Raw genomic sequence first — 115,343 nt, 5'->3', positions numbered from 1 at the left:
GACCACATCATCAAGCGGTATTGCGCAGCCGATTGCCGCGCAACGCTGAAGCCTGGCGCGGGCTCAACCCGCCGAGCAGGCGACGTCCATCACCGCAGCATTCAATGTGCCCGCATGCACCGGCACAGGATCGAGCGGCCTGGGTTCGCCCCCGAGGTACTCGTTGTCTGCGCTGAGTTCAATACTGGAGAGGTGCGCCACGGTGTGCTTCTTGCAGTCATAGCGTGATCGGACGTCCATGTATCGGGTCCGGGGGTGAACCTTGAGATCGTCGGGTACGGTATCAAGCACTTGGCGGATCGACATCGTGACGGTGTCACCCTCACGTCGCAGCTTCTGCTGCCTGTCGATATAGGTCTTGGATGACGCACTGCTGCCCAGGTAGTACCAGCGTTCTGGTGATTTGACCCCGTCTGCTCTTGCTGATGCCGCCGTCGCCGCATTCCCCTGCGTTGCGCCCGCTTTCTCGGCGGCCTGGACCGACGTAATCCCCAGGGCCACAGTGGCAACAAGAATGGCGCCAACGCGCTTCAATTCAACAAACGTCATGTAATTACTGCTCCTTGCTACGACATGGGGGGCGCAAGTATGCCGTTCGACCAGGCCGCGATGTCCACTCTTGCCTGAATAGCCTGCCTTTAGACTTCGGGACGCGGATTGATCAATCTGCGCAGAGGCAGGTCAGCACCCGCATGACATCCGGGCTACGCTTCTTTGCGCCGCTCGACGGATGTGATTCAGAGCGCGACCAACAGACATCCTCACGAGGCTCTCTCCGTGCTCAATCGCGCCGGCCTGCTCGGCACCTTGTTGCTGGCTGCCGGGTCATCCTTGGCCAAGCCCAGCATTGAGCGTGTGGCATGAGCAGCCGGGCGACCCAGAAGGGCGTTTGCGGAGCAAAAAAAAGACGCCCAAGGGCGTCTTCTCTTTGAATGCATTGGTGGGCCGTGATGGATTCGAACCATCGACCAAAAGATTAAAAGTCTTCTGCTCTACCGACTGAGCTAACGGCCCGTGCATGCCCTGCCTTTCGGCGGGGTCGGCATTTTAACCTACTTTGATGGCTGGGTGGGAAGGCAAAAGCGTGCGAACCAACGGTTCGCACCTACCACAGCAGCCCGGTAGCGCCGGGCCATGCCCGGCGGAGGGCGTGCGAACCAACGGTTCGCACCTACCACAGCAGCCCGGTAGCGCCGGGCCATGCCCGGCGGAGGGCGTGCGAACCAACGGTTCGCACCCACCACAGCACACCGGTAGCGCCGGGCCATGCCCGGCGGAGGGCGTGCGAACCAACGGTTCGCACCCACCACAGCACACCGGTAGCGCCGGGCCATGCCCGGCGGAGGGCGTGCGAACCAACGGTTCGCACCCACCGGGGGAGCAGTTCGCACCCACTGGGGGGCGGTTACGCGTACAGCGTCGGGTCGGCTACGCCGGCATCCGTGAAGCCCTGCGCGCGCAGGCGGCAGGCATCGCAGTGGCCGCAGGCGGCGCCATTGGCGTCGGCGTTGTAGCAGGACACGGTCAGACCGAAATCCACGCCCAGGCGCACGCCTTCGCTGACGATCTGCGCCTTGCTGAGGAACTGCAGCGGCGCGTGCACGGTGATGCCCGCCCCTTCCACGCCCGACTTGGTGGCCAGGTTGGCCAGCGCCTGGAAGGCGGCGATGAACTCGGGGCGGCAGTCCGGGTAGCCCGAATAGTCCACGGCGTTGACGCCGCAGAAGATGTCGTTGGCACCCAGCACTTCGGCCCAGCCCAGGGCCAGCGACAGCATGATGGTGTTGCGGGCCGGCACGTAGGTGACCGGGATGCCCTCGCCGCCCGCTTCGGGCACGTCGATGTCATCGGTCAGGGCCGAGCCGCCGATGCTGCGCAGGTCCACGTCCACGGTCTTGTGGGCAATGACGCCCTGGGCCTTGGCCACGCGCACGGCGGCGTCCAGCTCGGAGGTGTGGCGCTGGCCATAGCGCACGCTCAGGGCATGCACGGCAAAGCCCTGTTCCTGGGCCATGGCGATGACGGCGGCTGAATCCATGCCGCCGGAGAGAAGCACGACTGCCTTCTTCATGGGTAAAACATCCGGTTGGGAGGGGAAAGCCAGCACGCTGTCCCGCGCCGGAACTACATCAGGGCACCACGTCCGGGCTCATCGGCCCGGCTCGTCGTTCCACAGAATCTTGTGCAGCTGCATCTGGAAGCGCACCGGCAGCCGGTCTTCGACGATCCAGTCGGCCAGCTGGCGCGCGGTGATCTCGCCCTTGCTGGGCGAGAAGAACACGGTGCAGCGCTTCACCAGGTCGTGCTCGGCCAGCATGCCCTTGGCCCAGTCGTAATCCTCGCGGCTGCAGATGACAAACTTGATCTGGTCGCGGGCGGTCAGCAGGGGCAGGTTTTCCAGGCGGTTGCGCGCGGCTTCGGCCGACCCCGGGGTCTTGATGTCGACCACGCGCGACACGCGCGGGTCGACCGCGCTGACGTCCAGCGCGCCGGAAGTTTCCAGCGAGACGTCCATGCCGGCATCGCACAGCTTCTGCAGCAGCACCAGGCAGCGCTTCTGCGCCAGCGGCTCGCCGCCGGTCACGCAGACATGGCGCACGCCCTGGGCCAGCACCTCGGCCACGATGTCGTCGATATCCCACCAGGTGCCGCCGTGGAAGGCGTAGGCCGTGTCGCAGTAGTTGCAGCGCAGCGGGCAGCCGGTCAGGCGCACGAACACGGTCGGCCAGCCGGCAGTGTCGGCCTCGCCCTGCAGCGAGGTGAAGATCTCGGTGATCTTCAGCCGGGGCAGCGGCGACTGCACGATCTCGCTGGGGGTAGCGACGGCGGCGGACGGGGAAACGGCGGTCATGGCGGGCACTTCTTCATGGGGCGGGCGGCCGGATCAGCAGGCGCCGGAAACGAAAGCAGCCGAGCATGGGCTCGGCTCTACAGGTTACGCATTGTACGCCCGGCAGGCGGATCAGCGGATCTGCTTGCCCAGGCGGATGGACTGCAGGCGGTCCTGCGCGGTGCGCGCGGCGTCCGAGCCCGGGTACTGCGCCACGACGGTTTCCAGGGTCTGCTGGGCCTGGTCGACCTTGCCTTCGCCATACAGCGAGAGGCCAACCTTGAGCAGGCCACCGGGGGCCTTGTCGTGGGTGGGATAACGCGAGAGCAGTTCGCGGAACTGGGTCTCGGCCATCGGGAAATTGCGGGTGGCGTAGTAGCTCTCACCCAGCCAGTACAGCGCGTTGGGGGTGTAGACGCCGTTCGGGTACAGCTCCAGGAAGCTCAGGAACAGCTGCGCCGAATCATCGTACTTGCCGGCCTTCAGCGCATCGAAGGCGACGTTGTACGAGGTGCGTTCGTCACCGGTGGCCGCCAGGCTGCCCGGGTCGCCATGCACCGAAGGCGGCCGCTCGGAAGTGGCCGCTGCAGTGGGCTGCGCCGGGGCCGCGGGGGCCTTCGACGAGGTTGCCGGAACGGGCGGCAGGGCGGGCGCTGCATTGCCCCCTTCCAACCGGTTCAGGCGGCCGTCCAGATCCAGGTACTGGTCCTGGGAGGACTGCTTGAGCTGGGCGTTTTCATGCTGGATCTGCTCGAGGGTCGACTGCAGGCTGGTGACCTGCTGGCGCAGCTGGTTGATCTGGTTCAACAGGTCCTGGTTGGCACTGTTGTTGTACATCTGCTGCTCGAGGGAACCGACACGGTCGGCCAGGCTCTGCCGCTGTGCGTGCGCCGGTGCGGCAGCCACGAGGGCTGCCGCAACGACCAGCATCAGTTTGATGCCAATGCGCATGGATTACTGCGCGGTGTAGACGATTTCGACGCGACGGTTCTGCGACCAGCAGGACTCGTTCGACTCGGTGCAGACCGGACGCTCTTCACCGTAGGACACGACGGTCAGCTGCGAAGCCGAGCCACCGTTGGCCTGCAGGGCCGAGTTGACGCCGTTGCCACGACGCTCGCCCAGGGCCTGGTTGTACGCGCGCGAACCGCGCTCGTCGGTGTGGCCCTGCAGGGTGATGCGCGAGGACGGACGGTCACGCAGGTACTTGGCGTGGCAAGCCATGATCGCCTGGAATTCCGGCTTCACGTCTTCCTTGTCCAGGTCGAAGTAGACAACGCGCTGGCGCAGGCAGGCGTCGGTGTCCAGGTCGCCCGGGCCGTACAGGCCGGAGGTGGCCGGGCCGGTCGGAGCGGTGGTCGAGGTGCCGGTGTCAACCGGGGCTGCCGGCTCTTCCTTCACCTTCTTGGAGCAACCGGCCAGGACGGCCACAGACAGCAGGGAAACAAGCAGTACGCGGGTGGACTTGTTCATGGCAATACCTTTGTGGCTCCTAGGCCGATGAGGGGTCAATACAGCGAAAATATTAACACTCTTTTAGCGCTGGGTACGGTATGGCGACCAAGCCGGTTCGCGCACATCACCATCGGCCAGCACCAGGCGCTGGCGGACACGCCCATCCGCCGAGACGGCATACAGCACGCCACGGCCACCTTCGCGCGCGGCGTACAGCACCATGCTCGCGTTCGGGGCGAAACTCGGCGACTCGTCCAGCGAGCCCACCGACAGGGTGTTCCAGCGCGCGGAGCCCAGCGAGCTGTCCATCACCGCGATCTTGTAGCTGTTGCCCGAGCCCTGTGCCACGGCGATCTTCTTGCCGTCGTAGGACACCGAGGGCTTGGCGTTGTAGTTGCCCTGGAAGGTCACGCGCTCGGCACTGCCGCCGCCGGCGCCCACCTTGTAGACCTGCGGACGGCCGCCGCGGTCGGAGGTGAAGTACACCGCGCTGCCGTCCGGGGCCCAGGTCGGCTCGGTATCGATGGCGAAGTGGTTGGTCAGCTGGGTCAGCTGCTTGCTGCCCAGGTCCATCACGTAGATTTCCGGGTTGCCCGAACGCGACAGGGTCAGGGCCAGCTTGCGGCCGTCCGGCGAGAAGGCCGGGGCGCTGTTGATGCCGCGGAAGCTGGTGACCAGCTCACGGGCGCCGGTGGAGATGTTCTGGATGTAGATGGCCGAGTTGCCACGCTCGAAGCTGACGTAGGCCAGCTTGCCGCCATCCGGGCTCCACGACGGCGACAGCAGCGGCTCGGCCGAGCGGACGATGGTCTGCGGGTTGTAGCCATCCGAATCGGCGACCATCAGCGCGTAGCGCATGGCATCGCCCTTGCCGCTGGCGGTGACGTAGGCGATGCGGGTCCAGAAGGCACCGCGCACGCCGGTGATCTTCTCGTAGATGGCATCGGCCATCTGGTGGGCCACATCACGCATGGCGTTGCCGCGCGCGGTCATGGCCAGGCCGAGCAGGCGCTCGCCCTTGGGCACGTCGAACAGTTCGTACTCGACGCGGTAGGCGCCGGCACCGGCGTCCATGACACGGCCGACCACGATGTAGTTCTGCTTCAGCGCGCGCCAGGTCGGGAACTGGATCTCGCCGCCACGGGTCGGCTTTTCCACGATCTGTGCTTCGGGCAGCGTGCGGAACTGGCCCGAACGCTCCAGGTCGGCGCGGACGACACCGGCCACATCGGTCTGCGGGGCGCCGGCCGAACCCTGGTAGGGCATGGGCACGACAGTGATCGGCAGTGCGGAGGCATTGCCGCCGATGATGTCGATATCCAGCCCCTTCTGCTGCGCGAAGGCAGCGAAAGGCAGCAAGAGGGCCGCAAACACGGCAAGCCAGCGAGGCATCTTCTTCATGGAGCGCTCAATAAAGGGGAAACCGGACAGATGGATAACAAAACGGGGGTGAACCGCTTCGCAATCATGAACCAAGGGTACGTGAATTCCGGGTCAGTACACGCCCCGCCTCTCACACCCCGTTAACTTCATGGCGAACGTCAGCCGGGCAGCCCCACCGGAGCCACCCGGATACCGGCCTCAGCGATCCTGGGCGGTAAAGGTGAAGTTGATGGTGCGGGCGAAGACCGACTCGAAGCCACGGTACGGCAGCGGCTGGGCGTTCAGCACGGCCGCTTCGATCGAGCGCTTGCCAGCCTCGTCGTAGGGGCAGCTACCGCTGACCGTCGCGCTGCGCACCGTGCCACCGGGCAGCTGGTTGATGGTGATCTGGCACTTCTGGCCCAGCGGCACGCTGTCCGGACGGCTCCACGATGCCAGCACCTTGGCCTGGATGGCGGCAGCGTACTTGGCCGAAAGATCGTCACTGGTGCCGCCACCACCGGCGGCCGGCTGCGCCGCACTGGTGCTGCCGGCCGGGGCCGCGCCTGCGGCGTTGCGGGCGGCGGCCACCTGGCGCAGCTTCTGCTCGGCCAGCTTGGCTTCCTTTTCAGCCTGCTCGCGCTTGGCGCGGATGTCGGCGATCTTCTTCTGCCGCTCGGCCTCGGCCTTGTCGGCCGCCACCTTCTGCTGGTCGGCGATCTTCTTCTTGGCGTCTTCTTCCTGCTGCTTGGCCAGGCGTGCCTTCTGCTCGGCTTCTTCCTGGCGCTTGCGTTCGGTCAGGTCGATCTGTTCCTGGCGGCGCTTGGCCTCCTGCTCCTGCTTGGCCTTCTCCTGCGAGATGGCCAGGGCATTGGCGGCGTCCTGGTCCTTGGTGTCCGGCTGGGCCACGCGCTCCTGCGCCTGTTGCTGCTGCGGCGTGGGCGCGTCCTGCGGGCGCGGCGCCTCGATCGGCTGCGGCGGCGGGATGGTGTCTTCGGGCACGGCGACCGGTACCGGCTCGGGCACCGGCTGCGGCAGGTCTTCCAGCTTTTCCGACTGGCGCAGGGCCTGGCGCGCGGCGGCGGCCTCGGCGGAGGACAGCGCCAGGCTGGCCTCGACCGACGGATCGCCGGCGGCGGCTTCGGTGTTGCGTTCCGGCGACCACAGCCAGGCCACGATGAAGACCAGCGCGACCAGCAGGTGCACCAGCACGGCCAGGCCCAGGGGCAGGCCCCAGCCCGGTTCCTGCTTGTGCGGCGGTGGCAGGGTGTCAGCGTGCATCGGTGGCCAGGCCTACCTTGTCGACTTTGGCGCGCTTGATGACATCCATCGCCGCGATGACCTTTTCATAGGCCACGGCACGGTCGGCGGCGACGATCACGCGCACGCCCTTGTCCTGTGCGGCGATGCCGGCCAGGCGGCCTTCCAGTTCCTCGGCGCTGACCGCGACCGGCTCCTTGGCGTCGGGCAGCTTCAGGCTCAGCTGGCCGTCCTCGCGCACCGACACGATCACCGGGTCCTGCTTGCTTTCCAGCGCCTTGGCGTTGGACTGCGGCAGGTCGACATCGAAGCTCAGGGTAAGCAGCGGCGCGGTGACCATGAAGATGATCAACAGCACCAGCATGACGTCGATGTAGGGAACGACGTTGATTTCCGATTTCAGCTTGCGGCGCTTGCGGCGACCGATGGCAGCGGACATGGCTTGGACTCCCGGGTCAGTCGCTTACTCGTCGCCAGCGCTCTGGCGCTGCAGGATCGAGCTGAACTCTTCGGCGAAGGTCTCGAACCGCACCGACATGCGCTCCACGCGGGTGGTGAAGCGGTTGTAGGCCCACACCGCCGGGATGGCCACGAACAGGCCGATGGCGGTAGCGAACAGCGCTTCGGAAATGCCCGGCGCGACGGCGGCGATACCGGCCTGGGCGCCGCTGCTGATCATGTCGTGCATGGTGACCATGATGCCGAACACGGTGCCGACCAGGCCTACGTACGGGGCGGTGGAGCCGATGTTGGCCAGCAGTTCGAGGTTGCGCTCGAGCTGGTCCACTTCGCGGGTGTAGGTGGTGCGCATGGCGCGCTGGGCACCTTCCAGCTGCGCGCGGCCATCCAGGCGGCGCTTGTCGCGCAGGCGGCTGTATTCGCGGAAGCCGGCTTCGAAGATGGCTTCCAGGCCGCCGACATTGCGGCTGCGGTCGGTGGCCGAGCTGTACAGCTTGCCCAGGTCGGCGCCGGACCAGAAGCGGTTCTCGAACTCGTCCGCTTCACGGGTGGCCTGCTTGAAGACGCGGGCCTTGCGGAAAATGATCACCCAGCTGACGAACGAGCCGACCAGCAGCAGCAGCACGATGAGCTTCACCGGCAGGCTGGCCTTGGCCATCAGTTCGAGGTAGTTGATGCCGCCGCCGGTGGTGGCCTGGGCAAGGGTCTGGGTCGCGGCATTGCTGACATCGGCCGGCAGTGCCTCGGTGACCGTGGCCTGCAGGGCCAGGAGCGTTGCGATCATCCGTTGTTCCTCAAAGTTCGGATTCGGGGTGGAGGTAGGGTTGCAGCGCGGCAAGGACGGGTTCGTCCATGCCACGCGGGCGGAAACTGGCCGCGTCCAGTGCGGCGATGCGGACCTGGGCCGACAGCAGCAGTTCGCCGTCGCGCTCGACCCGCTGGTCGAAGACCATGCTGGCCTTCTTCAGCTGGACCAGGGTGGCGCTCACCTGCAGGGCGTCATCCAGCCGGGCCGGCTTGATGAAGTCCATCTGCATCGAACGCACCGCGAACACCATGCCGTGCTCGCTGCGCATGCGCTCCTGGCCGTAGCCCAGCGCGCGCATCCATTCGGTCCGGGCCCGTTCCATGAAGGCCACGTAGCGGGCGTGGTAGACCACCCCGCCAGCGTCCGTATCTTCCCAGTAAATGCGTGTCGGCCAACTGAATCGGGGCTCAACCGACATCGGGAACCTCCGCAAACAGGTCCTGCGGCGGGTTCTTGGGCTTCAGGCCCATGTGCCGGTAGGCCTTGTGGGTGGCCATGCGGCCACGCGCGGTGCGCACCAGGAAGCCCTGCTGGATCAGGTAGGGTTCAACCACGTCTTCCAGCGTGCCGCGCTCCTCGGACAGGGCCGCAGCGAGCGATTCGATGCCCACCGGGCCACCGTCGAAGTAGTCGACCATGGTCTTCAGCAGGCGCCGGTCAAGCTCGTCGAAGCCTTCCGGGTCGACCTTGAGCATCTTCATGGCGGCCTGGGCGACGGCTTCGTCGATATGGCCGCCGGCCTTGACCTGGGCGTAATCGCGCACGCGGCGCAGCAGGCGGTTGGCGATACGCGGGGTACCACGCGCGCGGCGGGCGATCTCCCCCGCCCCGTCGGCGGTGCAGTCGATGGCCAGGATGGCCGCCGAACGGCGCACGATGCGGGTCAGTTCCTCGACGCTGTAGAACTCCAGGCGCTGGACGATGCCGAAGCGGTCGCGCAGTGGCGCGGTCAACAGGCCGGCGCGGGTGGTGGCGCCGATCAGGGTGAACGGCGGCAGGTCGATCTTGATCGAGCGGGCCGCGGGGCCCTCGCCGATCATGATGTCGATCTGGAAATCTTCCATCGCCGGGTACAGCACTTCCTCGACGACCGGCGACAGGCGGTGGATTTCGTCGATGAAGAGCACGTCGTGCGGCTGCAGGTTGGTCAGCAGTGCGGCGAGGTCGCCGGCCTTCTCGATCACCGGGCCGGAGGTCACCCGCAGCGCCACGCCCAGTTCGTTGGCGATGACATGGCTGAGGGTGGTCTTGCCCAGGCCGGGCGGGCCGAAGATCAGCACGTGGTCGAGCGCGTCGCCACGCCCCTTGGCGGCCTGGATGTAGATTTCCATCTGCTCGCGCACCGGCGCCTGGCCGAGGTAATCGGCCAGTCGCTTGGGTCGGATGCTGGCGTCGGCGGCGTCATCCTCGCGGGTGGCGCCGGCGCCGATGATGCGATCGTCGGTCATGCCGTGATTATGCGGCAAAAGTGCGGGTTTCGGCCGGGCTGCGCCCGGCACCCGCAGAGGCAACGGCAACATCCAGAGCAACAGCCGAAGCGGGCTTACTGGGGAATGGCGGGGTGGGTCCGGTTGCGGGGGACGCTGCAAGTACGTCCATGTAAGCTCGGTCGCCGCATCCATGCGGCTCACGCCCCCGCAACCGGACCCACCCCGCCTTCGACAGTTTCCTGCGAGCTGTTGGGAACTGCTGCTGATGGTGGGTGCCGACCGTTGGTCGGCACGGGGTCGGATCCGTTTTCCAACGGAAAACGGCTCTGACCCCACTTCCGAACGCGCGAAACATGGGGTCAGAGCCTTTTTCCCGCGGAAAAAGGATCCGACCCCGCGCGGTCAGATCTCCACCTGCGCGCCCAGTTCGACGAGGCGGTTGCCCGGGATGCGGAAGAAGCCGGTGGCCGGGGCGGCATTCCTGTGCATCAGCGCGAACAGCTTGTCGCGCCAGATCGGCATGCCGCGGTTGGCGGTGGCGACGATGGTCTCGCGGCTGGCGAAGAACGTGGTGTCCATCGGGTCGAAGTAGATGCCGCCGTGGTCGCACGAGCGCATCAGCGCCAGCGGCACGTCCGGGGTTTCCATGAAGCCGAAGCGCACATAGACCCGGTAGAACTCGTCGCCCACCGATTCGATCTTCAACCGCTGCCCTTCCATCGCATAGGGGATGGGCAGGGTTTCCACGTGCAGGAACACGTTGCGCTCGTGCAGCACCTTGTTGTGCTTGAGGTTGTGCATCAGCGCATGCGGGGCCACGGTCGGGTCGGCGGTGAGGAACACCGCGGTGCCCGGCACGCGCACCGGCGGCGCCAGCATCAGGCCCGGCAGGAAGGTGTCGATGCGGATGCCGTCCTTGCGGATCTCATCGCGCAGCAGCTCGCGGCCACGGCGCCAGGTGCGCATCATGGTGAACAGGAAGATGCCCAGCACCACCGGGAACCACGCGCCCTGCAGCAGCTTGGCGCCGTTGGCGATGACGAAGCCCAGGTCGATGATGAAGAACACCACGCACAGCGGCAGGATCCAGTTGCGCGCCTTCGGCCACAGCGAGCGGGCCACCAGGGCCAGCAGCAGGGTGTCGATGAGCATGGTGGCCGACACCGAGATGCCATAGGCCACGGCCAGGTTGGACGAGCTGCGGAATGCCAGCACCAGGCCAATGACCATGACGGCGATGCCCCAGTTGATGCCGGGGATGTAGATCTGGCCGATGGTGTCGTGCGAGGTGTGCTTGATGCGCATGCGCGGGATGTAGCCCAGCTGCATGGCCTGGCGGGACACCGAGAATGCGCCGGTGATGACCGACTGCGAGGCGATCACCGCGGCCATGGTGGCCAGGATGATCATCGGGTACAGCGCCCAGTCCGGCACGGCTTCGAAGAACGGGTTCTTCAGCGCCTCGGGGTGGTTGAGCACCAGTGCGCCCTGCCCCAGGTAGTTCAGCACCAGGCACGGCAGCACGAAGAAGTACCAGGCATGGCGGATCGGCTTGGCACCGAAGTGGCCCATGTCGGCGTACAGTGCTTCACCGCCGGTCACCGCCAGCACCACCGCACCGAGGATGAAGATGCCGTGCCAACCATGTTCCATGAAGAAGCGGATGGCCCACCACGGGTTGAAGGCCTTCAGCACTTCCGGCGAATCGACGATGTTGTAGATGCCGATGGCGGCCAGCGAGAGGAACCAGATCGTGGTGATCGGCCCGAACAGCTTGCCGATCCGTTCGGTGCCGAAGCGCTGGACCGCGAACACGGCCATCAGCACGACCACGGTGATGGGCACGATGAAGGCATGCAGGCCCGGGGCGGCCACCTCCAGGCCTTCCACCGCGCCCAGCACGGAAATGGCCGGGGTGATCACGCCGTCGCCGAAGAACAGCGAGGCACCGAAGATGCCGAGGATGCCGACCACGTACGCCGAGCGTGACCCGTTGCGCAGGGTGCGCTGGGTCAGCGCCATCAGCGCCATGATGCCGCCCTCGCCGTCATTGTCGGCGCGCATGATGATGGTCACGTACTTCAGCGTGACCACGATGTTGAGCGCCCAGAACGCCAGTGACAGCACGCCGAGCACGGTGTCGTGGTCGCTGTTGAGCCCGTAGTGCGGCGAGAACGCCTCCTTCAGGGTGTACAGCGGGCTGGTACCGATATCGCCGAAGACCACGCCGATCGCACCGATGATCAGTGCCATTCCCCCAGCCGGGGGGGCGTGACCATGGCCGCCGGGGGCGGCTGCGTGCGGGGTTTGACTGCTGGACATGGCTCTCCTGGCGAAGCTCAGGCGGTTGTGGGGTGGGAGGCGGCGCGCTTCAGCGCAGCGCCGACTGCAGGGCCTTGCGGATGACGGTGGCCACTTCGTCGCCTTCATTGAAGGCTTCGCGGGCCATGCGCGCCGCTTCGGCCGGCTTGTAGCCCAGCTGCTGCAGGGCCACGGTGGCGTCGGACAGCGGATCGGCCGGGGCCGGGCCGCTGCCGGTCGGCAATGCGCCGCCGGCACCGAACTGGGCGGCGCGGTCGCGCAGCTCCAGCACCATGCGCTCGGCGGTCTTCTTGCCGATGCCGGGGATGCGGGTCAGCGCGGTGATGTCACCGGCCTGCACCATGCGCGCGAACTCCTCGACGGTGACGCCGGACAGCACGGCCAGCGCGATCTTCGCGCCGATGCCACTGACCTTCTGCACATCGCGGAACAGGCGGCGCTCACCCTCGCGCAGGAAGCCGTACAGCGAGACGCTGTCTTCCTTCTGCGAGTAATGGGTGTACAGGGTGACCTCGCGGCCGAGTTCGGGCAGGTCGTAGAAGGTGCTCATCGGCGCCTCCAGTTCGTAGCCCACCCCGTTCACATCCACCACCAGCCACGGCGGTGCCTTGTAGGCGACGATGCCGCGCAGTCGACCGATCATTGCGTGCAGCTCCTCATTTGCGGCCCCAGGCCTGGCGGGCACTGAGCCCCAGGCGGTTGGCCGTCGCCCTTACGTGGGCATGGGTGATCGCCACGGCCAACGCGTCGGCCGCGTCGGCCTGTAGCTTGGTTTTCAGGTTGAGCATGAGCCCGACCATGTGTTGAACCTGTTGCTTTTCGGCGCCACCGCGCCCGACCACGGCCAGCTTGATCTCGCTGGCGGCGTATTCGTGCACCGGCAGGTCGCGCAGCACCACCGCCGAGATCGCCGCGCCACGGGCCTGGCCCAGCTTCAGCGCCGAATCGGGGTTGCGGGCCATGAAGACCTTTTCGATGGCCACTTCGTCCGGCTGGTATTCCCGGCACAGGTCGGCCAGGCCCAGCACCAGCAGCTTCATGCGCTGGGGGAAATCGTCGGCGCCCAGCAGCACCAGCGGCTGGTGGTGCACGTGGCTGACCTTGCCGGCGGCGTCGACATCAATGATGCCGACCCCGGTCCGCTGGGAACCGGGGTCGATGCCGAGGATGCGGGTCATGTGGCACTCCTGGCCGGATGGAACGGGAAACGCTGGCAGGGCAATGGGCTCATGACTGTCCGCGGTGACCGTTCAACGGCCCGCGCCCAGGCCGTCAAAGACGGCTCAGGCGTAGGCGTCGGCGCCGAGATCGGCGTTGGAATACACGTCCTGCACGTCGTCCAGGTCTTCCAGCATGTCCAGCAGCTTCTTGACCTGCAGGGCGACATCGCCCTCGACCTTGATGTCGTTGTCCGCGCGGAAGGTGATCTCGGCGTGGTCGGCGACATGGCCGGCCGCAGCCATTGCATCCTTGACCGCGTTGAACGCTTCCGGGCTGGTGACCACGTCGATCGCGCCGTCTTCCGGGTAGACCACGATGTCGTCGGCGCCGGCCTCGATGGCCGCTTCGGTGATCGCTTCTTCATCGGCACCGGCGGCGAAGTGCAGCACGCCCAGGCGCTTGAACATGAAGGCGACCGAGCCTTCGGTGCCCATGTTGCCGCCGCACTTGCTGAACGCGTGGCGGACATCGGCCACGGTGCGCACGCGGTTGTCGGTCAGGCAGTCGACGATGACGGCCACGCCGCCGGGGGCGTAGCCCTCGTAGCGGATTTCCTCGTAATCGACGCCTTCCAGTTCACCGGTGGCCTTCTTGATGGCGCGTTCGATCACGTCCTTGGACATGTTCACGCTCAGGCCCTTGTCCATGGCAACACGCAGACGCGGGTTGTTGTTGGGGTCGCCTCCACCGCCGCGCGCGGCAACGCCGATCTCGCGGATGATCTTGGTGAAAATCTTGCCGCGCTTCGCGTCAGACGCGTTTTTGCGGTTTTCGATCGAGGGACCTCTTCCCATGGGTGTTACCGTCTGGCTGCTTCAGGATCAAGGCGCGGATTCTACCTGATCGGCGGCCGCAACCGTGTCTAGGGCGGTAGATGCCGCCGGGCATGGCCCGGCGCTACCGGGAGCCCTGCCGCGCGGTAGCGCCGGGCCATGCCCGGCGAAGAGCGTGCGAACCAACGGTTCGCACCTACCAACCTACGCGGCGGCGGCGTCGCGGCTGTGGTCGAACTGGCCGTGGCGCAGGAAGTGCGCGGTCTGCCGTGCGGCATCAGGCGATACCACCAGGCCGCTGTGGCTGGTGCGCACCACGCAGTGGTCGGCCAGGCCCGGCAGGCGGGTCTCGGCCAGGGCCACGGTGCCGTCGGATACGTCATCCAGCGCGCCCAGCAGGCTGCCCAGGCCATGCGGCACCGAGCCGGCGATCAGGCCGACCTTCGCCCTGCCCTGCCAGTCCGGCAGGCCATCGAGCAGCAGTTCGCTGCTGCGGCCCAGGGCCAGGCCCCAGCCGTGCTCGGACAGCGACCGCGCCGTGCCACTGCCACGCAGCGGCGACCCCAGGCAGACCACGCGCTGCACATCCAGCTGCGGCTGGCGGCGCAGGGCCTCCAGCGCCAGCAGGCCGCCCAGGCTGTGGCCGACCAGCGACAGCGGGCCGGCATCGGCCAGGCGCTCCAGCAGCTGCGGCACGGCGACATCGGGGCCACCGAATACCGAGGAGTAACCGAAGGCATGCACCTGGAAACCACGCGCGCGCAGGCGCCAGGCCAATGGCCCGACCCAGGCGCGGGCATTCCAGATGCCATGCAGAAGCAGTACGGGGGGAGTCATGCGTTGCAGCCTGGCGTTCGGCGGGGCGGGACGTACGGTGATTGAACAGAATCGACCGGCAAGCGCCGGTGAACGGCCTCATGCCGGACGCGGTACCCGGCGCAGGATGAATTCCAGGTCGTTGGTTTCGCCAACCGGGAACAGGTACTCGCCGGCCTTCTCGAAGCCGTAACGGGCATAGAAACGCTGGGCACCGAAGTTTTCCGACCACACCCCCAGCCACAGGGTGCGCGGGCCGTCCTGTTCCAGCCAGGCCAGTGCGGTTTCCAGCAGGCGGCTGCCCCAGCCACAGCTCTGCTGGGTCTTGATGAGGTACAGGCGCTTGAGCTCGCCATCACCCGGCTTCACGTCCGGGTGCGGCAGCCCGCAGGGGCCGGCGGCGGCATGGCCGACCGCCTCCCCGTCCAGCTCCAGCAGCCACACCGCGTAATCGGGGTGGGCCAGGATGGTGCGCTGCCGCTCCACCGTGTAGGACTCCTCGAGGAAATCCTGCAGGTGCTGCGGCGGGTACAGATGGCCGAAGGTCTCGGTGAACGTGCGGGCAGCCAGCGCCGACAGGGTCGGCGCATCGTCCACGGTGGCGCGGCGGATGGAATACATGGGTCGAGTTGACGCCAGGGCGACGGTCGGGGTCAAGCCCGTTCCGGCGACTCGGTTTCGTCTTCTTCTTCCTCGTCCTCTTCCTCGTATTCCTCTTCGTCCTCGTCCTCGCCTTCTTCCTCGTCCTCGTCGAACTCTTCCTCTTCCTCTTCGTCGTCCTCGTAATCCTCGACGCCGAAGTCTTCACCGTCCCAACGGCCTTCGCCGTCGGCGACGAAGGTCAGGGCCATCGCCGCCGGGTTGGTACCGACGCGGACCAGCCAACCACCGAAGACACGTGCACGCTCGGTGACCAGGTTGGCCTCGGAGCCTTCATTGCCCAGCTTTTCCCACTCCAGCGAAAACGCAAACTCGGTCATTGCCTGGATCTCCTGATCAGTTGGTCTTGGGGCGAACCTGGATGTGCACTTCGGCCAGCTGCGTGTCGACGATCGGCGACGGCGCATCGGTCATCAGATCCTGCGCACCGGTGGTCTTCGGGAACGGGATGACGTCGCGGATCGACTCGGTGCCGGCCATCAGGGCGGCGATGCGGTCGATGCCGAAGGCGATGCCGCCGTGCGGCGGTGCGCCGTAGTTCAGTGCGTCGAGCAGGAAGCCGAACTTGGCACGGGCCTCTTCGGCACCGATGCCCAGCAGCTCGAACACCGCACTCTGCATGTCCGGGCGGTGGATACGGATCGAGCCGCCGCCGATTTCATTGCCGTTGAGCACCATGTCGTAGCCGCGCGAAACGGCGGTACGGGCGTTGGCGCGCAGATCGGCGATGTCATCCACGGCCGGCGCGGTGAAGGGGTGATGCAGGGCGACGTAGCGCTGGTCTTCGTCGTCCCATTCGAACATCGGGAAGTCGGTGACCCACAGCGGGGCCCAGCCGTCGGCGACCAGGCCGAAGTCCTTGCCGGCCTTCAGGCGCAGGGCACCCATGAAGTCGGACACCTTGTTGTAGCCACCGGCACCGAAGAACACGATGTCGCCGTTGCCGGCGCCGACGTGGGCGACCAGGGCGGCGAAGGATCCCTCGCTGAAGAACTTCTGGATCGGCGAGCTGACTTCGCCGTTCTCGGCGATCTTGATGTAGGCCAGGCCCTTGGCGCCGTACTTGGCGGCATGCGCGGCGTATTCGTCGATCTGCTTGCGCGACAGGGAGGCGCCGCCCGGGATGCGCAGCGCGGCCACGCGGCCTTCGGCGTCATTGGCCGGGCCGGTGAACACGGCGAATTCGCTGTCCTTGACCAGCTCGGCCACGTCCACCAGTTCCAGCGCGATGCGCAGGTCCGGCTTGTCCGAACCGTAGCGACGCATCGCCTCGGCCCAGGTCATGCGCGGGAAGGCGGCGGCCAGCTCGACGTCGACCACTTCCTTGAAGATGGCGCGGATCATCGACTCGACGAAGTCCTGCACGTCCTGCTCGCGGACGAAGGCGAATTCCATGTCCAGCTGGGTGAATTCCAGCTGGCGGTCGGCACGCAGGGCCTCGTCGCGGAAGCAGCGCGCGATCTGGTAGTAGCGGTCGAAGCCGGCCACCATCAGGATCTGCTTGAACAGCTGCGGGCTCTGCGGCAGGGCGTAGAACTCGCCCGGGTGCATGCGCGCGGGCACCAGGAAGTCGCGGGCGCCTTCCGGGGTGGCCTTGGTCAGGATCGGGGTTTCGATGTCCTGGAAACCGCGCTCGTCCAGGTGACGGCGCAGGGCCTGCACCAGCTTGATGCGGGTGCGCTGCATGCGCTGCATTTCCGGGCGGCGCAGGTCCAGGTAGCGGTACTTCAGGCGGGTTTCTTCGCCCGGGTTCTCGTGGGCGTGGAACGGCAGCGGGGCGGCCTTGTTCAGCACGGTGATGGCCGTGGCGATCACTTCCACCTTGCCGGTGGCCATCTTGTCGTTCACCGCGTGGCGGGCGCGCACCACGCCTTCGACCTGCAGCACGTCCTCATAGCCCAGCGAGGCGGCCACGGCGAACACTTCGGCGTTGTCCACCTCCACCGTCACCTGCACGATGCCTTCATGATCTCGAAGATCGATGAAGCAGACGCCGCCCTGGTTACGGGCCACGTCGGTCCAGCCGGCGAGGGTGACAGTCTGGCCAATCAGGGTCTCATCGACCAGGCCGCAGAAGTGGGTACGCATGGGGGGAAAGCTCCGCTGGAGAACGCCGGCACCCGACGGGGGCCGGAAAGCCCCGTATTCTGCGGCCGAGGCCCCGGCCGGGGCAAATGCGGACAGTCACACGGGCTTTATCCGGCCCGTCCTTATAGTCGCGCACCACACACCGTATGGGGATTCGCCATGAAACCGCTGTCCCTGGCCAGCCTGGCCCTGACCTTGTCTGTGGGCGGCCTTGCCGGCCTCGCCCTGCCCGTCGCCCCCGCCGCTGCGCAGAACGGCGTCGTCCGCTGCGAAAGCCAGAACAACCGCGAGCGGGTCTGCAACACCGGCTGGCGCAATGCGCAGATGGTGCGCCAGCTGTCCGGCTCGTCCTGCGTGGAGGGCCGCACCTGGGGCAGCCGCAACGGCAGCATCTGGGTCACCAATGGCTGCCGCGCCGAGTTCGTGGAGGGCCGCGGTGGCTGGGGCGGCGGCAATGGCGGCAACTGGGGCGGTGGCAGCGGCGGCACCATCCGCTGCGAGAGCCAGGACAACCGCGAGCGCACCTGCCCGACCAACTGGCGCGGTGCGTCGCTGGTCCGGCAGATTTCCGGCTCGTCCTGCGTGGAAGGCCAGACCTGGGGCATGCGCAACGGCTCGATCTGGGTCAACCGCGGCTGCCGCGGCGAATTTGCCGAGTCGCGTGGCGGCTGGGGCGGCGGCCACGGCGGTGGCTGGGGCGGCGGCAACAGCAACTATTCCGTCACCTGCAGCAGCAACAACAATCGCACCCAGAACTGCGACTGGGATGAACGCCAGGGCCGCCCGGTGCTGCAGCAGCAGTTGTCGGGCAGTGCCTGCCAGGAAGGACGCAGCTGGGGCTATTCGCGCGGGCAGGTGTGGGTGAGCAACGGCTGCCGGGCGCGCTTCGGCACGCGGTGAGGGATGGGTCGGATCCCTGGCCGAAGGCCCGGGCTCTGACCCGGGCACTGGATACTTGAATGGGGTCAGAGCCCTTGCCTGCGCAAGGGATCCGACCCCGGGCAGGTCTGGGTGAGCAACGGCTGCCGGGCGCGCTTCGGCACGCGGTGAGGGATGGGTCGGATCCCTGGCCGAAGGCCAGAGCTCTGACCCGGGCGCTGGATACTTGAATGGGGTCAGAGCCCTTGCCTGCGCAAGGGATCCGACGCCGGGCAGGTCTGGGTGAGCAACGGCTGCCGGGCGCGCTTCGGCACGCGGTGAGGGATGGGTCGGATCCCTGGCCGAAGGCCAGGGCTCTGACCCGGGCGCTGGATACTTGAATGGGGTCGAAGCCCTTGCCTGCGCAAGGGATCCGACCCCGTGCCGGTCAGGGTGCCGGCGGGGCCTCGTCGCCCCACGGCGCCGGCGGCAGCGCAACCGGCTTGCTGAGATCGAATTCGACGCGGAAGCGGCGTCCTTCCGGCCGGGTCAGCTCATAGACGAACCGCTGGTCCGGCTCGACCTCCATCGCCCAGGTGTTGTGGGTCGAGGCCAGCATGCCGGCACGGCGGAACATCGCCACCGAATCGCCATCGGCCGGAAACTGCTGGCGCTCGGCGGTGCCCGGCGGCTTGCTGTCGCCGCCATACAGGGTGATCGCATCCGGGCTGCCATCGGCATGGCGGTGGTCGTGCTTGAGCTTCAGGCCGTTTTCGGTACGCGTGATGATCCAGGTCCGCGAATGGTCATCGCCGACATGGAACGGGATGCGCAGCTCATGCCCCGGATCGGCGCAGCCGCGCACGTGCATCACCAGGCGCTGGCCGGCGAAGGGATCCTCGCCGGTCGGGGCCGGGGTGTCCTCGACAACCCTGCCCGCAAAGGCCTGGCCGCAGTGGGCGGCGATGGCCGCCATGAACGCATCGGCCGGGGCCGTGGACAGATCGTGGTTGATCGCTGGCGTCTGCTGCGAACAGGCGGCCAGGCTGCACAGCGCGGCGACGGAAAGCAGGGAGGCACGTACATTCATGCCCCAACCCTAACGGCCATGCCGGGCAGGCGCAAACCGTAGCCTGCCGCTCACTTCAGCCCAGCCGCGCCGGGGACGCCTCCGGCGGCGCGTCCGGCACCGCCTCGGTTGCAGCAACCGGCGCATCGACGCCCTCCCCCGCCGGCTCCTGCTCAACCGGGTCCACATCGAACGGCGTGCGGAACACCAGCGACGGCAACAGCGTGGTCAGAGCCGCGTACAGCAGCAGCGCACCGAACAGCACGCCCGGAATCTGGAACCGATCACGCATGATCGCTGCCAGCACCAGAGTGAAGATGAGCGTGGGCGCCAATGCCAGCGACACACGCAGGCTGCTGCGGAAGGTTTCCCCGAACATTACCCGCCGCTGCAGCCAGACCACGGCAATACGCAGCGGCAGTACCACCAGGGTGATCACGACGCCCAGTCCCAGCGCTTCGAAGCTCAGTGCCTCACGGGGCACCTTGGTGCCTGCGTTGAAGAAATAGAACGGCACGAAGAATGAGGCGAACAGGCGCAGCGCATGCAGGTTTTCATGCGAGGCCAGCAACGGCATGCGCTGGTGCAGCAGCCGCGCCACCAGCCCTGCGATGAAGGCGCCCACCAGGTAGTACACGCCCAGCACATAGGTGATGTACGCAGCCACCATGCCCACCATCACCAGCAGAGAGAACTCCGATCCCGGTGCATGCGGCGCGACCCAACGGCCCAGCGCGATGAAGACCAGCGGCAGGCAGACCATCATCGCCAGCAGCGCACTGCTGGACAGGGCCATGTGCCATGGATCGCCGGCCTGGAGCACCACGAACAGCGCTGCCAGCGCCAGCAACTCTCCAGCAATGGCCTTGCTGGTGACCCAGAAGCGCTCGTCTTCGCTGAGTCCAAGGCGGTTCAACGAATCCATGATGAAGCCGGTGGACGGCGTAAGCAGCGCCAGCGCAAGCAACCCGGCTGCCTGCCACTGCAGGCCGGCGTAATGCCAGGCCAGCCAGCCCACGCCGAACAGGGTGCCCGTGCGCACCACCAGATGCGCCAGCAGCGGCCACATTCCGCGACGCAGTGCCCGCAAGTCCACCTCAAGCCCGGCAAACAGGAACAGCGAGGAAATGCCCAGCGTGGCCAGCAGGCCGATCACTGCGTCGTGGGAGCGTTCGCCCAGCCACAACATGGCGATGATGCCGAACAGCAGGCAGGTCAGGGGTGCCGGCAGGCTGAAGCGCTGCAGCGCGCGGGGAATCACCAGCAGCGCGAATATCAGCAACAGATAGATCAGTTCGTGGCTCATTGGCAGGTTCGCAGGGCTCGGCCGGGGAGGATGCGCGAGCCGCGAAGCCCATGCAAATCCCCGCACAGGATCCAGCCGGCCGCAAATGGCGGCTATGTTAGGGTGGAACATCGTTTTTCCTTGCAGCTTCGATCCCAAGCCGCTGCCCAGGCGGCTGCCCGCATTGCGGGCACGTTGCGATGCCGCCCTACGGCGCAGCACCCGTCTTTCGCCCATGCCTTGCGCACAGCGGCGTCTGCGCACCACTGCCGATTCCCCCCACTTCAAGAAAGGAAGTGCATTGACTGTCGAGTCCCCGACCCTGATTCCCAACCCCGTTCCCACCCGCACCACCGCTGGCGAAGCCCAGCTCATCCTGGCCACCGACCTGGATGGCACCTTCCTGGCCGGCAGCGCTGCGCAGCGCCATCGGCTGTACCGGATGATCGACCAGCACCCTGGCATCACCCTGGTCTTCATCACCGGTCGCGGTTTGGAAGCGGTCATGCCGCTGCTGTCCGATCCAGCAATCCCGCGCCCGGACTACATCGTCTGCGATGTCGGCGCCACCGTGGTACATGGCCACACCCTGCAACCGCTGCAACCACTGCAGTCACTGATCGATGCACACTGGCCCGGCGACCAGGTGGTGGCCGAGGCGATGCGCCCCTTCACCGCGCTGCAGCGCCAGGATGTACCGCAGGAACGCCGGTGTTCCTATTTCTGCGACCCGGCCACCCTGGCGCCCCTGCGTGCCGACATCGAACATACTGCGCAGGAACTGGGCTGCGATGTGCTGTATTCGGCCGACCGCTACCTCGACATCCTGCCACCGGACACCGACAAGGGCCGGACCCTGGCCGCGCTTGCGCGCCTGCTGGAACTGCCGCGCGATCGCATCCTGGTGGCCGGCGACACGCTGAACGATCTGTCCATGTACCAGGCCGGCTTCCGCGGCGTGTGCGTGGGCGAATCGGAACCCGCACTGGTCGAGGCCACGGCCGGGCTGGAATGCACCTGGCATGCGAAAGCCCCGGGGTGCGGCGGCATTCTGCAGGCCATCGAGCACTTCGGCCTGCTCGCCGCCGATGACCCGCACCTGCACGCCCCCACGGCAGTCCCTGCCCAGGGCGCCGATCTGGTGATGGTCTACCACCGCCTGCCGTTCGATGAAGCCATCGAAGACGGCCAGCTGGTGCAGCGGGCACCGCGTTCACCCAATGGCATCATTCCGTCGCTGCTCAGCTTCTTCGAAGGCGGCCAGCGCGGCAGCTGGGTCGCCTGGGGCATCGATGATCCCAGGCACCGCCCCTTCCAGCGCCACGTGCAGATGGACGCACAGCGCTACCCCACCCTGCGCGCCACCCGCGTGCCGTTGAGCCGCCAGGACGTGGACATCTTCTACAAGCGCTTCTCCAAGGAAGCCTTCTGGCCGATGCTGCACGTATTCTGGGAACGCGCCCGCTTCCGCGAGGACGACTGGCAGGTGTTTGTGAAGGTCAACCGGCGTTTTGCCGAGACGGTGGCCGATGAAGCCGCACACGGCGCTACGGTCTGGATCCACGACTACAACCTGTGGATGGTCCCAGCGGCACTGCGGGAACTGCGCCCGGACCTGAAGATCGCCTTCTTCCATCACACCTATTTTCCCTCGGCCGATGTCTTCAACGTGGTGCCGTGGCGACGCGAGATCATCGGCAGCCTGCTGTGCTGCGACTACATCGGCTTCCATATCCCGCGCCAGGTCGAAAACTTCGTGGACGTGGTGCGTGGTGCGATGCCGGCCGAGCGGCTGGCGTGGGAAAGCTGTGCACCGCGGTTCCTGACGTACGGCTGCGCGGTCGGGTTGGACACGATGACCACCCGCTTGCAGGTGGGTGATCGCGAAGTGGCGCTGGGTGCGCACCCGGTCGGCACCGATATCCGTCGCATCCGCCAGGTGCTGGCCCGGAGCGACGTGCGCGATGACCTGTTCAAGCTGCGGCGCGAGATCGGCGCACGCAAGCTGGTGCTGTCGGTGGAGCGCCTGGACTACACCAAAGGCACGCTGGCCAAGCTGGAAGCGTTCGAGCGCGTGCTGGAACAGCACCCCGGGCAGCGTGGCAAGGTGACGTTGCTGATGGTCTGCGTGCCCGCTGCGCGCGAAATGACGGTGTACCGCACGCTGCAGACGCAGATTGAACAGGCGGTGGGGCGCATCAATGGCCGCTTTTCGCGGCTGGACTGGACACCGGTACGCTTCTTCGCCCAGGCACTGCCGTTCGAACAGGTGGTGGCGCACTACGCAGCCGCGCAGGTGATGTGGATCACGCCGCTGCGTGATGGCCTGAACCTGGTGGCCAAGGAATTCGTCGCCACGCAGGGCATCGAAGGCACGGCGGGCGTCCTGGTGCTGAGTGAGTTCGCCGGTGCAGCCGCCGAGCTGAAGGGCGCAGTGCTGACCAACCCGCACGATCCGGCCGATCTGGCCGCCGGCCTGCTGCAGGCCCTGTCGATGCCGGAGGAAGAAGCCAGCCAGCGACTGCGGCAACTGCAAGGCATCGTCGAGTACTACGACGTGGACCGGTGGGGGCGCGACTTCCTGCAGGCGGTGCAGCAGGCAGGCTGATGTGTTCTATCGCTGGCCGATCATCGCATCGGCCAGCGCACCGACCCGAGCCAGCACCGCCGCACGCTGGTCATCATCCACCGATGCGCCCTGCAGGTAGGCGGTCACCACCCACGGCGCGCCACCTGCACGCGGCCACAGCACGGCGATGTCGTTGCGGGTGTCCTCGCCATTGCTGCCGGTCTTGTCGCCCACCCGCCAGCGCTTGCCGAGCCCGGCGCGCAGGCAGGCATCGCCGGTCTGGTTGTCGATCAGCCAATCGGCGAACTGCAGCCGGGATGCCGCCGACAGGCCATTGCCCACCGCGAAACGGGCCAGGCTGGCGGCCATCGCCGCCGGGCTGGTGGTGTCGCGCGGGTCGCCCTTCGCGAACCGGTTCATCTCGGGCTCGTAGCGGTCGTTGCGGGTGACCGCGTCGCCCTGCGCGCGCAGGAACGCCGTCAGCGCGGGCGGGCCACCATTGACGCCCAGCAGCAGGTTGGCGGCGGTGTTGTCACTGGTGGTCAGCGTGCCCCGGCACAGGTCGCGCACGCTCAGGTCCTTGCCAACGTGGCGGCGGGCCACCGGGGCGTAGGACAGCAGATCCTTTTCGGCGATCGGCACGCGGGTGTCCAGCGAGACGCGGCCCGCATCGGCCAGGTGCAGCACGTGGGCCACCAGCATCGACTTGAACGTGCTGCACATCGGGAAGCGCTCGTCCTGGCGATGCCCGGCGATGCGACGACCGCTGCCGGTGTCCAGCACGGTTACGCCCAGGCGGCCGCCGCTGGCCTTCTCCAGCGCGCCGAAATCGGCGGCATTGGCAATGGCGGCCGGCACGGCCGGCACGGCGGCGGCAGCGCGCGCCAGTGCGGGCGCAAGCAGGGAGGATGCGAGGGCGGCACCACTGAACTGCAGGAATCGGCGGCGGGCGTGCATGGGCGGGCTCCGGTGGACGAGCACCGATTATCAGGAGCTGCGGCGCGAGGCCACCAGCGGGAATTTTCAGGGGAAGGCATGAAATGAATTCATGCCTGCCGCAAATGAACCCATGCCATGGCGAGGGTGCGACCTGCCGCGCTAGGATCAGCCATCACCCCACCTCACACCTGGCCATGCTGCACCCGACCCTGCCGCTGAATGCCCTGCGCGCCTTCGAGGCCGCCGCCCGGCACCAGAACTTCACCCGTGCGGCGCTGGAGCTGTGTGTCAGCCAGGCCGCGCTCAGCCACCAGATCCGTGGCCTGGAGGACCGGCTGGGCATCCGCCTGTTCCACCGCCTGCCGCGCGGGGTGGCACTGACCGATGAGGGCGCCGCGCTGTTCCCGGTGCTCAATGAATCCTTCGAGCGCATCTCGGCCAGCATCGCCCGCTACACCGGCGGGCCGGCGCGGGAAGTGCTGACGCTGGGCGTGGTGGGCACCTTTGCCACCGGCTGGCTGCTGCCGCGGTTGGCCGCGTTCGAAGCCGCGCACCCGGATATCGAGCTGCGCCTGCAGACCCACAACAACCGCATCGACCTGGCCGGCGAAGGCCTCGACCTGGCGATCCGCTTTGGCGATGGCGACTGGCAGGGCCAGGCCTGCACGGCGATCCTCGAGGCGCCGTTCGCGCCGCTGTGCGCGCCGGCGCTGGCGCGGCGCCTGAAGCAGCCGCGCGATCTGGGCACGGTGCCGCTGCTGCGGTCCTACCGCAGCGATGAATGGCCGCGCTGGCTGCAGACAGCCGGCGTGAGTGGCGTGGAAGCGCGCGGGCCGGTGTTTGATTCGTCGTTGACCGTGGCGATGGCCGCGGCCGGTGGCGCCGGCGTGGCCCTGCTGCCGCTGCGCATGTTCGAGCAGGAGCTGGCCGAAGGCCGCCTGCTGCAGCCGTTTGCGACCACGCTGGAACTGGGCCGTTACTGGCTGACGCGGCTGCGCTCGCGTGCCGAGCGCGAGCCGGCCCGGCGCTTCCGCGAGTGGCTGCAGGCGCAGGGCGGGTAACCCCGCCGGGCATGGCCCGGCACTACCCGTTACCCTTCCAGCAGCTCCATCCACGCGGCTTCGGCCTTTTCCAGCTGGGCAGCGGTGGTTTCGCGGTCGCGGCCGAGCACGGCCATGCGGGTGGCATCGGCGTAGTTGGCCGGGTCGGCCAGCTGGCGGTCCAGCTCGGCCAGGCTGTTTTCCAGCTCGGACACCTTGGCTTCGGCCGAGGCCAGCTTGTGCGGGTTGGCCGGCTTCTTCTGCACCACCTGCGCCACCGGGGCGGTCTTGACCACCACTGGCTCCTCCACCTGCTCCATGCGCGCCTTGGTGCCCTGCGCCTGCGGGCGGGTACGCAGCCAGGCGGCGTAAGCGTCGAGGTCGCCATCGAACGGCTCGACCACGCCATCGGCCACGCGCCAGAAGGTGTCGCAGACCAGGCCGATGAGGTGGCGGTCATGCGAGACCATCACGATCGCGCCATCGAAATCGGCCAGCGCTTCGGCCAGCGCTTCGCGCATTTCCAGGTCAAGGTGGTTGGTCGGTTCGTCCAGCAGCAGCACGTTCGGCTGCTGCCAGGCGATCAGCGCCAGCGCCAGGCGGGCGCGCTCGCCACCGGAGAAGCCATCGACCGGCTCGAACGCGCGGTCACCGGGAAAATTCCACTTGCCCAGGAAATCGCGGAACGACTGGTTCGGCGCATCCGGGGCGATCTCGCGGAAATGTTCCATCGGCGACTGCCCTTCGTGCAGCGATTCCACCGTGTGCTGGGCGAAGTAGCCGATCTTCAGGTCCGGGTGCGCCGAGCGCTCGCCGTCGATCGGCATCAGCTCGCCCACCAGGGTCTTCACCAGGGTGGTCTTGCCGGCGCCGTTGGGGCCTAGCAGGCCGATGCGCTGGCCCGCTTCCAGGCCGAAGCCGACGTTGTGCAGGATCACCGCGTCCTTGCCGTACCCCGCCTCGACATGGTTCAGGCGGATCAGCGAGAACGGCAGCTTGGCCGGCGGTGCGAATTCGATGCGGAATTCGCGCTCGGCGCGCACCGCTTCGGTACCGGCCAGCTTGGCCAGGCGCTTCATGCGGCTCTGCGCCTGCGCGGCCTTGCTGGCCTGCGCCTTGAAGCGGTCGATGAAGCTCTGCAGGTGGGCGCGCTCGGCCTGCTCCTTCTCGTGCGCGATCTGCTGCTGGCGCAGCTGTTCGGCGCGCTGGCGCTCGAAATCGGTGTAGCCACCCGGATAGAGCTTGGCGCCGCCACCGTGCAGGTGCAGGGTGTGGGTGGCCACGTTGTCGAGGAACTCGCGGTCATGCGAGATCAGCAGCAGGGTGCCCGGGTACTTCAGCAGCCACTGTTCCAGCCAGTACACCGCATCCAGGTCGAGGTGGTTGGTCGGTTCGTCCAGCAGCAGCAGGTCGCTGGGCATCATCAGCGCGCGGGCCAGGTTCAGGCGCACGCGCCAGCCGCCGGAGAACGAGGACACCGCGCGGTGGTGGGTCTCGGCCGGGAAGCCCAGGCCGTGCAGCAGCTTGCCGGCGCGCGCTTCGGCGTCATAGGCGTTCAGCTCGGCCATGCGCGTATGCGCCTCGGCCACGGCTTCCCAGTCCTCGCGGGCGGTGGCGTCGGCTTCGGCGGCCAGCACCGCCGCCACTTCGATATCGCCGCCCAGCACGAAGCTCAGCGCGGGGTCGGGCAGCGACGGGGTTTCCTGGGCGACGCTGGCGATGCGTACCTTGCCGGGCAGGTCGACGTCGCCCTTGTCCGCCTCCAGCTCGCCCTTCACCGCCGCGAACAGGCTGGACTTGCCAGCACCATTGCGGCCGACCACACCCACCCGGTAACCGGCATGCAGGGTCAGGTCGACATTGGACAACAGCAGCCGCTCGCCGCGGCGCAAGGCGAAATTACGAAGCGAAATCATGGGGGAAGGCGTCCATATAACCGAATGGAATGTGCTGGTAAGCACTGTTCCTGCGACGCAATTCTAGCGTTAACGAATACTTGACGCGCCCCGGGAAGCGACGCGGTCGCTCCACTTCTCTCCCTCGTCGAGTCCGCGCGCCTCCCGGGCCCCTCCCCCGCCAATGCCCGCCAGCGCTAAATGCTTGCTTTTGCAACGTTTTTTCACATGACGCGCATTTGACAGCTGTTTAAATTCCCGTTAATTGCTGTATTGCGCACCGCAACAACCGTCGTCCGCCTCACCCCCGTGATGTCGATTCCGGTGCCAGTTCCCGCCAACCGGAGCCCCACCCCGATGACCCGCAAGACCAGCCTGATCGCCGCCGCCGTCGCTGTCGCACTCGGTGGCTCTTCGTTCGCCGCTGCTGCCCAGCAGGCCGGCAGCGCCGCCAACACCCTCGATACGGTGATCGTCACCGGTACCCGCGTGGCCGACCGTACGGTCGCCGAGTCGCAGTCGCCGATCGACATCATCACCCCGGAAATCCTGCAGTCCACCGGTACCGGCGAACTGGCCACCGCGCTGTCGCGCGCCCTGCCCTCGCTGAACTTCCCGCGCCCGGCCCTGACCGACGGCACCAGCGGCGTGCGCCCGGCGCAGCTGCGCGGCCTGTCGCCGGACCAGGTGCTGGTGCTGGTGAACGGCAAGCGCCAGCACACCTCGGCGATGATCAACGTCAACGGCAGCATCGGCCGCGGCGCCTCGGCGGTGGACATCAACGCGATCCCGATCGCCGCCATCGAACGCGTGGAAGTGCTGCGCGACGGCGCCTCGGCGCAGTACGGCTCGGACGCCATCGCCGGCGTCATCAACATCGTGCTCAAGGGCAGCGGCAGCGGCGGCAGCCTGGCCGTGGACTATGGCCAGTATTCGGCTGGCGACGGCAACAAGTACCAGCTCTCCGGCGACACCGGCGTGGAGTTCGCCAACGGCCGTGGCCGCGTGCACGTGGCCGGGCAGATCAGCCAGCAGGATGAGAGCAACCGCGCCGGCCCGTACCGTGGCACCACGCCGAACACCGGCAATTTCCCGGCCATCGGTGAAACCACCTTCATCGTCGGCGACCCGCGCGTGGATGCCACCGCGGCCTCGCTCAACGGCAGCTTCGACTTCAGCGACCACGTGACCGGCTACGCCAGCGCGCTGCTCAGCAACCGCGACATCACCTCGTTCGCGTTCTACCGCTCGCCCAACCACAGCAGCCAGACCGCGCTGCTGTCGCAGATCTACCCGGACGGCTACGTGCCGGAGATCAACCAGTATTCCAAGGACCGCTCGCTGGTGGCCGGCGTCAAGGGCAACACAGAGAGCGGCTGGACCTGGGACCTCAGCCTGAACCACGGCGAGAACACCCTGGACTTCAACACCCGCAACAGCATCAACTACAGCCTGGGCGCCACCAGCCCGCGCTCGTTCTACGACGGCACGCTGAAGTACCAGCAGGACATCTTCAATGCCGACGTGACCAAGTCGCTGGACTGGGGCCTGGCCTACCCGGTCACCCTGTCCTTCGGTGGTGAATACCGCAAGGAAAAGTGGGACCAGAACCCGGGCGAACTGAATTCCTACACCGGCACCGGTGCGCAGGGCTTCGCCGGCTTCACCCCCACCAATGAAGTGCATGCCGACCGCCACAACTACGCGGTCTATGCCGGCCTGGAAGCCGACCTGACCGAGAAGTTCTCCGCCGGCATCACCGGCCGCTACGAGGACTACTCGGACTTCGGTGACCGCTTCTCCGGCAAGCTGTCGGCGCGCTATGCGTTCACCGACAAGGTCGCGCTGCGTGCCACAGCCTCCAGCGGTTTCCGCGCCCCGTCGCTGGCCCAGCAGGGCTACCAGGCGGTGACCAGCCAGTTCACCAACGGCGTGTTCGTCGAACGCGGCACCTTCCCCACCACCAGCGCGGCCGCACAGGCGCTGGGGGCTTCGCCGCTGAAGGCTGAAACCTCCACCTCCTACAGCCTGGGCCTGGTGCTGCAGCCGGTGGACCGCCTGTACATCACCGTCGATGCCTACCAGATCGACATCGACAACCGCATCGCGCTGTCGTCCAGCATCACCACCAACGCCGCCAGCAGCGCGCTGCTGACCAGCCTGGGGCTGCCGCAGGTGACCGCGTTCTCGTACTTCACCAACGGCCTGGACACCCGCACCCGCGGTGTTGATTTCGTCTCCAGCTACACCGTGCCGTTCGCGGCCAGCAGCCTGGAACTGACCGCGGCGTACAGCTACAACGACACCAAGGTGCAGCGCGTGGGCGGCACCCCGGCCGTGTTCAGCACCCTGGGCCTGACCCAGTCGCTGATCGGCCGCGATGAGATCGGCCGCATCGAGGACAGCTACCCGCGCGACAAGACCGTGTTGAGCGGCACCTGGCGTTCGGACCACTGGGAGCTGGGCCTGGCCGCCACCCGCTACGGTGAGTTCACCGTGCGCAACTCGGCCACCGCCCTGCGCGACCAGACCTACGGCGACAAGTGGGTGCTGGACGCATCGGTGAGCTACAAGCCGAGCAGCAACTGGACCCTCACCCTGGGCGCCGACAACCTGCTGGACGAGTACCCGGACCGCACCGAAGACCTGCAGAACTCGACGTTCGGCATGCTGCCCTACAGCAACTACTCGCCGTTCGGCTTCAATGGCGCGTACGTCTACGGCCGCATCAAGTACAACTGGTAAACGGTAGTGCCGGCCGCTGGCCGGCATTCCCGGGCCCTGGTGGGGTCAGAGCCCTTTTCCTGAGGGAAAAGGGATCTGACCCCGTTTGCATTTACGGTTTGCCGTATCTGGCCCCATCGGTGAAAATCGGGGCATCCCCCCGATTTCCTGCGAGTGCCGATGCACCATGACACCGACCTGATCAACATCGTGGCCGTTGGCCTGGGGCTCGCCTTCATCTTCGGCGCGCTGGCCAACAAGCTGCGCTTGTCTCCTCTGGTCGGGTATCTGGTGGCTGGCATCTGCGTCGGCCCGTTCACCCCCGGCTTCGTCGCCGACCAGGCGCTGGCCAACCAGCTGGCCGAACTGGGCGTGATGCTGCTGATGTTCGGCGTCGGCCTGCACTTCTCGCTCAAGGACCTGATGGCGGTGAAGGCCATCGCCATCCCCGGCGCCATCGGCCAGATCGCCGTGGCCACCCTGCTCGGCTGGGGCGTGGCCTGGCTGATGGGCTGGCCGGCCCTGCACGGGGTCATCTTCGGTTTCTCCCTGGCCACCGCCAGTACCGTGGTGCTGCTGCGGGCGATGGAAGAGCGCCGCCTGCTGGAAACCCTGCGCGGCAAGATCGCGGTGGGCTGGCTGATCGTCGAGGACCTGGCCTGCGTCCTGGCGCTGGTGATGATGCCGGTGCTGGCCGGCGTGTTCGGCCCCGACGCCTCCAAGGAAACCCACAGCATCGGCAGCGTGCTGGCCGACATCGGCTGGACCTTCGTGCAGCTGGGCCTGTTCGTGGCGGTGATGCTGGTGGTCGGCCGCCGGGTCATCCCGTGGATCCTGGAGCGCATCGCCGGCACCGGTTCGCGCGAGCTGTTCACCCTGTCGGTCCTGGCCATCGCGCTGGGCGTGGCGTTCGGCTCGGCCATGCTGTTCGGCGTGTCGTTCGCGCTGGGCGCGTTCTTCGCCGGCATGCTGCTCAACGAATCCGAACTGAGCCACAAGGCGGCCACCGATTCGCTGCCGCTGCGCGATGCGTTCGCGGTGCTGTTCTTCGTGTCGGTGGGCATGCTGTTCGACCCCAACATCATCGTGCAGCACCCGTGGCAGGTGCTGGCGACGGTGGCCATCATCATGTTCGGCAAGTCGGCGGCGGCGTTCTTCATCGTGCGCGCCTTCGGCCACCCCACCAGCACCGCACTGACCATTTCGGCCAGCCTGGCGCAGATCGGCGAATTCGCCTTCATCATCGCCGGCCTCGGCGTGGCGCTGCAGATCCTGCCCAAGGAAGGCCAGTCGCTGGTGCTGGCCGGTGCGCTGGTATCGATCATGCTGAACCCGCTGGTGTTCGGCCTGCTGGACCGCTGGCAGGCCAAGCAGGAGCAGTCGCCGCAGGCGGCCGAGCCCGAAGAGGCCACCGGCCCGTCGCGCGACCTGCATGACCACGCCATCGTGATCGGTTATGGCCGCGTTGGCAGCGAGCTGGCCCAGGTGCTGCGCGACCGTGGCGTGCCGGTGCTGGTGATCGATGACAACAAGGAACACGTCGAGCAGGCGCACGCCAGGGGCCTGGCGGCGATCCGCGGCAGCGCTGCTGCCGACCGGGTACTGGCCGAGGCCCACCCGGAGCGCGCGAAGATCGCGGTGCTGGCCATTCCGCAGCCGCTGGAAGCCGGTGAGGCGCTGGCCAAGCTGCGGGCGATCAACCCGGACCTGACCCTGCTGGCCCGGGCGCACAGCGATGCGGAAGTGAAGCATCTGCTGGAACACGGTGCCGATGGCACGGTGATGGCCGAGCGCGAGCTGGCGTATTCGCTGGCGGAGATGATCATGTCGACGCCGCCGTACCGGAACCTGGGGCAGCACAGCATTCCGGTGGTGTAACGGCTGTTGGTAGGTGTCGACCTTGGTCGACACGGTAGATCCACGCCATGCGTGGATGCTCTTCGATGGCCATCCATCCACGCATGGCGTGGATCTACAAAAAAAAATCCCCGGCGGGCCCGCACCCGTCGGGGATCTGTACTGCTGGGGATTGCCAGTTCTGCCACGCCTTGGAGAGGCAGTTCCACCGTACCCCATCCTGCGCGGCGTGGTGATCGCCGCTGGCGATGACGACCAAGCCGGTAGCTATCAGGCGGCGGCCAGGGCCTGTTCCAGATCTGCGCGCAGGTCTTCGATATGTTCGATGCCGATCGACAGGCGCACGGTGTCCTCGCTGACTCCGGCACGGGCCAGTTCGGCGGCATCGAGCTGGCGGTGCGTGGTCGAGGCCGGGTGCGTGGCCAGGGATTTCGCGTCGCCCAGGTTCACCAGCCGGGTGAACAACTTCAGTGCATCCAGGAAGCGCGCGCCCGCATCGCGCCCACCGGGCAGGCCGAAGGTCAGCACGCCGGAGCCGTGCCCGCCCAGGTAGCGCTGCGCGGCGGCATGTTCGGGGTCGTCGGCCAGGCCGGCATAGCGCACCCAGGCCACCTTCGCGTGCGCCTGCAGGTACTGCGCCACCGCCAGCGCGTTGGCATTGATGCGCTCCATGCGCAGGGCCAGGGTTTCAATGCCCTGCAGGATCAGGAAGGCGTTGAACGGCGACAGCGCGGCGCCGGTGTTGCGCAGCGGTACCACCCGCGCGCGGCCGATGTACGCCGCCGGCCCGAGCGCTTCGGTATAGACCACGCCGTGGTAGCTGGGGTCGGGTTCATTCAGGCGGGCGAAGCGTCTGCGCTGCGCGGCCCAGTCGAAGCGGCCCGAGTCGATGATCGCCCCGCCCAGGCTGGTGCCGTGGCCACCGAGATACTTGGTCAGCGAGTGCACCACGATGTCGGCGCCGTGCTCGAACGGGCGCAGCAGGAACGGCGTGGCCACGGTGTTGTCGACGATCAGCGGCACGCCAGCGGCGTGGGCGACCTCGGCGATCGCGGCGATGTCGGTCACATTCCCGCGCGGGTTGCCGATGGATTCGACGAATACGGCTTTGGTGCGTTCGTCGATGAGCGCAGCGAAGGCGGCCGGGTCCGCCGGGTCGGCGAATCGGGCCTGGATGCCGTACTGCGGCAGGGTGTGCGCCAGCAGGTTGAGGCTGCCGCCATACAGCGCGCTGGCCGCCACGATGTTGTCGCCGGCCTCGGCGATGGTCTGGATGGCATAGGTGATGGCCGCCTGCCCCGAGGCCAGCGCCAGTGCACCGATGCCGCCTTCCAGCGCCGCCAGGCGCTGTTCCAGCACGTCGGTGGTGGGGTTCATGATGCGGGTGTAGATGTTGCCCTGCACCTTCAGGTCGAACAGGTCCGCGCCGTGCTGGGTGTCATCGAAGGCGTAAGCCACGGTCTGGTAGATCGGCACCGCCACCGCACGCGTGGTCGGGTCGGGACGGTAGCCGCCATGCACGGCCAAGGTTTCCAGTTGCCACTGCGGGTCACTCATCGCACCTGACTCCATCCGGGAAACGGCCACCATAGGGCAGCCCTTGCGCACGGGTCAGATCAGCTCGGCATATCGCCCTTACCAGCCGTTATCAGCGCACAAAAAAGGCGCCGCGCGATGACCGCGCGGCGCCCCGTTCTGCACTACACCCGCATCAGGCCTTGGCGAACACCAGGTGGCCGCCATCGTTGCCGACCTCGATGGTATCGCCGTTGACGAAGGCCCCCGAGAGGATCTTCTGCGCCAACGGGTTTTCCAGCTGCGCCTGGATCGCGCGCTTCAGCGGACGCGCGCCATACACCGGATCGAAGCCCACGTTGCCGAGCAGGTCGAACGCTGCATCGGACACCACCAGCTTCAAGCCACGCTCGGCCAGGCGCCGCTCCAGGCCACGCATCTGGATGCGCGCGATCTGCTTGATCTGCTGCTTGTCCAGCGGGTGGAACACCACGATGTCGTCCAGGCGGTTGATGAACTCCGGGCGGAAGTGCGCCTGCACCACGCCCATCACTGCGGCCTTCATCTGCGTGTAGGCCTCCGGGCTGTCATCGCTGCCCATGTCCTGGATCTGGTGCGAGCCTAGGTTGGAGGTCATCACGATGACGGTGTTGCGGAAGTCCACGGTGCGGCCCTGGCCATCGGTCAGGCGGCCATCGTCCAGCACCTGCAGCAGGATGTTGAACACATCCGGATGCGCCTTCTCCACCTCGTCCAGCAGGATCAGCGAGTACGGGCGACGGCGCACGGCTTCGGTCAGGTAGCCGCCTTCCTCGTAGCCCACGTAACCCGGGGGCGCACCGATCAGGCGGGCCACGCTGTGCTTCTCCATGAACTCGCTCATGTCGATGCGGATCATCGCGTCGGCACTGTCGAACAGGAACTCGGCCAGCGACTTGCACAGCTCGGTCTTGCCCACGCCGGTCGGGCCGAGGAACAGGAACGAGCCACCCGGACGATTCGGATCGGACAGGCCGGCACGCGAACGACGCACGGCATCGGAGACGACCTTGATCGCTTCTTCCTGGCCGACCACGCGGTTGTGCAGCACCTCTTCCATGCGCAGCAGCTTGTCGCGCTCGCCCTCGAGCATCTTGTTGACCGGGATGCCGGTCCAGCGCGACACGACCTCGGCGATCTCCTCGTCAGTGACCTTGTCCTGCACCAGCTTGAAGTCGTTGGCATCCAGTTCCTGCGCAGCAGCCAACTGCTTTTCCAGCTGCGGCAGCAGGCCGTACTGGATCTCGCTCATGCGGGCGAAATCCTGGCGGCGCTGTGCGGCTTCCAGGTCCAGCTTGGCCTGCTCCACCTGTTCCTTGATCTTCGTGGCGCCCTGCAGCGCAGCCTTCTCCGACTTCCAGATTTCATTGAGGTCGGAGAACTCGCGTTCCAGGCCGTCGATGTCATTCTCAAGATCGGCCAGGCGCTGCCGCGAGGCGTCGTCCTTCTCCTTCTTCAGCATCTCGCGCTGGATCTTCAGCTGGATCACCCGCCGTTCCAGGCGATCCAGCTCCTCCGGCTTGGAGTCGATCTCCATGCGCAGGCGCGAAGCGGCCTCGTCCATCAGGTCGATGGCCTTGTCCGGCAGCTGGCGGTCGGTGATGTAGCGGTTGGACAGCGTGGCGGCGGCAACGATGGCCGGATCGGTGATCTCAACCCCGTGGTGCACCGCGTACTTTTCCTTCAGGCCACGCAGGATGGCGATGGTGTCCTCCACCGACGGCTCACCCACGAACACCTTCTGGAAGCGGCGCTCCAGCGCGGCATCCTTTTCGATGTACTTGCGGTACTCGTCCAGCGTGGTGGCACCCACGCAATGCAGCTCGCCACGGGCCAGCGCCGGCTTGAGCATGTTGCCCGCATCCATCGCGCCATCGGCCTTGCCCGCACCCACCATGGTGTGCAGCTCGTCGATGAAGAGGATGATCTGCCCTTCGCTCTTGGCCAGGTCGTTGAGCACGCCCTTCAGGCGCTCCTCGAATTCGCCGCGGAACTTGGCACCGGCGATCAGCGCGCCCATGTCCAGCGACAGCACGCGCTTGCCACGCAGGCCCTCGGGCACTTCGTCGTTGATGATGCGCTGGGCCAGGCCTTCCACGATCGCGGTCTTGCCCACGCCGGGTTCGCCGATCAGCACCGGGTTGTTCTTGGTGCGGCGCTGCAGGACCTGGATGGTGCGACGGATTTCCTCATCGCGGCCGATCACCGGGTCGAGCTTGCCACTCTCGGCACGCGCGGTCAGGTCGATGGTGTATTTCTCCAGCGCCTGCCGCTGTTCTTCGGCGTTTTCCGACTGCACGTTCTCGCCGCCACGCAGCTTGTCGATGGCGGCCTGCAGGCGCGCCTTGTCGGCGCCGGCGGCGCGCAGCGCCATGCCCAGCGTGCCGCTGTCTTCCAGCGCGGCCAGCAGGAACCACTCGCTGGCGATGAAGGCATCGCCGTTCTGCTGGGCCAGCTTGTCGGTGTGGTTGAGCAGGCGCCCGAGGTCATTGCCCATCGAAACGTTGCCGGCCTGGCCGGACACCTTGGGCAGCGCATCCAGCGCCTCGGCCAGGCGCTCGCGCAGCACCGGTACGTTGACGCCGGCCTGGGCCAGCAACGGACGCGTGCTGCCGCCCTGCTGGTCCAGCAGCGCGCTGAACAGGTGTGCCGGTTCGATGATGCTGTTGTCGCGGCCCACGGCCAGCGACTGCGCGTCGGCCAGCGCCTGCTGGAAACGCGAGGTGAGCTTGTCCATCCGCATTGCGAATCCTCATCGGTCATCAGTGCCGGCCCGCGCCGGCGATGCAGGGAAGATGCGGTTGCCCCACCCGGTTTCAAGGGTGGCTGCGACTGCACCATCGGGTTGGTCAGCCTGTGGCAAGCATGCGCCCGGACGCGTAGGCAGCGCGTTGATCCAGCGCAAGCCGCGCGCCAGGGCTGGCATGCCGGCCTCGCCAATGCCATACTTGCGAATCATTCTCATTACGATCCATGCGCGACCGCGCCTTCCGCATGCACGCACACCACGAGCAACTGGGCACGCTGTACCGCGACCACCACCGGTGGCTGCAGGGCTGGCTGAGCGGCCGCGTGGGCAATCGCGATGTGGCCGACGACCTCACCCAGGACACCTTCGCGCGGCTGCTGCAGGGCCGCGATCTGGCCGCGCTGCGCGAGCCGCGGGCGTTCCTCACCACCGTCGCGCGCGGGCTGGCGGCCAACTGGTTCCGCCGCCAGGCGCTGGAACGCGCCTACCTGGAGTACCTGGCGCAGTTCCCGGATCCGGTGCTGCCGTCGCTGGAAGAACAGGCGCTGGTGCGCGAGGCACTGCAGCAGATCGACGCGATGCTGGACGGCCTGCCGCCGATGGCGCGCAGGGTATTCCTGCTGGCGCAGTTCGATGGACTGCGCTACGAGGCCATCAGCGAGCAGCTGGGGCTGTCGCTGTCCACGGTGAAGCGACACATGAAGCGCGCCCTGATGGGCTGCCTGGCGCACGCCTGCTGACGATGGGCGGGGAGGCTGCAGGCGACCGGGCGTTGTCGCCCCGTGTGCTGGAACAGGCGGCCGACTGGCTGATGCGCCTGCACGAGGACGGCAATGCCATGCAGCGTGCGCAGTGGCAGCGCTGGCACGATGCCGATCCCGAGCACGCACGCGCCTGGCAGCGTGCGGAGCGGCTGCTGGCGCTGAGTGGCCAGGTGCCGCCCGCCCTCGCCCATGGCGCGCTGCAGCGCCCTGCATCGCCCGGCCGGCGCGCCGTGCTGCGCAGCGTTGCCGCGCTGCTGGTGGCGCCGCTGGGCGGCTGGCTGGCCTGGCGCCTGTACGACGATGCGGCCTGGGACGCCAGCGTGCGCACCGCCGTGGGCGAACGCCTGCGCCGCGTGCTGGACGACGGCAGCGTGCTGCACCTGGCCACGGCCAGCGCCGTCGATATCGCCTTCGATGGCCAGCAGCGCCTGCTGCGGCTGCGGCGCGGCGAGATCCATATCGACACCGCGCCCGATCCACACCGCCCCGCGCGGCCCCTGCGGGTGGCCACCCCACACGGAATGCTGCAGGCGCTGGGCACGCGCTTCAACGTGCGCCTGTTCGACGATGCCACCCTGCTGGTGGTGCAGCAAGGCGCGGTGCAGGTGACCACCGCCGCCGGTGCCACGCAGCGCGTTGCAGCCGGCCAGCAACTGCGCTGGGGGGACGCTGGCTTGGCCGCACCGCAGGCCGCTGCGCCCGGCAGCGACGCGTGGCTGCACGGCATGCTGGTGGCCGACAGCCTGCCGCTGCAGGCGCTGCTGCATGAACTGGGCCGCTACCACCGGCGCTGGCTGCGGGTGGATGACACTGTGGCGGCCCTGCCGGTGTCCGGCGCATTCCCGCTGGATGACCTGCCGCGCAGCCTGTCGATGCTGGCCGCCACCTATCCGCTGCGCATCGATCAGGGCCTGACAGTACGCGTGCGCGCGGCCGCCACGCCGCAATGACACTTTTTTCGATCCTGCGTGGCAGAGGAAGTGAATCCTTCTTCTGCCGGCTCCCTCCATGCCTGTGATCCCACCCCGTTTCCGCTACAGCCTGCTGGCCATCGCCCTGGCTGCCACGCCCGCCTTCGCCCAGACCGCGCCCGCCGGGCAGCCCGCCAACGCACCGGCTACGGCATCGCTGGGCAGTGCGCTGAGCGCCTTTGCCGCCCAGCATGGCGTCGCCCTCTCCTTCGATCCGGCGCTGACCCAGGGCCGCACCGCGCCGCCAGTCGATGCGGCAGAGGGCGTGGACGAAGGCTTCAGCACGCTGCTGCAGGGCACGGGCCTGCGTGCAGTGCGCCGGGCCGATGGCAGCTACACCCTGCAGGGCGCGAAGACCACGCGGCAGACGCAGCCGCTGCGCGTGGGGGCGTCCGATGGCAAGGTGGCGCTGCCGCAGGCGCTGCCCTTCGGCCAGGGCGTCACCCTGGATGCCGATGCCCTGGATGCGCAGGTGAAGGGCAATGGGGACATCGCCACGGCCCTGCGCAGCAACCCGGCGGTGCAGTTCAGCGATACCAACCGCAGCAGCCGCAACATGGGCGAGATCCGCCCCGATGATTTCAGCATCAATGGCGCGCCGTACTACCAGAACCTGTTCCTGCTCGATGGCGCCACGATCAACAACGATCTCGATCCGGCCGATACGCCCGACAACGGCAACCCCGCGCACAACTTCGATGTGCCCGGCGGCGCGCAGGGCATCGCCGTGGATGTGGACCTGCTGGAATCGCTGACCGTCTACGACGCCAATGTGCCGGTCTCGTTCGGCCACTTCCTGGGCGGCGTCGTGGACGCGCGCAGCCGTTCTGCAACGGACGGCCTGCATGGCAAGGTCTGGTTCCGCATGGCCCGCTCAGCCTGGGACAGCATCATCGCCAATGAAGCGCAGCAGGAGAACTTCGAGGAATCCGATACGTACAAATACCAGCCGCAGTACGACAAGTACCGCGTCGGCGCGCGGCTGGAAGGACGCACGCGCGGCGGCCTGGGCATCATCGGCACCTTCACCCGCACGCGCTCGGAGATCCCCCTGCGCGCCTACGCCGGCGGCCGTGAAACCACCGGCGCGGACGTCAACACCCGCACCCAGACGCGCGAGAACACCAGCGCCACGGTGGCCCTGGACTGGAACAATGGCGAAGGCCTGCAGCTCGGTGCCAACCTGTCCTACGCGCCCACCGACGATGTCTACTTCATCTCCAACTCGCGCGATTCGTACTTCAGCATCAAGTCCGGCGGGCCCACTGCCAGCCTGCGCGCGAACTGGACCGGCACGGCCTGGACCCTGCGCAACACCCTGAACTACAGCGAGGTGGAAACCAGCCGTCGCGGCGACCTGGACTACATGCGCAACTGGCTGATCTCCGATGACTTCGACTGGGGCGTGTCCGGCATCAGCACCGAGGGCAGCTGGGGCAACATCGACCAGCACGACCGCCGTATCGGCTACCGTTTCGTGGCCGACCGCGAACCGCTGCAGCTGGGCAGCAGTGAACACACCCTGCAGTTCGGTGCCGGCGTGCAGCGCCGCGATGGCGACTACCAGCGCCTGAACGACCACCGGGTACTGCTGAGCACCGCCACCACCCGCAGCTGCACGCTGTCCGACGGCAGCGTGGATGATTTCAGCTGCTCACTGTCGCCGACCAGAAGCGGCGGCACCGGCCAGTACTTCAAGCGCATGTTCCTGTTCCATGCCGGCCAGTTCGAGGTGAGCGGTGAAGAGTACGAAGCCTGGCTGCAGGACGACATCCGCATCGGCAACTGGAACCTCCGTCCCGGCCTGCGCCTGGACCGCAACAACCTGTGGAAACAGACCAACGTGTCACCGCGCCTGGCCGCGTCGTGGGATGTGCTGGGTGACCAGCGTACGGTCATCAACGCCGGCGTGAACCGCTACTACGGGCGCAGCTTCTACAGCTACCTGCTGCGCGATGGCCGCGAGCGCCTGCGCGACACGCTGGACCGCACCAGTGCAAGCACCCGCTGGGAAGATGCGAAGAGCACCAGGAACGTGGCCACCAACCGCCTGAGCGATGTCGATTCGCCCTACACCGACGAATGGACCCTGGGCGTGGACCAGCAGGCGTTCGGCCTGCAGTTCCACCTGAAGTACGTGGACCGCAGCAGCCGCAAGGACATCCTGCGCCGCAAGGTCGACGGCCCGGACCGCGACCTCTACAACCTCAATACCTTCGAATACACCAATGAAGGCCGCAGCGATTCGCAGACATGGACGCTGTCGGTCAGCCCGCAGCGCCCGTGGGAGTTTGCCGGCACCCGCAACAGCTTCCAGCTTTCGGCCGACCACACTGATGTGAACCGCAACTACAACAGCTACGAAGACAGCCCTGACCTGTTCGAGCGCGTTCGCCTGGATGGCAAGCTGATGTACCGCTATGAACTGCCCGCCACCCAGTACCTGCGGCCCTGGAGCGCACGCCTGAGCACCCGCACCGACATTCCAGCCTGGGGCCTGAGCTGGAACAACTTCTTCCGCTACCGCGCAGGCTTCGAAGGCACCACCGAGGGAACGCTGGAAGTCATCGACGGCGAAAGCGTACGCAACCTCACCACGCGCCGCTTCTCCGGCAGCTGGACCTGGGATGCCAACCTGGAATACCGCCGGGTGCTGCCGCGCGAGCAGGAAGCCTATGTGCGGGTGGAAGTGCAGAACGTGCTCAACCGCAGCAACCTGACCACGGCCAGCGGTGCCGCCGCCGGCACCATGTACTTCGAACCCGGCCGCAGCTTCTGGCTGGAAATGGGCTATTCGTTCTGAGCCGGCGGCGCGGCAGGCATCTGCCAGGCCATTGTCGATGAAGCGCCTGCACCCACTGCGCCTGGCCCTGCCCGTCGCTGCCCTGTTGCTGGGCAGCGCGGGCGGGCCTGCGCCTGCGCGGGACACGCCCTGCCCCGAGGTGCTGCCCGCACGCCCGGACGGCGCCTGCCTGCGCGCGCTCTACAGCAGCCCCAGCACGCGCTGGCCCGCGCCGGAGGTCGACCCCGGTGTTGCCTGGCAGGAACTCGCGCCGTTGCCGGCACCGGTCGATCCTGCAGGCAATCCATCCACCCCGGCCAAGGTCGCGCTGGGGCGCCGGTTGTTCTTCGATCCGGTCCTGTCGAAATCACGGCAACTGGCCTGTGCCAGCTGCCACGATCCCGATCTGGGCTGGGCCGATGGCCGCCGCGTATCGTTCGGCCACGACCGCCAACCCGGCCGCCGCAACGCACCCAGCGTTGCCATCAGCGCACACGCATCACCGCTGTTCTGGGATGGGCGCGCCGCGACGCTGGAAGACCAGGCCCTGCACCCCATCGCCGATCCCATCGAAATGGGGTTCAGCGCGCAGGGCGCCGTGCGCCGCCTGCGCCGCGATGCGTCCTATCGCCGTGCGTTCAACGAGGTGTTCGCGCAACCGCGCATCGATGCCGCCCAGCTCGGCCAGGCCATCGCGGCCTTCGAGCGCAGCCTGTCGCCACGCAGCAGTCGCTTTGATCGCTTCCTGCGTGGCAATGCGGGTGCACTGGGGGATGCCCAGCTGCGCGGCCTGCACCTGTTCCGCACGCAGGCCGGCTGCATGAACTGCCACAGCGGGGCCGCGCTCACCGACAACGGCTTCCACAACCTGGGCCTGCACTTCCACGGACGCCCACGCCAGGACCTGGGCCGCTACGACGTCACTGGCGATCCCGCCGACAGCGGCCGCTTCCGCACGCCCTCGCTGCGTGGCGTGGCCACCACCGCGCCTTACATGCACAACGGTCTTATCCCGCGCCTGTCGGGCGTACTGGCGTTCTACAACGTCGGCGGCGCACGCCCGCGCGCACCGGCCTCGCCTGCGGCCGATGCGGCACCCTTCCCTGCGCCAGATCCACTGCTGCGGCCGCGCGGGCTCAGCCGCCAGGACCTGCAGGACATCGAGGCATTCCTGCAGACCCTGTAGCTGCAGTCAGCCGCCGGCGGGCGGCGCGGCAGCCGGCTTCGGTGGCAGCAGCGGCGGCGCGGCAGCAATGGCAACCGGGCAGCCATAGGTGCCAGCAACGTCCATGTACAGGCTGTAGCGCTGGGTCGCGGCGAAACCCACCCGCCAGTCCGGGTTGAACAGGGGGTCAGGCCCCGGTGCCAGGCCGATGTCCACCGGCAGGTTCAGCACTTCCTCGCCGATCATCACCGGCGTGGTCGCCTCTACGTACTGGATGTCCTCGCTGCCCGCAGTGGTGATCACGTTCTTGCGCCGGATCGCCGACGCGGGCGGCGCTGCCGGCAGCGTTCCACGGGCCTGGAAGGCGCCATTGAAGCCGGTATCCACCTTGACCAGCACGTTCTGCTTGCCGGCGCGGATCGGATAACGGACGTCATATGCATCCCCCCACAGTGTCGACAGCGTGGCCATCCGCCGCGTGCACGGCACCGGGGTGGCAGTGGCCTGGATCACCAGCGCATCCTTGTTGATGCGCACCCGGCCCAGCGCGCGCAGCACGTCCAGGCCGATGCGTGGCAGGTCGTCCTGGCCCAACACCGCAAAGGACACGCCGCGCACCGGCAGACCACCGATCTCGAGATCGGCCGGCGCCGCCAGCGCATACAACTGCCCGGGCTTGCCATCGGCCACCATGAAACCCTCGGTCAGCGCCAGCCCGAGTTCGGCCGCCAACGTGCGCCCGATGCGCGAATGCGCCGCGCCGCTGTCCAGATGCACGCGCACCTCGCGTTCACCGGTGGCGGTACGGACCTTCAGGGCGAGCGTCGGCAGTTCGTTGTTCATCTGCAGGGGAACGCTGACATCGCTGGCAGGCGCCGGCACTGCGAGCGCATTGCGCGGCCAGGCAGTGAAGCGCTCGAAATGCGGCTCACTGATGCCGGCGAGATGGATGTCGCCCACCTGGCGTTTCAACAGCGGCCGGATATCACGCTCCAGCAGCGTGCGGACCTGCAGCATCTGCGTTGCCCATCCGGCGATATCGCCCTGCAGCAGCAGATTGCCGGCCAGGGTGGCCGAGCACAGGTACTCGACCCCCTTCACGCTGTCGGCCGGTTCACTGGCCACGGCCTGCAGGCATTGCTGGGCGGCTTTGCTGGAGCGTTCCAGCTCCCCGCGCACCCGGTAGAAGCCTGCCTGGCCCAGCAGTCCCTTTGCCCCCTGGGTCTTGCCCAGCGCCTGCAGCCTGCCCAGTTCGGCAAGGCGCACGCTGCGGGTGTAGCGATAGGGATCGCTCAGTTCGGCGTCCGCTGTGTCCACGGTGGCAGCCGAAGCCACCGCCGTGGCGAACAACGCACTCACTCCCAACCACATTGCATGCATCGAGGTTACTCCTGTCTACCCGACGCCGACCGTATCACGGTGGTGATGACATCCGCCGCTGCAGCCTTCAGCCGCGCGTGATTGAACTGCGGATCGCGCGCAGCTGCTGTTTCACCGCACGCTCCTGCGTGGCATCCATGCGCAGCAGCGCCTTCTGCCCCACCGAGCGCGACTGCAGATCGGGATCGGCAAAGCGATAGCGGCCCCGCTCATCACGCACCACCGCCACCGGTCGCGCCGGTTCCGGGGTTTCCAGCAGATGATCGATCACCGCCACCAGGCGGTCGTTGAAGTAGCCCTGCGGCCGCCCGAGGTCGACGTAGGCCTGCTGGATCAGCGGATAGAAGCGCTTGTACGCCGTACCCGTTGCCGCAGGATCGAGCGCGGTGAATGCCTGCACGTAGGGCGCATAGCGCGCCGCGTTGCCTGCGGCAATCTGCTCGCCGTTCTCGCCGGCCTCCACCTGCAGGCCGCCGGGCAGCGGCCGCGTAGCCAGCGCAGACGGTGGCACGCTGGTCTTGTCCAGGTTGTCCACGTGGGTGACCAGGCGTTGGATCAGGTGGTCCCGCAGCAGCAGCGCCAGCCCGCCTTCCCCCTGGAACAGGCCGCTCAGCGCGGTCCATGCAGCAGTATCGCTGTCTTCCATCTTTGGCAGCGCCGGATCGGCAGCAACGTCGGTGTCCAGCGGATGCTGGATGGCCGGTGCCGAGGGTGCGGCCTCCGTGGCCGGTGCTGCAGGGGGTGCCGCGGTCGAAGGCGGTGCCGTCTGGGCAGGTACCTCCACGCGATCAGCCAGACCCTGCCACTGGTCGCGGAACAACCACGCGCCCGCACCGCCAACCACCACGACGCCCAACACCCAGGGCCATACTGCTTTTCCACTCTTCTGCATGATGCGCAACCTCGCTCTGCAAACTGCTTGGACTACGTCAGACCGGCACGCGTTTGCGGGGTTCCCCGCCGCACTCGACCGTGTACTGTCGCGTTTACACTGCATCTTCGCGCAGGCCGCATGAATGCCCGCTTCGCCCACTCTGGAGTTCCAATGAAACACACTGCGGCACTACGCCTGTTCCAGCCCGGCATCGTGCTGTTTGATCCGCAGGTGCTGGATGCATTCCTGCGGCAGCACCTTGCACCGGGCGAAGCACCTTTCAGCAGGTTCGTTGATGACCCGGCGGCCGGTGATGCGGCCACGCGGGCCGGCGCGGTATTCCCGATGTACCCCATCGAAGAAGACGACTACGCGGTTTTCATTGAGCCCGCATTCGCCGACACCAGCGCTCCTGCCGACGGCGCCACGCGCTGCTTCAGCCATCCCGGCGCCCCGCTGCGGGTGGACAGCGGCATGTTGATCGCCGCCGACCTGCACGCGTTGATGGCGTGGGATGCGGACTTCTTCCTGCACTACCGCCAGCGCCTGCAGGAGCGCCTGCCAAACAGCGACTATCTGGACGTGGTTCCAGGCAGTTACGACGTTGCCATCAATGGGTACACCGGCCTGCCACAGCCGTATCCTCCACAGGGCTATGGGCTGCAGCTGCGGGCCGTGACCGCACTGCCTGCGATACGGGCAGATGACGATTTCGACTTTGCCCTGCCCATCGCACCACCGCGGGCCTGAAGCCAGACACTGACATCGCCCACGCCCGGCGCTCACGCCTGCTTTGCGTCCATGCAGCGACTCTGGGGGCTGGTTCGTTGCGAAGGAACAGGCCATGCACTACGCGCTGTATTACTGGACCGGCATCCAGGGCCGTGGCGAGTTCGTGCGGCTGGCACTGGAAGATGCCGGCGCCGGGTACGTGGACATGGCACGCGTCCATGGTGATGCGGTCATGGAGCCGTTCCTGCAGGGCCAGGCCGAGGGCGGGCAGCCATTTGCACCCCCGTTCCTGAAGGCCGGACGGCAGGTGATCGCACAGGTTGCGGCGATCCTGGACTTCCTCGGCCCCACGCTGGACCTGGTACCGCAGGCGGCCTCGCGGCGGATGCAGGCGCTGCAGCTGCAGCTGACCGTTGCCGATCTGGTGGCCGAAGTACACGACACGCACCACCCCATCGCCGCCTCGCAGTACTACGAGGAACAGAAAACCGAGGCCAGGGCGCGAGCGGCAACGATGCGCGGCGAGCGCCTGCCGAAATTCCTCGGCTACTTCGAACGGGTGATCGAGGCCAACGGCGGTCGCCACCCGCTGCGCGAGCATTCCTACGTGGACCTCTCGCTGTTCCAGCTGCTGAGCGGCCTGGACTACATGTTCCCGAAGCGGATGCAGGCCCTGGCGCCCACCCTGCCCCTGCTGCGGGCGCTGCAGGAGCGGGTGGCGAAACGGCCGAACATCGCCGCGTACCTGGGCTCGGAGCGGCGGCTGGCGTTCAACACCAACGGCATCTTCCGCCATTACCCCGAGTTGGACGGGGACACCTGACGCCGGGCACGGCCCGGCGCCCCATCAATGCCCGGCGTCAGCCAACGGCTTCACCGGCTGCTTCTGCAGCGACAGCAGCCCCAGCAGCACGGCCAGCGCCACGTAGGCCCCGGCAAACTGCCAGCTGATGATGCGCGCCAGGCCCTGCAGATCCCACGGCAGGTAGATGCCACCGCGCGGGTCGACCGAATGGATCAGGCCGAACAGGGTCAGGCCGGCCGCCACCAGCAGGAAACCGCAGGCGCGGCGCAGGCGGCCATCGACCATCGCCGATACGGTGGCGATCCACAGCATCGAGGTAATGATGAAGCCATTGCCCAGCGCGAAGATCACCGCCAGTTCCGGCAGGCCGTGGCCATCGACGTGGGTCAGCAGCGCGCCCATCTGGTCGGCGGGAATCCAGCCTGGCGCCTTGATCGCCAGCAGATACGCCGCCGAGGGCAGGAAGCCCAGCACCATTGCACCGGCGTGCTGGCGCGGGGTGGCCTGGAACGCCTGGGTGGTGATGTCGATGGACACGTACACGATGATCGGCGCCAGCACCGCCAGCGGCAGCCACTGCACCAGGCCGGAAATGATGCCCAGCATGCCGCCGATGCCGACGAACAGGCCGGTCAGCAGCGTGTAACCGCTGCGTGCGCCCATGTGCTTGTAGGCCGGCTGGCCGATGTACGGCGTGGTCTGGGCAACGCCGCCGCAGACACCGGCCACCAGCGTGGCCACCGCTTCCACCAGCAGGATGTCGCGGGTGCGGTAGTCATCGCCGGCCGCGCGCGCGCTCTCGGACACGTTGATGCCACCCACGACCATCAGCAGGCCGAACGGCAGCAGCAGCGGCAGGTAGGTCATCGCCGTCGGCAGGCCATCGATGAAGCCCAGCGTGGGCAGCGGCAGCACCACCTGCGGCGGCACCCAGGCCGGCACCTGGAAGCCCGGCACGCCCAGCCCGGCCAGGCCGAGGCCGTAATAGAGGACGGTGCCGAACACGAAGGCCAGCAACACGCCCGGGCCACGCACCGGCAGCTTGCCCTTGGCGATCAGCACGTACAGCAGCAGGCCCAGCGTGGTGAAGCCGACCAGCGGCGAACGCAGGGTTTCGAGCAGCGGCAGCAGGCCCATCAACACTAGGGCGATGCCGGCGATGGAGCCCAGCAGCGCCGCACGCGGCAGCGCGCGGGTCACCGCTTCACCGAAGAAGGACAGGATCAGCTTCAGCACGCCCATGATGACCAGCGCGGCCATGCCCAGCTGCCAGGTGGCGATTGCCGCGGCGTGCGGGTCCATGCCCTGCTGCTTGAAGGCAGCAAAGGCCGGACCAAGCACCAGCAGGGCCATGCCGATGCTGGTCGGCGCATCCAGGCCCAGCGGCATGGCAGTGACATCGTCGCGGCCGGTGCGTGCGGCCAGGCGGCGCGCCATCAGGGTGTAGAGCAGGTTGCCGACCAGCACGCCGAAGGCCGTGCCGGGGAACATGCGGCCAAACACCACATCGGCGGGGAACTGGAACATGCCGATGAGGGCCATGGCGATGAAGCCAAGGATGGAGAGGTTGTCGACGACCAGGCCGAAGAAGCCATTGAAGTCGCCAGCGACGAACCAGCGGCGCGGTGCGGCGGGAGCGGGAGCGGACATGGAAGGGGCGGTGGGGGTGGGGACCGCCGATGGTAGGCCCAGCGGGGCCTGGGCGCCAATTCCGTCATGGAATGATGGGTTCCAGCCAACGGCAGGGCCCCTCGTGGCTGGGTTGGTCGCCGAAAAGGGTTTCCCGGAGTGGTCCGTGCGGGGTGGGCTGCGCAGGACACGCCGTGAACCCGTCCCTGGGGGCTCGATGGCGCCATCCATGGCGCCAACGGTCCTGCGCACCCCATCCCGCCCGGCCCCTGACAATTTCCTGCGCGCGCCGGCCACGGAAGAGAATCAGAAGATCAGAAGCAGGCTCTCGTTGTAGAGCCGAGCCCATGCTCGGCTGCTGTACGCGAGAGCCCTGAGCCGAGCGTGGCTCGGCTCTACAGAAGATCTTTCCGATCATTCTTCCGCTATCCACGCATGGCGTGGATCTACCGGCCACCGGGAAACTGTCGAAGGCGGGGTGGGTCCGGTTGAGGGGGTGTGAGCGCCATGGATGGCGCGACCAAGCCCCCATGGATGGGTTTACGGCGTCCCCCTCAACCGGACCCACCCCGCCAACCCACGGATAGCCCGCTTTTGACGTTGACGTTGACGTTGATTCGGCAGGTGCAGGGCGCAGCCCTGCATCGACCACCCCCTACTTTTTCAGGAAGTTGTCCACCAGCAGGTGCTTCACATCGTCGAAGCGGCCGTTCAACACCGCCTTGGCCGCATACAACGCCGTCCCCGCCACCTGCTTGGCTTCGATCTGCGGCGGCATCACCAGCTCCGCGCGGCTGGTATGCACATCCAGCAATGCCGGTCCGCGCTGGGCCAGGAAGTCCAGTACCGCTTCCTCCAGATCCTCGCTGCGGGTCACCGTGCGGCCGTGGAAACCGATCACCTCGGCCAGCCGACCAAAATCGGGATTCTTCAGGTCGGTGTAGTTGTCCAGCAGGCCTTCCACCTTCTGCTCCAGCTCGACGAAATTCAGCGAGCCGTTGTTGAACACCACCACCTTGATCGGCAGGTTTTCCTGCACCGCCGTCAGCAGGTCACCCAGCAGCATCGCCAGGCCACCATCGCCGGACAGCGAAATCACCTGCCGGCCGGGGAAGGCCTTCTGCAGGCCCAGCGCCTGCGGCATCGCGTTGGCCATCGTGCCGTGCAGCAGGCTGGTCAGCGTGCGGCGGCGGCCGTTCACCCGGATATGGCGCAGTACCCAGACCATCGGCGAGCCACCGTCGGCGGTAAACAGGGCATCGTCGCTGGCGTGCTTTGACAGCAACGCGGTCAGGTGCTGCGGGTGGATCAGTTCGCCTTCGCCGGGCTGTTCTTCCTGCTCGCGCTTCTGCAGCGCCTTGTCCCGGTGCGTGATGCACTCGTCCAGAAAGGTGCTGTCCTCGCGTGGCGGCAGCATCGGCAGCAGCGCGTCCAGCGTCGGTGCGATATCGCCGACCACGCCCAGGCTCACCGGGTGGCGACGGCCGAGGTGGCTGCCATCGCGGTCGACCTGGATGATCGTCGCCTTGTCCGGGTAGAACTGGCCCCAGGCGAAGTCAGCGCCCAGCAGCAGCAGCGTGTCGCACTCCATCAGCGTGTGGAAGCCCGATTCGATGCCGAAGATACCGGTCATGCCCATGTTGTAGGGGTTGTCCGGCTCGACGAAATCCTTGGCGCGCGAGGTGTGCGCCACCGGCGCCTGCAGCCGCCGGGCAAGTTCAAGCAGCTGCCCGTGCGCGCCCTGGCAACCGGCGCCGGCGTAGATGCCGATGCGCTTGCCCTGCGCCAGCAGCTCGGCGATGCGCTGCAGCTCGTCATCGGACGGGCGCAGCACCGGCTGGGCGTAATGCACCGAGAACGGCACGTCGTGCTTCACCTCGGCCTCGCTGATATCCGCCGGCAGGATCACCACTGCCACGCCACGGCGACTGATCGCCGCCTGGCAGGCCAGCGCCACCACGCGCCGCGCCTGCTCGGGGCTGTGCACCTGCTCGCAGAACACCGTGCAACTTCCATAGACCGCCTTGAAATCCACTTCCTGCGGGAATTCCATGCCCAGTTCGCTGGTGACGATCTGGCTGGCGATCAGCACCATCGGCGCGCGGTTGCGGTTGCTTTCGAAGATGCCGTTGATGAAGTGCAGGCCACCGGGCCCGCAGGAACCGGCGCAGGCGGTCAGCTGCCCGCTCACCAGCGAATCAGCGCCGGCGGCGAAGGCGGCCACTTCTTCGTGGCGCACGTGCACCCATTCGATTTCGCTGCGATGCATCGCATCGGTCACGTGGTTCAAGGTATCGCCCACAATGCCGTAGCAGCGGCGGACGCCGGCCTGCTGAAGTGTGTCGATGACGATTTCTGCAACGCGCTTGCTCATGGGGGCACAGCCGGGGTTCGGGGGAAACCCGAGGCTAGACCCGGCCAAGTGATGCCACTGTGGGCATTGTGCAGGCTGATCCGATACATTGACGGCAGATTCCCCGGCCTGCCCCCATGCAGCTCATCCTGCACCGCGCTGAATCGCGCGACACCCTGAACTACCACGAACTGCAGTGGCTGCAGGGGCTCGACGCGACCCTGCATCCGCATCTGGCAACACTGCGTGCGCAGCCGCGTGGCAGCATCGAGGGCACCACGCTCGCAACCGCGATGGACGAACTGCTGCAGTGCCTGGCCACCGTCCCCGGTGACGACGTGCAGCGCAGGGGCGGCCTGCGCCTGCTGCTGGTGTTTGCCGCCGCCCACCGCGATGGCCAGGCCGTGGCCTGGCAGACCCGCTGACCCGGACAGAAACCGACGTGGCCTTCGACCTCTACCTCGACAACGGGCGCGACCCGGAACAGCGTGCCTGGATTGCGCCGCACGAGGAAGCCATCCTCAGTTCCGATGCGCAGCGCTACCCGCAGCTGTGCCGACTCGCGCGCGAGTTCTACGCGCAGCCTTCCATCTCGCCCGAGCAGTCACAGGCACTGGTGCAGGAAATCATCGGCCGCATGCTGGAGGAACCGCAGGGCGCAGACTCGCCGCTGGCTGAGGTGGCCCTGCGTCTGCTGGTGCTGTTCGACCAGGCATATCGCCAGCGCAGCACCATCCGCTGCGTCGGTGACTGAACGCCTGTTTCAATCGTTGACGTTGACCCAGCCCTCGATCGCGCCGCGCTTCGGGTTGCGATAGCGCAGCTTCATCCACCCGTCCTTTTCATCCAGCATCTCGACCCGGTCGCCCTGCAGCAGATAGCGCTTGGTGCTTGCAGCACCCGGGCGGTCAAACAGGAACAGGCGCGCGGTCAGCACCGTGGCCTGCTGACCGCGCAGCGGTGCATTGGCGGCCGGTGCACTCAGGCCATCGGCGATGGCGCTTTCCAGCACGCGGCCGGACGCATCATGGGTTCGCCAGACCGCCAGCGGACCGTTTTCCTCGGTCCGGTCCGGCTGCAGCGTGTTGTTCAATGTGTCGCCCAGGCGCAGCACGTCCTCGGAGCGGTACAGATAGAGCGTGCTGCCATCGAAGCGGTATTGATCGGTGTACCACATCGGCCCGCCGCGGCAGCTGCTGGTCAGCGTACGCGTGGCGGCATCAACGGTGAGGCCCATCAGGCCGCCGCAGTTGTCACGGCCATGGGTCTGGGCCTGCAGCGCGCGGAAACCGCCGCTGGCCGGATCGTACCGATACACCGCCACTGCTTCATTGACCATGCCGACCGACGCCCGCGCAACCAGCTCCGGGCGCCCATCGAAATCGACATCCTCCGCAGACAGGCGGGAACTGCCGTCGACATCGGGGGCCCCCGGCAGACTCTGCCGCTTGCCAGAGGGCAGTACCTGCACGGCAACGCTGCCGCCCTCCGTCACCTCAGCCTGCACGCGGACGCCGGGCGCCGCCTCGAAGCGCAGCGGCGCATTGCTTTCAGCGGCATGCGCCAGCGGCATCATCAGGCCCGCCAGCAGCAGTCCCATCACGGTGTCCCTGTGTCTCATCGTCGTTCCCTGCGGCGCCACGGTGGCGCCTCCAGGTCAGAACGATACGTCAACTGCCTGCCGCGACCACAACACCGACTGGTGCTTGGTCTGCTGCTTCCACGCCAGGCGTATCGCTTCGATGTCGGCACGACGCTGCGGGCTGTCTTCATGCAGCACCACCAGCACCTTGGTGCGCAGGCGGTTGGGCGAGGTATCGCCGCGGAACAGCCACTGGCCGTAGGCATCGAACACCGTCAGGCCATCGGGGAAGCGCGGGGTCACTTCCTTGTCCAGGAAGGCGCGCCACTGCGCCTCGCTGATGGTGTCGGCCTGCGGCCGGTTGCCCGCGCCCTGCTCCTCACCCACGCCGAAGTACAGCTCGCTGCGCACCCAGCCCTGGCCGTTGGACGGCCGCGCGGCGTCGCCCTGCATCTCGGCGGTGGTGGCATAGGCGCTGGGCGCCTTCGAGGACAGGCTGGCGCAGCCGCTGGTCGCCAGCAGCACGGCAAAGATCAGGCCAAGGTGTTTCATGGGGGACAGCACTCCGGGGAAGGGGAAAAGCACGACGAAGGGGCACGGAGGGTACACCTGCGTTTCGCTTGCGGTTGCAACCAATCACTCATGCCACAGGGGCATCAGCTGATGCGATTGGAAACGGGGCTTGCGTCACACCCCCTCCTCACGCCAAGATAATATATCGCTTCATCCGGATGGATGTAAGTGAAACTTTCTCTCCCCGCCCCTTCCCCACGTCGTTGTTGCTGGAGTCCGCATGTCCCCCCGCCTGTCCGCGTCGCCGCTTGGCCTCGCCATCGCGCTCGCCCTGTCCCCCGCCCTGTCCCCCGCCCTCGCCTCTGCCCAGGATGCGGCCACCAACCTGGACACGGTGATCGTCACCGGCACCCGCGCCGCCGACCGCACTGTGCTCGAATCCACCTCGCCGGTGGACGTGCTCACCGCCGAGGACATCCGCAAGGCCGGCGTGGTCAACGGCGAGCTGGGCAGTGCGCTGCAGGCCCTGCTGCCGTCGTTCAACTTCCCGCGCCAGTCCAACTCCGGCGGCGCCGATCACGTGCGCGCCGCGCAGTTGCGCGGCCTGTCGCCTGACCAGGTGCTGGTGCTGGTGAACGGCAAGCGCCGCCACCACACCGCACTGGTCAACACGGACAGCAAGATCGGCAAGGGCACCACGCCGGTCGATTTCAACTCGATCCCGGTCAGCGCCATCAAGCGCATCGAAGTGCTGCGTGATGGCGCCGGCGCCCTGTACGGCTCCGATGCCGTGGCCGGCGTGATCAACGTGATCCTGGACAACGGCGGCGACGGCGGCGAGATCGAAGCCAGCTACGGCGCCAACCACACCGACCTCAAGCCGATCGGCCGCACCCTCACCGACGGCCAGGCCGGCAACATCAGCGCCAAGGTCGGCACGTCGCTGGGCGAGGATGGCGGCTTCCTGCGCGTAGGCCTGGAATACAAGAAGCGCAACGGCACCAACCGCGCCGGCTACGACCTGATCCCGCCGTGGGACCAGACCGAGGCCAACCTGGCGCTGCAGGGCAAGCGCAACTACGTGCTCGGCGATGGCGCCAGCAAGGACATCAACCTGTGGCTGAACACCGAGATTCCGGTGGGCAAGACCGCCACCTTCTATGCCTTCGGCACCTTCAACCAGCGCGACACCGAGGGCGCGAACTACTTCCGCTACCCCGACGGCGATGCCAACTGGAAGGAGGTCTACCCGAACGGTTACCGCCCGATTTCCGAAGGCGAGAACCGCGACGTGCAGGCCGTGGCCGGCGTGCGTGGCCAGTGGGGCGAGTGGAGCTATGACGGCAGCGTGGATTACGGCCAGAACGACTTCACCTACCGCCTGCGCGATTCGATCAATGCCTCGCTGGGCCCGACCAGCCCGACCCGCTTCAAGACCGCCGACTACCAGTACGCGCAGACCGTGGGCAACCTCGACCTGAGCCGCGTGTTCTCGCAGAGCGACAGCATCACCCACACCCTGGGCCTGGGCGCGGAAGTGCGCCACGAGCGCTACCAGACGCGTCCGGGTGACCCGTCCAGCTATGCGGCCGGCCCGTACACCGATCGCCCGACCGGCTCGCAGGCCGGTGGTGGCCTGACCCCGCAGGATGCCGCGTCGCTGGCGCGTGACGTGGCCAGTGCCTATGCCAGCCTGTCCAGCCAGTTCGGCGACCACTTCTCCACCGACCTGGCCGCGCGCTACGAGCACAGCGACGATTTCGGCGGCGAACTGACCGGCAAGCTCGGCCTGCGCTACGAATTCACCCCGGCCTTCGCCCTGCGCGGTGCCATCTCCAACAACTTCCGCGCGCCATCGCTGGCACAGATCGGCTACGAATCCACGTCCACCGGCTACAACGCCGCTGGCCAGCTGGTGCAGGGCCGCCTGCTGTCGGTCAACAACCCGATCGCCCGCGGCCTCGGCGCGCAGGACCTGAAGCCGGAAAAATCGCTCAATACCTCGCTGGGCTTCACCAGCCGCATCGGTGAGCACTTCGACCTGTCGCTGGACTTCTTCCAGATCGACATCGAAGACCGCATCGCGCTGTCGGAAAGCATCACCGGCGACGCGCTGACCGACTTCGTGGCCGCCAACTACGGCGTCACCGGCCTGCAGAGTGCCAGCTTCTTCGTCAACGCCGCCGATACCCGCACCCGTGGCGCCGAGCTGGTGACCAACTGGCGCCAGGCACTGGGCGATGGCCAGCTGCTGCTGACCGGCACCTATGCCTACACCAAGACCACGCTGAAGAACGTGCTGGCCACCCCGGCCCAGCTGCAGGCGCTGGACGCGGACTACGTGCTGTTCGGCATCGAGGAAACCAACACGCTGACCGACGCGACCCCGCGCACCCGTGCCAGCTTCTCGGCCGCCTGGAGCAACGACCACTGGTCGCTGAGCAGCCGCGTGAACCGCTACGGCAGCGCCACCCGCGTGTTCAACTTCGGCGATGGCTACATTCCGCGCCAGACCTACCAGGCCGAGTGGCAGCTGGATGCGGAGGTGGAATACCGCTTCAACAAGCAGTGGAGCGTGGCCATCGGCGGGCAGAACCTGACGGACAACTACCCGGACAAGTCCAACGACGATATCTACTACTACGGCAACCTGCCGTACGACGTGCTGTCGCCGATCGGCAGCAACGGCGCGTACTACTACGGCCGCGTGCGTTACACGTTCTGACCTGCAGACTGGTAGTGCCGGCCGCTGGCCGGCAACCTCGTGGTGCATCCAGAGATCATCAGGTTGCCGGCCAGCGGCCGGCACTACCCAACGCGTAGCCTTTCCTCGACCTGCCCTACACGTCGCCGCTGGCAAGCTGGTCGGCATGGCTGAACCGCTCCCCCTGCGTCCGCCACCGCCATTGCTGGACGACGCCTGTGCGTTGTTCCTCGATGTCGACGGCACCCTCATAGAATTCGCTGCGCGCCCGGATGCCGTGCAGCTCCTGCCGGATGTGCGTGAAGCCATCGGCCGTATCAGTGATCGCCTCGAAGGCGCGGTCGCCCTCGTCAGTGGTCGCCCACTGGAACAGCTGGACCAGCTGTTCGCCCCCCTGCAGCTGCCCGCCGCCGGCCTGCATGGCCACGAGCTGCGTGGCCAGGACGGGCGCGTGCTGCGTGAAGAACAGGACGATGACACCGCCGAATGGCTGCATGCCCTGCACCAGCAGGCCATGCGCTTCGCCCATGGCTACCCCGGTGTGCTGGTGGAGGAAAAGGGTGCCGGCCTGGCCCTGCACTGGCGTGGCGCACCGCATGCCGCCAGTGATGTACGCACCTTCGCCGAGCGCCATGCCCGCGGCCGGCCAAGCTATCGGCTGCAACCCGGTGACCACGTGATTGAATTCGTGCCCGTCGGCACCGACAAGGGCCGCGCCGTGCGCCGGTTGATGCAGTACATGCCTTTCCGTGGCCGCCTGCCGGTGTTTCTCGGCGATGACCTCACCGATGAGTTCGGCTTCGAGGCCGCCAACGGCCAGCATGGCTGGAGCGTGCTGATCGGCGAACGTGAACCCAGCGCGGCGGTGTTCGCGCTGCCTGACATACGCAGCGTGCACGCCTGGCTGCGTGAGAATGCGTATTGACCCGGCCACCCCACGGCCGCAACCGAGATGTACCGCGTGATGACCCAACCCGATCTTGATCTGGGCGTGGTCGGCAACGGCAGCTTCGGCGCCCTGGTCGACAAACATGCCCGCGTTGTCTGGAGCTGCCTGCCCACCTTCGACGGCGACCCTACTTTCTGCGCCCTGCTGGGGCCCAACCAGCAGACCGGCGGCGATTTCGCCATCGAGCTGGAGGACTTCGCCAGCAGCGAGCAGGAATACCTGACCAACACCGCGATCCTGCGCACCGTGCTGCACGACAGCCACGGCGGTTCGCTGGAAATCCTCGACTTCGCCCCACGCTGGCGGCAGAACGACCGCTTCTACCGTCCGGTCAGCCTGATCCGCCAGGTGCGGCCGCTCACCGGCAGCCCACGCATCACCGTGCTGGCGCGCCCGCTGGCCGACTGGGGCGCCCGCGTGCCCGAATCGACCTGGGGCAGCAACCACGTGCGCTGGATCCTGCCCGAACACGTGCTGCGCCTGACCACCGACGTGCCCGTGCGCATGGTGCGCGAAGGCCTGCCGTTCGTGCTAAACCACCCCATCCATCTGATCCTGGGCGTGGATGAATCGCTCAACCGCTCCATCAGCGGCTACGTGCAGGAAGCCTTCCAGCGCACCGCCAACTACTGGCGTGAATGGGTGCGCTACCTGTCCATTCCGCTGGAGTGGCAGGACGCGGTCATCCGCAGCGCGATCACCCTCAAGCTGTGCCAGTACGAGGACAGCGGCGCGATCATCGCCGCGATGACCACCTCCATTCCCGAAGCGCCCGGCAGCGTGCGCAACTGGGATTACCGCTACTGCTGGCTGCGCGATGCAGCATTCGTGGTGCGGGCGTTGAACCGCCTCGGCGCCACCCGCACGATGGAACAGTTCCTCGGCTACATCTTCAACCTGGCCACCACCGACGGCACCCTGCAGCCGCTGTACGGCATCGGCTTCGAGGCCAAGCTGGACGAGGATGAAGTGCCCAGCCTGTCCGGCTACCGCGGCATGGGCCCGGTGCGCCGCGGCAACCTGGCCTGGGTACAGCGCCAGCACGATGTCTATGGCAGCGTGGTGCTGGCATCCACCCAGCTGTTCTTCGACCGCCGCCTGCAGGATCCGGGCGATGCGCACACCTTCGCGCGGCTGGAGCCGCTGGGCGAGCAGGCCTTCGCCCTGCATGACGTGCCCGATGCCGGCCTGTGGGAGTTCCGCGGCCGCACCGAAGTGCATACCTACACCAGCGCGATGTGCTGGGCCGCCTGCGACCGCCTGTGCAAGATCGCCGTGCGCCTCAAGCGCGACGACCGCGCGAACTACTGGCGCGAGCGCGCCGACACCATCCACGCCCGCATCATGGAAAAAGCGTGGAGCGAGGAGCTTGGCCACTTCACCGACACCTTCGACGGCCACCGCCTGGATGCTTCGCTGCTGCTGCTGGCCGACATCGGTTTCATCGACGCACTGGACGCACGCTTCGTCGCCACCGTCGAGGCCATCGGCCGCGACCTCAAGCACGGCAATTCGCTGTACCGCTACGTGGCCCCGGATGATTTCGGCGAGCCGGAAACCAGCTTCACCATCTGCACGTTCTGGTACATCGACGCGCTCGCGGCGATCGGCCGCATGGACGAAGCGCGCGAGATGTTCGAGCTGCTGTTGAAGCAGCGCAACCACCTGGGCCTGCTCTCCGAAGACCTGGCCTTCGACGGTGGCGAAGCGTGGGGCAACTTCCCGCAGACCTATTCGCACGTCGGCCTGATCACCGCCGCCATGCGCCTGTCGCGTTCCTGGCAGGAGGCGTCGTGAGTCGTCTGGTCGTAGTGTCCAACCGGGTGGCCGTACCCGGTGAAAGCCGCGCCGGCGGCCTGGCCGTCGGCCTGCTTGCCGCCCTGAAGGAACGCGGCGGCATGTGGTTCGGCTGGAGCGGCAAGAACGCAAAGGATGCCAGCGGCACGCTGCACCAGCAGAAGGACGGTGACATCGAGTACGTCACCATGGACCTGGCCAAGCGCGATGTGGATGGCTACTACAACGGCTTTTCCAACCGCACGCTGTGGCCGCTGCTGCACTTCCGCCTGGACCTGGTCGACTATGACCGCGGCACCCGCGAGACCTACCACAAGGTCAATGCGCTGTTCGCCGACAAGCTCGCGCCACTGCTGCGCGAGGACGACATCGTCTGGATCCACGACTATCACCTGATACCGCTGGGCGCGATGCTGCGCGAGCGCGGCATCGGCTGCAGGATCGGCTTCTTCCTGCATATCCCGATGCCGTCGGCCGACCTGCTGCAGGCCATGCCCGACCACCTGCGGCTGTTCTCCTCGCTCTATGCCTACGATCTGGTCGGCTTCCAGACCCAGCGCGACGCCGACCGCTTCCAGACCTACCTGCGCCTGTTCGGCGGTGGCCGCGTACTGGACGATGGCCGGCTGGAAGCCCCCGGCGGGCGCCGCTTCCGCGCGGCAGCCTTCCCGATCGGCATCGATACCGACCTCATCGCCCGCCAGGCGGCAACGGCAGCGACCAAGCCCTCGGTGAAGAACCTGCGCAGCAGCCTGCGCGACCGCCAGCTGGCCATCGGCGTGGACCGCCTGGACTATTCCAAGGGCCTGCCCGAGCGCTTCCAGGGCTTCGAACGCTACCTGGAGCGCCACCCCGACCAGCGCGGCTCGCTGACCTACCTGCAGATCGCCCCGGTCTCACGCGGCGACGTCACCGAGTACCGGCAGCTGCGCAGCCAGCTGGAGCAGATTGCCGGGCACATCAACGGCGGCCACGCCGAGCCCGACTGGACCCCGCTGCGCTACGTCAACCAGAACTTCACCCACGCCACGCTGACCGGCTTCTACCGCGCTGCCGCCGTGGGCCTGGTTACCCCGCTGCGCGATGGCATGAACCTGGTGGCCAAGGAGTACGTGGCCTCGCAGGATCCGGATGATCCCGGCGTACTGGTGCTGTCACTGCTGGCCGGTGCCGCTGATGAACTGAAGCAGGCGCTGCTGGTGAACCCGCACGACCTGGACGGCGTGGCCGATGCCATCGCCACCGCGGCGACGATGTCACTGCGCCGGCGCCAGGAACGCTGGCACGCGATGATGGACCACCTGCGCACGTACGACATCAACCACTGGCGCCGCAGCTACCTGGAAGCGCTGGAAGCCTGACGGCTCCTGCTTTTGTAGAGTCGAGCCATGCTCGACTGGCTGTGGAACGACGGTCGAGCATGGCTCGACTCTACAAAAGAGCAGATGGCGGCGGTCAATCCAGGAACCGTGCGGCCTGTTCCGGAGTGGGCAGGTAACAGGCGTCGTGCCGGCCGAACCAGCGGTAGCGGTTGCGCGCCAGCGCGCGATAGGCCACGTCGCGCCAACCACCTGGCAGCAGACGCAGCACGCCGGCCACGCGCCACAGGCCACCCAGCCCCGTCAGCACGCGCAGGATCGCGTCGGTGTCCGTCCAGGCGCCCTGCGCGTCCACCAGCAGGAAGGACAGCGGGTCGTTCGGGTCCAGGCCGTGGGCGCGCAGCAGGGCGCTGCCCTGTGCACCCTGCATCGCCGCGAAGCGGTAACGCCCCTGCCGGTCAAACCGCAGCAGGAAACGCACCCAGCGGCTGCACAGCGCGCAGACACCGTCGAAGACGATCACGGCTGGCTGGTTGGGGTCAGAGCCCTTTTCTGGCGAAAAGGGATCTGACCCCATGGCCGGGACGGGGTCGGATCCCTTTTCGGCAGAAAAGGGCTCTGACCCCATCGGGCCGTCAGCCGGGTTCATGCCATCCATACCAGCGTGGCCATGCGCCCCGTACGGCGGTCGCGGCGGTGCGAATACAGGTCCGGGTCGGCCATGGTCGAGACCGTGCCGCCATGGATGCTGGCCGCATCCAGCCCGGCGGCCTGCAGGCGCTGCCGGGCCAAGGCGAACAGGTCCACTTTCCAGTGCCCGGCGCGGGTGGCCACGAAGGCCGCTTCCGCGCCCGGATCGTGGCCAACGAAGGCGTGGTAGACCTCTTCACCGATTTCATAGTCCTGCGGGCCGGCTGCCGGGCCCAGCCAGGCACGCAGCTGCGCCGGCGGGGTGCTCATGGCAGCCACGGTATCTTCCAGCATGCCGTCGGCCAGGCCACGCCAGCCGGCATGCGCCGCCCCCACCTCGCTGCCATCGGCGGCGGCGAACACCACCGGCAGGCAGTCAGCGGTGAGGATGGCCAGCACCACGCCCGGCACCGAGGTCACCGCGGCGTCGGCCACCGGCTCGCTGGCACCGGCCACCGGTGCTGCGTCGAAACGCAGCACGGTGGTGCCATGCACCTGGCGCAGCCAGTGCGGAGCCGATGGCAGGGCCAGGCCCTGCTGCAGCAGCTGCCGGTTGTGCTCGACGTTGGCCGGGGTATCGCCGTCGGCCGCGTGCCGGTTGCCCAGGTTGAACTGCGCGAACGGCGCCGGCGAGATGCCCGCGCCATGCCGGCGCGTGGTCAGCGCGCGGACGCCCGCAGGCGCCGGCCAGTCGGCCTGCAGCAGCGGCAGCGCGGCGTCCATCACCAGCGGTCCCGCTCGCGCTCGGCAAAGGCCGCGCTGTCTTCACGCAGCACCTTCATCAGGTGCAGCATGTCCGCCGGCACCGGTGCGGTATTGCGCACCTGCTCGCCGGTGATCGGGTGCACGAACTCCAGGGTTTCCGCGTGCAGGGCCTGGCGCTTGAAGCCGCGCAGGGCCGCGACCAGCTCATCGCTGGCGCCCTTGGGCAGCTTCAGCGCGCCGCCGTACAGCGGGTCACCCACGATCGGGTGGCGGATGTGCGCCATGTGCACGCGGATCTGGTGGGTGCGGCCGGTTTCCAGGCGGCATTCCAGCGCGGTGTGCGCACGGAAGCGCTCGCGCAGGCGGTAATGGGTGATCGCTTCCTTGCCGTCCTCGCGCACGCCCATCTTCAGGCGGTCGCGCGGGTGGCGGTCGATCGGGGCATCGGCGGTACCGCCGGCCACCAGGGCGCCCATCACGATGGCCAGGTACTGGCGGTGCACGTCACGCGCGGCCAGCTGCTCGACCAGCGCGGTCTGCGCTTCCAGGGTGCGCGCCACCACCATCACGCCGCTGGTGTCCTTGTCCAGGCGGTGCACGATGCCCGCGCGCGGCAGCACGGCCACCGACGGGTCGCGGTACAGCAGGGCGTTGACCAGGGTGCCGCTGTGGTTGCCGGCGCCCGGGTGGACCACCAGCCCCACCGGCTTGTTGATCACCAGCACGTGCTCGTCCTCGAACAGCACGTCCAGCGGGATGTCCTCCGGCTGGGCGTCGGTCTGGGTGTCCAGCACCACGTTCAGGGTGACGGCCTCGCCGCCGCGCAGCGGGTCGCGCGGGCGGGCCTGGGCGCCGTCCAGCAGCACATTGCCGGATTTGATCCACTCGGTCAGGCGCGAGCGCGAGTATTCGGGGAACAGCTCGGCCACGACCGCGTCGAAACGGCGGCCGGCGGAGGTGTCGGGGACGATGGCCTGGCGGGCCGATTCGGAGGATTGTTCAGACATGGCAGGGGGGTATCTTCGAAATTTTGGGGTCCGGCCGACCGGTTTCAGTCGCTGGACAGGACACTAGGCTATCATCGACCCTTCGTATTCCAGACGCGTCCCGCCTTGACCCCATGATCCGACGCTCCTCCATGCTCTCCGCGCCCGTCCGCCTCACCGCCCTGCTGCTGGTGCTGGTCATCGCCGCCACCGGTTGCCATCGCGGCGCCAAGAAGGGTGATCGCCCCGATGAAGGAACGCCGGTCGAACAACTGTACGACAAGAGCCACTCGCTGATGCAGGGCGGCAACTGGAGCGGCGCCGAAGCCAGCTTCCGTCGCCTGGTGGCGCAGTACCCGTATGGCCCGTACACCGAGCAGGCGATGATCGAAACCGCCTACGCCCAGTACAAGGCCGGCAAGCACGATGACGCCGTGTCGAGCATCGACCGCTTCATCCGTACCTACCCGACCCACCGCAACATCGCCTACCTGTACTACCTGCGCGGCCTGGCCAACTCCAACCGCAATACGGTTTTCCTGCGCCGCGTATGGTCCCTGGACCCGAGCCGCCGCGATCTGTCCACGCCGCACCAGGCGTATTCGGACTTCAACATCGTGGTCGACCGCTACCCGAACAGCCGCTATGCCGCCGATGCGCGCCAGCGGATGATCGAGCTGCGTGACGTGTTCGCCCAGCACGAGCTGGACAACGCCCTGTATTACCTGCGTCGCGAGGCCTATGTCTCGGCCGCCGGCCGCGCCAACTACCTGCTGGAAACCTACCCGCAGAGCGCCTTCCAGTACGACGCCGTGGCGGTGCTGGGCGAGGCCTACACCCACCTGGGCAACAAGACCCTGGCCGACGATGCCCGTCGCGTGCTGACGCTGAACCAGCCGCAGCACCCGTGGCTGGAAGGCAACTGGCCGAAGTACCCGTGGATGATCCGCAAGCTGAACCCGTTCGCCGGCGAGAAGTCGGCCAGCACCGGCCAGCGCAACGCGCGGCTGGAAAAGAAATAAAGAAAAGGGCCCCGCAAGGGGCCCTTCTTCTTTATCCACGCATGGCGTGGCTCTACAGTAGATCCACGCCATGCGTGGATGGCCCGGTAGCGCCGGGCCATGCCCGGCGACAACCCCTCAGCTCTTGTAGCCGTTGCTGATCGGGTACCGGCGCTCGCGGCCGAACGCCCGGCGCGAAACCTTCGGGCCCGGTGCCGCCTGGTGCCGCTTCCACTCGCTGATGCGCACCAGGCGCAGCACGCGGTCCACCACGGCCGCGTCGTAGCCGGCCGCCACGATCTCCGTGCGCGACTGCTCCTGGTCCACGTAGCGGTACAGGATGCCGTCCAGCACGTCATAGGCCGGCAGCGAATCCTGATCCAGCTGGTTGTCGCGCAGCTCGGCCGATGGCGGGCGGCTGATCACCGCCGGCGGGATCACCGGCGCGCCGCCCACGGTGTTGCGCCACTTGGACAGGCCGAACACCTCCGTCTTGTACAGGTCCTTCAGCGGCGCATAGCCGCCGCACATGTCACCGTAGATGGTGGCGTAACCGACCGCATACTCGCTCTTGTTGCCGGTGGTCAGCAGCAGGCCGCCGAACTTGTTGGCCAGCGCCATCAGGATCACGCCACGGCTGCGCGACTGCAGGTTCTCCTCGGTGACGTCCGGCGTGGTGCCCTCGAACATCGGCGCCAGCGACTCCATCAGGCCCTTGAAGGCCGGTTCGATGGAGACCGCCTCCAGCTTCACGCCCAGTGCCTGGCACTGCTCGGCCGCCAGGTCGTTGGACAGGCCAGCGGTATAGCGCGAGGGCAGGCGCACGGCGGTGACGTTCTCCGCCCCCATCGCGTCGACCGCCAGGGCCAGCACCAGGGCCGAATCGATGCCGCCGGACAGGCCCAGCCACACCTTCTTGAAACCGTTCTTGCCACAGTAGTCCTGGATGCCGCGGGTCACCGCGCGCCAGGCCAGCGCGTCCATGCTCTCGTCGCCATCGTCCATCCACACATGCGGCAGGAAGCGGCGGGTTTCGCCGTCGTAGTCCACCACCAGCCACTGGTCGACGAAGGCGGCGGCCGCCGGGTGCACCGTGCCATCGCCATCGGCCACCACGGAGGCGCCGTCAAACACCAGCGCATCCTGGCCACCGACCACGTTGAGATAGGCAATCGCTGCCCCGCTCTCGCGCGTGCGCGCGGCCAGCACGGCGTCACGCTGGGCGTGCTTGCCCCGCTCGTACGGCGAAGCGTTGGGGACCACCACCAGCTGCGCGCCCTCGCGCACCGTGTCGGCCAGCGGCTCGGCGAACCACAGGTCCTCGCAGATCAGCAGGCCGACCGGCACGCCGTTCACGTCGAACACGCAGCTGCCGCCGTCCGGATCCACGTCGAAGTAACGGCGCTCGTCGAACACCGCATAGTTGGGCAGCTCGCGCTTGCGGTAGGTGCGCTCGACCAGGCCGTCGCGCAGCACGCTGGCGGCGTTGTAGACCACCGCACCGGCGGCCTGCGGCCAGCCGACCACGGCCGTGATGCCACGGCAGGCAGCAGCGATGCGGCCCATGGCCTGTTCGCACTCGTACAGGAAGCCCGGGCGCAGCAGCAGGTCTTCCGGCGGATAGCCGCTGACCGCCAGCTCGGGGAACATCACCAGCTCGGCGCCGTACTCCTCGCGCGCCTGGCCGATCATCTCGATGATGCGCTCGGTGTTGCCGGCGACATCGCCGACCGGGAAATCGAACTGCGCCATCGCGATGCGGATCGAAGCCATGGGAATCCAGCCTGTGGTTGCAATGCGGCCATTGTAGCGCCGCCTGCCTGACGGGCACCGCCTCACCCTGCCCTGCGGCCCCCGGTGGATGGTCCTATTTCCCGGCAGGATGCCCTGTCGCCGCATCCAGGGCATCGCCCAGCGCTGGCGCCAGTGAAAGTACATAGGCGGCGTTGAGATGCTGGCCATCCCGGTAGTGCATCATCCCGCCCTGCTCCGCGCGGCAGAGGCCATCGGGGCAGACCATATCGGCAACCTCGATCAACCGGGCGTTGGGCTGCGTTGCCACCGCCGCGCCGATCCTCGACGTCACTTCGTCCGGGCGGACATCAGCCAGCGCCGCGCTGCAGGAGTCGCCGGTCGCCGTCCCGGCCGTGTTCATCGAAAAGACCGATTGGATGCATTGCGAAGCATTGAATGGCAGCAACGGTGTCGGCGCCAGCACCAGCACCTGGTCCGCCGTGGGCGCCACTCGCGCAAGCAGGCGGCTGCCGCCCTGTTCCCATTCCTGCGGCGAGAAGCCATACGCCGCTGACGAGCCCAACAGCAGGAGATCGGCGGGATGTGCGTGCAGGTACTCCACCAGACCGTCGCGCCACTGCTCGCACTCCACATAACGCCGCTTGATGGGCGCGTAGACGAAGGACTGATCGACCATCGGGCAGGATGATTTGGTGATGACCGTCAGGTCCCAGCCGCGCGCGACGGCAATCGCGGACAGGGCCGTGGACCACTGCGCCGCGACGCTGTCGCCAGCCAGGATGACCCGTGGCCGGCCGGGTTCCGCCTGGCTGACGAGCCTGCAGGGCACCACGCGCGAAGCGGAATAGAATTCATCACAGGAGGGATCGGAATACAGTGCCGGAAGGGCCACGGTACGCAACACCGGAGGTTGCTGCGCGCTGAGCTCGATCTTCGCGATCTGCCACGAGCTCCAATGGGCGGTGCCGGCAAAGACCGCAGCAGTCGTAAGAAATACGGCAACCCAAGCCCGCCCATCACCAATGGGTCGGCGCAGTACCGGCGTTTCGATGAATCGCCAGCTCAACCAGGCCACCGGAATGCCGGCAATCGCGGCGCCCGCGCGAATTGCCGGCGATGTGCCCAGGCACGCAACAGCCAGCGTAATCGCCGGCCAATGCCAGAGGTACAGGCTGTAGGAAATGCGACCGAACCAGCGCAGCGGCCGTGCCTGCAACAGCACGTCCCTGCCCCCGAGCAGCAGCAACGATGCACCCAGCGTCGGCAGCAGGGCCCAGGCCCCCGGGTAGCTGATCCACTCAGGCACGAAGAAAACGGCAGATACCGCCAGCAGGGCCGCGCCAAGCACGTGGAAGAGGACCGTGAAACGCGCCACTCCATCCCGTGCACCAAAGGTCAGCTGTACGGCTGCGCCGGCAGCCAACTGCCACAGGCGGAAAGGCATCTGGTAATAGGCAGACACCGACGCGTACTCAGCGGCAACCACTGCTGCAGCAAAACCGGCGAGGACAAGCAGCCAGCAGCCCACGACCAGGGCGTTCCTGCCCCGCCAGCGCCAGAGCAGCAGCACCACGGCAGGCCAGATCAGATAGAACTGTTCTTCTACTCCCAGTGACCAGGTGTGCAGGAGCAGGCTGGTATCGGCCCCCTCACTGAAGTAGCCGAACGATGCATTGGAGAAGAAGACGTTGGAGGCCCACAAGGCAGCCCAGCCAAGACTGTCCAGCTGCAGCTGCCAGGCGGACATCGGCAGCAGGTGCACCGTGCATGCCGCGACCACCAGCAGCAGGACCGCCAACGGCGCCAGCAGGCGGCGCGCGCGTCGTGCGTAGAAGGCCATCAGGCTGATATCGCCGGTGTCCGCCCGCTCCTGCGCCAGGCGCCCGGTGATGAGATAGCCGGAAATGACGAAGAAGACATCGACGCCGATGTACCCGCCTTCGAACCCCGGAACGCCCGCGTGTGCCAGCACCACCAGCAGCACGGCGACGCCGCGCAGACCCTCGATTTCCTTTCGAAATTCCACGCAGTTGCTCCGGTCCAAAAAGAAGGCCCGCACGGATGCGGGCCTTCAATCAACACATGGGCGGGTCGCTTACTTGACCAGCTTGGCGATGGCAGCGCCCAGGTCGCCCGGCGAGCGGACGGTGACAACACCGGCAGCTTCCATGGCGGCGAACTTGCCTTCTGCAGTGCCCTTGCCGCCCGAGGCGATCGCACCGGCGTGGCCCATGCGCTTGCCGGCCGGAGCCGACGCACCGGCGATGAAGCCGACGACCGGCTTCTTCACGTGGTTCTTGATGTACTCGGCACCGGCTTCTTCAGCGTCGCCGCCGATTTCGCCGACCATGATGATGCCTTCGGTCTGCGGGTCTTCGTTGAACAGCTTCAGGCAGTCGACGAAGTTCAGGCCGTTGATTGGGTCACCACCGATGCCGATGCAGGTGGACTGGCCCAGGCCGACTTCGGTGGTCTGCTTGACTGCTTCATAGGTCAGGGTGCCCGAACGCGACACGATGCCGATCTTGCCCGGCTTGTGGATGTGGCCCGGCATGATGCCGATCTTGCACTCACCCGGGGTGATGACGCCCGGGCAGTTCGGCCCGATCAGCACGGTGTCCGGGTGGGCACGGGTCAGCACGTTCTTGACGCGCAGCATGTCCAGCACCGGGATGCCTTCGGTGATGCAGACGATGACCGAGATGCCGGCAGCAGCGGCTTCCAGGATCGCGTCAGCCGCGTACGGCGGCGGCACGTAGATGACCGAAGCGTTGGCGCCGGTGCTCTGCACGGCGTCGGCAACGGTGTTGAAGACCGGCAGGTCGATATGGGTGGTGCCACCCTTGCCCGGGGTCACGCCGCCGACGACCTGGGTGCCGTACTCGATCATCTGAGTGGCGTGGAAGGTGCCCTGCTGGCCGGTGAAGCCCTGCACGATCACCTTGGTGTTCTTGTTGATCAAAACAGACATTGGAATTCCTTGGTGTCGGTATCAGGCGGCGTTCTTGACAGCTTCAACGATCTTCTTGGCGCCATCGTTGATGTTGTCAGCCGGGATGATGGCCATGCCGCTGTCACGCAGCAGCTGCTTGCCTTCTTCCACGTTGGTGCCTTCCAGGCGCACCACGACCGGAACCTTGACGCCCACTTCCTTCACGGCGGCAATGATGCCTTCGGCAATCATGTCGCAGCGGACGATGCCGCCGAAGATGTTGACGAAGATGCCTTCGACCTTGTCCGAGGACAGGATCAGCTTGAAGGCTTCGATGACGCGCTGCTTGTTCGCACCGCCGCCCACGTCCAGGAAGTTCGCCGGCTCGCCGCCGTTGAGCTTGATGACGTCCATGGTGGCCATGGCCAGGCCGGCGCCGTTCACCATGCAGCCGATGTTGCCGTCCATGGTGACGTAGTTGATGTCCAGCTCCGAAGCGATCACTTCGGTCGGATCTTCCTGGGTCTTGTCGCGCATGGCGACCAGGGCCTTCTGGCGGAAGGCGGCGTTGTCGTCGCTGTCGAACTTGCCGTCCAGCGCGTACAGGTTGCCGTCGTCCAGGATGGCCAGCGGGTTGATTTCAACCAGGGCCAGGTCCTTTTCGTTGAACAGGCGGTACAGGTTCACCATGATGCTGGCGAACTGGCCGGCCTGCTTGGCGGTCAGGCCCAGCTTGAAGCCGAAATCACGGCCGTGGTAACCCTGCACGCCTTCGACGAAGTCGACGTTCAGCGAGTGGATCAGCTCCGGGGTTTCAGCAGCGACCTGCTCGATCTCCACGCCGCCTTCCGAAGAAGCGATGTAGGTGATGGTCTTGGTGCCACGGTCAACCAGCACCGACAGGTACAGTTCCTTGACGATCTCGCCGGCGGTGGTCACCAGCACCAGGTTGACCGGCAGTTCGACGCCTGCGGTCTGGTAGGTGGCCATCTTGGTGCCGAGCATCTTGGCCGCAGCGGCCTTCACGTCGTCAGTGGTCTTGCAGAACTTGACGCCGCCAGCCTTGCCGCGGCCGCCAGCGTGGATCTGCGCCTTGACCATCCAGGGGCCCTGGCCCAGGGAGTTGGCAGCTTCGACTGCTTCGTCCGGGGTCGCCGCGACCTTGCCGGCCGGGACCGGGATGCCGTACTCGGCAAGCAGCTGTTTTGACTGGTATTCGTGGAAATTCATGCGTCACCGTGGGAATAGGAACGACCGCACGCAATTCCTCAGGGGCCCCGGCGGGGCGCCGGCATGGACCGCGGCGGGCCCACTATTGTGGCCGAGCCAGCGCCGGGGCGCAAAGAACCCGGGGCGAACGGCCAGACCCGGCCAGTTTTCCACGTTCATTCAGGCAGTTGCGCCGCCCCGGGGGCGGCCCGCCCGGGCCCGGTGTGGGCCGATTGCGCAGGAAACCGCTTCCACCGGCCTATACTTGGGCCGTAGAGTCGAGCTTGCTCGACTGATGCTTGGAGCAGTCGAGCAAGCTCGACTCTACAGAGAACGACAGTCGAGCAAGCTCGACTCTACCCCGCCGCGGGTCCGACGATCGGGGGAACGTCGGGTACGCTGCAGCATCAACGCCGTCACATCCAGATCCAGGCAGCCAGAAGGGGAGTTCCGGCGTGTCACCCAGCGCTTCATTGATCGACCGCATCGAATCGATTCCCCGGCGCGAGCTGTACTTCTTCGCGCTGTACCGCGTGCTGATCGCTTCGGTCATCGCCGCGCTGCTGTACAGCCCGCTGTCCATGCTCGTCGGCGAAGCGCACCACCCCCGCCTGGCCTACCTGGTCGGGGCGACCTACCTGGCCTTGTCCCTGCTGCTCCTGCTGGTCGGCCGCAGCGAGCGTTGGCTGCTGCCGATCGTGGTCACCGGCGTGCTGCTGGACATCGTCGCGGCCAGCCTGCTGGCCCACGCCCTGCCCGGTGCCAGCGCCGGCATCTCCATGTCGCTGCTGTTCAACATCGCCGCGGCGGCCACCCTGCTGCCCCTCAGCTGGGGCCTGGTGCTGGCCCTGGCCGCCAGCGCCGCCACCGCCGCCGAGTACCTGTGGAAGGTGCTGGAGGGCGGCGACCCCACCCGTACCCTGGCCGAGCTGGCCATGTTCGCCACCAGCTACCTGGCCCTGGCCTTCATCAGTTACCAGGTGGGCAGCCGCGCCCGCCGCAACCAGCAGCTGGCCAACCAGCGCGGCGATGAAGTGGCCAACCTGTTCCAGATCAACGAGCTGATCATCCGCCGCATGCGCACCGGGGTGATCGTCGTCGATGGCGACAACCGGATCACCCTGGCCAACGAGGCCGCCTCCCTGCTGCTGGGTGACAACGACGGCGTGGGCGAGACAGGCCAGCTGGACCTGGCCAGCATCGCGCCCGAACTGGCCCGGCGCCTGAACCGCTGGCGCAACGGCTGGACCCAGGACGAACTACCGCTGCAGCTCAACCCGGACCAACCCGAGGTGCAGCCGCGCTTTGCCCGCCTGCTGGCCGGCAGCGAGCTGGCCCTGGTCTTCCTGGACGACTCCAGCGTGGTCTCGCGCCGCGCCGAATCGCTCACCCTTTCGGCGATGGGCCGTTTCTCGGCCAGCCTGGCCCACGAGATCCGCAACCCGCTGGCGGCCATCAACTACGCCGTACAGCTGCTGGAGGAAGGCACCGGTTTCAATGAAAGTGACCGCCGCCTGCTGCAGATCATCCACCAGCAGTGCCAGCGCACCAACGGCATCGTGGAAAGCGTGCTGGGCCTGGCCCGGCGCGAGCGCGCCACGCCCGAGAACGTCGACCTGGCCGCCTTCGTGCGCCGCTTCGTGCTGGAGTACAAGCAGGGCCAGACCCTGGAAACGGACAGCATCGAGCCGATCATCAACGACACCTCGGTCCCGGCCCTGGTCGATACCCGCCACCTGTACCAGGTGCTGACCGTGCTGGTGCACAACGCGCTGAAGTACGGCCGCGTGGGCGAGCAGCCGGCGCGCGTGCGCCTGCGCGTGGCCCAGCACGAGCGCAGCGCGGTGATCGATGTGATGGACCGTGGTCCCGGCATTCCCGAGGCCGTGGCCGCGCAGCTGTTCCGTCCGTTCTTCACCACCTCCGAACACGGCACCGGCCTGGGCCTGTACATCGCCCGCGAGCTGTGCCGCGCCAACCAGGCACGGCTGGACTACATCCCCGTGCCGGCGGGTGGTTCCTGTTTCCGCCTGGTCCTGCCCGGCCCGCATGCATTGATTCCGCAGTGATCCGCCGCGTCAAACATTTGTCGCTTCCAGCCCCCGTCGTTTATCTTCCCTGCCCATGAACGAAACCCGCAGCGCCCTCGTCGTCGACGATGAACGCGACATCCGCGAACTGCTGGTGCTGACCCTTGGCCGCATGGGCCTGCGCATCAGCACCGCCGCCAACCTCGCCGAAGCCCGCGAACTGCTGGCCAGCAACCCCTACGACCTGTGCATCACCGACATGCGGCTGCCCGACGGCAACGGCATCGAACTGGTGAGCGAGATCGCCCACCACTACCCACGTACGCCGGTGGCGATGATCACCGCCTTCGGCAGCATGGACCTGGCCGTGGAAGCGCTGAAAGCCGGCGCCTTCGACTTCGTCAGCAAGCCGGTGGACATCAGCGTCCTGCGGGGCCTGGTCAAGCACGCCCTGGAACTCAACAACAGCGAGCGGCCGGTCGCCGCGGCGGCCACCGAACAGGCCGCGCGCCTGCTCGGCAGTTCGCCGGCGATGGACGTGCTGCGCACCACCATCGGCAAGGTTGCCCGCAGCCAGGCGCCGGTCTACATCCTGGGCGAATCCGGGGTGGGCAAGGAGCTGGTCGCGCGCACCATCCATGCGCAGGGCGCACGCGCCTCGGGCCCTTTCATTCCGGTCAACTGCGGCGCCATCCCCACCGAGCTGATGGAAAGCGAGTTCTTCGGCCACCGCAAGGGCAGCTTCACCGGCGCCCACGCCGACAAGCCCGGCCTGTTCCAGGCGGCACACGGCGGCACCCTGTTCCTGGATGAAGTGGCCGAGCTGCCCCTGCAGATGCAGGTCAAGCTGCTGCGCGCCATCCAGGAAAAATCGGTGCGTGCACTGGGTGCGGCCAACGAGGAACCGGTGGACGTGCGCATTCTTTCGGCCACCCACAAGGACCTGGCCGAACTGGTCGAGGACGGGCGCTTCCGCCATGACCTCTACTACCGCATCAACGTCATCGAACTGAAGGTGCCGCCACTGCGCGAGCGCCGCCAGGACCTGCCGGACCTGGCCGGTTCGATCCTGGCGCGGCTGGCCCGCAGCCACGGCCGTGCCACTCCGCTGCTGGCGCCCTCGGCGCTGGACGCCCTGTCCCACTACGGCTTCCCGGGCAATGTGCGCGAACTGGAGAACATCCTCGAGCGCGCCCTGGCCCTGGCCGAGGAAGACCGGATCGGTGCCGATGACCTGCGCCTGCCGCAGCACGCCCCGCGCGCCGCCGGAGGCCCTGCCGCGCCCGAGGCCGTGGTCGACCTGCAGCCTGGCAGTGCCGCCCTGCCCTCCTACATCGAGCAGCTCGAGCGCAGCGCCATCCAGCGTGCGCTGGAAGAGAACCGCTGGAACAAGACGCGCACCGCCGCGCAGCTCGGCATCACCTTCCGGGCGCTGCGCTACAAGCTGAAGAAGCTGGGGATGGAGTAAGGGCCCGCAGGCCCTGGGGTCGGATCCCTTTCCGCAGGAAAGGGCTCTGACCCCATTCGGACCGCGCCATCCACGCATGGCGTGGATCTACTGTAGAGCCGAGCCCACGCTCGGCTGCTTCGGCTACAGCCGCATCAATCCTTGGTGACGCGGTTGATCTCGGCCAGGCTGGTCACGCCCGCCGCGGCCTTCTTCAGCGCGGACTGGCGCAGGTCGTTCACCTTGATCGCCTGCGCTGCCTCGGCAATCTGCAAGGCATTGCCACCGGCCAGGATGATCGTCGAGATCTCATCGGTCATCGGCATCACCTGGTAGATACCGGTACGGCCCTTGTAGCCCTCGGTGCACTCATCGCAGCCCACCGCTTCGTACAGCTCGATGCCCGCATCCAGCTGCTCCTGGGTGAAGCCCTCGGCCAGCAGCGCGTGCGCCGGCAGGGTGGACGGACGCTTGCAGTTGCTGCACAGGCGGCGCGCCAGGCGTTGGGCGATCACCAGGGTGACCGAACTGGTGATGTTGTACGGCGCGATGCCCATGTTCATCAGGCGCGCGATGGTCTGCGGCGCGTCGTTGGTATGCAGGGTGGACAGCACCATGTGGCCGGTCTGCGCGGCCTTGATCGCGATCTCGGCCGTTTCCAGGTCGCGGATTTCGCCGACCATGATGATGTCCGGATCCTGTCGCAGGAACGAGCGCAGCGCGGCGGCAAAGGTCATGCCGCGCTTGTTGTTCTGCTGCACCTGGTTGACGCCGGGCAGGCGGATTTCCACCGGATCTTCGGCAGTGGAGATGTTGCGGGTCTCGTCGTTGAGGATGCCCAGCGCGGTATACAGCGACACCGTCTTGCCCGAACCGGTCGGGCCGGTCACCAGGACCATGCCGTACGGCTTGTGGATCGCCTCCAGGAACAGCTTCTGCTGCTCCGGCTCGTAACCCAGCTTGTCGATGCCCAGCTTGGCCGCGCTGCCATCCAGGATACGCAGCACCACCTTTTCGCCGAACAGGGTCGGCAGCGTGCTCACGCGGAAGTCGATCTGCTTGGTCTTGGACAGGTTCAGCTTGATGCGTCCGTCCTGCGGCACGCGCTTCTCGGCGATGTCCAGCTGCGCCATCACCTTCAGGCGCGCGGCGATGCGCTGGTTCAACTTCACCGGCGCGCGCGCGACCATCTTCAGCAGGCCGTCGATGCGCAGGCGCACGCGGTAGTCATCTTCGTAGGGTTCGAAGTGGATGTCCGAAGCGCCCTTGCGGATCGCGTCGACCAGCACCTTGTTGACGAACTTGACCACCGGGGTGTCGTCACCCTTGGCGTCGATGCCACTGTCGCTGCTGCCAGCGAGATCCTCGTCGCCACCGCTGATGTCGAGGTTGGCCATGCCCTCGTCATCGCCACCGAGCGCGTCGGACATGGTGTCATGCTTGGCCTGCCACTGCTCCAGCGTGCGGCGGATCTGGTCCTCGTCGATGAGGATCGGCTCCACCACCAGGTTGGTGTGGAACTTGATCTCATCCAGCGAATGGGTCGGGTTGCTGGTGCCGACGAACAGGCGGCCACCGCGTTTGAACAGCGGCAGCACGTTGTGCTTGCGCAGCAGCTCCTCGCTGACCAGCGCAATGGCGTTCTGGCTGCTGTCGAACGTGGACACATCGAAGAGCGGCATGCCGAATTCGACCGAATTGGCGGCGGCCAGCTGCGCGGCGCCCACGACTTTGTTCTGCGCGAACCAGGTCGGGAGGGGCAGGCGTGCGGCGGTAGCCTTGGCCATCGCATCGCGGGCAGCAGCTTCATCCAGCGCGCCATCCTGGACCAGGCGGCGCGCCAGGCCGGTGATGCCGACGAGATTGGCGGTGGTTACGGCGTTCATTGAAATCCTTGGCTCGTGGGGCGGGCAATGCCGTGGCTCGTTCACGAGGCCACGTCACGGGGTCCCAGGACATGCCACGGCCACTGACCGCCCTCCTGCGTCCAGCCTGGCAGGCACAATCCTGACTCCCCGGGTGATGATAGCTCTCCCGGTGCCCGGCCAACACAGCAGCGGTGAACATCCCCCATTCCGGGCCTGCGGACTGGAACGGCCAGCACCCCATTCAGGCATCGCGGCGGAGTAACATTACGGCGGGGAAAAACGGGGAAACACCTTGAACCAGCTCAGTATCATCCTGCCGGCGAAGAACGAAGCCGAGGGGCTCCAGCACACGCTTCCGGCACTTCGCCAGCACTATCCTCACGCGGAGATCATCGTCGTTGATGATGGCTCCACCGACGCCACCGCGGCCATCGCCCGCGAACACGGCGTCAAGGTGCTTTCCAGCCCCTACTCGATGGGCAACGGCGCATCGATCAAGCGCGGCGCGCGCGAGGCCACCGGCGAAATCCTGGTGTTCATGGATGCCGACGGGCAGCATCATCCGGCCCACATCCAGGCCCTGCTGGACAAGCTGGCCGAAGGCTATGACATGGTCGTGGGTGCCCGTGACAGCAGCGGCCAGGCAAACGTCCACCGCGGCCTCGCCAACCGGTTCTACAACTGGCTGGCCAGCCACATGACCGGCTTCGAAGTGAAGGACCTGACCTCCGGGTTCCGTGCGGTGCGCGCAGGACGCTTCCGCGAGTTCCTGCACCTGCTGCCGAACGGGTTCAGCTATCCCACCACCAGCACCATGGCCTTCTTCCGCAGCGCATACCCGGTGGCCTACGTGCCGATCCCGGTGGCCAAGCGGGTCGGCAACGGCAGCCACATCCGTCCCATCAAGGACGGCATCCGCTTCCTCCTGATCATCTTCAAGATCGCCACCCTGTACTCGCCGCTGAAGCTGTTCGCGCCGGTGGCAGTAGCGTTCTTCCTGGTGGGCCTGGGCTACTACGGCTATACCTTCGCGACCATGCACCGCTTCACCAACATGAGCACGCTGCTGTTCAGTGCATCGGTGATCATTTTCCTGATAGGGCTGGTTTCCGAGCAGATCACCGGCCTGACCTACCTGGCGTCGCGGAAGGATTCACAACCGTGACATCGGAGGGCGGGGCCACCGCAGCCCTTCCGAAGCTGCTGGTCGTGGCCTCCACCTATCCGCGCTGGCGCGGTGACCCGGAGCCAGGGTTCGTGCATGCGCTGAGCCGGCACCTGACCGACCACTTCCAGGTCACGGTGCTTTGTCCGCATGCGCCCGGCGCAGCTCCGCAGGAGGATCTCGACGGTGTCAGGGTCATCCGCTACCGCTACGCACCCATAGCACTCGAGCAGCTGGTCAACGGGGGCGGCATCGTCTCCAACCTGCGCCAGCGCCCATGGACGCTGGCCCTGGTGCCCACCTTCCTGCTGGGCCAATGGTGGGCCATGCGGCGTGAACTGCAGCGGCATGGCCACCACGCGCTGCACGTCCATTGGATCGTACCGCAGGGCCTGGCCAGCGCCTTTCTGCCCGAACGCCTGCGCCCCCCGATGCTGGTCACCTCCCATGGTGGCGACCTGTTCTCGCTGCGTGGCCGCATGTTCCATGCAATCAAGCGCTTCGTCCTGTTGCGTGCACAGGCAGCCACGGTTGTCAGCGAAGCGATGGTCGCCCCGATGCGAGCCTTGGCCCCGCACCTCCCCCTGTCGGTCTCGCCGATGGGCGTGGACCTGCAGCGCCACTTCGTGCCCTCTTCAGCAGCACGGGCGCGCAATGAACTGCTGTTCGTCGGCCGCCTGGTCGAGAAGAAGGGCCTGGTCCACCTGCTCGACGCATTGCCGGCGGTGCTCGCACACCACCCCGATACGACGCTCACCGTCATCGGCCATGGCCCGGAGCGCGACGCGCGGCAAGCCCAGGTGGAAGCCCTGGGGCTGCAGGCGCACGTGCGGTTCCTGGGTGCCCTCCCGCAGGAATCCCTGCCGGCGCACTACCAACGGGCCACCGCACTCGTCGCCCCCTTCGTGCAGGCCCGCAATGGCGACCAGGAGGGATTGGGCCTGGTCACCGTCGAAGCACTTGGCTGTGGATGCCCCGTGGTGACCACCGACGTGCCGGCGGTGCAGGATGCATTCCCGGCCGGACCACCACGCTACCTGGCCCCGCAACGCGATGCCGCAGCGCTTGCCAGCGTACTGCTGACGCTGCTCGACGCGCCGGAAGTGGCCGAAGCATGGGCGCACTCGCAGCGCCCCGCGCTGCTGGCCCGTTTCGACCACGCCCAGGTCGCAGCGAACTATGCACGCCAGCTGCAGGCAATCATGGAGATGCCGGGTGCCCGTTAGACTGCCGCGCCTCGGTGGCCTGGCCCGGACGTCCCTCCTGGTGATGTTCTGGCAGGGCATCCGCATGCTGTGCCTGGCGGCCTGGATCATCGTGGGTGCGCGCGTCCTGGGTGCGGACAACTACGGCCTCTTTTCCGGCACGGTGGGCACCGCATCGGCGCTGGCGGGGTTGGTGGGCCTGGGCGGCGGAATGCTGATGTACCAGTACGCCGCTGCAGACCGCTCGCGCTTCGCCCGCTATTGGAAGCAGTGCCTGCTGCTCTGCGTGATCAGCGCGGGTCCGCTTTCGCTGGTCTTCTATCTCCTCAGTGCGGGGCTGCTGTCATGGCCCGCGCTCTGCCTGATCGCATTGTCGGAAATCGTCGCGTTTCCGTTCGTGACCAACGCGGCGTTCGCCCTCTCGGCCAATGACCGGATGGGATGGTCGGCCGCCCTGCCCGCGCTGAACGCCTTGCTGCGGCTGGCCGCGATCTGCATCTTCAGCGCACTGCCCGCATCGGCCGACCTGACCGCATATCTCGCGCTGCATCTGGCCGCGTCCGCCTGTAGTGCGCTCCTCGCGCTGCTGGCGGTGCGCTGCCTGCTGAAGCCGGGGCCGGCAAAGGCACGGATCAGCCGCGGCGACCTGATGCACGGCAGCGGCCACGCAGCCGGATGGAGCTCATCGGTGGGCGTCACCACCCTGGACAAGTCCTTCGTGCTGCATGCAGGTGGCAGCGCGGTTGCCGGCCAGTACTCGGCCGCGTACCGCATCGCGGCAGTGTTCGCGATGCCGCTCGACGCCATGATCATGTCCGCCATGCCGCGCCTGTTCCGGGCGCAACGGGACAACACCCAGCACCGGCGCCTCGTCGCCTCGATGATCCTGGCCGCGCTGGGCTATGGCATCGCCGCCAGCGCGGTGCTGGGCTACGGCGCCCACATGCTTCCGCATCTGCTGGGCAGCGATTTCACCGCGGCCATTCCGGGCCTGCAGTGGATGGGCCTGTTCGTGGTCGGCTACAGCGTGCGGCAGATCGGCTGCCACACGCTGCTGGGGCGCGGCTGGAAACTGCGCAAGTTCCTCGTCGAAGCGCTGGGCCTGCTGCTGATGGCGGCGCTCTCGGCATTGTGGATCCCGGCGTACGGCCTGCAGGGTGCCGTGTGGATGATCATCACCGCCGAGGCCGTGATGGCCTGCATCGCCTGGCTGGTCGTGTCCTTCAGTCCCGCGCCGGCAAGCGCGAGCGCGCAGCGCTGAACACATCCAGATAGGCCTGGCACGCCGTCTCGATGGAGAACGCATCGGCGCGCGCGCGCAGCGTCTGCGCAGGCACGTGGCCGTTCCCCTCAACGACGTTGCGCAGGGCCTGCGCCAACGCAGCCGCATCCCCTACCGGCACGAGCTGTCCATACCGCCCCTCCCCCAGCACCTCGGCAGGGCCATGCGGGCAATCGGTGGCCACTACCTGGATGCCGCAGTGCATGGCCTCGACCAGGACATTGCCAAAGCCTTCGTAGTCCGAGCACAGCACCAGCGCCGTGCTGCGCACCATCCACGGCAGCACGTCCTCCACGCGGCCGGGCAGTGCGACATTATCCTGCAGCGCGCTTGCTGCCACCCACCCGGCAAGACGGCCTCCCTCTTCCCCCTGCCCCAGCACCAGCAGGCGCGCCCGGTGGGTCTGCCGCAAAAGGACGAACGCGTCCCACAACAGGTCCAGGCGCTTTTCCGGCGAAAGGCGCCCGGCATAGATGAACACAGGGATCCCGTCATCCGGGAAGGGCCATGCCTGGTCCGGCAGGATCGGCGCGCTGCGCGCCTTGCGGGTGATGGGGTTGTGGATGACCCGAACCTGCGCGACCGGAAGGCCAAGCTCCTCTTCCATATCCCTGGCCAGCGCTGCAGAGACCGCAACCACCGCCTGCGCTGCCGGCGTGGCGAAACGCATGAGCCAACCGATGACCTCCCGCTTGCATCGTGCAGAGCCGCGCGCCTTCTTTCGCGGTGCGGACAGCGCAAGATGCTGGGCGATCACCACCGCCGTGCGGGGATAGAGCAGCCGTTGCCAGAAGACAATCCAGATGGCGAGATCGTTGGCGGTCGTCACCACGATCGCGGGACGCTCGCGCCTGATCAGCCATGGCAACCGCAGAAGCAGCTGCCAAGCACCGCGCGGTGCAACGAAGTCGACTTCCCCCGCATGGCCGGGGCCGCCGAGATCGCGGCCGGCGATGACACGGGCAGCCTCGCCCCGTTCCCTGAAACCGCGCAGCAGATTCAGCTGCACACGCTCCAGGCCGCCCGGCTCCCAGCGGCTGGCCAACAGCCAGATCATGCCGGTTTCCGGGCGCAGCAGGAGGAATCACCAGCCGTTCCCTGCAGGCTGCCAATCGTCAGTCCCATCGCCTTTCCCCAAGGTGACTTTCCACCTGCAACTGCCCATCATGCGGTACTGCCCGACAGAATAGCCACACAGGTCCCTTCATGCATGTGCTCATGCTCTGCAAGCGCCAGTACACCGGGCGGGACCTGCTCGATGACCAGTACGGCCGCCTGTGGGAGATTCCGGAAGCGCTGGCCCACCGAGGCCATGCGGTCAGTGGGCTCACGCTGAGTTATCGCCGCAGGAGTACGGGCCTGCATCGTTCTCCCGCCGATGTGCACTGGCACTCGATCAACGCCGTTTCGATGCGCGCGCTGTACATGGGTCGGATGATCGACCAGATTCACGCGCAACGGCCGATCGATGTCCTCCTCTCGAGCTCCGACGCCCTGTGCGCAACGCTCGGCGACCGGTTTTCCCGTCGCCTGCGTGTCGCACACGTCGTCGATCTCTATGACAACTACGCAGCGTTTGGCCTGACGAAACTTCCTGGCGTACACGCGGCGTTCGACCATGCATGCCGCCACGCGGCCGGCATCAGCGTGGTGACCAACTCACTGGCAATGGCACTGCGTCCATCCATTCCTGGTGGCACGCCATTGGAAGTGATCGGCAATGGCGTGCGCACTGACCTGTTCCATCCCATGGAGCAGGCCGCATGCAGGGCGCAGCTGGGCCTGCCCACGAATGCGCGCCTGATCGGCTGCGCAGGCGCGCTGGACCAGAGCAGGGGCATTGAAGACCTGTTCAAGGCATTCCACCTGCTCGCGCACAGCGACCCCGATCTCCATCTCGTCATCGCTGGACCAAGGGACAACACGCTTGAGCGCTACGCACATCCAAGGATCATCGACCAGGGTACGCTGGACTGGCGAGACGTGCCCGTCCTGATCAATGCGCTGGACGTGTCCATCGTCTGCAATCGCGACTCGGCCTTCGGGCGCTTCTGCTATCCGCTCAAGCTGGTCGAATCCATCGCCTGCGGGGTCCCCGTCGTGGCTGCGGCCGTGGGCGACACACGCCGCATCGGCGGCGAAGCCCTGGCCACCTACTCCCCCGGGAGCTGCGAGGAACTGAAAGCAGCCATCGAGCAGCAACTGTCCATCCCATCGCGGGCGGCCCGCTCACTGGCCTGCAGCTGGGAGCAGAGAGCCACGCAGATGGAGCGCCTGCTTCTGCAGGCGCTGGGACGCGGCGATCAACTAGCGGCAGGACGACGGAACGTAGCGGCCATCCAGTCCACTGCAGGACCAGTTCACCGCGCCATTCGTATCGTGGGCAGTCAGGACCAGGCTGCGGCCTGCGATCTTTGAGCTGGCCGAAGACGCAAACACGACCGAAATCGAACCGGTATTGTCCACCGTGACAGAGCGCACGTACTTACCCCGCACTGATGCCGGAGCTGCCATCCCTGCGGCCAGATTGTCTGCCGGGAACTGCCCGTGGTCAGAGTAGTAGGTCGCGATCGCTTCTTTGGCGCTCGATGACAGGGAAAGACCTTCTGCGACCTGGGCACGAGCCACGTAGTCGAGGTACGCCGGCGTCGCGATGGCCGCCAGGACGGCAATGATCGCAACGACGATCATCAGTTCGATCAAGGTAAAGCCGCGCTGTTTCATGTTCTAGTCCCCTTTTGCCTTTGTCTGCTGCTGCTCCGCCAGCCAATGCTCCAGGTGCTTGATGTCCGGATCATACGCATGGCGACTATTGGCCGCCGTGAGGATCCCCATCCCCTTGCGGCCTTCCTCCAAGCCAAGCAAGTTGGATGCCAACCCCATCCGCAGCAGCCAGAGCTGCGCGCCCGTGTCGTCGGGGGAGATACGCACCGCCTCCCGCAGGAGCTCCATGGCCAGCGGGTAGTCCTTCATTGCGTTGAACGCATAGTTGGCAAACACCAGCCTGATCCGCGACGAGTTGGGATTTGCGACCGTGGCTGACGTCAGCAGGTCCAGCAGCACCTGCTCATCGACAGGGCGACAGCCCCCTTGCACGCGACAGGCGACCACTGCCTCGAGTGCACCGGATTCCTGCGGCCCCAGCGCCCGCCGGGCGATCTTCCGTTCAAGCGACGCCCACACCTGGGGCGACTGCGTCCGCCCTTGGTACGAGTGGAGGATGATCAATGCCTGCTCAGGCAGTGGAGATCCCCCGGGAAGCGCCGCCGCATGCTCAAACTCCTTCTCCGCCAATCCCCAGGCAGGCGATGCCGGGTCGTCCGGATTCGCCGCCAGCAAGGCGCGCCCCAGCTCATAGCCTGCCCGGGGGGAATCAGGATTCCGGTTGGACAACGTCAGCGCCAAGCGCATCGGGTCAGCCCAGGTCTGGACCTGCACCCATCCCATCCCGGCCACGAATACCAGCAGCACTGACACAACCGTCACTGCGACGCCGCGCGTGCATCGCGCCATCAGCGCACGCAGGGGCTGCACCCATGCCAAGGCGATACCGGCAAGCGCGAGATAGTTGCGGTGCTCAAAGGCCAATTCCAGGGGCACGACATTGCTGGTCAGCGCGTGGCTGACAAAGAACCAGGCGATACCCAGCGCGGTCAGCGGCCAGCGCTTGCGCACGGCCCAGCCGAAAGCCGCCAATGCCACCAGCAACAGCGTCGGGACCATGAAGGCAGGTGCCAGCCAGGAGGTCGGCACAATTGCGTTGTCATAGTAGAACTTCAGCGACTCCGGCCAAGGCAGGATGATCTGCTGGAGATAATCGAGCAGGACACCTGGCTGTGAGAGAAGCCGGCCCGCCAGGCTGAAATCACGCGCGGAGTACCGCTCCGGCGCCATCGCCCCCGGAAGGACGATGGCGAAGAACACAGCGGCTGCCGCCAGAATGCCCACTGCATACAAGGCAATCAGCGCACGCGCGCGCGCTCCATCCGCGTTGCGGAAGCCGAGGACGAATACCTCCAGCATCAACGCGTAGGCAGGAACGAGAATCGCGGTTTCCTTGAAGCCCAGCCCCAGCACGGTGCCCAGCACGACACCACACCACCACAGGACTGCGTTCCTTGAACGCGGCATGCTGCTGCGTGCTTGGAGGTAGCAGTTCAGTGCGATGAGCACGCCTGTCGCCGCCCCCAGCTCCATGCGCTGCACGACGTAAAGCACGGTAGACGCCTGCAGCGGATGCACCATCCACGCCAGCGCCACGGCGAGCGCCATCAGGCGTACCTTCGCCACCGGAGCGGACAGTACCCGCCGCATCAACGCTGACGCCAACGCGAACACCAGCAGCGAGTTCAGCAGGTGCACGGCCAGGCCCGTGGCCTTCATGGGCCACGTGGCCAGACCGGTGAAATAGTAGTTGAGACCGAAGCTGAGGAGCGCAAGCGGACGCCCCGCATCGCCCGTGATCCCTTCGGTCATGGCGGCCTTGATGGATCCAGCGTCCAATGAAACAAGACGCCAGTCCTCATCGTCCACCAGGTTGGGAAAGTCATCGAAGATGAAACCGCCTTTCAGGCCATTCCAATAGACGACCATTCCCACAAGCAACAGCAGCAGCAACGCTCCGAAGCGCAGAATCCGCTGGGCAGGCACGCTTTGCATCGGATGGAACTCCCCTTCCAGATAAGAGAAAGGGCCGCAAGCGGCCCTTTCCCAGTACAGCAATGTCCTCTGCGCAATTAGCGGCAGGAAGACGGGCGGTACTTGGCGTCGATGGTGCCGCCAGTGCAAGCCCAGGTGATCGAGCCACCGGCATCAGCCGGGGTCATGATGAAGGTCTTGCCAGCGATCTTGGCGCTCGCCGAGTTGGAACCCTTCATGGTGGCGGTGATCAAGCCATTGCCGCTGAGGCCGACGCTGAGGACGTACTTGCCGTTGATCGAAGCAGCCGGAGCGAGGCCAGCCTTGGTGTTGGTGTCCGGGAAGGCACCCTTGTCAGCGTAGTACTCGGTGACAGCAGTCTTGGCGCCGCCGCTCAGGGTCATCGCTTCGGAGACCTGCGAGCGAGCGACATAGTCCTGGTAAGCCGGCAGAGCGATGGCGGCCAGGATCGCGATGATCGCGACGACGATCATCAGTTCGATGAGGGTGAAGCCCTTCTGGTTCTTCATTGTGTACATCCCCAAGATTGGTGGTGGTTGAGTTCAGTGCGCCTGAACGGTCCGGCTCCGAGCCGGCTGAGCGGTTCCTGCGCCCCGCGGGTGGATCAACGCAGGTTGCGTGCCAACCCCGGCACGCCCCCCCCTGGATTTCCCCGGCGCCAATAATGGCAGCAATTTGTTGTATGTGAAGCCCCCCGGCCCGGAAATGCGACGAGTCAGCCAATGTGACGCAATGCGTCACCTTTGGCCGGAACCCGGCACGATTCCGCAATTTGCCCCCCGCACAGCCTGCCCAGAAGGCCATGAACCGGCTAACATCGGAGCCAATGATGCCCGCCTGGGGATGGCGGGCCTTGGGGAGCCAACATGTCTGTCAGTCGCAGTGCGATAAAGAAAGAGCCCGTGGCGCGTAGCACCATGGAGCTTCAGCCGTTTGTCTGGGAGGGGACCGACAAGCGTGGCGTGAAGATGAAAGGGGAGCAGCTGGCGAAGAACGCCAATCTGCTGCGGGCCGAACTGCGCCGCCAGGGCATCAACCCCGGACAGGTGAAGGTCAAGCCCAAGCCGATGTTCGGTGCCGCCGGCAAGGCGGTCAGCCCAAAGGACATCGCGTTCTTCAGCCGGCAGATGGCCACCATGATGAAGTCCGGCGTGCCGATCGTGTCGGCGCTGGAGATCATCGGCAGCGGCCACAAGAACCCGCGCATGAAGAAGATGGTGGATGGCATCCGCACGGATATCGAGGGCGGCTCCTCGCTCTACGAAGCGATCAGCAAGCATCCGGTGCAGTTCGACGAGCTCTACCGCAACCTTGTCAGGGCTGGCGAAGGCGCCGGCGTGCTGGAAACGGTGCTGGATACCGTCGCCAACTACAAGGAAAACATCGAGGCCCTGAAGGGCAAGATCAAGAAGGCGCTGTTCTATCCGGCCATGGTCATCGCCGTGGCACTGGCGGTCAGCTCCATCCTGCTGATCTGGGTCGTGCCCCAGTTCGAGGACGTGTTCCGCGGCTTCGGCGCCGATCTGCCGGCCTTCACCCAGCTGATCGTGAACATGTCCCGTTTCATGGTTTCCTGGTGGTGGCTGATCCTGCTTGTGGTGATCGGTGCCCTCGTAGGGTTCACCATGGCCTACAAGCGCTCTCCGAAGATGCAGCACACGCTGGACCGGCTGGTGCTGAAAGTGCCGGTGATCGGGCAGATCATGAACAACAGTTCGATCGCCCGCTTCGCCCGTACCACGGCGGTGACCTTCAAGGCCGGCGTTCCGCTGGTGGAGGCACTGGGCATCGTTGCCGGCGCCACCGGCAACAAGGTCTACGAAGAAGCCGTGCTGCGCATGCGCGACGACGTCTCCGTCGGCTACCCGGTCAACATGGCCATGAAGCAGCAGAACCTGTTCCCGCACATGGTCATCCAGATGACCGGCATCGGCGAGGAGGCGGGTGCCCTGGACACCATGCTGTTCAAGGTAGCCGAGTATTATGAGCAGGAGGTCAACAATGCCGTTGACGCACTGAGCAGCCTGCTGGAACCGATGATCATGATCTTCATCGGCGTCATCGTGGGTGGCCTCGTCATCGGTATGTACCTCCCAATCTTCAAACTTGCTTCCGTGGTCTAACCTTACATGGCATTTCTCGACCAGCATCCCGGCCTCGGCTACCCCGCCGCGGCCGCCCTGGGCCTGCTAATCGGCAGTTTCCTCAACGTGGTCATCCTGCGCCTGCCCAGGCGGATGATGTGGGAGTGGAAGCGCGAGGCGCGTGAGGTCCTGGAGCAGCCGGACATCTACGACCCGCCTCCACCCGGCATCGTGGTCGAGCCGTCGCACTGCCCGCACTGCAAGCACAAGCTGTCCTGGTACGAAAACATCCCGCTGTTCAGCTGGATCATCCAGGGCGGCAAGTGCCGCCACTGCAAGGCGCCCATTTCCATCCAGTACCCACTGGTGGAGGCGCTGACCGCAGTGTTGGTGCTGGCCTGCGTCTGGCAGTTCGGCTTCGGCTGGCAGGGCTTCGGCGCCATCGTGCTGACCTGTTTCCTGATCGCCTTGTCTGGTATCGACCTGCGCACGCAGTACCTGCCGGACCAGGTCACCCTGCCATTGATGTGGCTGGGCCTGGTCGGGAGCATGGACAACCTGTACATGCCAGCCAAGCCCGCCCTGATCGGCGCCGCTGCCGGCTTCCTCGTGCTGTGGGTCGTGGCCAAGGCTTACAAGCTGGTGACCAACCGCGACGGCATGGGCGGCGGCGATGCCAAGCTGCTCGCTGCACTGGGTGCCTGGTGCGGGCTGAAGGGCATCCTGCCCATCATCCTGCTGTCGTCCGTGCTGGGCGCCATCATCGGCTCGATCTGGCTGTACACCCGCGGCCGCGACAAGGCCACGCCGATCCCCTTCGGCCCCTATCTGGCGTTGGCTGGCTGGGTGTACTTCATGTGGGGCGAGCCGGTGGTGAACCAGTACTTGGTCATGAGCGGGCTGCGCTGACGCTGCCGTCATGAGCCGCTACGTGGTCGGCCTGACCGGCGGCATCGCCGCCGGCAAGAGCGAGGTGACCCGGCGCTTCGAGGCGCTGGGGATCGTGGTCGCCGACGCGGATCTGGCCGCGCGTGCGGTGGTCGCTGCCGGCAGCCCGGCGCTGGCCATGATCGCCGAGCGCTTCGGCGCCACCATGCTGCTGCCCGATGGCAGCCTGGACCGGGCCCGCCTGCGGGCCCATGTGTTCGCCGACCCCGCCGAACGGGTGGCCCTTGAGGCAATTACCCATCCCGCGATTCGCCGCCTGATGCAGCAGCAGTGCGAACAGGCAGCCAGCCCCTATGCGCTGGCCGCCATTCCCTTGCTGACCGAGGTCGGCGGCCGCCAGGCCTACCCTTGGCTGGACCGCATCCTGCTGGTTGATGCGCCCGAGGCCGTGCAGCACGCGCGGTTGATGCAGCGCGACGGCATCGATGCTGCATTGGCGGACCGGATGATTGCCGCCCAGGCCAGCCGCGCACAGCGCCAGGCCCTGGCCGATGACGTGGTGGTCAATGATGGCCACCCGGAAGACCTGCAGGCGCAGGTCGAAGCCCTGCATGCGCGGTATCTCGAACTGGCTGCGCCGTAGCGGGCTGTACTGCCTGCCCCTGGAAGAACGACTGGGATCAGCCCTCATTTCCTGGATTTCTTCTTTTTGACTCTACGCTGGTGCCCGTCAAGCAACCCACGACGCATTGCGATATACACCAGCATTGCAGCCGTGGCGAAAAATAACAGCGCGATGACACGCTCCTGCGTCGAGTGACTGAAATACTTCAGGAGCGAGAAAACAACCCCGCAGCGGCGATTACAGCGCGCAGCCCCCTCGTTGAGCCCAATCCCCAATGTCGCAGCCCCCATGGCTGCGGACAGAAGGGCAAATACCATTGCCGAAATGAAAATCACCGGACGCCACGTCCGCCGCAGTCTGGACACTTCCACCTCCTTGGGAGATATGTTCTACATGACGCCCGCGCGGCCGGGGCACTCATGCTGGACCGAAAATCACTCAAGGCGCAGCCGGAGTGCAGCCGCAATGCTCGATCACACCGCAACAATACGAGCCTGAGCAGGAATCACCGTTTCAAGGCACAAGGCCCTTTCGAGATCCTCATCATGGAAGCTGTTCCAGAAATATCGCCGCTTTCCATCCAGGCCGACCAGCACAAGCTCATACGCACTCATACCCTCCGCGCCCAAACGGCGGGAAATGCCGCACCTGTAATAAAATTCAGCATCAGGCGGCAAACTGGCCCCGAAGCCAACTGAACTCCGGATCATCGGAACGATACTTCCCTCCGCCTTCTTCAGCCCGCCATCACGAATCCAGGCAAGCGGATCCTTCGCATTGTAGGAAATGTAGTATTCCCCGGATTCCACATCCGACCGGATATCGATCAGCGTGGCATCCTCGGGCACTGCTGCAGCGCGCACCACGGAAAGATCCCCCTCACTTGCAATCTGCGAGAGGGAATCATAGGTCCGCGCGCTGCGATCACAGCCAGCAACACCCGCCAGAAATGCCAACGCTACGACACGTGATCTGATCATCATCCAAATAGCATCGCGCTCAGGGATATTGGTTTCCGGGCCGTGACGACAGGGCGCACAGCGTCCTGACTTCATCAGGCTACGCACACACTGCCTCATCGACAATCAGCAGCGCTCGAAAGGGCGGTGACGCTCACACATTACCTCCCACACCAGAGGTCGCCCCGACAATCGCCTTCCGGACAGCCGTGCCGCGTACGCGACAACTGAAACCGGACAGACACACACCGTCTTCTCACGCCTCCCGCTATGGTCCTGCGCCTGTCATTGCGCCTGCCTGTGAGATCACCCCGTGCCCACCGCCTCTCTCCGTTCCTATACCGCCCGCGTGGTGGTGACCTTGGCGCTGGTCGCCCTCGGCCTGCTGCTGTGGCAACTGTCGCAACTGGTGCTGCTGATCTTCGGCGCCGTGGTCGTGGCCGCGCTGCTGCGGACGATCGTCGGCGCGGTGCTTCGTTACACGCCGCTGTCGGAAGGGTGGGCACTGGGCCTGACCGTACTGCTGCTGATGGTGCTGTTCGCGCTGGCAATGTGGCTGTTCGGGTCGCAGCTGAGTGCGCAGATGGCCACCCTGCGACAGACGCTGCCGGCCGCATGGGAGAACTTCCAGACGTGGCTGGCGGACAGCCCCATCGGGCCTACGGTCCATGAGCTGACCCAGAACGCACAATCCAGCGTATCGACGAAGGCCGCCCGCGCCGGGTCACTGGCGATGTCGGCCACCGGCGGCGTGGCGGACCTGTTCCTGGTGCTGATCGGCGGCATCTATCTGGCCGCGCAACCGACGCTGTACCGCACGGGCCTGCTGAAGCTGCTGCCGACGCGGCAGCGTCCGGCCGTGGACGACGCACTCCACGCCAGCGGCAATGCATTGAAGGCCTGGCTGGGCGGCCAGCTGCTGGCCATGGCGGTCGTCGGCCTGCTGACCGGGCTGGGCCTGTGGGCACTGGGCGTGCCGGTCGCCTTCGGGCTGGGCATCATCACTGCACTGCTGGATTTCGTACCGATCGTCGGCCCCATCCTCGCGGCGGTTCCGGCCATCCTGCTGGCCTTCACCGTCAGCCCGGAGATTGCCCTGGCCACGGTGGCACTGTTCGTGGTGGTGCAGCAGATGGAGGGACATCTGCTGCAGCCGCTTATCCAGCAGCGCGCGGTTGACCTCCCCCCTGCCCTGCTGCTGTTCTCCCTGTTCGGCATCGGCTCGCTGCTGGGCCCGGCCGGCGTGCTGCTGGCGGCGCCGCTGACCGTGGTGCTGTATGTGCTGGTCAAGCGGCTCTATGTCGTCGAAGCCCTCGGCACAGCAACGCCGATTCCAGGCGAGCCCGCGGCCACGAAGGCCCGGTAGATCCACGCCATGCGTGGATGAGAGCATCAGCAGTGCGGACCAACGGTCCGCACCCACCGTCCACCAGGCTCGATTCCCGGGCGGCGGCACCGCCGCCAAGGCCGCCAGGCATGGGCTCGGCTCTACTGCAGCGTCGCAGCGCCCCGCATGCGCTCGGCCTGCAGCTGCTGCTGCACATGGCGGGTCAGCTCACGCGCGGCCACCATCAGGCCTTCCATCGTCTCTGATGGCACGGCCTGCAGCGGGCCGCCACGCGTCCGCGCGATGTGCGCGGCATGCATGAGCCGGGTCAGCGTGCTGATACCGGACACGGTACGCCTCAGGCCCGCCATCGTGCCGGTCTGCGGCTCGCTGAGCCCGGCGCGCTGGGCGGCCTGGCTGGTTGCAGCGTCGGCTTCCATCCTTTCCTGCAGGACGTTCATCAGGTCACCAGGTTCCTTGAGGACAGCTTCCACGCGTTCGGCGACCTCCGCAGACAGAAGGTCGATCGAATCGCCGACCAGCTGGTGCAGGTTCGGGTAACGGGTGCGATGGGACATGGCCGGGCTCCGTGCAGGTGGTAGGCCATCTGGCCAGCTACGCGGGGCGATGTCAGCAGGCAAATGCGTCAAAGCGCTCTGCGGCAAGGGAATGGATGGACGTCCACCGTCAGAAGCAAGACCCAAGCACGCCGGTTACGACAGTAGATCCACGCCATGCGTGGATGAGGACATCCACCGTGCGGACCAACGGTCCGCACCCACCACTAACAGGAATCATCCTCCGTGCGGACCAACGGTCCGCACCCACCACTCACCGCACCCACCACTCACCGGACTTATCCGCCGTGCGGACCAACGGTCCGCACCCACCGCCAGCAGGGTTCAGTAGAACCACGCCGTGCGTGGATGATCAGAGCGGTTTTGGCGAGAACGTCAGGGTTGCAATCACGCCGCGGTCGCCACCGGGGCGCACGCTCACCTGCCAGCCGTACAGGTCGCACAGGCGACTGACGATCGACAAGCCGATGCCGCCGCCCTGCGAGTGGCCGGCATGGGTACCGCGATAGCCGCGCTGGAACAGCTTGGCGGCATCTTCTTCACTCAGGCCAGGGCCACTGTCGGTCACCGAAACTGCATTGCTGCTGACGTGCACGCGCACGCTGCCATCCTGCGAATACTTCACGGCGTTGCCGATGAGGTTGCCCAGCGCCACCGACAACGCGGCTTCGGGAGCATCGATCACCAGGTCGCGCTCGCCTTCCAGCACCAGCTCCAGCGGCTTGCCACCCAGCTGGGCGCGGTGGGCATCCAGCAGCTGATCGGCCACGCGCGCCACATTGCTGGTGCCCTGCCCGCGCTCGTTGCGCGACAGCAGCAGCAAGGCGCCGATCAGGTCGCTGCACTGTTGTTCGGCACGCTGGATGCGCTGCAGTCGCTGCAGCACCTTCTCGTCCAGGCCGGGGCGAGTCAGCAGCAGCTCGGTCGCGCCACGGATGACCGCCAGCGGTGTACGCAGCTCGTGGCTGACATCGGCATTGAATTCGCGATCGCGCTGCACGACCTCGGTAAGGCGCGAGGAATAGTCATCCAGCGCCTGCGCCAGCTGGCCCACCTCGTCATCCGGGAAGCGCGGCGCCAGGGGCTCGGGATCGCTGGTGCCTCCACGGTAGGCACGCAGCCGTGCGGCCAGGTCGGACACCGGCTTCATCACCTTCGATGCTGACCACCAGCCCAGCACCAGCGACAGCAGGCTGAACACCAGTACCGACAACACCAGCGCGCGGTTGAGTTGCTGCCCGCCGCGCACGCTGTCGGTCATGTCATAGGCGAGGAAGAACCAGGCGTCAGGGGTCTTGCGCACGGCCAACTTGTACGAATACTGCTCGCCATGCTCGTCACCGGTGACCGTGTGGATGCCATCGGGGAACGCTGCCCACTGCGCGCGCTCTTCCCTGACCCGCTCGAACTTGTCTTTCGGGTAGGCGAATGCGCGGATCTGCTGGACCGGGAGATCGGGGCTGCGCAGGGGGTCTTCGTAGTAACGCCGCGCGTACTCGTTGATGTTGCGGTTCATCACGTCTTCAACCAGCTGGGTTTCCACGCGCATGCGGGCCCAGTTGGTGGCGAACGCGAACAGTGTTGTCAGGCAGAAGCCCAACAACACGAACGAGACGATGATGCGACTGCGCAGGCGCCGCCGGTAAGGCGTGCGCCGACGCTCCCCCCTGGTTGCCACCGGATCAGGCTTCCGGGGTGGCGATGCGGTATCCGATGCCATGGCGGGTCTGGATCAGCGGCACTTCAAACGGCTTGTCGACCACCGCGCGCAGGCCGTGGATGTGCACACGCAGGGAATCCGAATCCGGCAGCTCCTCGCCCCAGACGCGGGTTTCCAGTTCCTGGCGGGTCACAACCGCCGGAGCGGCCTCCATCAGCGCCTGCAGGATCTTCAACGCGGTCGGGTTGAGCTGCAGCAGCTTGCCCTGGCGGCGCACTTCCAGCGTGTCCAGGTTGTATTCCAGATCGCCGGTTTCCAGCACGCGGGTCTGCACGCCCTTGCCGCGGCGCGACAGGGCGTTGAGGCGGACTTCCACTTCCTGCAGCGCGAACGGCTTGATGAGGTAGTCATCGGCGCCGGAATCAAAACCGGCCAGCTTGTTGTCCAGCGAATCACGCGCGGTCAGCATCAGCACCGGGGTCTGCTTGCGGGCTTCATTGCGAAGCTTGCGGCAGACTTCGATGCCGTCCATACCCGGCAGGTTGAGATCCAGCACGATCGCGTCGAACTCGTGCACCACGGCAAGATGCAGGCCGGTGACCCCGTCAGCAGCGAAGTCCACCGTGTGGCCCCGATCCTCGAGGTAATCGCCAAGATTGGCTGCGATGTCGCTGTTGTCTTCGATTACGAGAATACGCACTGGGACCTCTGATTCAGTAAGGGTCGTCGAGGGATGCCGACCTGCTCAGGATGCAACCGAGCAGGTGGACGCCACGTCTACCCGCTGAACGATACAGGTTCCATTCTTAACATTTCGTACGGGACACGGGACCGGCAGATCAGCGCCTCAGGTTGCCCGTCCGGTTGCTGTCTTCGAACGACCTGCGGCTGGCCTCGTCGATCCGGCGCCGCTGGGCCGCCGTGGTGCAAACGCGCTTGGCCATGTTGCTGCCGACGGTGCGCTCGCGACTGCAGACCATCCGGCTGTCGGACCAGGCCCGGGCCAGGATGGTGTTGACCACGTCCTGGTCCTTGAGGATCTCGGCGCGGCCCTGCGGGTCGAGCTGGTCCACCCGCTCCTGGTCGCCCAGCTGGGTCTGGATGCGGCCCAGCGCCTGCTGCAGGTTGGTCTTGTCTTCCCTGGCGATCTCGCTGTAATCCTCGGAATCGATCGCTTTTTCGATGGCGCTCACCTGCGCGGCAACCGGCAGGTTCGCATCCAGCTTCACTTCAGCATCCTTGTCGGGTTTGGCCTGGGCGGTGGCCGCCAGCGTCACTCCAATGCAGAACACCAGGCCAAGCGAGGTCATGCGGCGCATAGTTTCCCTTGTTATCGTCCATGAAGAATGACTCACTCTACGGAGCTGCCGGTGTACCTACAAGGGACGACCGGCAGGGGGCCCAACGGCCGTCCGTCAGCGCCCGGCAGGGGGCGGCGAGAGGGTCTTGTAGCTGCGCTCGTCGTTGAGCAGCGCCTTGCCCTTCTCCTCGATCCGCCGGCGCTCGGCCACGGTCAAGCAGCGGCTCTTGGGCATGTTGCTGCCGGTGGTACGGGTGTGCTGGCAGACCTGCCGGCTGTCGGCGTGGGCGCGGGTAAGGATGGTGTTGATCCGCTCCTGGTCGTTGAAGACCTCGTTCTGCACCGTCGCGGGCAGTTCCTGCACCGTCTGGCGGTCACCCATCCGCTGGGTGATGCGGGCCAGCGACTGCCGCACCTGCGCACGGTCATCCTTTGAAATTTCGGCGTACTCGCCGTTGTCCAGCGCCTTTTCGACCTGGCGCACCTGGTCGGCTACCGGCGCCTGCCGGTCCATCTGCACGACGGGCTTTTCCGACCCGGCCTGTGCGGCCGCGGACAGCCCCAGCAACATTGCAAACACGGTGATGCGGTACATCGCCAGCCTCCCGATCCATCCCGGAACGAAGGCCCAACTCTACGAGCCGCCCTGCGCCACCACAAGGGACCTTTGGCAGGAGCCGGACGGGCATAAAAAAGACCCAGGCGGTCTACCCGCCTGGGCCTGAAGTCGTATCCCGATTACCGATCCTGCTGAGAGGCAGAGCTGCGGTTCGCTGAAGCCTACGCCGGCCCCGATTAAAGCCTTGTTAAACCCGCCCGGCAATCTTCAGGAAAATTACAAGTTACTGATAATCAAGGTTTTTTAATCTTCTCGACGTGGGCAATGATGCGTGAGGCCACGTCCACCTGGCAGGCCGCTTCGATGCCTTCCAGGCCCGGCGTGGAGTTCACCTCCAGCACCAGCGGGCCGCGTTCGGAGCGGATCAGGTCGACCCCGCAGACCGACAGGCCCAAGGCCTTGGCCGAGCGCACCGCCACCTGCTGTTCAGCCCGGCTGGCCTTGGCCGCCACCGCCGTGCCACCGGCATGCAGGTTGGAACGGAAGTCACCCTCCGGAGCCTGCCGCTGCATCGAGGCCACCACCTGGTCGCCGACGACGAAGCAGCGCAGGTCCGCGCCCTTCGCCTCGCCGATGAATTCCTGCATGAGGAAGTTGGCATACAGGCCGCGCAGGGCCTCGACGATGCCGCGCGAGGCGCTGGCCTTCTCGGTGAGGATGACCCCGCGGCCCTGCGTGCCCTCGTTGAGTTTCACCACGTGCGGCGGCGGGCCGAGCATGGAGAGCAGGTCGACCGTATCGTCCGGGTTGTCGCCGAACACCGTGACCGGCATGTCGATGCCCTTGGCCGCCAGCAGCTGGTGCGCGCGCAGCTTGTCGCGCGAGCGCAGGATCGCGTCGGACGGATTGGGTGTCCGCGCGCCCATCAGCTCGAACTGGCGCAGCACGGCGGTGCCGTAGCGGGTGATCGAGGCGCCGATGCGCGGGATGACCATGTCCACGCCGGTCATCGGCCGGCCCTTGTAGTGCATGGAAAAGCCATCGGCGGCAATGCGCATGTAGCAGCGCAGCGGGTCGAGGATGCGGACGGTATGGCCGCGCGCGCGCGCAGCCTCGACCAGCCGGCGGGTGGAGTACAGCGAGCTGTTGCGGGACAGGATGGCGAGCTTCATCGCGGCGGCAGTGGACGGCAGGCGCGCAGCATAGCGCGAGCGTGTGGCGGCAGGATGATGCTCCGCGACGTGCTGCCGCAGATCAGGGAAGGCGCAGCGTGAAGCGTCCGTCGCGGACCCGCAGGGCCAGCCCGGTTTGCCGCCACTCCACGGGCAGTTCCAGTGCCGTGTGCGGCGTGGGGATCCGTGTGATGGCATCGGCCACCCAGTGATCTTCATGGGCTTCGCCATGAAGCGTGCCGTCATCACCCACCTCGATCACATCGATCCAGGCCACGCTCCTGGCCTTGCCACGACCGCCCACGGCATGGCCGGCGATGGCCTGCCAACGCCCCCGCCAATAAATGAGCCACACGCTCTGCTGGGGACGCAGATCCGCATCGATCACGCTGCCCGCTACCACCACGCATCGTCCCGACGGGCTGGCGATCACCGTCTCCAGATCGCACACATGGCAGCCCGTGGCCTCACCGTCGAAGTGAAGCGAGTACGGACAGAGTCGCGTGAACAGGGCCGGATGCGCGGTCAGGCGCAGATCCTCGGGAAGCATGGGGATGGCCTGCAGGACCCGGGTGTCGGGCAGGACGTGGCGAAGCGCCTTCGGCACGCCTGCAGCCAGTGCCGGGTGCCCCTCCGCCAGCCATAGACCTCGACAGGGATGCAGCTGGATCAGGCGGCAAGGCAGGCTGTGCAGCCACGATGCCGCCGCCGCATCGCCATCGGATTGCCGACGAGCCCCCAGTTCCTGCGCGAGCACGCTTGGAGCGACGGCCAGCAGGTGCACCACCTTGTGCTGCTCGTCGTAGACGATCACCCCCTCGTTCCGGTCGACAGAGCCGGTGGACAGGCGCAGCGCGCTGCCCGGCAGCGACGTCCATTCACAGCTGGCTTCGTTGCTGCCAAGGGTGGCTACCCCTTCGACGATGGCGCCATCGCGCAGCATCTGGATGCTGTAAACAGGCCCGCCCATGCCCACTTCAGCCGATTCCAGCAGCACGTCATGCGTGGGGGGACGCTCGGCCAGGCGCCTTGGCAACTCCGAACGCAGCCGTGCGCCGCCGACGGCATCACCGACCAGGTCAAGGCGCTGCAGCACGACTCCCAGCACAACGCACACGGCAAGGCCGACCACCACGCCCAACGGTGACCACCAGGCGACGCAGATGGCCACCCACGCCAGCAACGGCAACCATTGGGCAAAGCGACGGAGCGTGGTTCGATCAGCAGTCATCCGGGCATCGCATCAGCATCCGTGCACCATTCAAGCGTTCAACACGGCCCCAGGCAATGGGCCCGGACACGGTTGATTCGGCACAGGATATTCGCGAAGCGCAGGCCTGTTCGAGGCGTTCACCGATCATCACGACCGGGATCCATGCGCGGAAGAACCACTGGGAGACATGGAGCGGGCGAAGGGAATCGAACCCTCGTCAGTAGCTTGGGAAGCTACAGCTCTACCATTGAGCTACGCCCGCATTGCAGGGTGAAAGTCTATGCGCAGGGGCCGGTGTTGGGCAATGGGGTCAGAGCCCTTTCCTGCGGAAAGGGATCCGACCCCGCCTTGGATCAACAACGTCAGAGCCCTTTCCTCGTGGAAAGGGATCCGACCCCGCCCTGGATCAGAAGCTGCCGCTGAAGTTGGCGAACAGCGTGGCGTCCTGCGCACGCTTCTGCAGGGTGGTGGCACTCAGGCCGATGTTGCTCTGCAGGCCGAACAGCTCCATGCGCGCGCCGAAGATGGCGGTTGCATAGTTCTTGTCGAAGTCCATGCCCGGCACGCGGTACATGCCCACGTCCGGCAGGCTCTGCACCCATGCGCTGGCCTGCTTGGTGTCCTCGAACTCGTGGTCGTAGGTCACCTGCACGTACGGCTTGACGCTGCCGCCATCGAAGCGGGCCTGCCAGCCGATGCGGCCCACGGTGGAATCGACGTCCTGCTTGCCATAGCCCAGGGCGGTGGCCAGGGTGTTGGCATCGGCGGTTTCGGTGTAGCCGTCGATCTTCACCTTCTGCCAGATCACCGAGGCGATCGGGCCGTGGCGGAAGCCGCCTTCGGTGCCGAACTCGTAACCGGCGTTCAGGGCGGCGGTCAGGTTGCTGCCGTCCGGCGAGCCGCCGTGTTCACGGGTGGCCGGGCCGAGCTGGACCTTGCGGTTCACGTCATACGACAGCCAAGTGTAGCTGACCTGGCCGTTGACCCAGATGCGGTCGCCGTACCAGCCCGCGAACAGGCCGGCGGTGGTGTCCTTCTGGGTGAAGTCGCCACGGCTGTTGCCGAAGTCGGCGTTCATGCGGCCGAAACCGGCGAAGCCGCCGAAGACCATGCCGTCACGTGCCCAGTCGACACCGAACAGGCCGGCCGGCGCCAGGCCGTCATACACGTCGGCGTGGTCGTAGCGCTGCATGTCGCCGCGCACGCCGCCCCACCAGGACATGCCATCGGCCGGACGGCCGGCCTGGTGCAGGCTGACCTGGTCGGCGCGCGAACGGCCGATGGTCTGCGCCGAGTGGGTCAGGATCTGCTGCAGGCGCGGGCCTTCCAGGATCGAGATGGCGTACTGGCCCAGCATCTGGTGCGCGGCCGTGGTCGGGTGCACGTCATCGGCGAACAGGTAGGTGCTGGCCGCATCCGGGCGCACATAGGCCAGCGGGCTGCAGGTCAGCGACGAGGCCACCAGGCAGGCGCGACCGGTGACATTGCTGAAGCCGTACATGCCCGGGTTGGCGATGATTTCGCGGAGCAGGGTGTAGGTATCGAGCGGGATGAACTCGATGCCGGCCTGCTTCAGGCCACCGTACAGCGCGTTGTTGTAGGCGTTGGACAGGGCGGTGCCCTGTGCGCGCGCCGCGGCGCCACGATCGATGAAGCCCGGGGTGGAACCAATATCAGGCAGGTTGGGCACCAGCACGTACTCTGCACCGGCCTGCTTCAGGCTGGACACGATGCCGATCTGGGTGGTGACCGCCGCGCCGATGACGGCCGGTGCCTGGGCCGGGGCGGTGATCGAGAACAGGTCGTTGGCGCCGCCCCACACGGTGTACAGGGCGTTCGGGTCGGCCTTGCCGCCGTTGGCGGCCAGGTAGTTGGCCATCTGCGTCTTCAGCGAGGGCACGGCGACGTTGCCGAGCGCCGGCTGGGTCAGGTCGACGCCCACGCGGGCGCCGCCGACGGCGTAGTTGTCACCGTTCTGGCCGTTGCCGTTGGGGCTGGCGTTGGTGCCGTAGTAATCGGCCACGAACTGCGCCCATTCCCAGCCCGGGTTGGTGGTGGACTGGCCGGTGACCGGGCGCACGTCGGCCGGCAGCAGCGGACGGAAGTAGCCGCTGTCGGTCAGGCTGTCGCCGAAGAACACGGTGCGGGTGAACGGGGATTCGCCTGCCATGGCCGGCAGCGCGGCGAGCGCGATCGCGGCCGCCATCAGGGAGCGGATCGGGCGTTTGCTGAGCAGCATGTAGAACTCCTGGGGGGAAATGTTGGGGATCCGGCGCACACGTACGCCGGCGCACGGTGAATGGTTTCACCGTGTCGCCGATTGCTCACGCTGCGCCGCGGCATGAATTGTCGCCTGAGACTGCGCTGGCGGGCTGTGCCGGAGATGGCGTGCGGCGCACGGAGGCGACGGTTCCGATCCTGACGGGCCATAAGCGACAATGCGTGGATGAACATCCAGCTCAATGGCGAACCCCGCACCCTGCCCGCTTCGGCGACCCTCCTGGACCTGCTCGCCACCGAGCAGCTGCTGCAGCGCCGGGTGGCGGTGGAAGTGAATGGCGAGATCGTCAGCCGCAGCCGCCATGGCGAGCACGTGCTGGCCGAGGGTGACGTGGTGGAGATCGTGCACGCGCTCGGCGGCGGGTGAGGTCCAGGAGTCGGATCCCATCGCATCGCGAGGGGCTCTGACCCCGAACCACCCAGCAGCGGGTCAGAGCCGTTTGCCGCGGGCAAAGGGATCCGACCCTGCTTCCTGCGTGACCCCATCTTCAGGCGGATAAGCGATAATCGCGTCATGAACCTCCCTGTCTCCCCCGATTCGCTGGTGATCGCCGGCAAGACCTATGGCTCGCGGCTGCTGACCGGCACCGGCAAGTTCAAGGACCTGGAAGAAACCCGCCTGGCCACCGAGGCCGCTGGCGCCCAGATCGTCACCGTGGCCATCCGCCGCACGAACATCGGCCAGAACCCTGGCGAACCGAACCTGCTGGACGTGCTGCCGCCGGACCGCTACACCATCCTGCCCAACACCGCCGGCTGCTACACCGCCGAAGACGCCGTGCGCACCTGCCGCCTGGCCCGCGAGCTGCTGGACGGCCACAACCTGACCAAGCTGGAAGTGCTGGGCGACCAGAAGTCGCTGTACCCGGACGTGGTGCAGACCCTCAAGGCCGCCGAGCAGCTGGTCAAGGACGGCTTCGAGGTGATGGTCTACACCTCCGATGACCCGATCCTGGCCAAGCGCCTGGAAGAGATCGGCTGCGCTGCGGTGATGCCACTGGCCGCGCCGATCGGCTCGGGCCTGGGCATCCAGAACAAGTACAACCTGCTGCAGATCATCGAAGACGCCAAGGTGCCGATCATCGTCGACGCCGGCGTGGGCACCGCCTCCGATGCCGCCATTGCGATGGAGCTGGGCTGCGACGGCGTGCTGATGAACACCGCCATCGCCGGTGCGCGCCACCCGGTGCTGATGGCCAGCGCCATGCGCAAGGCCGTGGAAGCCGGCCGCGAGGCCTTCCTGGCCGGGCGCATCCCGCGCAAGCGCTACGCCAGCGCCTCCTCCCCGGTGGATGGGCTGATCGGCTGATGACCAATCCATTTGACAGCGCCGGCTCCAAGGCCCCGCCCAAGCCCTTCACCGTGAGCGAGGGCCGCCGCGAGGTGCGCAGCTTCGTGCTGCGCCAGGGCCGCTTCACCCCCGCCCAGCAGCGCGCGTTCGACGAACGCTGGCCGCGCTTCGGCATCGACTACAACGGCCAGCCGCGCGACCTGGACGCCACCTTCGGCCGCCCGGCGCACAAAGTGCTGGAAATCGGCTTCGGCAACGGTGCAGCCCTGCGCTTCGCCGCGCAGCACGATCCGTCGCGCGACTACATCGGCATCGAAGTGCATGCGCCGGGTGTTGGCCGCCTGCTGAACGCGCTGGCCGATGACAACGCCGACCACGTGCGCCTGTACCACCACGATGCGGTGGAAGTGCTGCAGAACGAGATCGCCGACGGTGCGCTGGATGAAGTGCGCATCTACTTCCCGGACCCGTGGCACAAGAAGCGCCACAACAAGCGCCGCCTGCTGCAGCCGGCTTTTGCCGAACTGATCGTGCGCAAGCTGCGCCCGGGTGGCCGCCTGCACTGCGCCACCGACTGGGAAGACTACGCCGAGCAGATGTGGGACGTGCTCGACGCCACCGCCGGCCTGGCCAACCGTGCCGGCCCGCGTGGCAGCGTGCCGCGCCCGGACTGGCGCCCGCAGACGCACTTCGAGACCCGCGGCCAGAAGCTCGGCCACGGCGTCTGGGACCTGCTGTACGACCGCACCTGACCCACGCCCGAGGACGCTGCGCCCCACATGGATACCGCGCTGACGCTGACCAACGACATGAAGCTCGTGCTCGGGCTGGTCGGCTTCACGATGGCGATGTTCCTGTTCGAGCGCATCCGCGCCGACGTCGTCGCGCTGGTGGTGCTGGTGGTGCTCGGCGTCACCGGCCTGATCGCCCCGGAGGAAATCTTCGGTGGCTTCTCGGGTAACGCGGTGATGAGCATCATCGCCACCACCATCCTCGGTGCGGGCCTGGACCGCACCGGGGCGCTGAACCGGCTGGCCGCGTGGCTGCTGCGGCGCGGCCACGGCATCGAGCAGCGGTTGATGATGATGACCATGGCCATCGCCGGCCTGAACTCGTCCTTCATGCAGAACCCCTCGGTGATGGCGCTGTACCTGCCGGTCGCCTCGCGGCTGGTCGCGCGCACCGGCCTGACCCTGCAACGGCTGCTGCTGCCGATCTCGGCAGCGATCGTGATGGGCGGCGCGCTGACCATGGTCGGCAACTCGCCGCTGATCCTGCTGAACGATCTGCTGGCCTCGGCCAACAACAACCTGCCCTCGGGCCTGGCGACCATCGAGCCGCTGCGCATGTTCGCGCCGCTGCCGATCGGCGTGGCCCTGCTGATCGCCTCGCTGCTGTATTTCCGCTACTACGGCGACCGCAAGCTGATCGAAGAGGAAAGCCTGGTCAATGACGGGGTGACCCCGGCACGCACCGAGAGCTACTTCGCCAAGACCTACGGCATCGAAGGCGATGTGTTCGAGCTGATGGTCACCGCCGAAAGCCCGCTGGTGGGCATGACCCTGGGCGAGGCCGAGACCCTGCATGATGCGCCGCTGCTGCTGGCGCTGAAGACCGGCAACGACACCCGCTTGGCACCGCCGGCGGAGATGCGCATCTGGGTGGGCAGCGTGCTGGGCGCGATGGGCCCGCGCCAGGACGTGCACGATTTCGCGCAGAACCAGTTCCTGCGCATGTCCTCGCGGCTGAAGCACCTGGGCGACCTGTTCAACCCCAGCCGCGCCGGTATTTCCGAGGCAGTGGTGCCGCCGACCTCCAACGTGATCGGCAAGAGCGCGGCCGATCTGCGCCTGCGCAAGGAGCGCGGCATCAGCCTGCTGGCGATCAACCGCGACAAGCAGGTGATCCGCGAGGACGTGCGCGACGTGCAGCTGCGCGCCGGTGACATGCTGGTCTTCCACAGCATCTGGACCGACCTGGCGCAGGCCGCGAAGAGCCGCGACTTCGTGGTGGTGACCGACTACCCGACCGGCGAGCAGCGCCCGCACAAGTTCAAGATCGCGATGGCGATCTTCGCGCTGACCATCCTGATCGCGCTGACCAGCAAGCTGCCGGTGGCGCTGACCCTGATGACCGGCGTGGCCGGCATGCTGCTGACCGGCGTGCTGCGCATGGACGAGGCCTACGCCTCGATCAACTGGAAGACGGTATTCATGATGGCCGGGCTGATTCCGCTCGGCTGGGCAATGGATTCCAGCGGCGCGGCGGCCTGGGTGGCCGGCCACACGATCGACAAGCTGCCGACCGGCATCCCGATCTGGGTGCTGGAGCTTGCGCTGGCACTGCTGACCACGGTGTTCTCGCTGGTGATCAGCCACGTGGGCGCGACGATCGTGATGGTGCCCATCGCGGTGAACCTGGCACTGGCGGCGGGTGGCAATCCGACTGCGTTCGCGCTGATCGTGGCGTTGTCAGCGTCCAACAACCTGATGACGGCCTCCAACCCGGTGATTTCGATGATCACCGGCCCGGCCAACTACACCCCGCGCGAGATGTGGCGGGTCGGCGGACCGCTGTCGCTGATCTACACGCTGGTGGTGGTGGTGATGATCAACCTGATGTTCTGAGCCCTGCACCTGCAGAAGGTGCGGACCACCACGGGTTTGGTGGGTGCCGACCGTTGGTCGGCACAGGGTCGGATCCCGTTGCTGCGCAACGGGCTCTGACCCCAATCTGAAATTCGATATCTGACTGGTTCCATCCACGCATGGCGTGGATCTACTGGCCGCGATCTGTCGGAATCGGGCTGTGCTCTGGTAGGTGTCGACCTTGGTCGACAGTAGATCCACGCCATGCGTGGATGCTTCTACTTCTACCCTGACGCCCCGATGGGGTCAGAGCCGTTTTCCTGCGGAAAACGGATCCGACCCCGACGCTGGCCTCAGGCCAGGTAGACCTGGCCGTCGCGGATATCCACCGGCACCGCGCGCAGGCGGTCGCCCTTGCAGGGGCCGGCAATGCAGTCGCCGCTGTCCAGCGCGAACGAGGCGCCGTGCGCAGCACACACCAGGTGGCCTTCACGGCTCTTCAGGAACTGGCCGGGAGCCCAGTCGAGGCGGCGGCCGGCGTGCGGGCAGATGTTCAGGAATGCACGCACCTGCGCGCCATCGCGGTACAGCACCAGCGATTCGGCATCGCCCTCGACCACCGCTTCGACCTCGGCAAAGGCCCCGTCGGCAAGGGCATCAAGGGCGATCAAGGCAGCGGCGGCAGTCATGGCGGAAGGCTCTTGCGGAAAACCGGATTGTCGCACGGCCGCTCATATGACTGGCTGCGACATGAACACAAGTCATTGATCCGTAATAAGCAAAGGCTATATTTAACGAGTTTTTCACTCAATGACAGTGGCGCATCCCGATACTCTGGTTTCGCTGATCCCAGCCCTATCGAGCCGCCATGTTTACTCGCGCTTCCGCCTTCAACCAGTTCCGCACCCTGTTCGCGCCGCGCAAGCCGCGCCACCCGCTGGTGCGCGTTGCCGTGGGCCTGCTCGGCCTGGCGATCCTGGCAGCGATGGTGTTCATCGGCGTGTTCGTCGGTGCGGCGATGATCCTGATCGGCCTGGCGTGGAAGCTGCTGGCGTCGCGCAAGCCCAGCGTCACGCGCCGTGCGGCGGATGCCAACGTGGTGGAAGGCGAATACCGCGTGGTGCGCAAGTCAGCTTTGCCGATGTCGCGCTGATGCGTTCGCCCGCTGACGTGGGCGCCGCACCGTTCTAGACTGCAGGGGCCTTCCTACTGGAACCCCCGCATGTCCACTGCCGTTGCTTCCGATGTGATCCCTGCCCCCGCCGTGCCGCGCGTACCGGTGGTGGGCGGTGGCACCTTCCCGGTCCACCGCATCTACTGCGTCGGCCGCAACTTCGCCGACCATGCGCGTGAGATGGGTGCTGCAGTGCCGGCGGCCGACGATCGCGGCCGCCCGATGTTCTTCTGCAAGCCGGCCGATGCCATCGTGGTCGGCCACGACGATGTAATCCCCTATCCCCCCGCCACCGGCAACCTGCACCACGAAGTGGAGCTGGTGGTGGCGATCGGCGTGGATGCGCCCGCCGGCGAGCTGGCCGTGGCCGATGCCGATGCGCTCATCTATGGTTACGCCGTCGGCCTGGACCTGACCCGCCGCGACCTGCAGGCCGCCGCCAAGGAAAAGGGCCACCCGTGGGATTCGGCCAAGGGCTTCGATGCCTCCGCACCGATCAGCGAGATCGTGCACGCCGGTGAAGTGGGCGACCTGGCCGCCTTGAACCTGTCGCTGGAAGTGAACGGCGAAGTGCGCCAGCAATCGCTGCTCGACCAGATGATCTGGAACGTGCCGGAAATCCTGCATGAGCTGTCCAAGCTGTGGCAGCTGCGCGCCGGCGACCTGGTGTTCATGGGCACGCCGTCGGGCGTGGCCGCATTGAAGCCGGGCGACCGTTTCAGTGCACGACTGGAAAACGTGGCCGAACGCCACGGCGTCATCGCAGGCTGACATCCGCTGCGTTAACCTGCGCTCGATCCCTCGCCCTCAGGAGAAGAACAAGAATGGGAATGCTCACCGAGTTCAAGGAATTCGCGATGCGCGGCAACGTCATCGACCTCGCCGTCGGCGTGGTCATTGGCGCGGCCTTCGGCAAGATCGTCACCGCCCTGGTGGAAAAGATCATCATGCCGCCGCTGGGCATGCTGATTGGCAAGGTCGATTTCTCCGATCTGGCGTGGACGTTGTCGGCCGCCAGCATCGGGCCGGATGGCAAGGAAATTCCGGCGGTGGTGATCGGCTACGGTGATTTCCTCAACACGCTGGTGCAGTTCATCATCGTGGCCTTCGCCATCTTCATGGTGATCAAGGTGATCAACCGCCTCTCGCGCAAGAAGGATGCCGCCCCGGCCGCACCGAAGGAAGAAGTGGTGCTGCTGCGCGAGATCCGCGACAGCCTGAAGAAGTAAGGTGCCGGGCGCCATCGCGCGCCCCGCGTACCTGGAGAGTCGAGCCGTGCTCGACTGCGCCGGACAGTCGTCAAGGTAGCGCCGGGCCGTGCCCGGCGAGCGCAGCGGTTGGTCGACGTTCGCCGGGCATGGCCCGGCGCTACCGCTTTGCCGCTCATGGCCGGAAAACAGCGTTCGCCGCCACCGTGACCTCCCGCCCATGCGCGGCACTGAACGACTGTTAAGCTCCAAGGCTGATTCCCTTCCCGGAGCTGTCCATGCGTCGCCGCGTCCTTGCCATCGCATCCTCCCTCGCCCTGCTGGCCGCGCCGGCCTTCGCGGCGCCGCGCACCACCACCCTGCCCCCGGCCTCGCTGGCCACCGCTGCGCAACTGCGTGACCAGGCACTGGCCGACGACACCGGCTGGAAGGTGGTTGAATCGCTGACCACCGAGATCGGCCCGCGCATCGCCGGCAGCGAAGCCGACGCCCGCGCCGTGGCCTGGGCCGAAGCCAAGTTCAAGGCACTCGGCTTCGACAAGGTGTGGAAAGAGCCCGTGACCTTCCCCAAGTGGGAGCGCCGCAGTGAACATGCCGCAGTGACCGGCAGGAACCCGCAGCCGCTGCAGATCACCGCCCTGGGTGGCAGCCCCGGCGGCAACGTCGAGGCCGAGGTGGTGCGTTTTGCCGACCTCGCCGCGCTGCAGGCGGCACCGGAAGGTTCGTTGAAGGGCAAGATCGCCTTCGTTGATTACCAGATGCTGCCGTTCCGCGACGGCCGTGACTACGGCCGCGGCGGCGCGATCCGCAGCAAGGGCCCGTCCGAGGCGATCCGCAAGGGCGCGGTCGGTTTCCTCATGCGCTCGGCCGGTACCGATTCGCACCGCGTGCCGCATACCGGCATCACCCGCTTCGATGATGGCCTGACCCCGGTGCCGTCGGCCGCCCTCTCGGTGCCCGATGCCGACCAGCTGGCCCGCCTGGTCGCCCGTGGCACCACCACCTTGAAGGTGGCGCTGGACTGCGGCTGGGACGGCACTGCGACCTCCTACAACGTGATCGGCGAAATCACCGGGCGTACGCTGCCGAAGGAAGTGGTGGTGATCGGTGGTCATCTCGATTCCTGGGACCTGGGCACCGGCGCCGTGGATGACGGCGCAGGCGTGGGCATCACCATGGCCGCCGGCCACCTGATCGGCCAGCTCAAGCAGGCCCCCAAGCGCACCATCCGCGTGATCGCCTTCGCCAACGAAGAACAGGGCCTGTATGGCGGCAAGGCGTACGCCGAGGCACATGCCAAGGACGTGACGCTGCACCAGCTGGCCGCCGAGAGCGATTTCGGTGCCGGCCGCATCTACGCGTTCAACACCGGCTCGCCGAACCCGGAAGGCTCGCGTGACGCCACCCGGCAGATTGCCGAGGTGATGAAGCCGCTGGGCATCGAGTACATGGCCGACAAGGGTGGCCCGGGCCCGGATGTCGGCCCGCTGGCCGCCAAGGGCGGCGCGTGGGCGTGGCTGGCGCAGGATGGGTCGGACTACTTCCACCTGCACCACACCGCCGACGACACCCTGGACAAGATCGACCCGAAGGCACTGGCGCAGAACGTGGCCGCCTACACTGTGTTCGCCTACCTGGCGGCCGACGCCGATGGCAGTTTCGGCAGCGAAGCCAAGGCCACCACGCCGCCGAACGAGTGACGCGGTGAAGTGATGGGGTCAGAGCCCTCGCATGCGCGAGGGATCCGACCCCGGTCGCGGTGAAGTCACGGGGTCAGACCCCTCGCCTTGGGCGAGGGCTCTGACCCCGCTTACGTTCAACGCTCCCAGACACGCGTATTGCGCACGCCGATCGCCTGCGGCCTGAACAACGGATCACGCTGCTGCCGCTTCTGCTGTTCGTAATCGCGCAGTGCTGCCAGGGCGGGCCTTTGCAGCAGCAGGATCGCAATGATGTTCAACCAGCTCATCATGCCCACGCCGATATCTCCCAGCGCCCAGGCCACCGTTGCGGTATTGACCGCCGAGTAGCCGGTTGCGCCCAGAAACAGCAGCTGGAAACCGGTGACCGTCGCGCGCCCGGGGCGGTCGCGGCACAGGTAGCTGACATTGGTTTCGGCCATGTAGTACAGCGCCAGGATCGTGGTGAACGCGAACGGCAGGATCGCCAGCGCGACGAACGACCTGCCGAAACCCGGCAGCGCCGATTCCACCGCATGCTGCACGAAGCGCGGCCCGGCCTCGACACCCGGCAGGTTGGCGAGCAGCACGCGCGCCTCGTCGGGCACACCGTTCACGGCCGGATCGTAGACGTTGTACAGCCCGGTCGACAGGATCAGGAACGCGGTTGCGCTGCACACCACCATGGTGTCGATGTAGACCGAGAACGACTGCACCAGGCCCTGCTTGACCGGATGCGAGACTTCCGCCGCCGCGGCCGGATGCGCACCACTGCCCATGCCCGCCTCGTTGGACAGCACGCCACGACGCACGCCCCACTGGATGGCGGTGCCGATCATCGCGCCGAACGCGGCGTCCACGCCGAACGCACTGCGCAGCACCAGCGCGAAGACCTCGGGAACCCTGTCGACGTTGATGACCATGACCACGGCGGCGACCAGCAGGTAAGCCACGGCCATGATCGGCACCACCCACTCGGCAACGCGGGCGATGCGGCGCACGCCGCCGTACAGCACCGCCGCAAGGACAGCCAGCAGCACCGCCGTGGTGCCCGCCACCGGGATGCCCCAGGCCTCGTTCACCGCGCTGGTGATGGCATTGGACTGGGTGCCGGCCAGCATCGCCCCCGCCAGCACGGTGACCAGCGCAAACAGCACCGCATACCAGCGCTGGCCCAGGCCCTTTTCGATGTAGTAGGCCGGGCCGCCCCGGTACTGGCCGCTGGCGTCGCGCTCCTTGTAGATCTGCGCCAGCGTCGATTCGATGAAGGCACTGGAGGCGCCGAGGAAGGCCACGATCCACATCCAGAAGATGGCCCCCGGGCCGCCAAAAGCGATGGCCATGGCGACACCGGCGATGTTGCCGACACCGACCCGGCTGGACAGTGACAACGACAGCGCCTGGAAGGGCGAAACGCCCGCCTCGGAGCGCTCGTGGCGGAACATCAGGCGCAGCATGTCAGGCAGCGCGCGCAGCTGGATGAAGCGCGTGCGCACGCTGAAGTACAGGCCGGCCAGCAGGCAGAGCACGACCAGCCAGGGGCTCCAGATGATGCCCAGCAGGACATTGACGATCGATTCGATGCTCATGGCCGCCCCCTCAGAAGAACACGCCCAGGGCGACCTGGGGGCTGATGATGCGGCCGGTGTTACGCCCGGCCAAGGTGATCTCGACGCCGGCAATCAGCCCCAGCGACGGGCTGAAGTGGTACTCCACCGCCGGCGCCACCGACAGCGAGCGGCTGGCCGGGCGCTGTTCGTCGATGCGTCGCCCGCCCCCGTCAGCGGTGGGCATGAAGCCGATCAGGCGCTGGCCGGTCTCGCGGCTGGCGGCAAGTTCCATCACCCCGACCCAGCGGTCGTTGAAGCTGTACTCGCCGGCCACCGAAAGGCCCAGCACCGAGCCTCGCGCGATATGGCCCTGGAAGCCCGCTTCGGTGCCGTAGATGCTGGCGCCCGACAGCGCCGTACGCGCCGGCGCCGGCCCGGCCATCAGTTGCCCACGCCAGCGCAGCGGTCGCCCGTTCGGCATCCACACCACCTGCTGCACACCCAGCGCGACGGTGGTGCGCTGCACGCCATCGCCCTGCGCATCCAGGGGGTTGCCGGTGATGCGGTCGTGGCTGCCGGTGCTGAAGCGCTGCGACACCGCCAGCGAAACCGCAGGCCGGGTGCCATCGGCACTGGGCGCCTGCAGCAGGTACTGCAGGCGGGCGGTGGTATCGCCGGCGCGGAAGCCACCACTGTGCGCGGTGCCGGACTCCGCCCGCGACGCGCTGAGGTTGACCTGGCCCATCAGGCGGTCGCTGAAGCCGTACATCACCGGCATGACCACCGCCCACGCGCCGCTGTCCTGCGCGCTGCGCTGGCGCTCGCCGTCGGCATCGTAGTGGGCGTTGCTGTCGACGCGGACCAGGTAGGGTTCGAGGAACCAGCGGCCCTGCGGCAGGCCCGCGGGATTGGGGGTGATCAACGGCCCCATGAAGTTGACGTTTTCCAGGCTGCGTTCGTTGGCGCAGGCACTGGCACTGGCCAGCGCGCTGGCCAGCAGCAGGGACACGGACAAGGTGCGTTGCAGATGGGACATGACAGCCACTCCGGGGACAACGAGGGATGGAGTTCCACCCTGCGTCGCCGGCGACGGCCGACCTATGAGGAAAGTTTCAAATTTCCAGCGCGCTTTCAGCGCTGTAAAGCATGCTTGGCAATCGACGGGGGTCAGAGCCCTCGCCTGCGGCGAGGGCTCTGACCCCGATCCGGGCACTCAGCCGTGACGGCTGGCCCACTGCGCCAGCAGTACCGCCGTCGCCGAGGCGACGTTGAGGCTTTCCACCGCGCCGCTGCCGGGGATGGAGACCTGCTGGTCGCACTGGCTGGCCAGCGCGCGATCCATGCCCTCGCCCTCGGCACCCATCACGTACACCAGGCGCGCGGGCAACTCGGCACGGAACACGTCCTGGCCGCCCTCGACCAGGGTCGCAGCCAGGCCGAAGCCCGCCGCACGCAGCGCCGCCATGGCATCTGCGTCACCGGGCAGCTGCACCAGCGGCAGAGCCTCGGCGCCACCTTCGGCCACGCGCGCGGCGGCACCGGACAGCGCCAGCGTGCTGCCGGCCGGCAGCAGCAGCGCCTTGGCGCCGAAGTGCGCGGCCGAGCGCAGGATCGCGCCCAGGTTGTGCGGGTTGCCCACGCCATCCAGCCACAGCGCCAGCGCCGGGCCGTCGCCCACCTGCTGCAGCCACTGCGCCAGCGGCAGCACCGGCGCGCGCACCACGTCAGCCACCACGCCCTCATGATGGGTGGTGCCGGCCAGCTTGTTCAGGTCGCCGTCTTCCACCACGCGGTACCCCACGCGGTTGGCCACGCACCACTTCAGCAGCGGCTGCAGGCGCGGAATGCGCGCCTCCAGCAGGTACAGCTTGCGCAGCGCCTGCGGGCGCGCTTCGAAAGCGGCCAGCACGGCGTTCAGGCCGAACAGGCGCAGCTCATCGTTGCCGCCACGGCCACCACCGCCACCCCCCGTGGCCGGCACCTCCGGACGCGGCAACGGGGTTGCGCGCGGCGGACGGGCGGACGGGCGGCGGTTGTTCCAGGGGTTGTTCACTTACACATTCTCCTGCTTGCGCTGGCGCCAGAAGTCGGCGTTCTTGATGCCCAGGGCATCAGGGTCGAACGTCGGATCCAGGCCCAGCTTCTTCTGTCGTTCGTAGTCACGCAGGGCCAGCATGGCCGGCTTCTGCACGATGAGGATGGCGATGATGTTCAGCCAGGCCATCAGGCCCACGCCGATGTCACCCAGCGCCCAGGCCAGGGTCGCATTATGGAATGCGCCGAACACGACCATGGCGAGGATGCCCAAGCGCAGCACCAGCACGGTCAGCGGGCGCTTCTTGTTGTGGTTGACGTAGGTCAGGTTGGTTTCGGCCATGTAGTAATAGGCCATGATGGTGGTGAAGGCGAAGAAGAAGATGGCGATCGAGACGAACGCCGCGCCCCAGCCCGGCAGCACCGCTTCCACGCCCGCCTGTGCGTAGCCGGCACCTTCCGGAATGCCTGCCAAGCCCTGGAAGATCGGCGGCGCGTCGGCGCCCGCAGGCGAGTACACGTTGTAGGTGCCGCTGGCCAGGATCAGGAACGCGGTGGCGGTGCACACCATCATGGTGTCGAAATAGATGGCGAAGGCCTGCACGTAGCCCTGCTTGGCCGGGTGCGAAACCTCGGAGGCAGCAGCGGCGTGCGGGCCCGAGCCCTGGCCGGCTTCATTGGCGTAGATGCCGCGCTTGATGCCCCACTCCACCGCCAGGCCCATCATCGCGCCGAACGCCGCGTGGGTGCCGAAGGCGCTGTCGAAGATGATGCCGAACATTTCCGGCACGCGGTCGTAGTTGATGATCATGATGACGATGGCCATCAGGATGAAGGCGGCCGCCATGAACGGCACAACTACTTCGGCGAAGTTGGCGATGCGCTTGACGCCACCGAAGATGACCACGCCCAGCAGCAGCGCCACGACGATGCCGATGCCCAGCTTCAGCGCTTCGACCGAGCTCATGCCCAGCATCTGGCCATCCAGCGGGCCGCACACGGCGGTGCCACGGCAGGCGTTGATGACGCTGTCAGCGATGGCGTTGGCCTGCACGCCCGGCATCAGGAAGCCGGCGGCGATGATCGTGGCGATGGCGAAGGCCAGCGCATACCACTTCAGGCCCATGGCCTTTTCGATGTAGTACGCCGGGCCACCGCGGTAGCGGCCATCGGCATCCTTGGTCTTGTAGATCTGCGCCAGGGTGCACTCCACATACGAAGTGGACGCACCAAAGAAGCCCATCACCCACATCCAGAAGATGGCGCCGGGGCCGCCGAAGGCGATGGCGGTGGCCACGCCGGCGATGTTGCCGATGCCCATGCGGCCGGCCATCGACATGGCCAGCGCCTGGAAGGACGACACGCCGGCTTCGGATTTCTCGCCCCTGACGGTCAGGCGGCACATCTCGAAGAAGCCGCGGAGCTGCATGAAGCGGGTACGCAGGCTGAAGAACAGGCCGGCGCCCAGGCACACGGCGATGAGTGCCTTGCTCCAGATGATGCTGTTGATGAAATGGATGGTTGCTTCCACGCGCGCTCTCTCCAGTCGGCGGGTTGTAAGGACGTCCCGTCGGCTGGAAGGGACCGGACCGATTCTCCCTGATCGAAGGTCGCTGCGATAGCGCCGGATGGATGGGGTCGGATCCCTTGCGCCCTGCGCAAGGGATCTGACCCCGACTCCCTCGTTTGGCGGGTCGGGGGTCAGAGCCCTTTTCTGGCGAAAAGGGATCTGACCCCAGCCGGTCAGGGCAGCTGCGTGCGTACCCGGGCGAAGCGCCGCAGGTCGTGCAGGACGCCGCGCTTGTAGACGGCGCAGCGGGCCGTGCCCTCTTCGGCAAAGCCATTTGCCAGCAGCACGCGGGCCGAGCCCTCGTTGAAATCCAACACCTCGGCCTGCAGCCTGAACAGGCGCAGCTCGTCCATCACCCACGGCGCGAACAGGCCCACCACCCGGGTCATCACGCCCTGCCCCCACAACGCCCGGCCCAGCCAGTACCCCAGTTCAGCGGTATGCCCGCGCTCGGCCGCGCCGGGTTGGGCGCCAACGCTGCCGCAGGCCTGGCCGTCGATCTCGATGGCCAGGTTGAGGGTGCCGGGGCCAAGCACGCGGCCGGCCAGGAAGGCCTCGCCGTCCGCACGCGTGTAGGGGCTCGGGAAGCGGTCGCGCAGGCCGCGCGAGACCTCCGGATCGTCGGCATGGCGCAGCAGCGATTCGAGGTCGTTGGGGTGCCAGGGGCGCAGGGTGAAACCTTCGCCCTGCAGGCTTGGGGTCAGAGCCCTTTCCCCTTGGGAAAGGGATCCGACCCCACTGGCGCGCCGGTCAGGCATGACCGCCCACCGAAGGCGACTCGGCTTCCTGCTTCTCCAGTTCGCGCTTCACCGCTTCGGGCGAACGCGTATACGGGGCCAGGCGCGCGTAGAACGCCGGCACCACGAACAGCGACAGGAACGTGGACAGGGTGACGCCGAAGATGATCACGATGCCGATGGTGCCACGGCTGGCCGAACCCGGGCCGCCAGCCACCACCAGCGGGATGGCGCCGACCACGGTGGCGATCGAGGTCATCAGGATCGGGCGCAGGCGCACCACCGCCGATTCGATGATGGCCGCGCGCACGGTACGCCCGTCATCGCGCAGCTGGTTAGCGAACTCGACGATCAGGATGCCGTTCTTCGCCGCCAGGCCCACCAGCATCACGATGCCGATCTGGCTGAACAGGTTCACCGTACCGCCACTGACCCATAGCCCGACCAGCGCGCCGAGCACGCCCAGCGGCACGGTCAGCATGATCGTGAGCGGGTGGATGAAGCTCTCGAACTGCGCGGCCAGCACCAGGTACACCACCAGCAGGGCCATGGCGAAGGTCAGCAGCACGGCGCCACCGGCGCTCTGGTATTCGCGCGACTCGCCCTTCCAGTTGATCTGCGCGTACTGCGGCAGCTCCTCGCGGGTGGCCTGCTGTGCCCAGGCGATGGCCTCGCCCAGCGGGTAGCCGGGGGCCAGGCCGGCGCTGATGGTGATCGAGCGCAGGCGGTTGAAGCGGTTCAGGGTGCCGGCCTCGGCCACTTCGCTGAGGGTGACCAGGTTGGACAGCGGTACCAGTTCGCCGGAGTTGGCACGCACGCGGATGGCGGCGAGGTCGGCCGGGCTGGCACGGCCATCGCGACCGGCCTGCACCAGCACGTCGTACTCCTCGCCGTTGTCGACGAAGGTGGTGACGCGGCGCGAGCCCATCATGGTTTCCAGTGCCGAACCGATCGCGGTGACCGGGACGCCGAGGTCGGCCGCACGCTGGCGGTCGATGTTCACCCGCATCTGCGGACGGGTTTCCTTGTAGTCCGAATCGGGGCCGACCAGGCCCGGGTTGTCGGCCATGCGCAGCAGGATGCGGTCACGCCACTGCGCGATCTCGGCATATTCCGGGCCACCCAGCACGATCTGGAACGGCTGGCCGCCACTGCGCACCAGGCCACCACCGACCTGGGTACGCACGCGCACGCCACGCAGGGTGTCCAGCTCCTTCTGCAGGTCGTTGGCCACGTCCACGGTGTTCTCGGTGCGCTGGCGCCACGGCTGCAGGAACACGCTGACGCGGCCGGTGTGCATTTCCTCGCTGGCACCGAAGCCGCCGGGCACGCGCGGGTTGGCGCGGGCGATGGTCTTGTCGGCGCCCACGTGCGGCGCCAGCAGTGCTTCGACCTGCTGCACCTGCTGCACGGTGTAGTCATAGCCGGCGCCTTCCGGGCCGTCGATCATGATCTGGAAGGAGCCACGGTCTTCGGCCGGGGCCAGCTCGGACGGCAGGATCTTCAGCAGGCCCCAGCTGGCGGCCAGTGCCAGCGCCATCACCACCAGGTAGATCCACAGGCGGTCGACGTGGTGGTCGAGCACGCGGCCGTAACCCGACGCCAGGCGCTCCAGGTTGCGGTTGATGACGCCATACAGGCCGCGCGGCGCGTGCCCGCTGTGCGGCTTGAGCAGCTTGGAGGCCATCATCGGCGTCAGCGTCAGCGCGACGAATGCCGACAGGGCCACCGCGGCGGCCAGCGCCACCGCCAGCTCGCGGAACAGGCGGCCGGTATTGCCTTCCAGGAAGCCGACCGGCAGGAACACCGCCACCAGCACGGCGGTGGTGGCGATGACCGCGAAGGCCACCTGGGTGGTGCCCCGCTTGGAGGCGACCAGCGGCGGCTCGCCGAGGTCGATGCGGCGCTGCACGTTCTCCACCACCACGATCGCATCGTCCACCACGAGGCCGATGCACAGCACCAGCGCCAGCAGGGTCAGCAGGTTGATCGAGAAGCCGAAGGCGTACAACGCGATGAAGGCCGCGACCAGGCACACCGGCACGGTCACCGCTGGAATCAGCGCGGCGCGGAAGCTGCCCAGGAACAGCCAGATGACCGCCAGCACCAGCAGCATCGCTTCGATCAGGGTCGCGTAGACACGATCGACGGCCGCTTCGATGAAGGTGGTGTTGTCGAAGGTGACCACGATCTGCGTGCCCTCGGGCAGCGTCGCGGCAACTTTCTCAGCTTCCGCGCGCGCGGCGCGGGCCACGTCCAGCGAGTTGGCCGTGGAGGTCTTGACGATGCCCAGGCCGACGCCGGGTTCACCGTTGCTGCGGAAGTACGCGCGGCGTTCGGCCGAGGCCAGTTCGATCTTGGCAACATCGCCCATGCGCACCACGTAACCATCGCTGCCCTTGCCCAGCGGGATGGTGGCGAAATCCTCGGGCTTCACGTAGTTGCGCTCGACGCGCAGGGTGAAGTCGCGGTCGGTCGACTCGATGCGGCCGGCCGGCAGCTCCACGTTCTCGTTGCGCAGCGCGGTTTCCACATCGCCGGTGGTCAGGCCGCGGGCGGCCAGCTGGTCGCGGTCCAGCCAGATGCGCATGGCATAGCGCTGGCGGCCGCCGATGCGGACCTGGGCCACGCCATCGAGGCTGGAGAAGCGGTCGACCACGTAGCGGTCGGCGTAGTCGCTCAGTTCAAGCGTGTCCATCGTGGTGGAGGACATGTTGAACCAGATGATCGGATCGGCATCACTCTCGACCTTGGCGATTTCCGGCGGGCGCGCCTCTTCGGGCATGCGGTCGGCCACGCGACTGACCGCATCGCGCACATCGTTGGCGGCCGCTTCGATATCGCGGTTGGAGGTGAATTCGATGCTGACCTGCGAGCGGCCATTGCTGCTGCGCGCGTTGATCGTATCGATGCCTTCGATGCCGGCCAGCGCATCTTCCAGCACCTGGGTCACGCGGCTTTCGATGACCGCCGCCGAAGCACCGGTGTAATCCACCGACACCGAGACGATGGGCGGATCGATGGCCGGCAGCTCGCGCAGGGTCAGGCGGGTGAAGGACATGATGCCCAGCACCACCAGCAGCAGGCTCATCACCACGGCAAACACCGGCCGCTGGATGGAAATATCCGACAGCTTCATCCGCCGTTGCCCTCGGCCGGTGCCGCTGCCGGCGTCTTGGCCGGTGCGGTGCCGCTGGCCGGCGCGGCGTCGGTCGCCGCCACCTTCAGGCCGGCGCGCAGCTTGCCGGTGCCATCGACGACGATGCGCTCGCCGCCCTGCAGGCCCTGGCGGATCTCGACCACGCCGGCACGACGCGCACCGGTGGTCACGTCAATGCGCTCGACGGTGTCGTCGGCCTTGATGCGGTACATGAAGGTATCGCGGCCGACCTGCACCACGGCGATTTCCGGTACCACCAGCGCCGGGCGCTCGGGGCGGAACAGGCGCACGTCCAGCAGCATGCCCGGACGCAGCGCATGATCGGCGTTGGCGAAGTCGGCGCGCACGGTCACCGCGCGGGTGGCCGGATCGACGCGCGCATCGATGGTGGTCACTTCGCCTTCGAAGGTACGGCCCGGCCAGGCGACGCTGGTCGCACTCACCTTGTCGCCGTTGGACAGCGCGGCCATTTCCACTTCCGGCACCTGGAAATCGACGTGCATGCGTTCGATGTCATCCAGGGTGGCGATGACGGTGGTCGGGGTCAGCAGCGTGCCCGGGCTGACCTGGCGGATGCCGAGCACGCCGGCGAACGGGGCGCGCACGCGGCGGTCGCCGATGTCCGCCTGCATCTGCGCCACGCGTGCTTCGGCGGCGTCGCGGATCGACTTCTGGGTATCGAGGGTGGCGCTGGAGACCAGGCGCTGGGTCGCCAGTTCGCGCTGGCGCTTGTAGAGCTGGTCGGCTTCATGGAAGGTCGCCTGCGCCTGCACCAGCGCCGCCTCCTGGGCCTGCCCGCGCAGGGTCACGATGGGCGCACCGGCAGCGACCTGCTGGCCGCTTTCGAAGTGCACGCGGTCGACGATCTCGCTGACCTTGGCGGTTACGCTGATGGATTCACGCGCCTTGGCCGTCCCCAGCGCCTGCAGCGTGTCGTTCCACTGCGAGGGCTGCACGACCTGGGCGGTGACCGGCACCGCTTCGCCCTGCCGACGCGCGGCGGCCTCCTGTTTGCCTGCGCACCCGGCCAGGACGGCCAGGCTGAGGCCAAGGGCCAGGGTCGAAGTGATACGAGCCAACATGAAAGGTCCTGGTTGATGCACGGCCGCCGAGTGTAGGCAAGGGGCTGCGAAAGCGATATGTGCCAAGCGTTTACTGGCGTGGAACAGGCCCTGCGGTGGCGCCGTGAACCCGTTCCATGCAAGGCTCGCCGGGGCAGTGTCGGCGTATGTCGGGATGTATCCAGCCGCACTTTGTCGTGCGTTGTCATCGTACAGTCGAGGCTGCTTGGCAGAGGGCGCCAGGCGGGGGTCGGCCCTGGCGGGGTCCGGCCCTGTTTTTTTTGCAGGGCTTGCAGCCCTGCACCTGCAGAAGCCAGAGCCGAAGCAACAGCAGAAGCGGGCTATCCGTGGGATGGCGGGGTGGGTCCGGTTGAGGGGGACGCTGCAAGTACGTCCATGTAAGCTCGGTCGCCGCATCCATGCGGCTCACGCCCCCTCAACCGGACCCACCCCGCCTTCGACAGATTCCTGCGAACTGTTGGAACCTGCTGCTGATGGTGGTGGGTGCCGACCGTTGGTCGGCACGGGGTCGGCTATCGATATCTGACAGATGTGTCGACCAAGGTCGACACCTACCAACAGCCGCGCATGCCCAGTAGAGCCACGCCATGCGTGGATGAATTTCATTCGATATCTGACAGATGTGTCGACCAACGGTCGACACCTACCAACAGCCGCGTGAACTTGTCGAAGGTGGGGCGGTGTGGGTGGGCAGGACCGTTGGCGCCATGGATGGCGCCATCGAGCCCCCATGGATGGGTTTACGGCGTGTCCTGCCCACCCACACCGCCCCGCCATCCCACGGATATCCCGCTTTGGCTTTGGCCGTTGATTGCAGCAGGTGCAGGGCTGCAAGCCCTGCCGAAACCGCCCCCCTCAGACCGTGATGGTCTGGGTCAGCGACTCCCATGTCGGCGGCACCGGCCATGCGGCCGCCTGGTTGCCATCCAGCACCCGCCGCAGGTCGCGCGGATCAATCTGCGGCGCCAGCACGTGCACCAGCTCCAGTGCGTAATCACGCAGTACACGGTCGCGCGGCAGCACCGCCCACGCAATGCACTCGGTGATCGGCTCCGGGGCCGGCCACGAGCGCAGGTCTTCATCGTTGGAACTGACCGCCATCTCGGCCAGCAGCCCCACGCCCAGGCCCGTGCGCACATAGGTCTTGATCAGGTCGGCATCCAGCGCGGTCAATGCCAGGTCCGGTACCAGGCCGTTGGCCGCGAAGGCGCGCTGCAGCGAGGAACTGGGACGGGTGGAGGATTCGTAACTGATCAGCGGCTGGCGGGCCAGCGCGGCCAGGTCCGGGGCGCGGCCGGCGCGGTCGAGCGGGTGGCCCTTGGGCACCACCACCAGCCGCCGCCAGCGGA

98 protein-coding genes and 2 tRNA genes (1 of these 100 only partly in view) are annotated in these 115,343 nt (G+C 67.0%); 36 read left to right on the top strand and 64 right to left on the bottom strand.

What is annotated here, in order from left to right:
- Window positions 1-63: 63 nt before the first annotated feature.
- The 20 genes from C1926_RS20915 to aspS all read right to left on the bottom strand — a co-directional run bounded on the left by C1926_RS20915 (window position 64) and on the right by aspS (window position 17,484).
- Window positions 64-549 carry a surface-adhesin E family protein gene (locus C1926_RS20915; protein ID WP_108760532.1) on the bottom strand — a complete coding sequence of 162 codons (486 nt, stop codon included), beginning with the start codon at window positions 547-549 and terminating at the stop codon, window positions 64-66.
- Between the two features lie 389 nt (window positions 550-938).
- Window positions 939-1,014: transfer RNA gene (locus C1926_RS20910), tRNA-Lys, on the bottom strand.
- Between the two features lie 391 nt (window positions 1,015-1,405).
- A complete protein-coding gene (gene queC / locus C1926_RS20905; RefSeq protein WP_108760531.1) occupies window positions 1,406-2,071 on the bottom strand; it encodes a 7-cyano-7-deazaguanine synthase QueC in 666 nt (221 codons plus the stop codon).
- A gap of 78 nt (window positions 2,072-2,149) precedes the next feature.
- A complete protein-coding gene (queE, locus tag C1926_RS20900) occupies window positions 2,150-2,851 on the bottom strand; it encodes a 7-carboxy-7-deazaguanine synthase QueE (protein ID WP_108760530.1) in 702 nt (233 codons plus the stop codon).
- Window positions 2,852-2,962: 111 nt separating this feature from the next.
- Window positions 2,963-3,781, bottom strand: a complete 819-nt coding sequence (gene ybgF, locus C1926_RS20895) for a tol-pal system protein YbgF (RefSeq protein WP_108760529.1) — start codon at window positions 3,779-3,781, stop codon at window positions 2,963-2,965.
- Window positions 3,782-3,784: 3 nt separating this feature from the next.
- On the bottom strand, window positions 3,785-4,303 hold the full coding sequence (gene pal / locus C1926_RS20890) for a peptidoglycan-associated lipoprotein Pal (protein WP_108760528.1): 519 nt from the start codon (window positions 4,301-4,303) through the stop codon (window positions 3,785-3,787).
- A gap of 63 nt (window positions 4,304-4,366) precedes the next feature.
- Window positions 4,367-5,686 carry a Tol-Pal system beta propeller repeat protein TolB gene (tolB, locus tag C1926_RS20885; protein WP_079222893.1) on the bottom strand — a complete coding sequence of 440 codons (1,320 nt, stop codon included), beginning with the start codon at window positions 5,684-5,686 and terminating at the stop codon, window positions 4,367-4,369.
- A gap of 180 nt (window positions 5,687-5,866) precedes the next feature.
- The gene (tolA, locus tag C1926_RS20880; protein WP_108760527.1) at window positions 5,867-6,928 is read right to left on the bottom strand and encodes a cell envelope integrity protein TolA; all 1,062 of its coding nucleotides are present in this window, start codon (window positions 6,926-6,928) and stop codon (window positions 5,867-5,869) included.
- Window positions 6,918-7,346, bottom strand: a complete 429-nt coding sequence (tolR, locus tag C1926_RS20875) for a protein TolR (protein ID WP_079222895.1) — start codon at window positions 7,344-7,346, stop codon at window positions 6,918-6,920. The genes tolA and tolR overlap by 11 nt, the downstream gene beginning before the upstream one ends.
- Window positions 7,347-7,370: 24 nt before the next feature.
- Complete coding sequence (gene tolQ, locus C1926_RS20870) at window positions 7,371-8,150, bottom strand: protein TolQ (RefSeq protein ID WP_108760526.1); 780 nt, start codon at window positions 8,148-8,150, stop codon at window positions 7,371-7,373.
- A gap of 10 nt (window positions 8,151-8,160) precedes the next feature.
- Window positions 8,161-8,592 carry a tol-pal system-associated acyl-CoA thioesterase gene (ybgC, locus tag C1926_RS20865; protein ID WP_079222897.1) on the bottom strand — a complete coding sequence of 144 codons (432 nt, stop codon included), beginning with the start codon at window positions 8,590-8,592 and terminating at the stop codon, window positions 8,161-8,163.
- Window positions 8,582-9,622, bottom strand: coding sequence for a Holliday junction branch migration DNA helicase RuvB (gene ruvB / locus C1926_RS20860; protein ID WP_108760525.1), 1,041 nt, complete (start codon window positions 9,620-9,622; stop codon window positions 8,582-8,584). Before ruvB ends, ybgC begins: the two co-directional genes overlap by 11 nt.
- A gap of 384 nt (window positions 9,623-10,006) precedes the next feature.
- Window positions 10,007-11,857, bottom strand: a complete 1,851-nt coding sequence (locus C1926_RS20855; protein WP_174208693.1) for a potassium transporter Kup — start codon at window positions 11,855-11,857, stop codon at window positions 10,007-10,009.
- A 118-nt stretch (window positions 11,858-11,975) separates the two neighbouring features.
- Window positions 11,976-12,569 carry a Holliday junction branch migration protein RuvA gene (gene ruvA, locus C1926_RS20850; protein WP_006386266.1) on the bottom strand — a complete coding sequence of 198 codons (594 nt, stop codon included), beginning with the start codon at window positions 12,567-12,569 and terminating at the stop codon, window positions 11,976-11,978.
- A gap of 13 nt (window positions 12,570-12,582) precedes the next feature.
- Window positions 12,583-13,104 carry a crossover junction endodeoxyribonuclease RuvC gene (gene ruvC / locus C1926_RS20845; RefSeq protein WP_079222900.1) on the bottom strand — a complete coding sequence of 174 codons (522 nt, stop codon included), beginning with the start codon at window positions 13,102-13,104 and terminating at the stop codon, window positions 12,583-12,585.
- Between the two features lie 105 nt (window positions 13,105-13,209).
- Window positions 13,210-13,941 (bottom strand): YebC/PmpR family DNA-binding transcriptional regulator, encoded by a 732-nt coding sequence (locus tag C1926_RS20840; RefSeq protein ID WP_108760524.1) that lies wholly within the window; start codon window positions 13,939-13,941, stop codon window positions 13,210-13,212.
- Between the two features lie 183 nt (window positions 13,942-14,124).
- The gene (locus C1926_RS20835) at window positions 14,125-14,757 is read right to left on the bottom strand and encodes a cobalamin adenosyltransferase (RefSeq protein WP_108760523.1); all 633 of its coding nucleotides are present in this window, start codon (window positions 14,755-14,757) and stop codon (window positions 14,125-14,127) included.
- A gap of 78 nt (window positions 14,758-14,835) precedes the next feature.
- Window positions 14,836-15,357: a GNAT family N-acetyltransferase gene (locus C1926_RS20830; protein WP_079222903.1), complete on the bottom strand. Its 522-nt coding sequence runs from the start codon at window positions 15,355-15,357 to the stop codon at window positions 14,836-14,838.
- Between the two features lie 32 nt (window positions 15,358-15,389).
- On the bottom strand, window positions 15,390-15,716 hold the full coding sequence (locus C1926_RS20825) for a DNA primase (protein ID WP_108760522.1): 327 nt from the start codon (window positions 15,714-15,716) through the stop codon (window positions 15,390-15,392).
- Between the two features lie 16 nt (window positions 15,717-15,732).
- The gene (aspS, locus tag C1926_RS20820) at window positions 15,733-17,484 is read right to left on the bottom strand and encodes an aspartate--tRNA ligase (RefSeq protein ID WP_108760521.1); all 1,752 of its coding nucleotides are present in this window, start codon (window positions 17,482-17,484) and stop codon (window positions 15,733-15,735) included.
- A gap of 159 nt (window positions 17,485-17,643) precedes the next feature.
- On the opposite strand from aspS, the gene C1926_RS20815 reads away from it, so the two are divergent.
- Complete coding sequence (locus C1926_RS20815; protein ID WP_079222906.1) at window positions 17,644-18,384, top strand: DUF3011 domain-containing protein; 741 nt, start codon at window positions 17,644-17,646, stop codon at window positions 18,382-18,384.
- Window positions 18,385-18,790: 406 nt separating this feature from the next.
- Here the strand turns inward: C1926_RS20815 and C1926_RS20810 are convergent, their stop codons facing one another.
- Both C1926_RS20810 and C1926_RS20805 read right to left on the bottom strand, forming a co-directional pair.
- Window positions 18,791-19,432: a hypothetical protein gene (locus C1926_RS20810; protein ID WP_108760520.1), complete on the bottom strand. Its 642-nt coding sequence runs from the start codon at window positions 19,430-19,432 to the stop codon at window positions 18,791-18,793.
- 55 nt (window positions 19,433-19,487) lie between these two features.
- Window positions 19,488-20,717, bottom strand: coding sequence for a cation:proton antiporter (locus C1926_RS20805; RefSeq protein ID WP_108760519.1), 1,230 nt, complete (start codon window positions 20,715-20,717; stop codon window positions 19,488-19,490).
- 304 nt (window positions 20,718-21,021) lie between these two features.
- Between C1926_RS20805 and ggpS the strand changes: the two genes are divergently transcribed.
- Entirely contained in the window at window positions 21,022-23,304 is a 2,283-nt protein-coding gene (gene ggpS, locus C1926_RS20800; RefSeq protein ID WP_343125655.1) for a glucosylglycerol-phosphate synthase, read from the top strand.
- 6 nt (window positions 23,305-23,310) lie between these two features.
- On the opposite strand, the gene blaL2 is transcribed toward ggpS, so the two are convergent.
- Window positions 23,311-24,222: a L2 family extended-spectrum class A beta-lactamase gene (gene blaL2 / locus C1926_RS20795; RefSeq protein WP_108760517.1), complete on the bottom strand. Its 912-nt coding sequence runs from the start codon at window positions 24,220-24,222 to the stop codon at window positions 23,311-23,313.
- 176 nt (window positions 24,223-24,398) lie between these two features.
- On the opposite strand from blaL2, the gene ampR reads away from it, so the two are divergent.
- Window positions 24,399-25,265 carry a LysR family transcriptional regulator AmpR gene (gene ampR, locus C1926_RS20790; RefSeq protein ID WP_079222909.1) on the top strand — a complete coding sequence of 289 codons (867 nt, stop codon included), beginning with the start codon at window positions 24,399-24,401 and terminating at the stop codon, window positions 25,263-25,265.
- Between the two features lie 29 nt (window positions 25,266-25,294).
- On the opposite strand, the gene abc-f is transcribed toward ampR, so the two are convergent.
- Window positions 25,295-27,160 (bottom strand): ribosomal protection-like ABC-F family protein, encoded by a 1,866-nt coding sequence (gene abc-f / locus C1926_RS20785; protein WP_079222910.1) that lies wholly within the window; start codon window positions 27,158-27,160, stop codon window positions 25,295-25,297.
- 336 nt (window positions 27,161-27,496) lie between these two features.
- Between abc-f and C1926_RS20780 the strand changes: the two genes are divergently transcribed.
- Both C1926_RS20780 and ybaL read left to right on the top strand, forming a co-directional pair.
- Window positions 27,497-29,884: a TonB-dependent receptor gene (locus tag C1926_RS20780; protein WP_108760516.1), complete on the top strand. Its 2,388-nt coding sequence runs from the start codon at window positions 27,497-27,499 to the stop codon at window positions 29,882-29,884.
- A 159-nt stretch (window positions 29,885-30,043) separates the two neighbouring features.
- Window positions 30,044-31,741, top strand: a complete 1,698-nt coding sequence (gene ybaL / locus C1926_RS20775) for a YbaL family putative K(+) efflux transporter (RefSeq protein ID WP_108760515.1) — start codon at window positions 30,044-30,046, stop codon at window positions 31,739-31,741.
- 249 nt (window positions 31,742-31,990) lie between these two features.
- On the opposite strand, the gene C1926_RS20770 is transcribed toward ybaL, so the two are convergent.
- A complete protein-coding gene (locus tag C1926_RS20770; RefSeq protein ID WP_108760514.1) occupies window positions 31,991-33,277 on the bottom strand; it encodes an aminotransferase class V-fold PLP-dependent enzyme in 1,287 nt (428 codons plus the stop codon).
- A 154-nt stretch (window positions 33,278-33,431) separates the two neighbouring features.
- Complete coding sequence (gene clpB, locus C1926_RS20765; RefSeq protein WP_108760513.1) at window positions 33,432-36,017, bottom strand: ATP-dependent chaperone ClpB; 2,586 nt, start codon at window positions 36,015-36,017, stop codon at window positions 33,432-33,434.
- A 230-nt stretch (window positions 36,018-36,247) separates the two neighbouring features.
- Here clpB and C1926_RS20760 point away from each other — a divergent pair, with 230 nt between their 5' ends.
- Genes C1926_RS20760 through C1926_RS20745 form a run of 4 tightly spaced genes read left to right on the top strand, consistent with a single transcriptional unit; the run spans window position 36,248 to window position 41,726 of the window.
- Window positions 36,248-36,763, top strand: coding sequence for a sigma-70 family RNA polymerase sigma factor (locus tag C1926_RS20760; RefSeq protein ID WP_254057347.1), 516 nt, complete (start codon window positions 36,248-36,250; stop codon window positions 36,761-36,763).
- Window positions 36,764-36,795: 32 nt separating this feature from the next.
- Window positions 36,796-37,737, top strand: coding sequence for a FecR domain-containing protein (locus C1926_RS20755; protein ID WP_216822033.1), 942 nt, complete (start codon window positions 36,796-36,798; stop codon window positions 37,735-37,737).
- Window positions 37,738-37,795: 58 nt separating this feature from the next.
- Entirely contained in the window at window positions 37,796-40,561 is a 2,766-nt protein-coding gene (locus C1926_RS20750) for a secretin and TonB N-terminal domain-containing protein (RefSeq protein WP_108760511.1), read from the top strand.
- A 37-nt stretch (window positions 40,562-40,598) separates the two neighbouring features.
- Window positions 40,599-41,726, top strand: coding sequence for a cytochrome c peroxidase (locus tag C1926_RS20745; RefSeq protein WP_108760510.1), 1,128 nt, complete (start codon window positions 40,599-40,601; stop codon window positions 41,724-41,726).
- Between the two features lie 6 nt (window positions 41,727-41,732).
- Here the strand turns inward: C1926_RS20745 and C1926_RS20740 are convergent, their stop codons facing one another.
- Window positions 41,733-43,085, bottom strand: coding sequence for an aspartyl protease family protein (locus C1926_RS20740; RefSeq protein ID WP_254057346.1), 1,353 nt, complete (start codon window positions 43,083-43,085; stop codon window positions 41,733-41,735).
- 67 nt (window positions 43,086-43,152) lie between these two features.
- On the bottom strand, window positions 43,153-43,977 hold the full coding sequence (locus C1926_RS20735; RefSeq protein WP_108760774.1) for a DUF3014 domain-containing protein: 825 nt from the start codon (window positions 43,975-43,977) through the stop codon (window positions 43,153-43,155).
- Between the two features lie 153 nt (window positions 43,978-44,130).
- On the opposite strand from C1926_RS20735, the gene C1926_RS20730 reads away from it, so the two are divergent.
- On the top strand, window positions 44,131-44,709 hold the full coding sequence (locus C1926_RS20730) for a hypothetical protein (RefSeq protein ID WP_108760508.1): 579 nt from the start codon (window positions 44,131-44,133) through the stop codon (window positions 44,707-44,709).
- Window positions 44,710-44,803: 94 nt separating this feature from the next.
- Window positions 44,804-45,514, top strand: coding sequence for a glutathione S-transferase (locus C1926_RS20725; protein ID WP_108760507.1), 711 nt, complete (start codon window positions 44,804-44,806; stop codon window positions 45,512-45,514).
- Between the two features lie 24 nt (window positions 45,515-45,538).
- On the opposite strand, the gene C1926_RS20720 is transcribed toward C1926_RS20725, so the two are convergent.
- The gene (locus C1926_RS20720) at window positions 45,539-47,146 is read right to left on the bottom strand and encodes a hypothetical protein (RefSeq protein WP_108760506.1); all 1,608 of its coding nucleotides are present in this window, start codon (window positions 47,144-47,146) and stop codon (window positions 45,539-45,541) included.
- A 634-nt stretch (window positions 47,147-47,780) separates the two neighbouring features.
- Entirely contained in the window at window positions 47,781-49,499 is a 1,719-nt protein-coding gene (locus tag C1926_RS20715) for a thiamine pyrophosphate-dependent enzyme (RefSeq protein WP_108760505.1), read from the bottom strand.
- Between the two features lie 116 nt (window positions 49,500-49,615).
- Between C1926_RS20715 and C1926_RS20710 the strand changes: the two genes are divergently transcribed.
- Together C1926_RS20710 and C1926_RS20705 are read left to right on the top strand one after the other, a co-directional pair.
- A complete protein-coding gene (locus C1926_RS20710; RefSeq protein WP_108760504.1) occupies window positions 49,616-49,903 on the top strand; it encodes a hypothetical protein in 288 nt (95 codons plus the stop codon).
- Window positions 49,904-49,920: 17 nt separating this feature from the next.
- Window positions 49,921-50,232, top strand: a complete 312-nt coding sequence (locus C1926_RS20705; protein WP_108760503.1) for a hypothetical protein — start codon at window positions 49,921-49,923, stop codon at window positions 50,230-50,232.
- A gap of 9 nt (window positions 50,233-50,241) precedes the next feature.
- Here the strand turns inward: C1926_RS20705 and C1926_RS20700 are convergent, their stop codons facing one another.
- Window positions 50,242-51,099 (bottom strand): hypothetical protein, encoded by an 858-nt coding sequence (locus C1926_RS20700; RefSeq protein WP_108760502.1) that lies wholly within the window; start codon window positions 51,097-51,099, stop codon window positions 50,242-50,244.
- A 36-nt stretch (window positions 51,100-51,135) separates the two neighbouring features.
- Entirely contained in the window at window positions 51,136-51,612 is a 477-nt protein-coding gene (locus tag C1926_RS20695) for a DUF3574 domain-containing protein (RefSeq protein WP_079222925.1), read from the bottom strand.
- 241 nt (window positions 51,613-51,853) lie between these two features.
- Between C1926_RS20695 and C1926_RS20690 the strand changes: the two genes are divergently transcribed.
- From C1926_RS20690 to otsA, 4 genes are all read left to right on the top strand, one after another.
- Window positions 51,854-54,298 carry a TonB-dependent receptor gene (locus C1926_RS20690; RefSeq protein WP_108760501.1) on the top strand — a complete coding sequence of 815 codons (2,445 nt, stop codon included), beginning with the start codon at window positions 51,854-51,856 and terminating at the stop codon, window positions 54,296-54,298.
- A gap of 145 nt (window positions 54,299-54,443) precedes the next feature.
- Window positions 54,444-55,202, top strand: a complete 759-nt coding sequence (otsB, locus tag C1926_RS20685) for a trehalose-phosphatase (protein WP_108760500.1) — start codon at window positions 54,444-54,446, stop codon at window positions 55,200-55,202.
- Between the two features lie 39 nt (window positions 55,203-55,241).
- Entirely contained in the window at window positions 55,242-57,023 is a 1,782-nt protein-coding gene (locus C1926_RS20680) for a glycoside hydrolase family 15 protein (protein WP_108760773.1), read from the top strand.
- Window positions 57,020-58,384, top strand: coding sequence for an alpha,alpha-trehalose-phosphate synthase (UDP-forming) (gene otsA / locus C1926_RS20675; protein WP_108760499.1), 1,365 nt, complete (start codon window positions 57,020-57,022; stop codon window positions 58,382-58,384). The genes C1926_RS20680 and otsA overlap by 4 nt, the downstream gene beginning before the upstream one ends.
- Window positions 58,385-58,478: 94 nt before the next feature.
- Here otsA and C1926_RS20670 read toward each other — a convergent pair whose 3' ends face one another.
- The 3 genes from C1926_RS20670 to rluD form a co-directional block, all read right to left on the bottom strand.
- A complete protein-coding gene (locus tag C1926_RS20670) occupies window positions 58,479-58,919 on the bottom strand; it encodes a thiol-disulfide oxidoreductase DCC family protein (protein ID WP_108760498.1) in 441 nt (146 codons plus the stop codon).
- A 68-nt stretch (window positions 58,920-58,987) separates the two neighbouring features.
- Complete coding sequence (gene pgeF / locus C1926_RS20665; protein WP_108760497.1) at window positions 58,988-59,755, bottom strand: peptidoglycan editing factor PgeF; 768 nt, start codon at window positions 59,753-59,755, stop codon at window positions 58,988-58,990.
- Window positions 59,755-60,744, bottom strand: a complete 990-nt coding sequence (gene rluD / locus C1926_RS20660) for a 23S rRNA pseudouridine(1911/1915/1917) synthase RluD (RefSeq protein ID WP_108760496.1) — start codon at window positions 60,742-60,744, stop codon at window positions 59,755-59,757. Before rluD ends, pgeF begins: the two co-directional genes overlap by 1 nt.
- 113 nt (window positions 60,745-60,857) lie before the next feature.
- On the opposite strand from rluD, the gene C1926_RS20655 reads away from it, so the two are divergent.
- Window positions 60,858-61,745, top strand: a complete 888-nt coding sequence (locus C1926_RS20655) for an outer membrane protein assembly factor BamD (protein WP_079222932.1) — start codon at window positions 60,858-60,860, stop codon at window positions 61,743-61,745.
- A 117-nt stretch (window positions 61,746-61,862) separates the two neighbouring features.
- Here the strand turns inward: C1926_RS20655 and C1926_RS20650 are convergent, their stop codons facing one another.
- The 4 genes from C1926_RS20650 to sucC form a co-directional block, all read right to left on the bottom strand.
- The gene (locus tag C1926_RS20650) at window positions 61,863-63,497 is read right to left on the bottom strand and encodes an NAD+ synthase (RefSeq protein ID WP_079222933.1); all 1,635 of its coding nucleotides are present in this window, start codon (window positions 63,495-63,497) and stop codon (window positions 61,863-61,865) included.
- A 94-nt stretch (window positions 63,498-63,591) separates the two neighbouring features.
- A complete protein-coding gene (locus tag C1926_RS20645; RefSeq protein WP_159095171.1) occupies window positions 63,592-65,505 on the bottom strand; it encodes an acyltransferase family protein in 1,914 nt (637 codons plus the stop codon).
- 69 nt (window positions 65,506-65,574) lie between these two features.
- Window positions 65,575-66,450 carry a succinate--CoA ligase subunit alpha gene (gene sucD / locus C1926_RS20640; RefSeq protein WP_108760494.1) on the bottom strand — a complete coding sequence of 292 codons (876 nt, stop codon included), beginning with the start codon at window positions 66,448-66,450 and terminating at the stop codon, window positions 65,575-65,577.
- A gap of 21 nt (window positions 66,451-66,471) precedes the next feature.
- Window positions 66,472-67,641: an ADP-forming succinate--CoA ligase subunit beta gene (gene sucC / locus C1926_RS20635; RefSeq protein ID WP_079222939.1), complete on the bottom strand. Its 1,170-nt coding sequence runs from the start codon at window positions 67,639-67,641 to the stop codon at window positions 66,472-66,474.
- A 434-nt stretch (window positions 67,642-68,075) separates the two neighbouring features.
- On the opposite strand from sucC, the gene C1926_RS20630 reads away from it, so the two are divergent.
- Window positions 68,076-69,689, top strand: coding sequence for an ATP-binding protein (locus C1926_RS20630; RefSeq protein WP_079222940.1), 1,614 nt, complete (start codon window positions 68,076-68,078; stop codon window positions 69,687-69,689).
- A gap of 55 nt (window positions 69,690-69,744) precedes the next feature.
- A complete protein-coding gene (locus C1926_RS20625; protein ID WP_079222941.1) occupies window positions 69,745-71,118 on the top strand; it encodes a sigma-54 dependent transcriptional regulator in 1,374 nt (457 codons plus the stop codon).
- Window positions 71,119-71,252: 134 nt separating this feature from the next.
- Here C1926_RS20625 and pilB read toward each other — a convergent pair whose 3' ends face one another.
- A complete protein-coding gene (pilB, locus tag C1926_RS20620; RefSeq protein ID WP_108760493.1) occupies window positions 71,253-72,983 on the bottom strand; it encodes a type IV-A pilus assembly ATPase PilB in 1,731 nt (576 codons plus the stop codon).
- 274 nt (window positions 72,984-73,257) lie between these two features.
- On the opposite strand from pilB, the gene C1926_RS20615 reads away from it, so the two are divergent.
- Genes C1926_RS20615 through C1926_RS20605 form a run of 3 tightly spaced genes read left to right on the top strand, consistent with a single transcriptional unit; the run spans window position 73,258 to window position 76,596 of the window.
- On the top strand, window positions 73,258-74,130 hold the full coding sequence (locus tag C1926_RS20615; protein ID WP_108760492.1) for a glycosyltransferase family 2 protein: 873 nt from the start codon (window positions 73,258-73,260) through the stop codon (window positions 74,128-74,130).
- A 44-nt stretch (window positions 74,131-74,174) separates the two neighbouring features.
- Window positions 74,175-75,356, top strand: a complete 1,182-nt coding sequence (locus C1926_RS20610) for a glycosyltransferase (RefSeq protein ID WP_254057345.1) — start codon at window positions 74,175-74,177, stop codon at window positions 75,354-75,356.
- Complete coding sequence (locus C1926_RS20605; protein ID WP_254057344.1) at window positions 75,310-76,596, top strand: oligosaccharide flippase family protein; 1,287 nt, start codon at window positions 75,310-75,312, stop codon at window positions 76,594-76,596. The genes C1926_RS20610 and C1926_RS20605 overlap by 47 nt, the downstream gene beginning before the upstream one ends.
- On the opposite strand, the gene C1926_RS20600 is transcribed toward C1926_RS20605, so the two are convergent.
- Window positions 76,559-77,674, bottom strand: a complete 1,116-nt coding sequence (locus C1926_RS20600; RefSeq protein WP_108760489.1) for a glycosyltransferase — start codon at window positions 77,672-77,674, stop codon at window positions 76,559-76,561. The two genes, C1926_RS20605 and C1926_RS20600, sit on opposite strands and share 38 nt — an antisense overlap.
- Before the next feature lie 149 nt (window positions 77,675-77,823).
- Between C1926_RS20600 and C1926_RS20595 the strand changes: the two genes are divergently transcribed.
- Entirely contained in the window at window positions 77,824-79,035 is a 1,212-nt protein-coding gene (locus C1926_RS20595; RefSeq protein WP_108760488.1) for a glycosyltransferase family 4 protein, read from the top strand.
- On the opposite strand, the gene C1926_RS20590 is transcribed toward C1926_RS20595, so the two are convergent.
- The 3 genes from C1926_RS20590 to C1926_RS20580 form a co-directional block, all read right to left on the bottom strand.
- Window positions 78,925-79,341 carry a pilin gene (locus C1926_RS20590; protein ID WP_108760487.1) on the bottom strand — a complete coding sequence of 139 codons (417 nt, stop codon included), beginning with the start codon at window positions 79,339-79,341 and terminating at the stop codon, window positions 78,925-78,927. The two genes, C1926_RS20595 and C1926_RS20590, sit on opposite strands and share 111 nt — an antisense overlap.
- Before the next feature lie 3 nt (window positions 79,342-79,344).
- Window positions 79,345-81,276, bottom strand: a complete 1,932-nt coding sequence (locus C1926_RS20585; protein WP_108760486.1) for a hypothetical protein — start codon at window positions 81,274-81,276, stop codon at window positions 79,345-79,347.
- A gap of 77 nt (window positions 81,277-81,353) precedes the next feature.
- Window positions 81,354-81,785 (bottom strand): pilin, encoded by a 432-nt coding sequence (locus tag C1926_RS20580; RefSeq protein WP_108760485.1) that lies wholly within the window; start codon window positions 81,783-81,785, stop codon window positions 81,354-81,356.
- Between the two features lie 357 nt (window positions 81,786-82,142).
- On the opposite strand from C1926_RS20580, the gene C1926_RS20575 reads away from it, so the two are divergent.
- The 3 genes from C1926_RS20575 to coaE are packed head-to-tail and all read left to right on the top strand — an operon-like array spanning window position 82,143 to window position 84,891.
- On the top strand, window positions 82,143-83,399 hold the full coding sequence (locus C1926_RS20575) for a type II secretion system F family protein (protein WP_079222952.1): 1,257 nt from the start codon (window positions 82,143-82,145) through the stop codon (window positions 83,397-83,399).
- Window positions 83,400-83,405: 6 nt separating this feature from the next.
- Entirely contained in the window at window positions 83,406-84,269 is an 864-nt protein-coding gene (locus tag C1926_RS20570) for an A24 family peptidase (RefSeq protein ID WP_108747255.1), read from the top strand.
- 10 nt (window positions 84,270-84,279) lie between these two features.
- Window positions 84,280-84,891 (top strand): dephospho-CoA kinase, encoded by a 612-nt coding sequence (gene coaE, locus C1926_RS20565; protein WP_079222954.1) that lies wholly within the window; start codon window positions 84,280-84,282, stop codon window positions 84,889-84,891.
- Window positions 84,892-84,935: 44 nt separating this feature from the next.
- Here coaE and C1926_RS20560 read toward each other — a convergent pair whose 3' ends face one another.
- Both C1926_RS20560 and C1926_RS20555 read right to left on the bottom strand, forming a co-directional pair.
- Entirely contained in the window at window positions 84,936-85,238 is a 303-nt protein-coding gene (locus C1926_RS20560; protein ID WP_159095169.1) for a hypothetical protein, read from the bottom strand.
- A 108-nt stretch (window positions 85,239-85,346) separates the two neighbouring features.
- A complete protein-coding gene (locus C1926_RS20555) occupies window positions 85,347-85,940 on the bottom strand; it encodes a hypothetical protein (protein WP_159095168.1) in 594 nt (197 codons plus the stop codon).
- A 205-nt stretch (window positions 85,941-86,145) separates the two neighbouring features.
- Here C1926_RS20555 and C1926_RS20550 point away from each other — a divergent pair, with 205 nt between their 5' ends.
- Window positions 86,146-87,198, top strand: coding sequence for an AI-2E family transporter (locus C1926_RS20550; protein ID WP_108760482.1), 1,053 nt, complete (start codon window positions 86,146-86,148; stop codon window positions 87,196-87,198).
- 122 nt (window positions 87,199-87,320) lie between these two features.
- On the opposite strand, the gene C1926_RS20545 is transcribed toward C1926_RS20550, so the two are convergent.
- The 9 genes from C1926_RS20545 to C1926_RS20505 form a co-directional block, all read right to left on the bottom strand.
- Window positions 87,321-87,737: a hypothetical protein gene (locus tag C1926_RS20545; RefSeq protein WP_108747259.1), complete on the bottom strand. Its 417-nt coding sequence runs from the start codon at window positions 87,735-87,737 to the stop codon at window positions 87,321-87,323.
- 352 nt (window positions 87,738-88,089) lie between these two features.
- Entirely contained in the window at window positions 88,090-89,415 is a 1,326-nt protein-coding gene (locus C1926_RS20540; protein WP_079222958.1) for a HAMP domain-containing sensor histidine kinase, read from the bottom strand.
- Window positions 89,416-89,419: 4 nt separating this feature from the next.
- Window positions 89,420-90,097, bottom strand: a complete 678-nt coding sequence (locus C1926_RS20535) for a response regulator transcription factor (RefSeq protein WP_005410804.1) — start codon at window positions 90,095-90,097, stop codon at window positions 89,420-89,422.
- Window positions 90,098-90,236: 139 nt separating this feature from the next.
- Window positions 90,237-90,707, bottom strand: a complete 471-nt coding sequence (locus C1926_RS20530; protein WP_254057343.1) for a hypothetical protein — start codon at window positions 90,705-90,707, stop codon at window positions 90,237-90,239.
- A gap of 105 nt (window positions 90,708-90,812) precedes the next feature.
- Window positions 90,813-91,292, bottom strand: a complete 480-nt coding sequence (locus C1926_RS20525; RefSeq protein ID WP_108760480.1) for a hypothetical protein — start codon at window positions 91,290-91,292, stop codon at window positions 90,813-90,815.
- A gap of 257 nt (window positions 91,293-91,549) precedes the next feature.
- The gene (gene rimK, locus C1926_RS20520) at window positions 91,550-92,428 is read right to left on the bottom strand and encodes a 30S ribosomal protein S6--L-glutamate ligase (RefSeq protein WP_079222961.1); all 879 of its coding nucleotides are present in this window, start codon (window positions 92,426-92,428) and stop codon (window positions 91,550-91,552) included.
- Between the two features lie 82 nt (window positions 92,429-92,510).
- The gene (locus C1926_RS20515; protein WP_108760479.1) at window positions 92,511-93,659 is read right to left on the bottom strand and encodes a hypothetical protein; all 1,149 of its coding nucleotides are present in this window, start codon (window positions 93,657-93,659) and stop codon (window positions 92,511-92,513) included.
- A 170-nt stretch (window positions 93,660-93,829) separates the two neighbouring features.
- Window positions 93,830-93,903: transfer RNA gene (locus C1926_RS20510), tRNA-Gly, on the bottom strand.
- A 144-nt stretch (window positions 93,904-94,047) separates the two neighbouring features.
- On the bottom strand, window positions 94,048-95,880 hold the full coding sequence (locus C1926_RS20505) for an autotransporter domain-containing protein (RefSeq protein WP_108760478.1): 1,833 nt from the start codon (window positions 95,878-95,880) through the stop codon (window positions 94,048-94,050).
- A gap of 207 nt (window positions 95,881-96,087) precedes the next feature.
- Here C1926_RS20505 and thiS point away from each other — a divergent pair, with 207 nt between their 5' ends.
- From thiS to C1926_RS20485, 4 genes are all read left to right on the top strand, one after another.
- Entirely contained in the window at window positions 96,088-96,288 is a 201-nt protein-coding gene (gene thiS / locus C1926_RS21745) for a sulfur carrier protein ThiS (RefSeq protein ID WP_108747263.1), read from the top strand.
- Window positions 96,289-96,435: 147 nt separating this feature from the next.
- Window positions 96,436-97,230 carry a thiazole synthase gene (locus C1926_RS20495; protein ID WP_079222965.1) on the top strand — a complete coding sequence of 265 codons (795 nt, stop codon included), beginning with the start codon at window positions 96,436-96,438 and terminating at the stop codon, window positions 97,228-97,230.
- Window positions 97,230-97,964 carry a tRNA (guanosine(46)-N7)-methyltransferase TrmB gene (gene trmB / locus C1926_RS20490; RefSeq protein ID WP_108760477.1) on the top strand — a complete coding sequence of 245 codons (735 nt, stop codon included), beginning with the start codon at window positions 97,230-97,232 and terminating at the stop codon, window positions 97,962-97,964. The genes C1926_RS20495 and trmB overlap by 1 nt, the downstream gene beginning before the upstream one ends.
- Window positions 97,965-97,991: 27 nt before the next feature.
- A complete protein-coding gene (locus C1926_RS20485; protein ID WP_108760476.1) occupies window positions 97,992-99,839 on the top strand; it encodes an SLC13 family permease in 1,848 nt (615 codons plus the stop codon).
- A 314-nt stretch (window positions 99,840-100,153) separates the two neighbouring features.
- Here C1926_RS20485 and C1926_RS20480 read toward each other — a convergent pair whose 3' ends face one another.
- Window positions 100,154-100,489: a Rieske (2Fe-2S) protein gene (locus tag C1926_RS20480; RefSeq protein ID WP_079222968.1), complete on the bottom strand. Its 336-nt coding sequence runs from the start codon at window positions 100,487-100,489 to the stop codon at window positions 100,154-100,156.
- Window positions 100,490-100,668: 179 nt separating this feature from the next.
- On the opposite strand from C1926_RS20480, the gene C1926_RS20475 reads away from it, so the two are divergent.
- The 4 genes from C1926_RS20475 to C1926_RS20460 all read left to right on the top strand — a co-directional run bounded on the left by C1926_RS20475 (window position 100,669) and on the right by C1926_RS20460 (window position 103,882).
- Window positions 100,669-100,953, top strand: a complete 285-nt coding sequence (locus tag C1926_RS20475; RefSeq protein ID WP_079222969.1) for a hypothetical protein — start codon at window positions 100,669-100,671, stop codon at window positions 100,951-100,953.
- A 69-nt stretch (window positions 100,954-101,022) separates the two neighbouring features.
- A complete protein-coding gene (locus tag C1926_RS20470) occupies window positions 101,023-101,745 on the top strand; it encodes a fumarylacetoacetate hydrolase family protein (protein ID WP_108760475.1) in 723 nt (240 codons plus the stop codon).
- A 53-nt stretch (window positions 101,746-101,798) separates the two neighbouring features.
- On the top strand, window positions 101,799-102,203 hold the full coding sequence (mscL, locus tag C1926_RS20465) for a large-conductance mechanosensitive channel protein MscL (protein WP_079222971.1): 405 nt from the start codon (window positions 101,799-101,801) through the stop codon (window positions 102,201-102,203).
- Window positions 102,204-102,460: 257 nt separating this feature from the next.
- Entirely contained in the window at window positions 102,461-103,882 is a 1,422-nt protein-coding gene (locus C1926_RS20460; RefSeq protein WP_108760474.1) for a M28 family peptidase, read from the top strand.
- Between the two features lie 116 nt (window positions 103,883-103,998).
- Here the strand turns inward: C1926_RS20460 and C1926_RS20455 are convergent, their stop codons facing one another.
- The 8 genes from C1926_RS20455 to C1926_RS20420 all read right to left on the bottom strand — a co-directional run.
- Window positions 103,999-105,450: an alanine/glycine:cation symporter family protein gene (locus tag C1926_RS20455; RefSeq protein ID WP_108760473.1), complete on the bottom strand. Its 1,452-nt coding sequence runs from the start codon at window positions 105,448-105,450 to the stop codon at window positions 103,999-104,001.
- A 10-nt stretch (window positions 105,451-105,460) separates the two neighbouring features.
- Window positions 105,461-106,447, bottom strand: coding sequence for a hypothetical protein (locus tag C1926_RS20450; protein WP_108760472.1), 987 nt, complete (start codon window positions 106,445-106,447; stop codon window positions 105,461-105,463).
- Between the two features lie 177 nt (window positions 106,448-106,624).
- A complete protein-coding gene (locus C1926_RS20445; protein ID WP_108760471.1) occupies window positions 106,625-107,464 on the bottom strand; it encodes a TrmH family RNA methyltransferase in 840 nt (279 codons plus the stop codon).
- Window positions 107,465-108,976 carry an alanine/glycine:cation symporter family protein gene (locus tag C1926_RS20440; protein WP_108760470.1) on the bottom strand — a complete coding sequence of 504 codons (1,512 nt, stop codon included), beginning with the start codon at window positions 108,974-108,976 and terminating at the stop codon, window positions 107,465-107,467.
- 212 nt (window positions 108,977-109,188) lie between these two features.
- On the bottom strand, window positions 109,189-109,773 hold the full coding sequence (locus C1926_RS20435) for a GNAT family protein (RefSeq protein WP_108760469.1): 585 nt from the start codon (window positions 109,771-109,773) through the stop codon (window positions 109,189-109,191).
- A complete protein-coding gene (locus C1926_RS20430) occupies window positions 109,766-112,891 on the bottom strand; it encodes an efflux RND transporter permease subunit (RefSeq protein ID WP_108760468.1) in 3,126 nt (1,041 codons plus the stop codon). The genes C1926_RS20435 and C1926_RS20430 overlap by 8 nt, the downstream gene beginning before the upstream one ends.
- Complete coding sequence (locus tag C1926_RS20425; protein WP_108760467.1) at window positions 112,888-113,994, bottom strand: efflux RND transporter periplasmic adaptor subunit; 1,107 nt, start codon at window positions 113,992-113,994, stop codon at window positions 112,888-112,890. The genes C1926_RS20430 and C1926_RS20425 overlap by 4 nt, the downstream gene beginning before the upstream one ends.
- Before the next feature lie 855 nt (window positions 113,995-114,849).
- Window positions 114,850-115,343, bottom strand: the 3' portion of a protein-coding gene (locus C1926_RS20420) for a LysR family transcriptional regulator (protein WP_079222980.1). 490 nt of this gene lie beyond the right edge of the window; the window shows 494 of its 984 coding nt (coding positions 491-984); its start codon lies beyond the right edge, outside the window; it ends in the stop codon at window positions 114,850-114,852.

The organism is Stenotrophomonas sp. ZAC14A_NAIMI4_1 (assembly GCF_003086915.1).
Classification (GTDB): Bacteria; Pseudomonadota; Gammaproteobacteria; order Xanthomonadales; family Xanthomonadaceae; genus Stenotrophomonas.
The sequence above is the reverse complement of the archived record's forward strand: the minus strand, read 5'-3'. Positions and strand labels throughout refer to the sequence as shown.

Coding starts and splice junctions, on each gene's coding strand:
- C1926_RS20915 (WP_108760532.1), bottom strand. CDS start 549: ATGACGTTTGTTGAATTGAAGCGCGTTGGCGCCATTCTTGTTGCCACT.
- pal (WP_108760528.1), bottom strand. CDS start 4,303: ATGAACAAGTCCACCCGCGTACTGCTTGTTTCCCTGCTGTCTGTGGCC.
- C1926_RS20455 (WP_108760473.1), bottom strand. CDS start 105,450: ATGAGCATCGAATCGATCGTCAATGTCCTGCTGGGCATCATCTGGAGC.
- C1926_RS20525 (WP_108760480.1), bottom strand. CDS start 91,292: ATGTACCGCATCACCGTGTTTGCAATGTTGCTGGGGCTGTCCGCGGCC.
- C1926_RS20595 (WP_108760488.1), top strand. CDS start 77,824: ATGCATGTGCTCATGCTCTGCAAGCGCCAGTACACCGGGCGGGACCTG.
- tolA (WP_108760527.1), bottom strand. CDS start 6,928: ATGCACGCTGACACCCTGCCACCGCCGCACAAGCAGGAACCGGGCTGG.
- C1926_RS20460 (WP_108760474.1), top strand. CDS start 102,461: ATGCGTCGCCGCGTCCTTGCCATCGCATCCTCCCTCGCCCTGCTGGCC.
- C1926_RS20780 (WP_108760516.1), top strand. CDS start 27,497: ATGACCCGCAAGACCAGCCTGATCGCCGCCGCCGTCGCTGTCGCACTC.
- C1926_RS20580 (WP_108760485.1), bottom strand. CDS start 81,785: ATGAAGAACCAGAAGGGCTTCACCCTCATCGAACTGATGATCGTCGTC.
- C1926_RS20740 (WP_254057346.1), bottom strand. CDS start 43,085: ATGCATGCAATGTGGTTGGGAGTGAGTGCGTTGTTCGCCACGGCGGTG.
- C1926_RS20725 (WP_108760507.1), top strand. CDS start 44,804: ATGCACTACGCGCTGTATTACTGGACCGGCATCCAGGGCCGTGGCGAG.
- rimK (WP_079222961.1), bottom strand. CDS start 92,428: ATGAAGCTCGCCATCCTGTCCCGCAACAGCTCGCTGTACTCCACCCGC.
- abc-f (WP_079222910.1), bottom strand. CDS start 27,160: ATGATTTCGCTTCGTAATTTCGCCTTGCGCCGCGGCGAGCGGCTGCTG.
- C1926_RS20495 (WP_079222965.1), top strand. CDS start 96,436: ATGAACCTCCCTGTCTCCCCCGATTCGCTGGTGATCGCCGGCAAGACC.
- C1926_RS20750 (WP_108760511.1), top strand. CDS start 37,796: ATGCCTGTGATCCCACCCCGTTTCCGCTACAGCCTGCTGGCCATCGCC.
- C1926_RS20430 (WP_108760468.1), bottom strand. CDS start 112,891: ATGAAGCTGTCGGATATTTCCATCCAGCGGCCGGTGTTTGCCGTGGTG.
- otsB (WP_108760500.1), top strand. CDS start 54,444: ATGGCTGAACCGCTCCCCCTGCGTCCGCCACCGCCATTGCTGGACGAC.
- C1926_RS20695 (WP_079222925.1), bottom strand. CDS start 51,612: ATGAAACACCTTGGCCTGATCTTTGCCGTGCTGCTGGCGACCAGCGGC.
- mscL (WP_079222971.1), top strand. CDS start 101,799: ATGGGAATGCTCACCGAGTTCAAGGAATTCGCGATGCGCGGCAACGTC.
- coaE (WP_079222954.1), top strand. CDS start 84,280: ATGAGCCGCTACGTGGTCGGCCTGACCGGCGGCATCGCCGCCGGCAAG.
- C1926_RS20485 (WP_108760476.1), top strand. CDS start 97,992: ATGGATACCGCGCTGACGCTGACCAACGACATGAAGCTCGTGCTCGGG.
- C1926_RS20760 (WP_254057347.1), top strand. CDS start 36,248: ATGCGCGACCGCGCCTTCCGCATGCACGCACACCACGAGCAACTGGGC.
- tolB (WP_079222893.1), bottom strand. CDS start 5,686: ATGAAGAAGATGCCTCGCTGGCTTGCCGTGTTTGCGGCCCTCTTGCTG.
- C1926_RS20700 (WP_108760502.1), bottom strand. CDS start 51,099: ATGAGACACAGGGACACCGTGATGGGACTGCTGCTGGCGGGCCTGATG.
- trmB (WP_108760477.1), top strand. CDS start 97,230: ATGACCAATCCATTTGACAGCGCCGGCTCCAAGGCCCCGCCCAAGCCC.
- C1926_RS20475 (WP_079222969.1), top strand. CDS start 100,669: ATGTTTACTCGCGCTTCCGCCTTCAACCAGTTCCGCACCCTGTTCGCG.
- C1926_RS20680 (WP_108760773.1), top strand. CDS start 55,242: ATGACCCAACCCGATCTTGATCTGGGCGTGGTCGGCAACGGCAGCTTC.
- C1926_RS20605 (WP_254057344.1), top strand. CDS start 75,310: ATGCACGCCAGCTGCAGGCAATCATGGAGATGCCGGGTGCCCGTTAGA.
- C1926_RS20670 (WP_108760498.1), bottom strand. CDS start 58,919: ATGGGGTCAGATCCCTTTTCGCCAGAAAAGGGCTCTGACCCCAACCAG.
- queC (WP_108760531.1), bottom strand. CDS start 2,071: ATGAAGAAGGCAGTCGTGCTTCTCTCCGGCGGCATGGATTCAGCCGCC.
- C1926_RS20825 (WP_108760522.1), bottom strand. CDS start 15,716: ATGACCGAGTTTGCGTTTTCGCTGGAGTGGGAAAAGCTGGGCAATGAA.
- C1926_RS20815 (WP_079222906.1), top strand. CDS start 17,644: ATGAAACCGCTGTCCCTGGCCAGCCTGGCCCTGACCTTGTCTGTGGGC.
- C1926_RS20720 (WP_108760506.1), bottom strand. CDS start 47,146: ATGTCCGCTCCCGCTCCCGCCGCACCGCGCCGCTGGTTCGTCGCTGGC.
- C1926_RS20810 (WP_108760520.1), bottom strand. CDS start 19,432: ATGAATGTACGTGCCTCCCTGCTTTCCGTCGCCGCGCTGTGCAGCCTG.
- sucD (WP_108760494.1), bottom strand. CDS start 66,450: ATGTCTGTTTTGATCAACAAGAACACCAAGGTGATCGTGCAGGGCTTC.
- C1926_RS20470 (WP_108760475.1), top strand. CDS start 101,023: ATGTCCACTGCCGTTGCTTCCGATGTGATCCCTGCCCCCGCCGTGCCG.
- tolQ (WP_108760526.1), bottom strand. CDS start 8,150: ATGATCGCAACGCTCCTGGCCCTGCAGGCCACGGTCACCGAGGCACTG.
- C1926_RS20835 (WP_108760523.1), bottom strand. CDS start 14,757: ATGACTCCCCCCGTACTGCTTCTGCATGGCATCTGGAATGCCCGCGCC.
- aspS (WP_108760521.1), bottom strand. CDS start 17,484: ATGCGTACCCACTTCTGCGGCCTGGTCGATGAGACCCTGATTGGCCAG.
- C1926_RS20655 (WP_079222932.1), top strand. CDS start 60,858: ATGATCCGACGCTCCTCCATGCTCTCCGCGCCCGTCCGCCTCACCGCC.
- clpB (WP_108760513.1), bottom strand. CDS start 36,017: ATGCGGATGGACAAGCTCACCTCGCGTTTCCAGCAGGCGCTGGCCGAC.
- C1926_RS20715 (WP_108760505.1), bottom strand. CDS start 49,499: ATGAGCAAGCGCGTTGCAGAAATCGTCATCGACACACTTCAGCAGGCC.
- ybaL (WP_108760515.1), top strand. CDS start 30,044: ATGCACCATGACACCGACCTGATCAACATCGTGGCCGTTGGCCTGGGG.
- C1926_RS20710 (WP_108760504.1), top strand. CDS start 49,616: ATGCAGCTCATCCTGCACCGCGCTGAATCGCGCGACACCCTGAACTAC.
- C1926_RS20570 (WP_108747255.1), top strand. CDS start 83,406: ATGGCATTTCTCGACCAGCATCCCGGCCTCGGCTACCCCGCCGCGGCC.
- ruvB (WP_108760525.1), bottom strand. CDS start 9,622: ATGACCGACGATCGCATCATCGGCGCCGGCGCCACCCGCGAGGATGAC.
- C1926_RS20770 (WP_108760514.1), bottom strand. CDS start 33,277: ATGAGTGACCCGCAGTGGCAACTGGAAACCTTGGCCGTGCATGGCGGC.
- ruvA (WP_006386266.1), bottom strand. CDS start 12,569: ATGATCGGTCGACTGCGCGGCATCGTCGCCTACAAGGCACCGCCGTGG.
- C1926_RS20425 (WP_108760467.1), bottom strand. CDS start 113,994: ATGTTGGCTCGTATCACTTCGACCCTGGCCCTTGGCCTCAGCCTGGCC.
- C1926_RS20545 (WP_108747259.1), bottom strand. CDS start 87,737: ATGTCCCATCGCACCCGTTACCCGAACCTGCACCAGCTGGTCGGCGAT.
- C1926_RS20505 (WP_108760478.1), bottom strand. CDS start 95,880: ATGCTGCTCAGCAAACGCCCGATCCGCTCCCTGATGGCGGCCGCGATC.
- blaL2 (WP_108760517.1), bottom strand. CDS start 24,222: ATGCACGCCCGCCGCCGATTCCTGCAGTTCAGTGGTGCCGCCCTCGCA.
- C1926_RS20585 (WP_108760486.1), bottom strand. CDS start 81,276: ATGCAAAGCGTGCCTGCCCAGCGGATTCTGCGCTTCGGAGCGTTGCTG.
- C1926_RS20600 (WP_108760489.1), bottom strand. CDS start 77,674: ATGATCTGGCTGTTGGCCAGCCGCTGGGAGCCGGGCGGCCTGGAGCGT.
- C1926_RS20450 (WP_108760472.1), bottom strand. CDS start 106,447: ATGTCCCATCTGCAACGCACCTTGTCCGTGTCCCTGCTGCTGGCCAGC.
- sucC (WP_079222939.1), bottom strand. CDS start 67,641: ATGAATTTCCACGAATACCAGTCAAAACAGCTGCTTGCCGAGTACGGC.
- C1926_RS20805 (WP_108760519.1), bottom strand. CDS start 20,717: ATGAGCCACGAACTGATCTATCTGTTGCTGATATTCGCGCTGCTGGTG.
- thiS (WP_108747263.1), top strand. CDS start 96,088: ATGAACATCCAGCTCAATGGCGAACCCCGCACCCTGCCCGCTTCGGCG.
- C1926_RS20735 (WP_108760774.1), bottom strand. CDS start 43,977: ATGCAGAAGAGTGGAAAAGCAGTATGGCCCTGGGTGTTGGGCGTCGTG.
- C1926_RS20590 (WP_108760487.1), bottom strand. CDS start 79,341: ATGAAACAGCGCGGCTTTACCTTGATCGAACTGATGATCGTCGTTGCG.
- C1926_RS20575 (WP_079222952.1), top strand. CDS start 82,143: ATGTCTGTCAGTCGCAGTGCGATAAAGAAAGAGCCCGTGGCGCGTAGC.
- C1926_RS20855 (WP_174208693.1), bottom strand. CDS start 11,857: ATGGCACTGATCATCGGTGCGATCGGCGTGGTCTTCGGCGATATCGGT.
- C1926_RS20480 (WP_079222968.1), bottom strand. CDS start 100,489: ATGACTGCCGCCGCTGCCTTGATCGCCCTTGATGCCCTTGCCGACGGG.
- C1926_RS20625 (WP_079222941.1), top strand. CDS start 69,745: ATGAACGAAACCCGCAGCGCCCTCGTCGTCGACGATGAACGCGACATC.
- tolR (WP_079222895.1), bottom strand. CDS start 7,346: ATGTCCGCTGCCATCGGTCGCCGCAAGCGCCGCAAGCTGAAATCGGAA.
- ybgF (WP_108760529.1), bottom strand. CDS start 3,781: ATGCGCATTGGCATCAAACTGATGCTGGTCGTTGCGGCAGCCCTCGTG.
- C1926_RS20530 (WP_254057343.1), bottom strand. CDS start 90,707: ATGACCTCGCTTGGCCTGGTGTTCTGCATTGGAGTGACGCTGGCGGCC.
- C1926_RS20650 (WP_079222933.1), bottom strand. CDS start 63,497: ATGGCTTCGATCCGCATCGCGATGGCGCAGTTCGATTTCCCGGTCGGC.
- C1926_RS20730 (WP_108760508.1), top strand. CDS start 44,131: ATGAAACACACTGCGGCACTACGCCTGTTCCAGCCCGGCATCGTGCTG.
- C1926_RS20435 (WP_108760469.1), bottom strand. CDS start 109,773: ATGCCTGACCGGCGCGCCAGTGGGGTCGGATCCCTTTCCCAAGGGGAA.
- rluD (WP_108760496.1), bottom strand. CDS start 60,744: ATGTCTGAACAATCCTCCGAATCGGCCCGCCAGGCCATCGTCCCCGAC.
- ybgC (WP_079222897.1), bottom strand. CDS start 8,592: ATGTCGGTTGAGCCCCGATTCAGTTGGCCGACACGCATTTACTGGGAA.
- C1926_RS20830 (WP_079222903.1), bottom strand. CDS start 15,357: ATGTATTCCATCCGCCGCGCCACCGTGGACGATGCGCCGACCCTGTCG.
- C1926_RS20745 (WP_108760510.1), top strand. CDS start 40,599: ATGAAGCGCCTGCACCCACTGCGCCTGGCCCTGCCCGTCGCTGCCCTG.
- ampR (WP_079222909.1), top strand. CDS start 24,399: ATGCTGCACCCGACCCTGCCGCTGAATGCCCTGCGCGCCTTCGAGGCC.
- queE (WP_108760530.1), bottom strand. CDS start 2,851: ATGACCGCCGTTTCCCCGTCCGCCGCCGTCGCTACCCCCAGCGAGATC.
- C1926_RS20690 (WP_108760501.1), top strand. CDS start 51,854: ATGTCCCCCCGCCTGTCCGCGTCGCCGCTTGGCCTCGCCATCGCGCTC.
- C1926_RS20515 (WP_108760479.1), bottom strand. CDS start 93,659: ATGACTGCTGATCGAACCACGCTCCGTCGCTTTGCCCAATGGTTGCCG.
- C1926_RS20840 (WP_108760524.1), bottom strand. CDS start 13,941: ATGGGAAGAGGTCCCTCGATCGAAAACCGCAAAAACGCGTCTGACGCG.
- pgeF (WP_108760497.1), bottom strand. CDS start 59,755: ATGGACGCCGCGCTGCCGCTGCTGCAGGCCGACTGGCCGGCGCCTGCG.
- ruvC (WP_079222900.1), bottom strand. CDS start 13,104: ATGACCCGCATCCTCGGCATCGACCCCGGTTCCCAGCGGACCGGGGTC.
- pilB (WP_108760493.1), bottom strand. CDS start 72,983: ATGAACGCCGTAACCACCGCCAATCTCGTCGGCATCACCGGCCTGGCG.